Raw genomic sequence first — 115343 nt, 5'->3', positions numbered from 1 at the left:
TAACCTAACGGCACTACGCCACACGAGTGGTGCCGTCCAAGAGGGAAGGACCCGGTGAACGACACCGCCGCCGCGCGCCCTGCGGGAACCCCGTCCGTCCCGCCGCCCCGCCGTCCCGGGCAGGTCCGCGGAACTCACCCGCATGCCGCGGCATGCGCCGGGCCGGCCGATGACACCGTCCCCGCCGAGCGGCGGCTGCCCGAGCGGTACTCGGTGCGCGACCAGGTGCTGAACGCGCTGCGCAGCGCCCTGGTCAGCGGTGAACTGCGGCCCGGCGCCGTCTACTCGGCGCCCTCGCTCGCCGAGCGCTACGGCGTGTCGGCCACACCGGTCCGCGAGGCGATGCAGCTGCTCGCCCGGGAGGGCGCCGTCGAGGCCATGCCCAACCGGGGATTCCGGGTCGCCGAACGCAGTGCGCACGACCTCGCGGAACTGGCGGAGGTCCGGGCCCTCATCGAGGTGCCCGTCGTCCTCGGCCTCGCCCGCACCATCGCCCCCGAACGGTGGGAGGCGCTGCGCCCGCTCGCCGCCGCCACCGTCGCCGCGGCCGCACGCGGCGACCGGGCCGCCTACGCGGACTCCGACCGGCTCTTCCACCGCGCGATGCTCGAACTCTCCGGCAACCACCAACTGGTCGCCGTCGCGGACGAGCTGCACCGGCGCTCCCAGTGGCCGGTGTCCGGACCGTCCCGCACTCCGTCGCGCCCGGCGGAACTGCTCGCCGACGCGACGGAACATGCCGTGCTGCTGGAAGCGCTGGTGGCCGGAGACGTGGTCACGGTCGAATCGCTCGTCCGCGAACACTTCTCCGGCTCCGCCTGGGGTTAACGGGCCGGCCGGTCCCGCCGGATCAGCCGGACTGCGGATCAGCCGGACTCCGGACCAGCCGGTCCCCGGATCAGGCGCTTTCCGCCGGGTGGGGGAGCCAGACCGGGATTCCGCCCAGCAGGGCGTGCAGGCGGGCGGCCTCGGCCCGCAGCGCCGTCGCTGCGGGTTCCGGCTCCACCTCGGCGAGGGCGAGCATGGCCGGGGCCGTGCCCACGAGATAGCCGATGTCCACGCGGATGCGGAGCGACTCGGTGAAGCCCCGGTGCGCCTCGGCGAGATCGCCGTCGGCGGCGGCGAGTCCGGCCAGATGGCGCCAGGTGACCGAGGTCAGCAGCGCGTCGCCGTGGGCGACGGCGCCCGCGTGGGCGCGCCGGTAGGCGGCGCGGGCGGCGGTGGGGTTCTGGGCGACGTTCTCGGCGAACAGACCACGGCGGAAGTCGAGCAGCGGCCTTCCCGGCGACACCTGGCTCAGCAGCGCCGCGCTGCGGCCGAACGCGGCCCGGGCCTCGTCGGCGCGGTCACGGACGGAGAAGAGCGTGGCGGCGTAGGCGAGATGGCCGCGCTCGCACGCGGCGGCGCCCCGCTCCTCGTCACTCCCGGCCAGCGCCTCGGCGGAGCGCAGCGCGTCCTCCGCCTCGGACCAGCCGTCGAGGGTGAACATGCAGCCCTCGACGAGCAGGGCGGCCCGGCGCAGCGCCGTATCCGGGCTGTCGGCGCAGTACGGGGCGAGTATCGCCGCCGCCTCCGCCCAGCAGCCGCGGGCCCTGAGGCGCCACACATCGGGCGTGCCCACCACAGATTCCGGCATGGCGGTATCCGCCACAACCTACCCCCCAAGCGCATCGTCGAGCCAAGTGGTCGAAGTCCAGCATGCCGCAGGGGCCCGCGCCAAGAGGGCGGTGATCAATTGCTCCTGATCCGAGTGATCGAGGGTCCGCCGGGACGGCGTCAGCTCATGCGGAGCGCGAGGAAGAAGTCCAACTTGTCTTCCAGACGCGCGAGATCACGCCCGGTCAGTTGCTCGATCCGGCCGATACGGTACCGCAGAGTGTTCACGTGCAGATGCAGCCGGGTCGCGCAGCGGGTCCAGGAGCCGTCGCACTCCAGGAACGCCTCCAGGGTCGGGATGAGCTCGGCGCGGTGCCGCCGGTCGTAGGCGCGCAGCGGGTCGAGCAGCCGTGCGGTGAAGGCGCGGCGGACGTCGTCCGGCACGAAGGGCAGCAGCAGGACGTGCGAGGCGAGCTCCTCGTGCCCCGCCACGCAGACCCGCCCGGGGCGGGCGGCGGCGACCCGGCGGGCGTGCCGGGCCTCCTCCAGGGCACCGCGCAGTCCCTCGGCGGAGTGCACGGTGGCGCTGACGCCGATGGTGAGCCGTCCGTCGTCGGCCAGACCCCTGCTGAGCGGGCCCCGCAGGGTGTCGAGCAGGCCGTCGGCGCGCCAGTCGTCGGTGAAGCCGCCGTCGGACGGGTCGGCGGGCGGCAGCGGTACGAGGGCCATCGCCTCGTCGCCCGCGTGCGCCACCGCGATGCGGTCGGTGGGGTCGGGGCCGATGGCGGCCGGGTCGACCAGCGCCTCCTCCAGCAGCATCTGGGCGGCCGGCCCCGCGGGCACCTCGCCGCCCGCCCAGTCGACCCGGGCGACGACGACCTGCCAGTGCGGCGCGGCGCTGAGCCCGGGGACCAGGACGGGGGCGGCGACCCGCAGCCGGGCGGCGATCTCGGCCGGCGGCGAGCCGGCCTGGACCAGTTCCAGCACCTCGTGGGCGAGCCGGCGGCGCACGGTGCGCGCGGCGTCGTGGCGGTCCCGCTCGACGGCGATCAGCTGGGTGACGCCCTGCAGCAGGTCGAGCCGCTCCGCGGGCCAGTCCCCGGCGTCGGCGTCGACGGCGAGGAACCAGTCGGAGAGCAGGGTGGCCCGGACATCGGCCACGGGGGTGGTGCCGCCGGTGCGGATCGGGAAGAGCGAGTACGTGTTGGTGGTGCCGCCGGACGCGATCGACGTGCGGTGCGGGGAGGGCCGGGCGGTGCGCATGGCGGCCAGATGGGCGCCGGCGAGCTCGGCACGCACCGCGGTGGGCAGCGGATGCTCCGAACCGGCGATCTGCCGTCCGGTGGCGGACAACACCCAGGCGCGCAGGTCCAGGTCGGTGCCGAGCAGATCCAGCACGGCGTCGGGGCCGCCGCCCGCGGGGCCCGACGACATCAGCCGCCGGTGCCGGTCCACGACCGCGGCCAGATCGCCGGCCCGCTCCGTGGAGACCTGCCGGACGACGTGCTCGGTGATCGAGGCGAAGGCGACGTTCTCGTCCACGGCGAACAGCGGCAGCCGGTGGCGGAAGCAGGCCGCCACCAGATCGTCGGGGATGGAGCCCAGCTCGGCCTCGCCCGCCGCGAGTCCCGCTACACCGGCCGAGGCGAGGATTCGTACGAATCGCTCGGAGTCCTCCGCTTCGTGCCGCCAGGCGAGTCCTGTGAGCACCAGCTCACCGCCCGTGAGATAACGGCTCGGATCGCGAAGATCCGTGGTCATCACGCCACGGACCGTGCGGTCCAGCTCGTCCTCACCACCGAGCAGGCGCAGGCCCAGAACCTCGGTGTCCAGCAGTGCGCGCAGCCGCATCGTTGTCGCCTTGTCTCGAACGCTTGCCTGGTCAAAGCCCTACCAGGGTGGCGCCTGGTTCGTTCCATTGGTGTTGCCGGTCCGATGCCGCGAGGTTTCGGACGGCGCCCTTTCATAGGAATCTACAAGACATGAGTACTGGCCAGCCAAGTCCTTCATGTTTTCAGTGACTGCACCCGGAAGGGTGGTGGGCCGTGTACTGGGCCCCACGCAGCGTTAACAACACGTGAACAGCCCCGCTCGAGATTCGAGAAGAGAACCCCCATGGACTTCCTGCGCCCCGCAAGCTGGGAGGAGGCGCTCGCCGCAAAGGCCGAGCACCCCACAGCTGTGCCCATCGCGGGCGGCACCGACGTGATGGTCGAGATCAATTTCGACCACCGCCGGCCCGACGTGATGCTGGACCTGAACCGGATCGGTGAGCTGCAGGAGTGGGAGGTGACCGAGGAGACCGTCCGCCTGGGTGCCTCGGTCCCGTACACCCGGATCATGGAGCACCTGCGCACCGAGCTGCCCGGTCTGGCGCTCGCCGCCCACACCGTCGGCTCCCCGCAGATCCGCAACCGCGGCAGCGTCGGCGGCAACCTCGGTGCCGCCTCCCCGGCCGGCGACTCGCACCCGGCCCTGCTGGCCGCGGGCGCCGAGGTCGAGGCCGTCTCCGTCCGCGGTACCCGGCTGATCCCGGTCGAGGAGTTCTACACCGGCGTGAAGCGGAACTCGCTCGCCGCCGATGAACTGATCCGCGCCGTGCACATCAAGAAGGCCGACGGGCCGCAGCAGTTCTCCAAGGTCGGCACCCGCAACGCGATGGTCATCGCGGTCTGCGCGTTCGGCCTGGCGCTGCACCCCGAGACGAGGACGGTCAAGACCGGCATCGGCTCGGCCGCTCCCACCCCGCTCCGCGCCCGCGTCGCCGAGGACTTCCTCACCGCCGCGCTCGAAGAGGGCGGTTTCTGGGAGAACGGCAAGATCATCCCGCCGGCCGTGGCGCGGCAGTTCGCGGAGCTGGTCTCCGGGGCCGCCAACCCCATCGACGACGTACGCGGCACCGCCTCGTACCGCCGTCACGCGCTGGGCGTCATGGCCCGCCGCACGCTCGGCTGGACCTGGGACGAGTACCGTGGGAACGAGAGGACGCAGTCATGCGCGTGACCTTCAATGTCAACGGCCGCCCGCAGGAGGCCGACGACGTCTGGGAAGGCGAGAGCCTTCTCTACGTCCTCCGCGAGCGCATGGGACTCCCGGGCTCGAAGAACGCCTGTGAGCAGGGCGAGTGCGGCTCCTGCACGGTCCGCCTCGACGGTGTTCCGGTGTGTGCGTGCCTGGTGGCCGCCGCTCAGGTCCAGGACCGCGACGTCGTGACCGTGGAGGGCCTGGCGGACTACGCCAAGGACCGCGCGGCCGGCCGCTGCGGTACCGGCGCCTGCGGCACCCCCCTCGGCGAGGCCCAGAAGTGGGCCGCCAAGCCGGCCGACGGGCAGACCGGTGAGAGCACCGAGGCCGGGGACCTGTCCCCGATCCAGGAAGCGTTCATCGACGCCGGCGCCGTGCAGTGCGGTTTCTGCACCCCCGGCCTCCTCGTCGCGGCCGACGAGCTGCTGGAGCGCAACCCGTCCCCGTCCGACCAGGACATCCGCGAGGCCCTCTCGGGCAACCTGTGCCGCTGCACCGGCTACGAGAAGATCCTCGACGCGGTCCGCCTCGCGGCAGCGCGCGGCGCGTCCGTCACAGCCGGAGAGGGCGTCTGATCATGGGCGTTACCCGCAATCCCACGAACATCACCCAGGGCAGCAAGACCAAGGGCGGCCTCGGCGAGTCCACGCTGCGCCCGGACGGCACCCTGAAGGTCACCGGTGAGTTCGCGTACTCCTCGGACATGTGGCACGAGGACATGCTGTGGGGCTTCACGCTCCGCAGCCCGCACGCCCACGCCAAGATCCTCTCGATCGACACCGGCGAGGCGCTCGCCACCTCCGGCGTCTACGCCGTCATGACCCATGACGACCTGCCCGCCTTCACCAAGTACGGGCTGGAGTACAAGGACACCCCGGTCCTGGCCGACGGCGTCGTGCGCTACCACGGTGAGCCGATCGCCATCATCGCCGCCGACCACCCGGAGACCGCCCGCCGCGCGGCCGCCAAGATCAAGGTCGAGTTCGAGCTGCTGCCGCTGGTCATCGACGAGGAGACGGCGCTCGCGGACGGCGCGCCGATCCTGCACCCGAACCGCGACGACCACCACGCGGACCACGTCACGCACCCGAACATCGTGCACCGCCAGCCGATCATCCGCGGCGACGCGAACGAGGCGGCCAAACGCGCCGACATCGTCATCAGCGGTGAGTACGAGGTCGGCATGCAGGACCAGGCCTTCCTCGGCCCGGAGTCCGGCCTGGCCGTGCCCGCCGAGGACGGCGGCGTCGACCTGTACATCGCCACCCAGTGGCTGCACTCGGACCTCGGCCAGCTCAGCCCGGTCCTCGGTCTGCCCGAGGACAAGATCCGTATGACGCTGTCCGGCGTCGGCGGTGCGTTCGGCGGCCGCGAGGACCTGTCGATGCAGGCCCACGCGTGCCTGCTGGCGCTCCGCACCGGCAAGCCGGTCAAGATCGTCTACAACCGCTTCGAGTCCTTCTTCGGCCATGTGCACCGCCACCCGGCGAAGCTCTGGTACGAGCACGGCGTCACCAGCGAAGGCAAGATCACGCACATGAAGTGCCGGATCGTGCTGGACGGCGGCGCCTACGCATCGGCCTCCCCGGCCGTCGTCGGCAACGCCTCCTCGCTGGCGGTCGGCCCGTACGTGATCGACGACGTCGAGATCGAGGCCGTCGCGCTCTACACCAACAACCCGCCCTGCGGCGCGATGCGCGGTTTCGGCGCCGTCCAGGCGTGCTTCGCCTACGAGGCGCAGATGGACAAGCTCGCCGCCGCGCTCGGCATGGACGCGGTCGAGTTCCGCCAGCTCAACGCGATGAGCCAGGGCACGATCATGCCGACCGGCCAGAAGGTCGACTCCCCGGCCCCGGTCGCCGAACTGCTGCGCCGCGTCAAGGCGCTGCCGATGCCGCCCGAGCAGCAGTGGCTGGCCGGTGACGCGGAAGGCCGGTCCATCGACATCCGTGACCTGCCCGGCGCCCTGTCGAACACCACCCACGGCGAGGGTGTCGTGCGCGGGGTCGGCTACGCGGTCGGCATCAAGAACGTCGGCTTCTCCGAGGGCTTCGACGACTACTCCACCGCGCGCGTGCGGCTGGAGGTCATCAACGGCGAACCGGTCGCCATGGTGCACACCGCGATGGCCGAGGTCGGCCAGGGCGGCGTCACCGTGCACGCCCAGATCGCCCGCACCGAGCTGGGCGTCACGCAGGTGACGATCCACCCCGCCGACACACAGGTCGGCTCCGCCGGCTCCACGTCCGCCTCCCGGCAGACGTACGTGACCGGTGGCGCGGTGAAGAACTCCTGCGAGGCCGTCCGCGAGAAGGTCCTGGAACTCGGCCGCGCGAAGTTCGGCACCTACCACCCCGCGTGGGCCACCGCCGAACTCCTCCTCGAGGGCGGCAAGGTCGTCACCGACGGCGGCGAGGTGCTCGCCGATCTGGTGGACGTCATCGAGGGCGAGACCATCGACCTCGAGCTGGAGTGGCGGCACCGCCCGACCCAGGCGTTCGACCTGGTCACCGGGCAGGGCGACGGCCACGTCCAGTACTCGTTCTGCGCCCACCGCGCGGTCGTCGAGGTCGACACCGAACTGGGCCTGGTCAAGGTCATCGAGCTGGCCGCGGCCCAGGACGTCGGCAAGGCGCTCAACCCGCTGTCGGTCGTCGGCCAGATCCAGGGCGGCACCACCCAGGGCCTCGGCCTGGCCGTCATGGAAGAGATCATCGTCGACAAGAACGCGAAGGTACGGAACCCGTCCTTCACCGACTACCTGATCCCCACCATCCTCGACACGCCGACCATCCCGGTCGACGTGCTGGAACTCGCGGACGAGCACGCCCCGTACGGGCTCCGCGGCATCGGTGAGGCCCCGACGCTCTCCTCCACGCCCGCCGTCGTCGCCGCCATCCGCGCCGCGACCGGCCTGGCACTCAAGCGCGTACCGGTCAGGCCCGAACACCTCACCGGCACGTGACGACCTCCGGACGGGGTGGGGGAATGACGATCCCCGCCCCGTCCGGGGCCACCCAGGCGCCACCACTCGGCCTCCGTGGCAACGGCATCCGACCGGACCGGCCGCACCCGCGGCCGCCGGACGGACACCGTCCCGGCCCCTGCCCGGCTTCCGCCGCGCGCACCGGCCAAACCGTTTCATCCCGTTCGCCTCGGGCCGTCCCCCGGGTCGTGCAGCCATAGCAGCATCCCAAAATCCGCACACCATGTGCGGGTGTCCCATTGAACCTTGGGAGTCGGCACCATGACCCAAACCCCTGTAGAGCTGAAGACCACGGCGGAGGACGCGGGCGCGGGCTCGCGCCCGCCGGCCGGACGGTCCTGGCTCGACCGGTACTTCCACATCTCCGAGAGAGAGTCGACGATTCCCCGCGAGGTCCGCGGCGGCATCACGACCTTCATGGCGATGTGCTACATCCTGCTGCTCAACCCGCTCCTGCTGTCCGGCCCGGACGCCAGCGGTCACAAGCTCAGCCATGCGGGACTGATCACCGCGACGGCCCTCGCCGCGGCGGTCTCCACCCTGCTGATGGGATTCCTCGGCAAGGTACCGCTCGCACTCGCCGCGGGACTGAGCGTCTCCGGCGTGCTGGCCACCCAGGTGGCCCCCAACATGACCTGGCCGCAGGCCATGGGCATGTGTGTGATCTACGGCGCCATCATCGTGCTGCTGGTGGTCACCGGGCTCCGCGAGATCGTCATGAACGCGATACCGCTGGCCCTGAAGCACGGCATCACCATCGGCATCGGGATGTTCATCGCCCTCATCGGCCTGGTGAACGCCGGATTCGTCGGCAAGGGTGACGCGAAGGGCACCGCCCCGGTCGCCCTGGGCGTCGGCGGACAGCTCTCCGGCTGGCCGGTCCTGCTCTTCTGCGTCACGCTGCTCCTGATCTTCATGCTGCAGGCCCGCAACATCCCCGGCGCGATCCTGATCGGCATCGTCGTCGGCACGATCCTCTCGGTCGTGGTCAACTCCGTCGGCGGCCTGACCGACAAGGACTGGGGCGGTGCGGCCCCGAAGCTGAACGGCAGCGCGGTCTCCATGCCCGACTTCGGGCTCTTCGGACACGTCGAGTTCGGCGGCTGGGGATCCATCGGCGGTATGACCGTCGGCGTCATCGTCTTCACCCTGGTGCTGGCCGGCTTCTTCGACGCGATGGCCACCATCATCGGCGTCGGCACCGAGGCCAAGCTCGCCGACGAGCAGGGCCGGATGCCCGGCCTCAGCAAGGCACTGTTCATCGACGGTGCGGGTGGTGCGATCGGCGGCGTCGCAGGTGCCTCCGGCCAGACGGTCTTCATCGAGTCGGCCACCGGAGTCGGCGAGGGCGCCCGTACGGGTCTGTCCAGCGTCGTCACCGGTCTGCTCTTCGCGGCCGGCCTGTTCTTCACCCCGCTGGCCCAGATCGTCCCGGGCCAGGTCGCGGCGGCGGCGCTGGTCGTCATCGGCGCGATGATGATGAGCAACGCCCGGCACGTCGACTGGTCGGACCGCTCGGTCTCGGTCCCGGTCTTCCTGACCGTGGTCCTCATGCCCTTCACGTACTCCATCACCGCAGGTGTCGCCGCGGGCGTCATCTCCTACACCGCCATCAAGGCGGCGCAGGGCAAGTGGCGTGAGCCCGGCATCTTCATGTGGGTGCTCACGGCGGTGTTCTTCGTCTTCTTCGCTCTCCACCCCATCGAGAGCTGGCTCGGCGTCAAGTAGAGGAGCTGTTCACCATGCTGGACATCGCTGACGAGCTGCACCGCTGGTGCCGCCAGGGGCGTCCGTTCGCCGTCGCGACCGTGGTCGCGGTGGGCGGAAGTGCGCCCCGGCAGCCCGGTGCCGCGCTCGCCGTCGATTCCGACGGCACCGCGATCGGCAGCGTGTCCGGAGGGTGCGTCGAAGGAGCTGTCTACGAGCTCTGCAAGGAAGCGCTGGAGTCAGGGGACTCGGCGGAGCCCGTGCTCCAGCGCTTCGGATACTCGGACGACGATGCGTTCGCCGTGGGACTCACCTGCGGCGGCGTCATAGACATCTTCGTCCAGCGAGTGGACCCCGGCGTGCGGCCGGAGTTCACGGCGGCCCTGGCCGCCGCCGCAGCGGGAGAGACGGCCGCGGTGGCCAGGATCGTCGAGGGACCGGCCGGGCTGCTCGGCCGGGCCCTGGCCCTGCGGGCCGACGGACGGTACGAGGGCAGCCTCGGCGACCCCGAGCGGGACCGCACGGCGGCGGCCGAGGCCCACGCCCTGCTGGAAGCGGGCCGGACCGGCACCATCGGGATCGGCGCGGACGGCAGCCGCTGCGGCGAACCGCTCACGCTGCTCGTCGAGTCCAGCGTGCCGGCGCCCCGCATGATCGTCTTCGGCGCGATCGACTTCGCCGGCGCCGTCGTCAAGGTCGGCAAGTTCCTCGGCTACGAGGTGACGCTCTGCGACGCGCGCCCCGTCTTCGCCACCCGCGCGCGCTTCCCGGAGGCCGACGAGGTCATCGTCGACTGGCCGCACCGCTACCTCGACGAGACCACCGCCGCGGGACGCGTCGACGGCCGCACGGTCATCTGCGTACTGACCCACGACGCCAAGTTCGACGTACCGCTGCTGGAGCGGGCCCTGAAGCTTCCCATCGCCTTCGTCGGCGCCATGGGCTCACGCCGCACCCACCTGGACCGCCTCGAGCGGCTGCGGGAGGTCGGCGTCACCGAACTCGAACTGGCCAGGCTGCGCTCGCCGATCGGCCTCGACCTCGGCGCGCGGACGCCTGAGGAGACCGCGCTGTCCATCGCCGCGGAGATCGTCGCCCACCGGCGCGGCGGCAGCGGCGTACCGCTGACGGGCGCGCACACGCCGATCCACCACGAGGCCGAACCCCCGATAGCCCGGCGGGTCGGCTCCTCCGCGGCATAGCTCCTGCTCGTGTCGTCGTTGAGGACCGGAACCGTCCGCAAGGCGTCGTAGCGTAGGCGGTATGCCGACGACGACTCTGGACCGCCGTACGCTCAACCGCGCTCTGCTGGAGCGCCAACTCCTCCTGGAGCGGGCGAAGGTGCCCGCGATCGAGGTGATCGAGCGGCTGCTCGGCATGCAGTCCCAGGCGTCCAACGCCCCGTACATCGGCCTGTGGACCCGGCTGCGGGACTTCTCCTTCGACGAGCTGGCGCAGCTGATGAAGGACCGTGGCGCGGTGCGGCTGACGCTCATGCGCGGCACCGTGCACCTGGTGAGCGCGGCGGACGCGCTGCTCCTGCGGCCCCTGCTGCAGCCGGTGTTCGACCGGATGGTCAGGAGCGCGGCCTGGGGAGGCGCGGCGCTGCGCGACGTGGACCGCGACGAGCTGGTGGCCGCCGGCCGCGAACTCCTCGCCGAGCGCCCGCGCAACCCCCGTGAGCTGCGCGAGCTGCTCGCCGTCCGCTGGCCCGGCGTCGAGCCCGACGCGCTGGAGAAGGCGCTGCGTCTGTGGGCCCCGCTGGTGCAGCTGCCGCCGCGCGGGCTGTGGGGAGAGAGCGGGCAGCCCACCTACGCCACCGTCGAGGAGTATCTCGGCGCGCCGCTCGCCGACCCCGACCCCGGGCCCGTCGTCGAGCGCTACCTGGCGGCGTTCGGTCCCGCGACCGTCGCCGACATCCAGAAGTGGTCGGGACTGACCGGGCTGCGCTCGGTCGTGGCGGGCTTGGACCTTCGTCCATACCGTGACGAGGACGGCCGGGAGCTCCACGATCTGCCCGGCGCGGTGCTCCCCGACCCGGACGTCCCCGTACCGGCCCGCTTCGTCGCCGACTTCGACAACCTGCTGCTGTCGCACGCCGACCGGACCCGGATCCTCGCCGACGAGTACCGGAAGCGGGTGATGACGGTCAACGGCATCATCCGCGGCACGATCCTGGTCGACGGCTTCGTCGGCGGCACCTGGCGGTTCGATCGTACGAAGGCCGGCGCCGTGGTGAGCGTCACGCCCTTCGTACGGCTGACGGCCGGCGACCGCGACGCCCTCATGGCGGAGGGCGCGCGGCTGCTGGCCGTCAGCGATCCGTCGGCGGAGACCCACGAGGTCCGGATCGAACCCGCGGGCTGACGGTGCCGCCGCTCCGGCGGGTTCAGCCCGCCGGGACGGTGTCCACCTGGGTGACATGGGCCGCCCGGTAGGCGGCCACCTGGGCCTGCACCTGGGCCGGACTCAGCACCTGGTCCTTGGCGAAGTACACGTAGTCGACCTTCTGGTTGTACGAGCGCGGCGTGCTGCCGGTCTGTCCCGCGAGGTCGATGAGCCAGTGGTTGAAGTCGATGAACATCGGCGTCTCCGGCAGATACGGCTCGCCGTGCGTCCCGAACAGCTGCCCGTCGATGTAGTACTTGATGTTCGTGTTGTCGACGGTGACGATCAGGTCGTGCCAGCCGTCGTAGCTCTGCCGGCTCTCGGTGTGGGTGTTGACCGCGTTCCAGGGGTCGTTCTGGTAGGTCTCCCAGGACGTGGTGTACATGATGTTGCCGGTCTCGCCCCAGCCGCCGTTGGGCAGGTACTCGAAGTCCAGCTCCCCGTAGTCGGGGTCCATGTCGTGCGCGAGCGGTGTGAAGGCGAAGAACGTCTGGTTGACGTGGTCCCCGTCCGGGCCGGTGGCGGGGGTGTCGTTGAACTTCACGCGGGCCGCGTACGTCCCGTTGCGGAACTTGCGCGCGGTGGTCTGGATCTCGGTCTCCTTGGTGCCGGCGGCCGTTCCGTCGGTGGTGAGCTTGAGGTTCATGATGCTGTTGCCGTTCTCCGGCGCGAAGGTGACGTCCTGCGGCGACCAGGTGGCCCCCGGGACACCGGGCCCGCCCTGCCCCGACTTCACGGTCCAGCCGTGCTGCTGCACCAGCGGGTCGCTGCTGCTGGTGTAGTTGAAGTCGTCGAAGAGCGCCGGGCCGTTCTGGTTCGGCGGTGTGGTGGGGGGCGTCGTCGGCGGGTCGGTCGGCGGCTGCGTGGGGTCGTTGCCGTCGGGCGCGGTGCCCCACAGAACCGTCCCGCCGCGCTGCACGGTGACCTTCGACCAGTTGGCGTACGACGTCTGGGCGCCGTTGAACGAGTAGTCGTCGCTCTGCCGGAGCGTCGCCCAGGTGGACCGGTAGAACCGCAGCTGCATGTCGCTGGTGTCGGCGCCGGGCGTGAGCGAGCCGGCGCCCGAAGTGAAGCCGATCTCCAGATAGCGGTCGGCGGTGGCGGTGGGGTGCGCCAGGGTGCCGAACGTGCCGGTGATGTTGGCACAGCCGCGCACCGCCCAGGAACAGGCGAAGCGGTACGAGGAGTCGGCGGTGTCGGCCTTGAAGTAGTAGCGCACCGTCACACCGCTGAGCGGCACGGTCGTGCTGCCGGTGTTGGTGACCTTCAGCCACGGTTCCGACTGGTCGGCGGTGGCCCCGGTCGCGCTGGTGCGGTACTGCGCGCTGAGCGAGTCCTGGGCGGCCGAGGCGGGCATGGCCGTCAGCGCGGCGCAGGCCAGCCCGGCGGAGGTGCACAGGGCCATCGCCGTACGCACGCGGACGGGTATACGTGATCTTGCGGACACGGTGAATCCCTTTCCAGGTGGGGGTGTCGCAGGGGGAAGTGCTGGAAGGAACTACTGCTGGTGCGACTGCGGGTGGTGCGCGGTGGAACATCTGTGGGGGAGGCGCACGGCGGTGCCGGGACGGGTGTCAGCGTGGGTGCCGAGCGCCGCGAGCCGGGCCTCGTGGTGGCGCATGGCGGGGAGGAAGTCGGTGGTCCAGTCGCTGCGGGGGTTCCACGCGCTGTCGGCGAGGGCCGACAGCCGGGGGAAGGCGAGGTACTCGACCTGCGCGGGCGTGGCGGCGAACTCCGTCCACAACTGCCCCTGCGTGCCCAGCACCCGGGCGGCCGCCGCCGGCTCCCAGTCCTGCGGCGCGGGATCGTTGCCGTGCACGGCCCGCAGATCGACGACGGCGCCGGCCTGCCCGAAGGGCTCGCCCGGCCGGTCGGTCTGCGGGTAGTCGAGATACGTGGAGCGGTACGGCGCCATCACGACGTCATGGCCCCGCCGGGCGGCGGCCAGCCCGTGGCCCGAGTCCCGCCACGGCATGACGGTGAACTCCGGCGGCAGCACTCCGCCGTCCTCCGCCCAGCACACCGGCTTGCGGCCCTCGCGCAGCAGGAAGTCGCCGATCCGCCCGAGGAACCAGCCGTGCAGCGCCTTCGGCCCCGCCAGCCGCTCGGCCACGGCCCGCTGCCGCGCCCGTGGGCTGTCCTCCCATTCGACGGTGGGGCACTCGTCGCCGCCGATGTGGATGTACGGGGACGGGAAGACGTCCAGGACCTCGCCGAGCACCGCGCGGCAGAACTCCAGCACCTCGTCGTGCACGCCCAGGACGTTCTCGCACACCCCCCACTCGGTCCACACGTCCAGCTGCCGGCCGGGGACGTTCCCCAGGTGCGGATAGGCGGCGAGCGCCGCCCGGGCGTGACCCGGCATCTCGATCTCGGGGACGACGGTCACCCCCCGCTCGGCCGCGTAGCCGACGAGCGTGCGCAGCTGGGCGGCGGTGTAGACACCGCCGTGCGGAGTGTCGTCGTAGCTGGCGCTGCCGGCCCGGCCGGTCATGCTGCGGGCCCGGTGGCCGCCGGTCTCGGTCAGCAGCGGATACCCGGGTACCGGCATCCGCCAGCCCTGGTCGTCGGTGAGGTGCAGATGCAGGACGTTGAGCTTGTGGAAGGCGAGCAGGTCCACGAAACGCCGCAGGAACGACACCGGCTGGAAGTGCCGGGCGACGTCGAGCATCGCCCCGCGCCAGGGGTACCGCGGCACATCGGTGGCCTGGACGCACGGCAGCCGCCACGGCACCCCGGTGACCGGCACCGCCGACAGCGCCTCGGGCGGCAGCAGTTGGCGGATCGTCTGAACGCCGTTCAGCAGCCCGGCCGGCTGCGCCGCCCGCAGCAGGATCGCGTCCGGGCCGACGGTCAGCCCGTAGCCCTCCGCGCCCAGCCCGCCGAGCTGCGGGTCCAGGGCGAGGATGACGTTGCCGTCGGGGGAGGAGCGGAGCGGGAGCCCGGTGGCGGGGCCCAGCAGGGTGCGCAGCAGCCGGGCGGCGCCCTCCGCGCCCTCGGTGACCCGGACGGTGGTGTCGGTGGTGAAGGTGAAGTGGCCCGGGATACGGACCAGATGACTGGGGTGGGGAATGATCACAGCTCGGCCTCCAGGCCCGGACGGACATCGGGGCAGCTCTCGCACGGCGTCTCCCGCATGACGCGTCACCCCTTGACCGCACCGGCGGTCATCCCGGAGGTGACCCGGTTCTGCAGGGCGAGGAAGACCACGAGGACGGGGAGCATGAAGAGTGAGGAGGCGGCCATCGTGGCGCCCCAGTCGGTGCCGAAGACGTTGCTGAACGAGGAGAGCCACACCGGCAGCGTCCTGGCATCCTGGTTCTTGATGATCAGCGTGTTGGCGAACGCGAACTCGTTCCAGGCCGTGATGAACCCGAACAGCGAGGTGGACAGCAGCCCGGGGGCGAGCAGCGGGAACGTCACCCGGCGGAACGCCTGCGGCCGGGTGCAGCCGTCCACCTGGGCCGCCTCCTCCAGCTCCACCGGTATCGCGGCGAGGAACCCGCGCAGCGTCACGATGGTGAACGGCAGCGTGGTCATGAAGTAGACCAGGGTGAGCATCGACAGCTTGTCGAGCATGTCGGTGTCCCGGGCGATGACGTACATCGGGATCAGCAGCGCCTCCCAGGGCGCCATCTGCGCGGTGAACACCATCAGGATGAACGCCCGCCTGCCGCGCCAGCGCATCCGGCCGACCGCGAAGGCGGCCAGCAGCGCGACGGCCAGCGAGAGCAGCACCGCGCCGAGGGTGACGGTGAGGCTGTTGCGCCAGAAGGTGCCGAAGCCGTCGGCGTGCACGGCGGTGGAGAAGTGGTCGAGGGTGAGGTGCCGGGGCCAGAACGACGGGGTGTCGGCCTGGATGTCCACGGTCGGCTTGAAGGCGGTCAGCACCATCCAGTAGACGGGGAAGACCGACACCGCCACGACGGACAGCGCGGCGAGGTTGAGCGGGACCTTGCGCAGCGACCGGGTCACAGGGCCGCTCCTTCCTGCTGGAACATCCGGCGCAGATTGAGGACGAGCGCCACGAGCAGGATCAGCACGGTGAGCGTGGAGACCGCCGAGCCGACGTCGTACTTGTGGAGCGACTGCGCGATCTGGAAGGCGTAGACGGGCAGGGTGGTGGTCGCCCCGTTCGGGCCGCCTTCGCTGATCACCCAGATCTGGGCGAAGCACTTGAAGCACCAGATCACTTCGAGCGAGGTGATCAGGGCGAACAGCTGCCGCAGCATGGGGAAGGTGACGTGGCGGAAGACCTGGAAGCCGCCGGCGCCGTCCAGCCGGGCCGACTCGTACAGCTCGGCGGAGATCGTGGTGAGCCCGCCGTAGAGGGTCAGCGCGGCGAACGGCACCGACTGCCAGACGACCAGGGTGACCAGGATGAAGAAGGTCGAGTTCCCGTCGGCGAACCAGGAGTAGTCGCGGTAGGAGTCGAACCCGAGCTCCACCAGGACCCAGTTGACCACTCCGAAGCGGGACTGGAAGAGCCACTGGAAGATGGTGGTGGCGGCGATCACCGGCGTCGCCCAGGTCAGCACGAGGGCGCTCATCACGGCCAGCCGCATCCGCTTGCCGAGCCGCGCCAGCATCAGGGCGACCAGGGTGCCGATCAGCATGATGAGGACGACATTGAGCGCGGTCCACCACAGGGTGCGGCGGACCACCGTCCAGAACTCGGGGTCGTTGAGCACCTCCGAGTAGTTGTCGAATCCGACGAAGGTGGCGCCGCCGCGGATCAGTTCGCCCAGCCGGAAGTGCTGGAAGGACATCACGGTGTTGCGGATCAGCGGGTAGAGCAGGAGGAAGGCCGTGCCCACCAGGGTGGGAGCGATCAACAGATACGGCCAGACGGCGCCGAGCACGGGCCGCCGGCGGCGGCGGAGGGCCGGGGGCGGATCCACGGAGGCCTGTTGAGGGGGGCGCCGACGGGCGGCGGGGGGTGCAGCGGGCACGGCACTTCTCCTGTTGTCCTGTTGGGGTCCGACTCGTCAGGCGGGGGCGGCCACGCGGGCCCGCGCGGACCGCTCCCCGTTCAGGAAGCGGTGTTCAGCGCTTTGGTGATGGCCTCGGACGCGGTACGGGCGGCCGTGGCCGGGTCCGCTCCGGTGAGGTACTGCGTCATGTACTGCTTGATGGGGTTGTTCGCCTCGACAGCCGCCCAGTTGGGGGAGTTGGGGGTGCCGTGGCCGTTGGCCGCGCCGACCGCCATCACCGCGCCGCCCTCGTTGCCCGCCAGCACACCGGCCAGCGACGTCCTGTTGGGGACGTAGCTCATCTCCTTGGCCATGTCCGTCTGCCACTTCTCGCCGGCCAGCGCCTTGACGACCTCGTAGGCCGCGTCCTGGTGCTGCGACGCCTCCGGGATGATGAGGTCGGAGCCGCCGGTGAAGACCGCGCCGGGCTTGTCGGCCGTCTTGCCGGGGATCGGGAAGAAGCCGATCTTGTCCTTCATCGCCGGGTTGGCCTTGATGATCGCGGCCGCGCCACCGGGGACGGAGATGATCTGCGCACTCTTGCCCTTGGCGAAGACCTCCGCCTGCAGCGGCTTGGCCTCGTCGGAGTCCTTCGGGCCCTTGCCCAGCGCCTGGAGCTTCTTGTAGAACGCCATCCCGGCCTGCGCCTGGGGCGTGTCGAGGGTGCCCTTCCACTTGTCGCCGTCCTTGACGGCGAACTCACCGCCCTCGTCCCAGACGAAGCCGGCCAGCGCGTACCAGGTCTGCCCCGTCAGATAGATCCCGTCGTTGCCACCGGTGTTGAGCTTGGTGGTGTCGGCGATCCACTCGTCGCGCGTCTTGGGCGGGGTGGTGATGCCGGCCTGGGTGAAGAGGTCCTTGTTGTAGACCACCACACGGTTGGCGGCGTACCAGGGGATGCCGAACTGCTTGCCGTCGATCTTGCCGGGCTCGGCCAGGCCCGGTATCCAGTCCGCGCCCTTGAGGTCGGCGACCTTCCCGGTCAGATCCTTGACCCCGCCGCTGGCGGCGTACTGCGCGACCTGGGTGTTGCCGACCTCGATGACGTCCGGCGCGTCCTTGCTGGCCAGAGCGCTGGTGATCTTCGCGCCGATACCGTCCCACTCCTGGATCTGGATCTTCAGGGTGGTACCGGAGTGGGTCGTCTCGAAATCCGTCTTGAACCGCTGGAGGAAGGGATCGGAAACGCTGCCCTTCATGATCCACACGGTGAGCTCGGCGGGGCTCTTGCCGTCGCCTGCGGTGTCCGACGAGTCGGAGGAGGAACTACAGGCGCTCAGGCCGGCTACGGCGATCGCGAGCGCCGCGGTGCCTGCAAGGAGTCTGGTTCTCACGGGGTCTGTCACCTCGAATAGGAGCGGCGGAACTTACCACTTCACAACTGGTCTGGTGCTGGTTGGAGAAGGTGGCATAGACCAGTGCTGCCGTCAAGAGGTCGTGCAGGCAAAGGCCTGACCCCCGGATTCCCCCGGATCACCGGTACCGGCCGCAACTGGTCCGCCTACGTGACGCGGGCCGGCCTGGCGTACTGGTCAGGATCTGGATAGCCTTCAGGGGAGGTACTGGACAGGACGCAGACAGAACGCTGCCCGGACGCGCCGGGGCGGACCCCGGACGGCACGAAGGAGTCAGGTATGGGAAGCGAGTCGCCACGGTCGGCGCTCAAGCGCGAACGGGTGCGCGACTACCTGTTGGAGCTCGTCGAATCCCATGTGCCCGGCGACCCGATCCCCTCCGAGCGGACCCTGTGCGAGCAGCTGTCGGTCTCCCGCCCGACGCTGCGCTCCGCCGTCGACGAACTGGTCAACACCGGGCTGATCGTCCGCGAGCACGGGCGCGGGATGTTCGTCGCGCCCGCCAAGATCACCCAGGAGCTGGTGGCGGACGAGCACTCGTTCTCGCTGCCGAAGGCCGACGGCACCTGGTCCAGCAAGGTCCTGGAGCTGACCACCGTCCAGGCCGGTGCCAGGGTGGGCCGCAAGCTGCACATCTCACCCGCGGCCGAGATCACCTACATCGCCCGGCTCCGGCTCGTCGACGGCGAGCCGATGGCCATCGAGTACCTGCACGTGCCCGCCCTGCTCGTGCCGGGTCTGCGGCCGGCGGACATGGAGTCCGGGGACTTCTACCGGTTCCTGCGCGACAAGCACCGGGTGCGGGTCCACGAGGCGGTCCAGTCCATCGAGCCGACCGTCACCAACGAGGTCGAGGCCCGGCTGCTGGGCGTGCCGCTGCTTTCCCCGGCCCTGCTCTTCGAACGTCTCACCAAGGACGAGACCGGCCGCCCGGTCGAGTACGTCCACTCGCTCTACCGCGGTGACCGCTACCGGATCGTCTCCCGGCTCGCTCTCGGCGAGGCCGGGGCTCCGGGGCCGGACGCGGCCGTCCGGCACCACCCCGGCATCCCGCCGGGCGATCTGGCGGGCCGCGGCGACGTCCCCTCCTCGATGGTGGGCGACGTTCAGCCCGCGGTGTGAGCGCGGGTCGTTGCGGGGGTGGTGGACGCGGCCGTCGTCAGCACAGGGCGACGGCGACGGCCTCCGGGTCCCGCACCCGGCGGGCGGTGAGCAGTGGGTCGACGGTCACCGTGGTGGCGCCCAGCGGCGCCGACAGCGCCCGGACCGCGGGCTCGGAGAGCCGGATCCACGCCTGCCCGGCGCCCATGACCGACCGCAGCCGCTGCTCGCTGGTGAAGGCGACGGCCGTCCTCGAACCGAGCGGCGTACGGCACAGCCGCAGCGCGAAACCGGCGGGTCCGCGCCGTACGGGTACGTACAGCGGGCCCGCCGGGAGATCGTTCCCGGGCTCTTCTGCGCGGCTGCGCGGCATTGCGGTCCTCCGGGGGAGCGGACGGGTGGTTCCGGCGCCGGGGCGGCCGGGCGGGGCGGGGGCATCGGTGCGGATGCCGCCCCGACGTTCCCGACGGTATCGCCCCCACGGTGCGCACTCACCTCGCGAACCGGTCGTCGATGCCCGGTTGACCCTGAACCGGGGGGAATTGACACGGGGCCGCCATCCGCCGGCCGGCCACCGGTCAGCGGTAGTTCAGCTCGGCCAGTTCGGTGGCCGGCCGGGTACGGAAGGCCGGGATGCGGCTGACGACCGGCAGGGCCAGGTTGCGCGCCGTGCGGAGCACGCGGCTCCGGGTGGTGGCGATCCGGGTCGTCCGGCCGGTGAACGCCACGACCCGCTCGGCGACCGGGCGGCGCCGCGCCTCGTAGTCGTCCAGCCGGTCCTCCGCGATGGCCCGGCCGAGCGGGCCGCCGCCCGCATGCGCGACATCTTCGCCCGGCAGGTGGCCCCCGCCCTCGCCCCGGCGTTGGCCCCCGTGGGCCCCGACACCGCCCGCCGGGCGGGCCTGGTCTCCGCCCAGCTCCTCGGCCTCGCCCTCACCCGCTACCTCCTGCGCCTGCCCGCCGTCGCCGCCCTCACCCCGGACGAGATCGAGACCGCCTACACGCCGGCGATCGCCGGCGTCCTGGGGCTCGGCTGAGCCCGGCGGATAATCCGTTGCCCTGGCGGTCGGCGCCCGGCACAGTGGTGGCATCACCAACGAGGCGAGAGGGGAGCGCACGATGAACGTCCAGGCCGGTCTGTCGCAGGCGTATCAGCGCTCTTCCAGTACCCCTTCCCAGCAGGGGAGCCCCGGGCAGGCCACGTAGTCATCGGTGACGGATGTCGCCGGGCCGCCCGCGGGAATTCCCGCCAGGGCGGCTTTTTCGTGGCCGCCCGTCTGCTGTGTCCTTGCAGCTGGGAGAGTTGGCCGAGTGGTAAGGCAGCGGCTTGCTAAGCCGTAGTCGGGTGCGAGCCCGCGCGCGTTCGATCCGCGCACTCTCCGCGTACGTCCTGCAGTTCATGGAGGAGCCAGCCGAAAGGCGGCGCCGGCCGCGGTCTCGAAAACCGTTGGGGTGCGCAAGCATCCGTGTGGGTTCGACCCCCACCTCCTCCGTCCCGGGCGAACTGGGAATCGGTGATCCCAAGGGCCTGTAAAGCCCCCGCTTCGGCTGTGGAGGTTCGAATCCTCCTTCGCCCACCCGGAACGACGCACGCGGAACGACGCACGCCACTGCGGCGCGCCACGGTTACGAGGCCGGGGCGCGCCGTCAGCGTTTGATGGTGTGGCCGCCGATGCCCATCAGCCGGCCGGGGCCGCGGACACCGTCCTCGTACCACCAGAAGCTGAGACCGATGGCGGCGACGATGAAGCCGCCGATCGAGCCGAGGGTGAGGAGTCCGCTGACGCCCTCGCCGGGCTCGCCGGGGTGCTCGCCGCCGAGGTGGTGGATGGCCAGGACCGAGACGAGCATCGAGGCGATGCCCGCCAGCGTGGTGAGCAGCCACGCCCAGCGCCGGGCCCTGGTCGCGGGGATGCTGAAGACCGTGTACGTGAGCGACGTACGGCAGGTCTCACAGGCGAGGGTGCGCGACTGGCAGCCCTTCGAGGGCCGTTCGACGGGAATCTCGAAGGTCGCCGGCCGGTGCTGTGTGTAGTTGCTGTTACGTTCGGACGAGAGCAGATGTGTGTACCGGGACTGGGGATATTGTCCTAATTGGCGCTTGCCCACCGCAGCTCCTTGACGTCTGGTACTGCGGGCCACAGTAAGCGCCAACATGCCTGTGGCATAGGGAAGTTGACGATTGAAGTACGCGGCGGGCGAGGTATGGGCGGACACGCGAGGTATCGGCCCGGGACCCGCTACGCCCGGCCTTCGGAAGCCTTCGCGAGCGGCGCCTCGCTCCGGCCCCGAGCGTCCCGCCCGGACCGGGGATACGCGCCGAGCGCGAGCAGCAGCGGAGGCGCGGCCGCCAGCAGGAAGCACAGCGGTAGCGGCAGCCGGTCGACGAGGAGCCCGGCGGTGCCGGAGCCCAGCGAGGAGCCCGCGTTGACACCCGTGTTGACCCAGGCGGTGGCGCGGGTGGCGGTCCCCGGCGGGGCGAGTTCGTCGGCCGCGAGGTACGCGGTCGCCATGGTGGGGGAGACGACGGTGCCGGCGGCGGCGATGCCGAGGGCGAAGAGGACGACGGTCGGGGCGGCGCCGGTGAGGGCGAAGAGCAGGGCGAGGGCGGCGAGCAGATACGGCAGCCGGCCGGCCGCCGGGCGCCGCCAGGCGATCCGGCCGTAGAGGAGCCCACCGATCGCGCTGCCCGCCGCGTGCGCGGCGAGGATCCAGCCGGCGGCGGAGGCGCGGTCGTGGTGGTCGGTGAAGGCGACGACGTACAACTCCAGGGCGCCCAGGCAGCAGCCGAGCCCGGCCGCCGCGTACGCCGCCTTGCGGACCCCCGCCGACCGCAGCCGCGCGGCCGGGACGGAGGGCTCGCGCGCGGTGAGCAGCTTCGCGGCCGGGGACGCCGCCAGGGCGAGAGTGCCGATGAGGACCAGGCCGGCGGACAGGGCGAGGCCGAGCGCGGGGCGGACGGCGACGGCGATCAGCGGGCCGGTCATGAACAGGCCCTCCTCCGCCACCGTGTCCAGGCTGAACGCCCGCTGCAGCAGGCGCCTGTCCGGAACGAGGGCGCTCCACAGCGCCCGCATGGTCGGGCCGAGCGGCGGGGTGAGGGTGCCCGCGGCCGCCGACAGGAAGGTGAGCAGCCAGAGCGGGGCACCCGGCCGCCAGGTGGCCAGGCAGAGCGCGGTCAGCGCCACCGCGTACGGGGTGGCGAGGGCGGGCAGGGCGCGCCGTGCCCCCCAGCGGTCGATGAGTCCGGCACGGGCCGGGCCGAGGACGACGCTGGTCGCGGCGAAGACCGTGGTGATCATGCCGGCGACGGCGTACGAGCCGGTCGCCGCGGCGAGCGAGAGCAGCAGGGAGAGGGAGACGATCCCGTAGGAGAGCCGGCCCAACAGGGCGGCGGCGAAGGTGCGGCGGGCATGGGGGACCCGCAGGACGGCGGCGTAGGACGCCGCCGGGCGTGGCGAAGACATGGGTTTTGTTCCTCAGGCAGAGGCGGGCAGGCCGGCGCGAAGGGCGGGCTGCGGCCTAGGCACGAGAGGTGAGGAACATGCGCGCGAGTGTAGCGCACGGCGGGCGCCGGGACCATGGCGCCCACCGCGCGGGAAGGCGGTGGCGGGCGCCATGGTCCGGTCCTGCGGAGCGTCCCGTGACCGTTATGGCTGGGTGAGTTCCAGCCGGTCCACGTTGGGTCCGCCGTTCGCGGTGGTCGCGGTCGCGCGGACGGTGTTCGCGCCGGCCTTGAGGGTGACCGTCAGGGACGCGCTCTGCCAGGTGTTCCAGTCGCCGGTCCCGCCGAACGGATGCCCGGTGGAGACCGCCGTGCGGTTGACGGCGATGTCCATCGGCCGGCCGGTCGTCGTCCCGTTCGCGTAGCGGAGCGTGAGTGTGGCGGGCCCCGCCTGCGCGGCGGTCACCGACCACTGGACGTAACTTCCGGTCACGTTGTCGTAGTTGACGAAACCGGTGCCGGTGTAGCCGGTGTGGTTGGACTCCACCGCGCCCTGCGCGACGGCGGCGTCCTCGGCCTGGTACCAGCCGTCCGGCTGCGTTCCGGCACGGGAGACCCGGTAGACGACGGTGGCGTGCGACGGCACGGACGCGCTGATCGCGCCGGTCGTGGAGCGGGTGGCCTTGGACCAGAGGTCCTTGAGCGTGTACGAGGGCGAGCCGCCGAGGCCGATCGCCGAGGCGGTGGTGGAGACCGTCGCCGTGGCGCCGGTCTCGTTGAGCAGCGCCACCGCCCGGTCGCCGTTGGCGAGCTGCTTGCTGTAGACGGCCAGGCCGCCGGTGGCGGAGACGATGGTGGCCTGCTTGCCCAACGGGTCCTGGTCCAGGGCGATGACGTCGGTGTTCTTCAGGATGGCCTGGGTGGCGGCCGACGCCGAGCGGACATCGCTGCCGATCAGCAGCGGCGCCGACATCATGGCCCACAGGCTGAAGTGGGTGCGGTACTCGGTGGCGGTCATACCGCCGTTGCCGACCTCGAGCATGTCGGGGTCGTTCCAGTGGCCCGGCCCCGCGTACGCGGCGAGATCGTCATTGGTGTGCACCCTGCTGATCATGCTCGACCAGTTGTCGCTGATGTCGCCGGTGGTGCGCCAGAGGTTGCCGACGTCGGCGCCCCAGGTCCACACCTTGGGGTCGGTGCGGCCCCACTCGCAGATGCTGTAGACGATCGGCCGGCCGGACTTCTTGAGCGCGTCGCGCATCGCCTTGTAGCGCTGCTGCGCGTCGACGCCCTGGTTGTTGCAGTTGTCGTACTTGAGGTAGTCCACGCCCCAGGAAGCGAACAGGTCGGCGTCCTGCTGCTCGTGGCCGAGCCCGCCGGGGAAGCCGCCGGTGCCGTTGCAGGTCTTGGTGCCCGCGCTGGTGTAGAGCCCGAACTTGAGGCCCTTGGCATGCACGTAGTCGGCGACGGACTTGATGCCGTGCGGGAAGCGGGTGTGCTCCGGCACGAGGTTGCCGCTCGCGTCACGGGTCTTCTCGGCCCAGCAGTCGTCGATGTTGACGTACTGGTAGCCCACGTCCTTGAGGCCGAGCGATACGAAGCTGTCGGCGACGCCCTTGACCATCGCCTCGTTGAAGGTGGCGCTGCACTGAGTGGTGTTCCAGTTGTTGAAGCCCATCGGTGGCGTGCGGGCCAGGCCGTTCTCCAGGGCGAGCGCGGGGGCGGCGGGGGCGAGGGCGGTGAACGTTCCGGCGGCGGCGATGGTCGCGGTGGCCAGTACGGAGCAGAGCAGGCGGTGCGGTCTCACGGCATCCTCCTCGGGTCGGCACCGGAAAGGTAGGAGCCTGCCGAGTAATCGTCAAGAACCTTTACAGATAGCAGATCGGATGAATACGCTCCGATTGATGGCGCTGCTGCCTGCTGTAGCAGTACTGCTGTCACACGCGCACCAACTGATCGGATCTATCCACGCGAGGACATCACGACAGGAAGGACGGTGCACAGCCATGGCCGACACGACGGAACAGACCCCGGCTCAGGGGGAGCGACCGGAGAGCCCGGCGGTCTGGAGTACGCCCGAGTACACGGTCGTCGAGACCGCGCTCGAAGTGACCGCCTACTCGCTCGCCACTCGCTGAGTCCGCCGCCGTGCTGCTGCGGGTACTCGGTACCGCGGCGGGCGGCGGCGTCCCCCAGTGGAACTGCGCGTGCCCCGGGTGCTCCGGGGCACGCCGCCACCCGGGGTGGCGCCGCCGCCACGCGTCGCTCGCGGTCCGCGCGGCCACCGGCCGCTGGTACATCGTCAACGCGACCCCCGACATCGGCGATCAGATCGAGGACTGCCCGGAGCTGCGCCCCGGACCCGGCGCGCGGCAGTCGCCGGTCGCCGGACTCGTCCTCACCGACGCCGAACTCGACCACACCCTCGGCCTCGCCCGGCTCCGTGGGGCCGGCGGACTGCAGGTGGTGTCGACCGCGCCCGTACGACGGGCCCTCCTGACGAAGCTGCGCCTGGGCGAGGTGCTCACGCCGTACACCGCTCTGGAATGGCGGGAGTTGGGGACCGGCGCGGAGCCGCTGGCCGCCGGCTCGGACGTGGACATCGATGCCATCCCGGTGTCCGGGAAGCGGCCGCGCTACGCCGCCGACAGTGCTCCCGACGCCGCCTGGGTCGTCGCGCTCCGGCTGCGCGACCGCGCCACCGGCGCCTCCGCCGTCTACGCCCCCGCCCTCGCCGACTGGCCCGACGCTCTCCAGCGGGCCGCCGCCGCAGCCGACTGCGTCATCGTCGACGGCACCTTCTGGGACGACGAGGAGCCCCGCCGCACCGGTATCTCGGAGCGCACCGCCACCGGCATGGGACATCTGCCGATCGACGGCCCGCACGGCACCTCGGAACGCCTCGCCGGCCTGCCGGGACGCCGCCTGTACACCCACCTCAACAACACCAACCCCCTCGTGGATCCGGCCGCGCCGCAGCACAAGCTGCTGGCCGGGCTGGGCATCGAGGTGGCCTCCGACGGGATGGTGATCGAGCTATGACGTCAGCGCCCACGACAGCAGCGGGGCCGCCCGCAACGCCCACGGACTCCGCCATCGACGCCGGGCCCTGGAGCCCGGCCGCATTCGAGGCACGGCTGCGCGCGGTGGGGGAGGAGCGGTACCACGACCGCCACCCCTTCAACCTGCGGATGCACGAAGGAAAGCTCAGCCAGGACGAGTTGCGCCGTTGGATCGCCAACCGCTTCCACTACCAGCGGCACATCCCCGTCAAGGACGCCCTGATCACGGCGAAGTTCGACACCCCCGCACTGCGGCGGATGTGGCTGCGCCGTATCCAGGACCACGACGGCGCGCGGGACGGCGAGGGCGGCATCGAACGCTGGCTCCGCCTCGGCGAGGCCGCGGGACTCGACCGTGAGGAACTGCTCTCCGGCGCCACGGTGCTGCCCGGGGTACGCCTCGCGGTCGACGGGTACGTCAACTTCTGCCGGCTGCGCCCAGCGCTCGAAGCCGTCGCGGCCTCGCTCACCGAACTGTCCGCCCCCGACCTGATGCGCACCCGCATCGACGCCTTCGAACGGCACTACCGCTGGATCGAACCGGACGGGCTGCACTACTTCCGCACCCGCGTCACACAGGGCCGCCGGGACAGCGGGGAGGCGCTCGATCTGGTGTTGCGCTGGGCCCGCACCCGGGACGACCAGGAGCGCGCGGTGGCCGCGCTCGGCTTCAAGTGCGATGTGCTGTGGGCACTGCTCGACGCCGTGGACCACGCATGACGACCGCCACGAGCGACGACTGGCGTCCCGCCCTGGCCCCCGCCATCCTGCTGCGCCGCGACCGGGTCCGCTCGACGGACCTGCTGGTGCTGCCCGAGCGGGTCGTCGTGCTGAGCGGCCGGGCGGGCGCCATCGTCCGGCTCTGCGACGGCGGCCACAGCGTTCCGCAGATCGTCGGTGAACTCTCCGCATGCTTCCCCGGCGCACCCGTGGCCACGGACGTACCCGTATTCCTCGACCGGCTGCGGGCGGAGGGCTGGCTGCGATGACCACCCCTGCCGTCCCCGCCGGATCCGGGACGTCCGAACCCGAGGTGCCGCGCCCCTGGGCGCTGCTCGCCGAACTCACCCACGCCTGTCCGCTGCACTGCCCTTACTGCTCCAACCCCCTGGAACTGAAGGCCCGTTCGCAGGAGCTGGCGACCGGGGACTGGCAGGACCTGATGCGCCAGGCCGGTGACTTCGGCGTCGTGCACACCCACCTGTCCGGCGGCGAGCCGCTGCTGCGGCCCGATCTGGAGGAGATCGTCACCGCCGCCGAATCCGCCGGTATCTACACGCAGTTGGTCACCAGCGGCACCGGCCTCGACCAGGCCCGGCTCGGCGCGCTGACCGCGGCCGGGCTGCGCAGCGTCCAGCTGTCCGTGCAGCACGCGGACCCCGCGGCCTCGGACCGGATCGCCGGCAGACGCTCCTTCGCCGCGAAGGAACGGGCGGCCGCGCTGGTACGCGCCGCCGGACTGCCGCTCGGCCTGAACGTCGTTCTGCACCGCGACAACCTGGACGCCCTGGACGCCATCGTCGAACTGGGCCTGGCCTGGGGTGTCGACCGGATCGAACTCGCCAACGCCCAGTTCTACGGGTGGGGCCTGCTCAACCGTGCCGCGCTGCTGCCCGCCCACGAGCAGCTGGCTGTCGCGCGGGACGCGGTCGACCGGTGGCGTACCCGGCTCGGCGGCCACCCCGACCTGGTGTGGGTGGTGCCCGACTACTTCGACGGCGTCGCCAAACCCTGTATGGGCGGTTGGGGCGCGGTCTCACTGACCGTCTCTCCCGACGGCACCGTCCTGCCGTGCCCGGCCGCCGCCACGCTGCCCGGCCTGGACGCGCCGAACATCCGTGACCACACCCTGGAGTGGATCTGGGACCGGTCCCCGGCCTTCAACCGCTACCGGGGCACCGCGTGGATGAGCGACACCTGCCGCTCCTGCTCCCGCCGGGACGAGGACTTCGGCGGGTGCCGGTGCCAGGCCTTCGCCCTGACGGGCGACGCCGCCCGCACGGATCCGGCCTGTGGTCTCTCCCCGGACCACGGCCTGGTCCGCGCGTTCGCCCGGGAGGGCGGAGCCGACGGACCGCTCCCGTACGTCTACCGGTATCCCGGGCGGGCGGCGACGGGACAGCCCGATCGCGAGGGGGTCAGTCGGTCCGGCCGGTGACCGCGACCGTGACGCCGAGGCCGATCATCGCCAGCCCGCCGGTGCCGCCGATCGCCGCCAGCCGGCGCGGGGAGCGCGCGAACCAGGTGCGGGCGGCGGAGGCGGTGAGGGCCCAGAGACTGTCGAAGACCAGCGCGGTCAGGCTGAACACCATGCCCAGGATCAGCAGCTGCAGATGGATCCGGCCCGCGGACTGGTCCACGAACTGCGGGAGCACGGCGGCGAAGAACACCATTGTCTTGGGGTTCGTCACACCGACCACGAACCCCTCCCACAGGGTCCGCAGCCCGCCGTGGGCGGCGGTGCCGGGGACGTTCTGCTCCATCGTCAGGTCACCGCGGTGCCGCAGCGCCTTCACCCCGAGGAACACCAGATACCCGGCGCCGCCCAGCTTCAGTGCCAGGAACACCGCCGCGGAGCCCGCCACGAGCGAGCCGAGCCCGAGCGACACCGCCACGACCAGGACGTAGGAGCCCACCGTGTTGCCGAGCACGCTCTCCAGGGCCGTGCGGCGGCCGTGCGCGAGGGCCCGGCCGAGGACGAACAGCACGCTGGGGCCCGGTATCAGAACCAGCAGCAGGGACATCGCGGCGAAGGCCAGCAGGCGGTCGGTCGGGACCATCACCATCACCTCCGTGGCCGTCAGGGCAGCATCCCTGCCCGGCGCGCGGACACTACCGCCTCCAGCCGGGTGTGAGCACCCAGTTTTCGCATCGCGGAGCGCAGATAGCTCTTGACGGTCTCCGGCCGCAGTCCAAGCCGCCGCGCGGCGGCCGCGTTCGTCGCGCCCGAGGACACCGCGGCGAGCACATCGATCTCACGCGGTGCCAGCGGCGGGACCGGCACCGCCGGTCGCGGCAGTGGATCGAGGCCCGCGTCGTCCCGCCCCGCCGCCCCCGACGCGGCGGCGATCCGCCCGCAGGCGGTCAGCAGCGCCTGCCGCAGCCGGGGGTCGGTGATCCGCGGGGCGAGGGCGCGCAGCTCGCCGTGCGCCTCGCGGACCTCCTCCCAGGCCCGGGGGTCGACGGAGACCGGCTGGTGGAAGACGGCCAGCAGCCGGTGGGCCTCGTCGCGGACCGCGAGGGACTGCTCCAGCTCCCGCGCCGCGTCCACGGCGGCCGTCAGCGGGCGGTCGCCGAGCGTCATGGGCTGGCGCAGCGCACCGTACAGCACCCCGCGGACCCTGCTGCGGACGACCACCGGCACCGCCAGGACCGACCGCAGACCCTCGGCCGCGACGGCCTGGTCGTACTCATGGCTGATCACCCGCGACGCGTGGTAATCGGTGACGGCGAACGGCCGGGCCATGGCGATGGTCTTGCCGCCCAGACCGTTGCCCGGGGTGATCGCCAGGGTGCGCAGGGCGGACGTCTCCGTGCCCGAGAGCTCCGAGATCCGCAGCTGCCGGCCGCCCGACAGCAGCCCCCCGAAGGCGACCGGCAGTCCGCCGGACCGCCGCATGCGCAGCAGGGCCGCCCGTACGTCAACGGCTTCGCCGGATTCGGTCACGGTCACTCCTTCAGCCCGACACCCCCGTCCGGGGGTGGTGAGACCCGGGTCACTGGATGGACGATGCTACTCAGCGGTCAGGCACTGAGGAGGACACATGGCGGTGACCGGTGGGACGACCGGAGCGACCGAGGGGCCGACCGGGGAGTTCGGGGCGGCCCGCGACTTCCTGCTGCGGCACCGCGAGGAGTACGCGACGGCCTACGCGGGCTTCCGCTGGCCGGAGCCCGAGTACTTCAACTGGGCGCTGGACTGGTTCGACCGGATCGCCGAGGACAACGACCGAACCGCGCTGTGGATCGTGGAGGAGGACGGCTCCGAAGGCGTCTTCTCCTTCGCGGAGCTGGCCGACCGGTCGAACCGTGTCGCCAACCACCTCAGGGGCCTGGGCGTGCGGGCCGGTGACCGGATCGTCGTGATGCTCGGCAACCAGGTCGAGCTGTGGGAGACCGCGCTCGCCGCCATGAAGCTGCGCGCCGTCGTCATCCCCGCCACCCCACTGCTCGGGCCGGCCGACCTGGCGGACCGGATCGAGCGCGGCGGCGCCAGGCATGTCGTGGTGCGGGCCGGGGACACCGCCAAGTTCGACGGGGTGCCGGGGGAGTACACCCGTATCGTCGTCGGCGGCGAGGCCCTGGACTGGCACCCGTACGAGGAGGCGTACGCGAGCCCCGCCTCGTTCGCGCCGGACGGCCCCACCCGGTCCGCCGACCCGCTGATGCTCTACTTCACCTCCGGCACCACCGCCCGGCCCAAGCTCGTCGAGCAGACCCACCTCTCGTACCCCGTCGGGCATCTGGCCACCATGTACTGGATCGGCCTGCAGCCCGGGGACGTGCACCTCAACATCTCCTCGCCGGGCTGGGCCAAGCACGCCTGGAGCAATCTCTTCGCGCCGTGGAACGCCGAGGCGACGGTGTTCATCCACAACTACACGCGCTTCGACGCGGCCCGGCTGATGGCGGAGATGGACCGCTGCGGGGTCACCAGCTTCTGCGCCCCGCCGACCGTGTGGCGGATGCTGATCCAGGCGGACCTGAGCGCGCTGCGCACCCCGCCGCGCGAGGTGGTCGCGGCGGGCGAGCCGCTGAACCCCGAGGTCATCGAGCACGTCCGCCGGTCCTGGGGCGTCACCATCCGGGACGGCTTCGGCCAGACCGAGACGGCGGTGCAGGTGGCCAACAGCCCCGGCCAGCCGCTGAAGACCGGCTCGATGGGCCGACCGTGCCCCGGCTACGTGGTGGTGCTCGTCGACCCGGTCACCGGCAAGCCGGGCGACGAGGGCGAGATCTGCCTGGACCTCGCGCACCGCCCGGTGGGGCTGATGACCGGCTACGCGGGTGACCCGGAGCGCACCGCGGAGGCGATGGCGGGCGGCTACTACCGCACCGGCGACATCGGTTCGCGGGACGCCGACGGCTACATCACGTACGTCGGCCGCTCCGATGACGTTTTCAAGGCCTCCGACTACAAGATCTCCCCGTTCGAGCTGGAGAGCGTGCTGCTGGAGCACGAGGCGGTCGCCGAGGCCGCCGTCGTCCCGGCGCCGGACCCGCTGCGGCTCGCCGTACCGAAGGCGTACATCGTGCTCGCCGCCGGCTGGGAGCCGGGCGCGGAGACCGCGAAGGCGATCTTCGCGCACTCCCGCGCGGCGCTCGCCCCGTACAAGCGCGTCCGCCGCCTGGAGTTCGCGGAGCTGCCCAAGACCGTCTCCGGCAAGATCCGCCGTATCGAGCTGCGCGAGGCCACCGCCCGGGACGGCAGTGCCGAGTACCGCGAGGAGGACCACCGATGACCGGGACAGGACCGGCCGAAGCGACGGCCGCGAACGAGCCGCCCGAACCGTCCTCTGCCGAACCGTCCTCTGCTGAACCATCCTCTGCCGAACCATCCTCTGCCGAACCGTCCTACGCGAGCGGCACCGGCAGCACCCCGCTGCTCGGCGACACCATCGGCCGCAACCTGGACCGGGCCGTCGCGGCGTTTCCCGGCCGCGAGGCGCTGGTCGACGTGCCGACCGGCCGCCGCTGGACCTACACCGAGTTCGGCCGGGCCGTCGACGAGGTGGCGCTGGGGCTGGCGGCCAAGGGCGTGGCCCGCGGCGACCGCGTCGGCATCTGGGCGGTGAACTGCCCGGAGTGGGTGCTCGTCCAGTACGCGACCGCGCGGCTCGGCGCCGTCATGGTCAACATTAACCCGGCCTACCGGGTGCACGAGCTGGAGTTCGTCCTCCAGCAGGCCGGAATCGGGGTGCTGATCGCCTCGACCGCGTACAAGGCCAGCGACTACCGGGCGATGACGGAGCAGGTACGCGGCGGCTGTCCGCTGCTGCGCGAGGTCGTGTACATCGGCGACCCGGGCTGGGACGAACTGGTGGCGGGCGGGGCGCGGCTGCCGGCCGGGCACCTGGCCGCGTGCGAGGCGGCGAACAGTTGCGACGACCCGGTCAACATCCAGTACACCTCGGGCACCACCGGCTTCCCCAAGGGCGCGACGCTCTCGCACCACAACATCCTCAACAACGGGTACTTCGTCGGCGAGATGATCGGCTACACCGAGCACGACCGGGTGTGCCTGCCGGTGCCCTTCTACCACTGCTTCGGCATGGTGATGGGCAATCTGGGCGCCACCAGCCACGGCGCCTGCATCGTCATCCCGGCCCCCGCCTTCGACCCGGTCGCCACCCTGCACGCGGTCGAACGGGAGCGCTGCACCTCGCTCTACGGCGTGCCGACGATGTTCATCGCCGAACTGGACCTGCCGGACTTCGCGACCTTCGACCTGTCCTCGCTGCGCACCGGGATCATGGCCGGATCGCCCTGCCCGGTCGAGGTGATGAAGCGCGTGGTCGCCGAGATGCACATGGCGGAGGTGTCCATCGCCTACGGCATGACGGAGACCTCGCCCGTCTCCACCCAGACCCGGCGCGAGGACGACCTGGAGCGCCGCACCGCCACCGTCGGCCGCGTCATGCCGCACCTCGAGGTGAAGGTCGCCGATCCGGCGACCGGTGCGACGGTGCCGCGCGGTACGGCGGGCGAGCTGTGCACCCGCGGCTATTCGGTGATGCTGGGCTACTGGGAGGAGCCGGAGCGGACCGCCGAGGCGGTCGACGCCGCGCGCTGGATGCACACCGGCGACCTCGCCGTGATGCGTCCCGACGGCTATCTGTCCATCGTCGGCCGGATCAAGGACATGATCATCCGCGGTGGGGAGAACGTCTATCCGCGGGAGATCGAGGAGTTCCTGTACACCCACCCCAAGATCGCCGATGTGCAGGTCGTCGGGGTGCCGGACGAGCGGTACGGCGAAGAGATCCTGGCCTGCGTCATCCTCCGCGACCCCGCGGACCCGCTCACCCTGGAGGAGCTCGGCGGCTTCTGCCGCGGACAGCTCGCGCACTACAAGATCCCGCGCCGGCTGCGCCTCGTGGACGCCTTCCCGATGACGGTCAGCGGCAAGATCCGCAAGATCGAACTGCGGGAGGACGCGATCCGGGAGATGTCATCCGTAGTGGGCGGCGAGGCCCCGCCCCAGTAGTCCGAAGGCCTGGTCGAGCTCCGCGACCGCCTCGGGATACACCTCGTCGGCGCTGCGCCCGTCCGACAGCTTCCGCCAGTTGGCGAGGGCGACGACCTGGCGCACGGAGATGATCTGCGCCGCCGCGAGGCGGGGCAGCAGGTCGCCGGGCGCGGCCGACGAAGCCTCCCGCAGTGCTCCGGTCAGCGCCTCCTGGTCGCGGACGGTGTACTCCGCCAGCCGTGCCACCAGGCCGGGCGCCGAGTAGAGCAGCGCGAGATACGCCAGCACCTCTGGGGTGTCGTTGAGCCCGGTGACCGGATCACGGGCGTCGAGGCCCGCCGCGCAGTGCCGGTGCAGCGCGGTGAGCGGTGCCTGGTCCGCGGGGCGGTCGCGCACCACCCGGGCGAACTCGCCCTCGTGGTCGGCGAACCGGTGCAGCGCCAGATCCTCCTTGGTGGGGAAGTACCGGAAGAGCGTCGGCTTGGACACCTCGGCAGCGGCGGCGATCTCGGCGACCGGCACCTGGTCGAAGCCGTGCCGGAGGAACAGTGCGATGGCGGCGTCCGAGATGGCCTGCCGGGTCCTGGCCTTCTTCAGTTCCCGCAGTCCGCCCGTTGGTCCTGGCCGGTTCTCCATGGCGCTCATCGTAGCCGAAATGCAATCAAGTCAAAAACGTTACTCGGTTGCATATGAAACCCGGTCATGGTTGCATCACCGTCAGACGAACGCGGACGAGCTCGATGAGAGGACAGCGGATGACCAGCGTGCTGATCGTGGGAGCGGGACCGACCGGGCTGACGCTGGCCTGTGAACTGGCCCGGCGCGGCACCTCCGTCCGGATCGTGGAAAGGTCCCCTGGACCCCAGCCGGGTTCCCGGGGCAAGGGGCTCAACGCGCGCAGCCTGGAGGTCTTCGAGGGCATGGGGATTCTCGACCGCATGCGGGCGATCGGGCGCGACGACCTGCACTTCCGCAAGTACCGGGGCGGCGAGGTGGTCTCCGACACCGATCCCTTCGCGACCTTCTCCCCGGCGCCCGGCACCCCGTACGTACGCGGGCTGCTCGTCGCGCAGTGGAACGTCGAGCGGGTGCTGCGGGACCGGCTCGCCGAGTGGGGCGTGCGCGTCGAGTTCGGCACCGAACTGACGGGGTTCGAGCAGACCGGCGACACGGTGACCGCCACGTTCGCGGGCGGTGAGCGGATCGAGGTGTCCTACCTGGTGGGCTGCGACGGCGGCCGCAGCGGGATCCGCAAGGCGCTGCCGGTCACCTTCGGGGGCCGGACGCTGCCGGAGCAGCTGATGGTCATCGGTGATGTCGAGGCCGAGGGCTTGAGCCAGGACCTGTGGCACCAGTGGATCGACGAGGACGGCGGCATCATGCTCTGCCCGCTCCCCGCCACCTCGGTGTTCCAGCTCCAGGCGGCCCCCGAGCGGGACGCGGCGGGGCTCCCGGTGGAGGCGTCGCTGGAGAGCTTCCAGCGGATCTTCGACCGGCACGCGCGGCTCCCCGGCATCAAGCTCACCAACCCCGCCTGGATCTCCACCTACCGCGTCAACGAGCGGATGGCCGACCGTTTCCGGGTCGGCCGGGTCCTCCTCGCCGGGGACGCCGCCCATGTGCACTCCATCGCGGGCGGCCTCGGGATGAACACCGGTATCCAGGACGCCTACAACCTCGGCTGGAAACTCGCGCTGGTGGCCGCGGGCCGGGCCGGCGAAGGGCTGCTCGACACCTACGAGGAGGAGCGGCTGCCGATCGCCGCCTGGACCATCGACACCAGCGGTGAGCTGTGGCGCCAGGTCTCGCGCTCGATCAGGACCGCGGGCAGTGGGACGGAGGGCGTGGTCACGCCCGACATCCTCGGCCTGGGGCTGGGCTACCGCTGGAGCTCGCTGGCCGTCGAGCGCGACGCCCGTGCCGACGACGCTCCGCTGCGCGCCGGCGACCGCGCGCCCGACGCCCCGCTGCGGGACGCCGACGGTGCCGCCGTCCGGCTCTTCGAGATCTTCAGCGGCACCCACTTCACGCTGCTCGGCTTCGGCGCCGGCAGCGCGGCGGCGCTCCGGGAGAGCGCGGACCGGCACGGCGACGCGGTGTGGACCTACTCGATCGGTGCGGGCCCGGCGGGCCTGGACGACTTCGCGGGGCACGCGGCCCGCGAGTACGGCGTCACCGGCGACGCCCTGGTGCTGGTCCGCCCGGACGGCCACATCGCGCTCACCGCGCCGGCCGGTGACGCCGGTGCGGTGCACGACTACCTCGGCGCGCCGGCCTAGGGCCGGAACAGAACACGACCGCACCCCAGGCCGTCCTCCGGGGGTGCGGTCGTGCGGTCGGTGGAGCGGGATCAGACGAGCGGCAGGATCGAGGTCGGGGCGTGGCCCGGCTCGGTCGCGATGTCTTCCCACTCGTTGACGCTGGCGATGTCGCTGCCGCTCATCGAGATGTTGGTGATGCGCTCCAGGATCGCCTCGACGACCACCGGGACGCGGTACTCCGCGGCGAGCTTCTTGGCCAGCTCGAAGGCGGGCAGCAGCTCGTCCGGCTCGGTGACCCGGATCGCCTTGCAGCCCAGGCCCTCGACGACCTTGACGTGGTCGACGCCGTAGACGCCCAGCTCCGGGGAGTTGATGTTCTCGAACTCCAGGTTGACCTGGAAGTTGATGTCGAGGTTGCGCTGCGCCTGGCGGATCAGGCCCAGGTACGCGTTGTTGACCAGGACGTGGACGTACGGGATCTTGTGCTGCGCGCCGACCGCCAGCTCTTCGAGCATGAACTGGAAGTCGTAGTCGCCGGAGAGCGCGACGACCGAGCCTTCGGGGTCGGCCTTGGCGACACCCAGCGCGGCCGGGATGGTCCAGCCGAGCGGGCCGGCCTGGCCGCAGTTGATCCAGTGCCGCGGCTTGTAGACGTGCAGCATCTGCGCGCCGGCGATCTGGGAGAGGCCGATGGTGGTGACGTACCGGGTCTCCGGGCCGAAGGCGCGGTTCATCTCCTCGTAGACGCGCTGCGGCTTGATCGGCACGTTGTCGAAGTGCGTCCGGCGCTGCAGGGTGGCCTTGCGGTGCTGGGCGGACGCGGCCCACTCGGCGCGGTCGGGCAGCCTGCCCGCGGCCTTGAGCTCCTTGGCGACCTCGACGAAGAGCTCCAGCGCGGCCTTGGCGTCCGACGCGATTCCGTAGTCCGGCGCGAAGATCTTGCCGATCTGGGTGGGCTCGATGTCGACGTGGACGAACTTGCGGCCCTTGGTGTAGACGTCCAGCTTGCCGGTGTGGCGGTTGGCCCAGCGGTTGCCGATGCCCAGGACGAAGTCCGACTCGAGCATCGTCGCGTTGCCGTAGCGGTGCGAGGTCTGCAGGCCGACCATGCCGGCGTTCAGCGGGTGGTCGTCGGCGATGATGCCCCAGCCCATCAGGGTGGGGATGACCGGGGTGCCGGTCAGCTCGGCGAACTCGACCAGCAGCTCGGAGGCGTCGGCGTTGATGATGCCGCCGCCGGCGACGATCAGCGGGCGCTCGGACTCGAGCAGCAGCGAGATCGCCTTCTCGATCTGGGCGCGCGATGCGGTCGGCTTGTAGACCGGCAGCGGCTGGTACGTCTCGGGGTCGAACTCGATCTCGGTGAGCTGGACGTCGATCGGCAGGTCGATGAGGACCGGGCCGGGCCGTCCCGAGCGCATCAGGTGGAACGCCTGCTGGAAGACGCCGGGGACCTGTGCGGCCTCCAGGACCGTGGTGGCGGCCTTGGTGACCGGCTTGGCGATCGAGGCGATGTCGACGGCCTGGAAGTCCTCCTTGTGGAGGACCGCGACCGGGGCCTGGCCGGTGATGCAGAGGATCGGGATCGAGTCCGCGATGGCCGAGTAGAGCCCGGTGATCATGTCGGTACCGGCGGGGCCGGACGTACCGATGCAGACACCGATGTTGCCCGGGTTGGCACGGGTGTAGCCCTCGGCCATGTGGGACGCGCCCTCGACGTGGCGGGCGAGCGTGTGGTCGATGCCCCCGCCGGCCTTGAGCGCGGCGTAGAAGGGGTTGATCGCGGCGCCCGGCACACCGAACGCGTCGGTGACGCCCTCGAGCTTGAGGATCTCCACGGCCGCACGGGCGGCAGTCATACGAGGCATCGAGTACTCCTGGGTCGGACTGTCGGGGTGGGCTCTTGCTGCGAGGCCAGGGCGCCCGGTTTTCCGTAGTGCTAGTTTCCGTAATGCGGAAGTCTAGTTCTGCTATATGGAAGTAATCTAGAACGAGGCTTTCCGCCCGTCAAGGCAGTACCTGTTCCGGACCTGTTCCGGACGCGGAAGAGCGGGCTGCCATCCGGCAGCCCGCTCTCGGTACGCGTGAAGTCGCTGGAGGTCAGGGGATGACGGGCCCCGTCCGCATGAGCGTGTCGGCCGCGTCGTTGACCGGCTGCGGAGTGCCCGTCAGATCCATCACGAAGAGCGGGACGCCCAACTGGTCGGCGCGCAGCCGCGCGTCGTGCGCGTAGCCGGCCAGGGAGAAGAAGGCGCCGACGGAGTCCTCGTTCAGGCAGTTGAGCCACAGGCACTCGATGTCGCGCAGCGCGGTGGGCTGGGTGGTGGGGTCGATCTGGGCCACGAGGTCGTCGCCGCGCAGATCGATGCCGTTGGCGGCGTGGTCTCCGGCCACTCGTATGCCGGCGAAGCCGAGCCACTTCAGGTACTGGGCGGCGGCGGTGAGCGCGTCACGGGCGGTGCGGATGGTGACCGGGCGGAACGGCGGCCGTGGCGCGGGCGGCGGCGGGCCGGGGACCGCGGGCGGCGAAGGGGCGGCGGACAGCGGGCGCAGGGCCGCGGTGGCCGGGCCGGGAGGAGCGAGTGCCGCGGTGTCGACCGGCATCCGGATCACCGAACCGCAGTCGCAGCCGAACTCGGGCTGCGGCCACTGGTCCTGCCGGCCGCAGTCGGGGCAGCGCATGCTCACCCAGGAGTCGTCCCACGAACGGTGCCGTATCTCCAGCGGGACTCCGCCGCGCAGCAGCGGGAGCGTCAGCGGCGTACCGCAGGCGCAGGGGTAAGTGGTGGTGCTGAACGCGTGCTCGCGGCGGCAGGCCGGGCAGCGCACGGGCACACTCTCTGCCATGGTTCGTTCTCCAAGGCGGGCTCCGGCAATGGGCGTTACCCCATCTTGCAGGAGATTGGAGCCGCCCGGCGACGCAGTTGGCGCGACAGGACAGTCGTCGCGTCGCCGGGCGGAACCTGTAGCCCGCGCTGCCGTGACCTACCCCTCAGAAGTTCACGGCGGCGCGGGCCAGTTCTTGGGTCAGCCCTCGCGCAGTGCGCGGACCGACTCTTCCAGGCGCGCACCGTACTCGGTGTCCGCGGCGTGGAAGTGGGCCAGGTTGCGTTCGATCACGTCATCGCGGGTGACCTGCGAGAGGAACCCGGCGATGTTGGCGATCAGACGGGACTTCTCGTCCTCCGACATGAGCCGGTACAGCTCGCCGGCCTGGAAGAAGTGGTCGTCCTTGACGTGCAGCGGCGCCTCGTGGGTGCCGGTGTAGCCGGACACCGCCTGCGGGGCGGACAGCGCCAGGTCGGTCTGCGACGGGCCCTCGTACGAGTTGGGCTCGTAGTTCTTCAGACCGCGCTTGCCGTTGCGGGTGGCCGCCAGGCCGTCCCGGCCGTAGTTGACGGCCTCGGTCGCCTTCGGCGCGTTGACCGGCAGCAAGGTGTGGTTGACACCCAGGCGGTAGCGCTGCGCGTCGGCGTAGGCGAAGAGCCGGCCCTGCAGCATCTTGTCCGGGGACGGGCCGATGCCGGGCACGAAGTTGTTCGGGGAGAACGCGGCCTGCTCGACCTCCTGGAACACGTTGTCCGGGTTCCGGTCCAGTACCAGCCGGCCCACGCGCTGCAGCGGGTAGTCCGAGTGCGGCCACACCTTGGTGACGTCGAACGGGTTGAAGCGGTACTCCGCCGCCTCGGCCGCCGGCATGATCTGCACGTGCAGCGTCCAGGACGGGTTCACCCCGCGCTCGATGGCCTGCACGAGGTCGCGCTGGTGGCTGTTGGCGTCCGCGCCGACCTGCTCGGCGGCCTGCTCCGAGGAGAGCGAGCGCACACCCTGGTTCGTCTTGAAGTGGTACTTGACGAAGAACGCCTCGCCCTGCGCGTTCGTCCACTGGTACGTGTGCGAGCCGTAGCCGTTCATGTGCCGGTACGAGGCCGGGATGCCGCGGTCGCCGAAGAGCCAGGTGATCTGGTGGGTCGCCTCGGGGGAGTGCGACCAGAAGTCCCAGACGTTGTCGGCTTCCTGGATGCCCGTGAACGGGTCGCGCTTCTGCGAGTGGATGAAGTCCGGGAACTTGATCGGGTCCTTGATGAAGAACACCGGGGTGTTGTTGCCGACGAGGTCGTAGTTGCCCTCTTCGGTGTAGAACTTCAGCGCGAAGCCGCGGGGGTCACGCACCGCGTCGGCGCCGCCGAGGCTGTCCGCGACGGTCGAGAAGCGGATGAACGTCTCGGTGCGCTTGCCGACCGTGTTGAGGAAGTCGGCGCGGGTGAAGCCGGTGACGTCGTCGGTGACCTCGAAGTAGCCGTACGCGCCGGAGCCGCGGGCGTGCACCACGCGCTCCGGGATGCGCTCACGGTTGAAGCGGGCCAGCTTCTCGATGAGCTGCTGGTCCTGGATCAGCAGAGGGCCGCCGAGGCCGGCGGAGGCGGAGTTCTGGTTGTCGGCGACTGGTGCGCCGGACTCAGTTGTCAGCGTGTGCTTGGGCATGGCGGCCTTCCGTAACTACCAAGGGAAGCGAAAGCGTGTGGGTCGGTAGACCGGACAGTAAGGACCGGCCCCGAGGAATGTCAACAGTTTGTTGAAGTTCCTGGTGATGCAAGGTTTGGTGCCGCCCGGCGGTGCGTTTGGGCGCGACAGGACAGGTCACGCACCGCCGGGCGGAATCGGGGGCGAGGCGGAGCCTCGCGCGCCGGCCGGAGCCGGGCGGGGGATCGTCAGCTGGTGACGGGCAGGCCGGACAGCCGCTCGACACCGCGCAGCAGCGCCGAGTGGTCCAGGCCGCCGTCACCCTGGGCGCGCAGCGAGGCGACCAGGTTGGCGACGACGGAGCCGACGGGCAGGGCCGCACCGACATTGCGGGCGGCGTCGGTGACGATGCCCATGTCCTTGTGGTGCAGGTCGATCCGGAAGCCCGGGGCGAAGTCGCGCTTGAGGAAGTTGTCCTTCTTACGGGTCAGCACGGTGGAACCGGCCAGACCGCCGTTGAGGACCTCCAGGGCGGCTTCCAGGTCCACGCCGGACTTCTCCAGGAAGACCACGGCCTCGGCGCACGCCTGGATGTTGACCGCGACGATGAGCTGGTTGGCGGCCTTGACCGTCTGGCCGGAGCCGTGCGGGCCGCACAGGACGATCGTCTTGCCGAGCTTGTCGAGGATCGGCTTGGCGACGTCGAAGTCGGCCTTCTCGCCACCGACCATGATCGACAGTACGGCCTCGATGGCACCGGCCTCGCCGCCGGAGACCGGGGCGTCCAGTACGCGGATCCCCTTGGCGGCCGCGGCCTTCGCCAGGTCCACGGAGGTCTGCGGGGTGATCGAGGAGGTGTCGATCAGGAGCGCGCCGGACTTCGCGTTCTCCAGGATGCCGTTCTCGCCGTAGGCGATCGCCTCGACCTGCGGGGAGGCGGGCACCATCGTGATGATGACGTCGGCGTCCTTGACGGCCTCGGCGATGGAGCCCGCGGCGGTGCCGCCGTTGGCCGCCAGGCGGTCCAGCTTGTCCTGCTCAAGGGTGTAGCCGGTGACGGAGTAGCCCGCCTTGACCAGGTTCTCGGCCATGGGGGAGCCCATGATGCCGAGGCCGATCCATGCGATCTTGGGGAGGGAGCTCATGATCTGTGACCTTTCGGATCAGTGGGCGGAGAGCCACTGGAAGTTGTCGGCACTCGGGCCGGTGGGCTTGTACTCGAGGCCGACCCAGCCGTCGTAGCCGGCCTTCTGCAGGCGGCCCACGAGGTCGTCCAGCGGCAGGGTGCCGGTGCCCGGAGCGCCGCGGCCCGGGTTGTCGGCGATCTGCACATGGCCGGTCCTGTCGGCGTAGCGGTCGATGACCTCGTTGAGGTCCTCGCCGTTCATCGACAGGTGGTACAGGTCCATCAGGAACTTGGCGTTGCCGAGTCCGGTGGCCGCGTTGACCTGGTCGACGACCTCGATCGCCCGCGGTGCGCTGACGATCGGGCACAGCGGCGACTCGGGCTTGTTGAGCGCCTCCACGAGGAGGATCGCGCCGACCCGGTCGGCGGCACGGGCCGCCCGCACCAGGTTCTCCAGGGCCAGGGCGTCCTGGACCTCGGGGTCGACGCCCTCGACCCGGTTACCGTAGAGCGCATTGAGCGCCTTGCACCCGAGCGACCGGGCGAATTCCGCGGCGACCTCGATGTTCGCGCGGAAGCGGTCCGACTCCTCGCCGGGGATCGACAGCGCGCCCCGGTCGGGGCCCGGCAGCTGCCCGGCGTAGAAGTTCAGGCCCACCAGCTGGGTGCCGGCGTCGTTCAGCGCGTTGCGCAGTGCGTCGAGTTCGGCCTGGGCGGGGGTGGGTGTTTCGATCCAGGGCCACCACAGCTCGACCGCCGAGAAGCCGGCCGCGGCGGCTGCCGCGGGACGCTCCAGGAGCGGGAGTTCCGTGAAGAGGATCGAGAGGTTCACATCGAAGCGCGCTTCGGAGAGGCTCACTAGCGTTGCGCTCCTTCCGTATTGCGGAAGTTAGTTTCTGCTTAACGGAAGACTGAACGAACCGGACGCCGGCTGTCAAGTGCGGATGTCGCCACATGAGGCCGACCGGTTAGGTTGGGCCCGTGAAACTGAGGCTGGAATTCACGACGGAACCGTTCGACCTGGACGAGGCTCCCGGCCATGCGCTGGTCGCCCGCGAGGTCGTCGAGACGGCGGACCTGGACGCGGTGGACGTCGGACCGTTCGGCAACACCGCCGAGGGCTCACCCGAGGCGGTGGTGGCCGCGGTGGCCGAGCTGCTGCGGCGCACCCTCGCCGCGGGCGCCACCCGGGTCTCGCTTCAGGTGAACGTCATCGGGGAGGGTGATCAGTGACCGGGACCGGGGGGCACCCGTTCGCCGAGGCGGTCAAGCCGCTGGTGGACGCGATGGGAGCCGAGATGGTCGCGCCGGATCAGGCGCGAGGCGACGATGTGGTGCTCAGTTGGGAGGGCGAGGAGGTGCTCGCCGTCCGGTTGCCCCATCTGGCCGATTCGCTCGATCACATCCTGGCCGACCTCCAGCGCCGGCACGGCACGCTGTCCGAGCTGGACCGGAAGGACAAGCAGGGCGTCGTCCGGATCCTGGAGGAGCGCGGCGCGTTTTCCGTGCGGCACGGGGTCGAAACGGTCGCCACCGCCCTGGGCGTGAGCCGCTTCACCGTCTACAACTACCTCAACAGGGAGAACGCGGCGAAGGCCGCCGAGTGATCGCCGGGCGACCGCAGCCGTAACGTCCCGGCCACCTTTGTTACCGGAAGTTTTCAACAAAGTGTTGACGTGGCCGGATCCCGGCTCTTAGCTTGCGGCTGTGACTTCCAGCGCTTCGCCGGGCCTCGCCCGGCTCAACTCAGCCACCGCGTCCGACGCGGCCGGACTGCTGCACGAGGTGTGCGCCAGCCGGTCGTGGGGCGCGGCGGTGATCGCCGGCCGGCCGTACCAGGACCTCGACGCACTCTTCGCGGCGAGCGACGCGGCCATGGCCGGACTGACCGCCGACGACCTCGGTGAGGCGATGGCCGGACACCCGCCGATCGGCCGCCCCAAGCCGGGCGACCCGACCTCCGAGCGGGAGCAGGCCGGCGTCCAGGAATCGGTACGCGAAGAGCTCCTGGAGCTGAACCTCGCGTACCAGGACGCCCACGGACATGTCTTCCTGATCTGCGCCACCGGACGCACCGGTGACCAGATGCTGGCCGCCCTCAAGGAGCGGATCGGCAACGACACGGACACCGAACGTGAGATCGTCCGCGCCGAACTGGGCAAGATCAACCGTATCCGGCTGACCCGACTCGCAGCAGAAGGAGACCCGTCGTGACGGAGACCTCCGTGTCCACGCACATCCTGGACACCAGCATCGGCCGCCCCGCCGAGGGCGTCCCCGTGGAACTGTCGGTGCGCAACGGCATCGACGACCTCTGGGCGCCGCACGGTGAGTCCAAGACGGACGCCGACGGCCGCTGCAAGGATCTGCCGGCCCTGCCGGAAGGCACCACACACGTACGGCTCGACTTCGCGGTCGAGCAGTACTTCACGACTCAAAAAATCTCAGCCGAGGCACAGCAGGACGCCCCCCGCGTAAGGGACAGCGGCGCTTTCTTCCCGGAGGTGGCGATCACTTTCGCCGTCAAGCCGGGTGAGCACTACCACGTACCGCTGCTGCTCAACCCGTTCGGCTACTCCGTATACCGAGGGAGCTAGCACCGTCATGCCCACGATTCTCGGCCAGAACCAGTACGGCAAAGCGGAAAACCGCGTCGTCAAGATCACGCGGGACGGCGACACCCACCACATCAAGGACCTCAACGTCTCGGTCGCCCTCTCCGGCGACATGGACGATGTGCACTACTCCGGCAGCAACGCCAACGTGCTGCCGACCGACACGACCAAGAACACCGTGTACGCCTTCGCGAAGGAGTACGGGATCGAGTCGGCCGAGCAGTTCGGCATCCACCTGGCCCGCCACTTCGTGACCAGCCAGGAGCCGATCCAGATCGCCCGGATCCGGATCGAGGAGTACAGCTGGGAGCGCATCGCGTCCTCCGACGGCAACTCCCGCTTCATCGGTGCCGACGAGGTCAACCACTCCTTCGCACGCACCAACCAGGAGCTCCGCACCACCCAGATCACCTACGACGGTGAGAAGTGGGAGGTCATCTCCGGCCTGAAGGACCTCAAGGTCATGAACTCCACCAACTCGGAGTTCTGGGGGTTCGTCAAGGACAAGTACACGACCCTCAAGGAAGCGTACGACCGCATCCTGTGCACCGAGGTGTCGGCGAAGTGGCGCTACAACTGGACCACCGACGACGAGCGCATGCCCAACTGGGAGAAGTCCTACGAGCAGGCGCGCAAGCACATGCTCCAGGCGTTCGCCGAGACCTACAGCCTCTCGCTCCAGCAGACGCTGTACCAGATGGGCGCGCGCATCATCAACAGCCGTTCGGAGATCGACGAGATCCGCTTCTCGCTCCCGAACAGCCACCACTTCCTGGTGGACCTCGAACCGTTCGGCCTGAAGAACGACAACGAGGTGTACTTCGCCGCGGACCGGCCCTACGGCCTGATCGAGGGCACCGTCCTCCGTGACGGTGTCGAGGCCCGCATCCCGGTGGACCTCACCAACCTGTAGTACTTCTGCCTTGTCCCCCGACGCGCGCGCCGGCGTCACGGTCCCCGCATTCCGATGCGGGTACCCGGGGGAGAGCGGGGGCATCTGCGCAAGGAAGCACTGCGGACCCGGTCGTCACCCCGCTCGACCCCCGGGTTCGTCCATCGAGAAGGAAGCACGAGGAACTGCCATGGCAGCACCGCGCATCGTCATCGAGAACTGCGCTATCGCCACCGTGGACGCGAACGACACCGAGTACGCCTCGGGTCATGTCGTCATCGCGGGCAACCGCATCGAGTCGGTAGGCGCCGGCGCTGCCCCCCAGGGACTGGAGAACGTCGTCCGCCGTGTCGACGGCACCGGCCATCTGGTCACCCCGGGCCTGGTCAACACCCACCACCACTTCTACCAGTGGCTCACCCGGGGTCTCGCCCAGGACAGCAACCTCTTCAACTGGCTCGTCGAGCTGTACCCGACCTGGGCGCGGATCGACGAGGAGATGGTCTACGCGGCCGCCCAGGGCTCCCTGGCGATGATGGCCCGCGGCGGTGTGACCACCGCGATGGACCACCACTACGTCTTCCCCAAGGGCTCGGGCGACCTGCTGGGCGCCGAGATCCGCGCCGCCAAGGAGATGGGCGTCCGCTTCACCGCCGCCCGCGGCTCCATGGACCGCGGCAAGTCGGCCGGCGGCCTGCCGCCGGACTTCGCGGTCGAGACCCTCGAAGGCGCGCTGGCCGCGACCGAAGAGGCCATCGACACCCACCACGACGCCTCGTTCGACTCGATGCTGCACATCGCCGTCGCACCGTGCTCCCCCTTCTCCGTCTCCACCGACCTGATGCGCGAGGGCGCGCTGCTCGCCCGCCGCAAGGGCGTCCGCCTGCACACGCACGGCTCGGAGACGGTCGAGGAGGAGAAGTTCTGCCACGAACTCTTCGGCATGGGCCCGACGGACTACTTCGAGTCCACCGGCTGGCTCGGCGACGACGTGTGGATGGCGCACTGCGTCCACATGAACGACTCCGACATCGCCGCGTTCGCCCGCACGAAGACCGGCGTCGCGCACTGCCCCTCCTCCAACGCCCGCCTCGCGGCCGGTATCGCCCGCGTCCCGGACATGCTCGCCTCGGGCGTGCCGGTCGGCCTCGGCGTGGACGGCACCGCCTCCAACGAGTCCGGCGAGCTGCACACCGAACTGCGCAACGCGCTTCTCATCAACCGCCTCGGTGGCGGCGAGAAGGCGCTCAACGCCCGCCAGGCGCTGCGCCTGGGCACGTACGGCGGTGCGCAGGTCCTCGGCCGCGCCGACCAGATCGGCTCCATCGAGGCCGGCAAGCTCGCCGACCTCGTGCTGTGGAAGCTCGACGGCATCGGCCACTCGTCCATCGCCGACCCGGTCGCCGCGCTGGTGATGGGAGCGGCCGCCCCGGTCACCCTGTCGCTGATCAACGGCAAGCCGGTGGTGGAGAACAACCACCTCACCACGGTCGACGAGGACGCCATCGCGCGTCTCACCCGCGTCCAGGCCCAGCGCCTGGCCAAGATCGCCGGCCTCGTCTAGACCCCACCCCCAGAGCAACCGGTCAGGGAGGGACGGCCCCTGACCGGCCGCCGGTCCCGCGTTCGCGCGGACCCGGCAGCGCCGCCCCCGGCCCGTGGACCACGGTCGGTCCCGGATCCCCGGGGGCGGCGTTTTGTGTACCCGCACATATCCGCACATTGACGAAGAACCGCTGTACATACCCCTCCGCTTGATGGCAAGGCCCGTACATGCACCTCCCTGAAACCCGCAGTGCGCACATCGCGTAACCGACAGGAGGAACCGTGGTCGCTCAATCCGTGGCACCGGATTCGGTACATCCCGTGGACCAGTCCTTGCCCCCGGGCAAGCTCATCACCAGCGGCCTGCAGCACGTGGCCGCCATGTACGCGGGGGTGGTGGCGCCGCCCCTTGTCGTCGGCGCGGGCATAGGACTCTCCACCGCCGACATCACCTTCCTCATGGGGGCCAGCCTCTTCACCGCGGGCCTCGCCACCCTGCTGCAGACCCTCGGCATCTGGAAGATCGGCGCCCGGCTGCCCTTCGTCAACGGCGTCTCGTTCGCCGGAGTGGCCCCGATGCTCGCCATCGGCAAGTCGGCGGCGCCCGGCCACGCGCTGCCCGTCATTTACGGAGCGGTGATCGTCGCGGGAGTGCTGGGGTTCGTCCTCGCCCCCTACTTCTGCAAACTCGTCCGCTTCTTCCCGCCGGTCGTCACCGGCTCGGTGATCACCCTGATCGGGCTCTCCCTGCTCCCGGTCGCCATCAACTGGTCGCAGGGCGGGGTGCCCGGCGCACCCGGCTACGCGTCGGTGTCCAACATCGCGCTCGCCGGCGCGACGCTCGCCATCGTCCTGGTGCTGCGCCGGGTGCTCACCGGCTTCCTGCAGCAGATCGTCATCCTCATCGGCCTGGTGCTGGGCACCCTGCTCGCCATTCCGTTGGGCAAGTCGGACTTCAGCCCCATCAAGGACGCGGGACTGGTCGGCTTCCCCGATCCGTTCCACTTCGGAGCGCCCGAGTTCCAGATCGCGGCGATCATCTCCATGTGCGTGGTCATGCTGGTCTGCATGACGGAGTCGACCGCCGACATCCTGGCCCTCGGCAAGATCGTGGACAAGCCGGCCGACGAGAAGATGCTCGCCGCCGGCATCCGCGCCGACGCGCTCGGCTCGGCCCTCAGCCCGGTCTTCAACGGCTTCATGGCCAGCGCCTTCGCGCAGAACATCGGCCTCGTCGCGATCACCAAGGTCCGCAGCCGCTTCGTCGTCGCGGCGGCGGGCGGCATCCTCATCCTGCTCGGCCTGTGTCCCGCGCTGGCCTCCGTGATCGCCCTGGTGCCGCAGCCGGTGCTGGGCGGCGCCGGCATCGTGCTCTTCGGCTCGGTCGCGGCCAGCGGCATCAAGACCCTCACCGAGGCGGACCTCTCCGACGGCAACAACCTGCTCATCGTCGCCACGTCGGTCGGCGTCGGCGTCATCCCGGTCGTCTCGAACACCTTCTACGAGCACTTCAACGACCACCTGAAGATCATCCTCGACTCCGGCATCAGCACCGGATGCCTGGTCGCGGTCGTCCTCAACCTCGCCTTCAACCACCTGGGCCGCAAGCCCGGCGCGGAAGCCCCGGGCGAGGGGAACGGCGCCGGTGCCGATTCCGGTGTCGGTGATCAACAGGCCGACGCAGCAAGGGCGTTGCCCGTTCACTGACGCTCTGCGCGAACGGAGGGGCAGCTTGATCCCGGGCCGCCCCTCCGCGTGTCAGGATGTGCCGGTCACGGCACACGGAGGGGGACGGGAATGAATGAGTCGGGTCGGGTCGAGGCGTTCAGCGACGGTGTGTTCGCCATCGCGATCACGCTGCTGGTCCTGGAGATCAAGGTCCCGCCGCACGCGGGGGACCACCTGTGGTCCGCACTCGGCGAGATGTGGCCGTCGTACGCCGCCTACGCGGTGACATTCCTGGTCATCGGCATCATGTGGGTCAACCACCACACGGTCTTCGGCTTCATCGCCCGGGTGGACCGGGTGCTGCTCTTCCTCAATCTGCTGATGCTGATGTGCGTCGCGGCGCTGCCCTGGCCCGCCGCCCTGATGGCCGAGTACCTGCGGGGCGGTGACGCCGCGTCCCATGCCGCCGCCGTCGTCTACAGCGGCTTCATGGTCGCGTACGCCCTCACCTTCCAGGCGATGTGGTGGTATCTGACCAAGCGCGGCCATCTCTTCGACGAGCGGGTCGACGTGGCGGCCGCCCGCGCCACCAGGATGCGGTTCGCGGTCGGTTCGGTCGTCTACCCGATCGCCGTCGGACTGGCCTTTGTCTCGGCACCGCTCACCCTGGCCGTGCACGGGCTGCTGGCCATCTACTACGCCTTCAACCAGGTGCCGGTGCCGACCCGCGGGCAGGCGCCGGAACCGGCCGGGACCGACGGGTGAGCCGGCCCCGGCCGGCCGTCATACCCCCAGGCGGGCGCGGAGCCGCCGGCTGCCGAGGATGAGCGCGGCGCCGGCGAGCAGCGCCGGGATGCCCAGCGCCAGGTAGTAAACCGCGCCCGGAGTGCTGGTCTTGGACAGCTGCACGGCGTGCCCGCCGACGCCCGCGCCGAGGGCCGCCGCGAGCCAGAAGAGGCCGATCATCTGGCTGACGAAGGTCCTGGGCGCCACCTCGGTGGTGACGCTCATGCCCACCGGGGCGAGCGCCACCTCGCCGCACGCCTGTAGTGCGTACGCCACGATCAGCCACAGCGGCGACACCAGATGGCCGTCGGAGCCGACCACCGTCGCCAGTGCCATCAGCAGCAGGCTCAGGCCCATCAGCCCCAGCCCGATGCCGAACTTGGCGGGTGCGCCGAGCCGGTCGCCCAGCCGGACCCACAGCCAGGCGGAGACCGGTGCGGCGGCGAGGATGAACAGCGGCACCACCGCCTGGAACCAGCTGGCCGGCACCGTGAAGCCGCCGATCGTCCGGTCCGTGCCGACCTTCGCGAACAGGCTGAGCACGGTGCCGCCCTGGATGTAGAGCATCCAGAAGAACGCGGCCGACAGGAACAGCCAGATGTAGGACCGGATCCGCTCCCGCTCCTGCGCCGTCACCACCGGATTGCGCAGCAGCCGGCGGAAGCAGACCACCGGCAGGACGATGGACAACAGCCCGCCCAGTGCCAGCACATGGCGCAGATCGAAGGTGCCGGCGGCGGCGTCCGCGCCGTACAGCACGGTCAGCACCGTCAGGGCGGCGGCGGTGCGCCGCTTCACCCGGCGCCACTCCTCCGCACTCGCGGGCCTCTCCGGTCGCTGCCCTATCTCCCCGAAGTACTTGGTGCCGCGCAGGAACTGGGCCAGTCCGAGGATCATCCCGACGGCTGCGGCGCCGAAGCCCAGGTGCCAGTCGACGGACTCGCCGAGCGCGCCGCACACGATGGGCGCGGCGACCGCGCTGACCTGGATGCTCATGTAGAAGATCGCGAATCCGGCATCCCGTTCGGCCCGCGAGTCACGGGCGTAGCAGGCGGCCAGCACCGTGGCCAGGTTCGGCTTGAGCAGCCCGGTGCCGGCGGCGATCAGGGCCATGCCGACGTAGACGGACGGCACCGCGGGCAGCGCCATCGAGCAGTGGCCGAGGGCGATGAGGACACCGCCGTACAGCGTGGCCCGGCGCGCGCCGAGGATCCGGTCGCCCAGCCAGCCACCGGGGACCGAGGCGAGGAAGACCGACGCCAGATAGACGCCGAACAGCGCGGTGGCGGTGTCCTCGGACAGGCCGAGACCGCCTTCGGCCTTGGTGGCCGAGGCGTAGAGGAAGAGGATCGCGGCCATCCCGTAGAAGCTGAAGCGCTCCCACATGTCCAGGCCGAAGAGCGTGGTGAACCAGCGGGGCCTTCCCAGGAAAGTGCCGCCGAGAGGCCCGGCGGTCTCCTCTCCCGCAGTGGCCGTCGTGGTGGGAGCCGCCATGGGACCTCCTCCGGGGCAGGGCCGGGCGGGGGCGCGGCCAGTGTGTCCGGTGAGGTTCCCAGGGCGCTATCGGGGACGGCTCAAGAACGTTTCAGCAGTCCCGGAGTCAGCCGGCGGGACTCTCCTGCGGCTCCGCTGCGGGCTTCCAGACGTACGGCGTCGTGGTGGTGACCGGCAGCAGACCCAGCCGGGCCAGGATCGGGCGGCTGTCGTCGGTCGCGTCGACCTGGAGGTAGCGCACCCCCTGCGCCACGGCGAGCCGGGCGCGGTGGGCGACGAGTGCGCGGTAGATGCCCCGGCCGCGCCAGGCGGCGAGGGTGGAGCCGCCCCACAGCGACGCGAACTCCGTACCGGGGTGCAGTCGCATCCAGGCCGCGGAGACGACCTCGTCCCCCGCCTCGGCGACCACCACGACACACGGGTCGCCCTCGCCGTTCAACTCCCGCTCCAGGACGTCCGGCAGCCAGCTGTGGTCGTAGCCCCAGACCGCTTCCTCCATGACCCGCATCCGCTCCAGATCCGCGCGGGAGGTGATCTCGCGCAGCGTCACGCCCTGCGGCGGCACCGGCTCGGCGGCCAGCTGGGCGGCCTCGCCCACCAGTACCGTCTCCCGTTCCCCGGCGGTGAACCCGGCGGCCGTCAGGCGCTCCGGGAGGTCGGCGGGCAGGTCGTGGCCGTGGTACTTCCACTCCACCTCCTCGCCCAGCGCGGCGAAATGGTCGCGCTGCGCGGCGATGAACGTGTCGAGCTCACCGCCCTCCAGCCCGCCGAGGTCGCGGTAGGTGATGAGCCCGCCGTGCCCGGCCAGGAGCTGCCGGACCACGGGGCCGGACCGTTCCGCCCTCTCGCGCGTCACCCCGCGCGCCCGGAGCTGCTCGTTGTAGGTGTCGCGGTACGCGACGGCGCGTTCGTCGATCGTCATGGTCACAACCCCCGGTACATGATGTGGAGTCCGACATAGCCCTCGTCCGGATGCAGGAAGCCCTCCGGGACCGTGCCCAGGACCTCGAAGCCGAGCGACTCGTACAGCCCCACGGCCCGGACGTTCGACGCGACGACCGCGTTGAACTGCATCCCGCGGTACCCCTCGGCGCGCGCCCAACGGAGCGCCTCCTCGGCCAGCGCCCGGCCGGTGCCGTGCCCGGTGTGCTCGGGGGCGACCATGAAGCTCGCGCTGGAGATGTGGGCGGAGCCGCCCATGTGGTTGCGGTTCATCTTCGCCGTGCCGAGCACCGTCCCGTCCTCGCTGACGGCGACCACCGTGCGCGAGGGTGCCTGGAGCATCCACATGTCGCGCGCGGTGGCCTCGTCCAGATCGCGGGGATAGGTGAACGTGTCACCCCGGGCCACGATGCCTTGCAGGAACGGCCAGATCGCGGGCCAGTCGTCAGGAGTCACATCTCGGATGAGCATGACGGACATCATGCGACGAGGGGCGGCCGAAACGCCACTCGGTTTCGGCCGCCCCACTGTCGCTTCCCGTTGTCGCCCCGGCTGTCGCGTCCGAGGTCAGACCGGGTGCACCGTCCCCGCGTAGCGCTGGGCGAAGCGGGTGCCGGTGCCTGCTGTGGCGGTGATGTCGTAGCGGCCGCCGCTGGTGGGCCAGAGGATCTCACCGCAGTGGCCCGGGTCCACCCAGGCGGTCCTGACGGCGCCGCCGAAGTCGTTCGGGGCGACGGTGAACAGGACCGGCTCCTTACCGGCGTTGGAGAGTTTCAGCGCGAGGGAGGTTCCCCGCAGCGTGGCCCGTACGGCGGGGACCGCCACATCGTCCTGGCCGGCCGGGACGACGGTGCCCGCGAAGCGGCGGACGAAGCCGTCGGCGCCGTGCACGGTGAAGTCGTAGCGGCCGTCGGTCTGCGACGCGTCCCAGGTGTACGTGGCGGTGGCGCCGGGCGCGACGGTGAACGGCGTGCCGGAGAACGCCAGCTCGATGTTGGGGTAGACCGTGTAGTGGAAGCCCGTGGTGCCGGTGTTGGACAGGGTGCAGACGACCTTGCCGGTGGCGCGGTCGACCGTGGCGTCCGCCCAGGGGTGGTAGGGCAGCGGCCGGTGCGGGCGCGTTCCCGGCTCCTGGGACGGCATGCTCTGCGCGCCCGTGGCGGGCAGTTTCACCGCGGGCAGCGACTTGTTGGCGTCCGCCTTGGCCATCAGCGCGACGGTGTCCGGCAGCGCCGGTATCGAGTAGTCCGGGTTGGCGAAGTCGAAGCAGCTCGTCAGGTCGCCGCAGACGGAGCGCCGCCAGGCGGAGATGTTCGGCTCCTGGACGCCGGTGACGACTTCGAGGAACCGCAGCACGGACGTGTGGTCGAAGACCTGCGAGTTGACGTACCCGCCGCGCGACCAGGGCGAGGCCGCCCACAGCGGCACCCGGTTGCCGAGACCGATCGGGCGCCCCTGGGCGAACTCCTCGGCCGTGCCGGTCTCCGGGGTCGGCGGGATGACGTGGTCGAAGTAGCCGTCGTTCTCGTCGTACATCACGAGGAAGACGGTGTTCTTCCACACCGCGGGGTTCGACATCAGCGACTGCAGCGCGGTGTTGACGTAGTGCGCGCCGTAGTCGGGGCTGGCGTCCGGGTGTTCGCAGAACAGGTAGGGCGCGACGAGCCAGGAGACGGTCGGCAGGGTGCCGTCCTTGCAGTGCTGGTCGAAGGCGGTCAGGTCCCACTTGGTCATCGCGTTGATGTAGCGGGCGTCGTCCGTCGCGAACTTGTGGAACTGCGAGAAGTAGGCGAGCGCGTTGTCGTCGTAGTCGCCGTACCGCTCGTCGAGACTCGGGTTGTGGTAGACGCGCCAGCTCACCGCGTGCGCGGAGAGCCGCTCGGCGTACGTCGTCCAGTCCGCGACCGGGTTCTCGGGCAGCGGGGTGTTGTCGATCCACGGGCCGGTGGTGCCGTCCTTGCCGGGGCCCGCCGTACCCGACCACAGGTAGAGGCGGTTGGGGTCGGTGGGCCCGGCCATGGAACAGAAATACGCGTCGCACAAGGTGAACGCGTCGGCGAGGGCGTACTGGTAGGGGAGGTCCTCGCGGGTGAAGTAGCCCATCGAGCGCTCGCCCTTGGCGGCGACCCACTTGTTCATGGCGCCGCCGTTGATGGCCTGGTGGCTGGTGCTCCAGTCGTGGGCGAGACCGCCCGCGTTCTGGGCGTTGTACTTGGTGCTGTCCATCCGGAAGGGCAGCATCACGTTGCCGTCGGTGCGGCCAGGGTCGGGCTGGCGGAAGACGGAGTCGCCGCCCGGGAAGAGCAGCCCCTGCTTGTCGTCGAAGCCGCGCACCCCCTTCATCGCGCCGAAGTAGTGGTCGAAGCTGCGGTTCTCCTGCATGAGGATCACCACGTGCTTGACGTCGGCCGGAGTGCCAGTGGCCGCGGCTGTGGCTCCGGCGGTACCGGTCACGGGCGCCGCGGCGGCGGCCGTCCCGGTGGCGCCGGGCAGCCCGACGGTGGCGGCGGCCGCGCCCGCGGCGGCGGTGGCTCCGACGAAGGAGCGGCGGCTCAGCGGGGTCATCGGTGTGCTCCTGGGGTCGGGGTGGCCAGGGTGAAGGTGGCGACGGCGGCGGCGCAGTCGGACGGCCAGCCGTTGCCGGCGGTGCCGGGTGCGGGCTGCGGCCAGCCGGTCACCAGGGTGTGCGCCTCGAGGAGGGTCAGCGGGCCGGCGAACTGGACCTGGTCGATACGGTCCTGCGGCTCCTGGCCGCTGCCGCGCACCTTGCGCACCGGCGACCACGTGTTGCCGGGCGACGCCAGCGGATCGGGGTGCGCGGACCGGAAGGCGTCGATGAGGCCGGCCTGCTTGAGGGCCACGGTGACCGGCCAGTTGACCGGCCCCACCCCGCTGTGCGCCGCGCGGGTGGCGGCCGTCCAGTCCAGGTGCGACGGCGAGGCGAGCCCGGCGGCCAGCACCACCGGGGTTCCGGAGGCCAGATCGGCCTTCATCGCGGCGGCCAGCGCCTGCGCCTGCTGGAAACGGACACTCGCCTGTTCCGCGGCTTCGATCTGCGCGGCGGTTCTGCCGTCCTGCGCCGCGTAGGGGCCGTAGCCGTTCTCGTCGAGCTGCGCGGCCCACAGCCGTACGGTGCGGCCCGCGGCGAGTTGTATGGCCACCCCGGCGGCCGGGAGGGCGGTGGTGGGAGCCGTCACGGTGCCCAGCGGATAGCGGCTGACGACACCGAGGCTGCCGGGGGACTGGTACGAGAACCAGCCCAGCGCGTCCGCGAGCGCCTTGGCGGCGGTGCCGCCGGTCTCCTGCAGGGCCACGACGTCCAGGCCCTGGGTGAGGACGGTGCGCAGCTGCTTCTCCAGCGCTCCGTCGATGTGCGTGCCCGCGTCCCACAGGTTCCAGGACGCCACCTTCAGCCGCTGGGCGGCCGCGGCGGCGCGCACCGGGACCTGCACGGTGAGGGTGTCGGAGCCGCCGGCGCTGTCCTTTACGGCGACGGTCAGCACGCCGGGCCGCGCGGGGGCGGAGGCCGGCGCGGTGCCGGTGACGACACCGGCGGCGCTGACGGAGAGCCAGGAGTCGCCGCCCGTCCGGCTGAACACGGCACTTCCGGCGGGGGTGCCCGCCGGCCGTGTCCACAGTCCGGCGAGTTTGACGGAGACCGCGCCGCCGGCGGTGACGGGCCCGGTGGTGAGCCCGTCGACGACGGCGTGCGGGCGCGGGGCGGCAGGCTTGGGGCGGAAGGAGAAGGCGGCGGTCTGCGCCAGGATGCCGTAGCCGTCCTTGGCCAGCAGATACGCGGTGTAGGGGCCGCCGGTCAGGGTCGAGGTGTCGAGCACGACATCACCGGACGCACCGGGTGTGTACTTCCACACGATCGAGGAGCCGGTGCCGGGCTGACGGGCGCCGTCGTAGACGCCGACCCAGTTCTTGGCGTCCGGCGTGTCGGTGGCCCAGTGGAACGTGAGGCGGTCGCCCTCATAGGGGGCGGCGGGGGAGGTGAGGGCGAGAGTACTGGGTGGCACGGGGGAGGTTCCTCTCCGCCCGGTGGGCACGCCAGCCTCACGGGCCGACCGGGCTGCACAAGTTGGCTGAACAACTTGGGCTATTCAGTCGGCCCGCGGCACACGCGTCAAGAACTCCGGATGTCCGGGGAAGGACGACCCGCAGAACTCGCGCCGGTGACGTCAGGTCCAGTACGGAGGGGATTGCGGCAGGACGTCCGGAACCTCCGCGGGCGGAGCGGGAGCGGGCTTCGGGAAGCACTTGAACTCGAGCTTCTCCAGGGCGCGGACCATCTGGGCAGCGCTGAAATCACGCGGGTCCTGCCGGGTGATAATCGCCCCCACCTGCTTGACGGGGTAGATGCGATTTCCGATCTTCACAGACTCGCCGGTGATGGGTTCGGGCTTGATCCCGCTCATCTTCTGCTCCACCTCGCTTGCCTGCAGATAGAAGGAGACTCCAGCGATGGTGCAGCGGATCATCATGCCTCAGCAAGGGCAGAAGGGACGTAACAGGTACTCCCACGTTGTCACATACCGGCACGATGGCACAGCTCCCCGGGATAACGAAGCGGGCCCCGGCCCTGTGGACCGGGGCCCGCTCGGGCGTGTGAACGGGTGCGGGACGGGTGTCAGCCCAGCAGTTCGTAGGCCGGGAGGGTGAGGAAGTCGACGTACTCCTCGTCGAGCGCGGTCCGCAGCAGCAGGTCGTGCGCCTCGGTCCACTTGCCCGCGGCGAACGCCTCGTCGCCGACCTCGGCACGGATCGCGGCCAGCTCCTGCGCGGCGACGCGCTGGACCAGGTCGTGGGTGGCCTTCTCGCCGTTCTCGAACACGACGCCCGCGTTGATCCACTGCCAGATCTGCGAGCGGGAGATCTCCGCGGTGGCCGCGTCCTCCATCAGGTTGAAGATGGCGACGGCGCCCAGGCCGCGCAGCCACGCCTCGATGTAGCGGGTGCCGACCTGGACCGCGCTCACCAGGCCGTCATAGGTCGGCTTCGCGTCCAGCGAGTCGATGGCCAGCAGCTGGTCGGCGGTGACGTGGACGTCCTCGCGCAGCCGCTCCTTCTGGTTCGGCCGGTCGCCGAGGACCGCGTCGAAGGAGGCGCGGGCGATCGGCACCAGGTCGGGGTGGGCGACCCAGGAGCCGTCGAAGCCGTCGCCGGCCTCGCGGTCCTTGTCGGCCTTGACCTTCTCGAAGGCGACCTTGTTGACCTCGGCGTCACGGCGCGAGGGGATGAACGCGGCCATGCCGCCGATCGCGTGCGCGCCGCGCTTGTGGCAGGTGCGCACCAGCAGCTCGGTGTACGCGCGCATGAAGGGCGCGGTCATGGTCACCGCGTTGCGGTCCGGCAGGACGAACTTCTCGCCGCCGTCGCGGAAGTTCTTCACGATGGAGAAGAGGTAGTCCCAGCGGCCGGCGTTCAGGCCCGCGGCGTGGTCACGCAGCTCGTAGAGGATCTCCTCCATCTCGAACGCGGCGGTGATCGTCTCGATGAGGACGGTCGCGCGGACGGTGCCCTGCGGGATGCCCACGTACTCCTGCGAGAAGACGAAGATCTCGTTCCACAGCCGCGCTTCGAGGTGCGACTCGGTCTTGGGCAGGTAGAAGTACGGACCCTTGCCCTTGGCGATCAGCCGCGTCGCGTTGTGGAAGAAGTACAGCCCGAAGTCGACGAAGGCGCCGGGGACGGCCTCGCCGTCGACGGTCAGGTGCCGCTCCGCCAGGTGCCAGCCGCGCGGGCGCATGACGACGGTGGCCAACTCGGCCTCGTCCTTCAGCGCGTACGACTTGCCCTGTTCGGTGGAGAAGTCGATCCGGCGCTCATAGGCGTCGATCAGGTTGATCTGGCCGCCGACGACGTTCTCCCAGGTGGGAGCCGAGGCGTCCTCGAAGTCGGCGAGCCAGACCTTGGCGCCGGAGTTCAGCGCGTTGATCGTCATCTTGCGGTCGGTGGGACCGGTGATCTCGACGCGGCGGTCGTTGAGCGCGGCCGGGGCCGGGGCCACCTGCCAGTCTCCCGCGCGGACATGTGCGGTGTCCGCGAGGAAGTCCAGGGTGCCGGTACGGGCGATCTCGGTGCGGCGCTCCTTGCGGAGCGCGAGCAGCTCGGCTCGGCGCGGGGCGAAGCGTCGGTGCAGCTCGGCGATGAAGGTCAGAGCCTGCTGCGTCAGCACCTCCTCCGCGCGGGGGACGGGGGGTGCGTCGTCTGCGACGACGGCCGCCGAGGACGGCACTGCTGCGGACATGGCTGACTCCTCTAGGGGACAAAGGGTGCCGGGCGGCCGCCGGGTCGTGCCCTGGCACGGGGTGCCGGGCCGTACCGGAATACGGGCGCTTCTGCGAGGTGGAGCATAGTATCCGCATTGCGGAAGATCAACGTTTTGTGGCACGCGGTGCAGCGGGCTCGCTCACGGGTTTCAGAAGGTGCAGGTCATCAGGGGTGTCGATATCGGCGGGGTCGGCGATGTCACCGCACTCGACGAGGGTGATCGCCTCCTGGTGGCGTTTCAGGTAGTCGCGGGCGCCCTGATCGCCGGTCGCGAGGTCCGCGATGTCCGCCCAGCGGTCCGCGCCGAACAGCACCGGATGGCCGCGCCGTCCCCCGTACGAGGCCGCCGCCAGGCTCGCCGGGCCCCGGTACGCGTTGATCACCCGGGCGACCGCCCCCGCACCGATCCCCGGCTGGTCCACCAGCGCCACGACGACCGCCTGCGCCCCGGTGCCCGCCCGCTGTTCCGCCGTGTCCGCCAGCGACCGCAGGCCCGCGCGCAGCGACGAGCCCATCCCGCCGGCCCAGTCCGGGTTGTCGACCAGGACGCAGCCCGCCAGGTCGGCCTGCTCGCGGACCTCGTCGGCCGCCGCACCGAGCACGATGTGCACCGGCCCGCAGCCCGCCTCGCGCAGCCCGCGCAGCGCGTGCTCGACCAGCGGGCGGCCCGCGTACTCCAGCAGCGCCTTCGGGCGGCCGCCCAGGCGCCGCCCGCCGCCGGCCGCGAGCAGCAGGCCGGCGATGGAGGGAAGAGTGGCGGAATCGCTCGGTGCGATGGGTTTCATGCCTCCTCCCTACAGGACGCGGCGGCCGGAGGCGAAGAGGGGCACATCGGGCGTTTGGCCTCACGGCGGCGGGCGGAGCGCGGGCTTCGATAGGCTCAGCGCCGTAAGGGACGGGTATTCGCAGGCCAAGGGGCAGACGTGACGAATCATCAGCAGGGCCCGGTGCCCGCCACCGTGGCGGACACCTCGGCCCCGGATCCTGAGATCTTCCAGCCGCTGACGGACGACGACCCGAAGACCGTCGCCGGATACCTGCTCAGCGCCCGCTTGGGCGCCGGCGGGATGGGCAAGGTCTACCTCTCCTACACGCCCGGCGGCCGGCCGGTGGCGATCAAGGTGATCCGCCCCGAGTTCGCCGAGGACCCCGAGTTCCGCCGCCGGTTCCGCCAGGAGGTGCTGGCCGCCCAGCGCGTGCAGGGCCTCTACACCGCGCCGGTGATCGACAGCGACACCGAGGGCCCGCACCCGTGGCTGGCCACCGCCTATGTGGCGGGGCCCTCGCTGCACGCGGCGGTCGCCGACCACGGCGCGATGCCGGTGCCGACCGTGCTGCTGCTCATCGCCGGGATCGCCGAAGCGCTGCAGGTGATCCACCACGCGGGCATCGTGCACCGGGACCTCAAGCCGTCCAACGTGCTGCTCGCCGTCGACGGACCGCGCGTCATCGACTTCGGCATCGCGCGGGCCGCCGACACCACCGCGCTCACCAGCACCGGTGTCAGCATCGGCACCCCGGCCTTCATGTCCCCGGAGCAGGCGGCCGGCACGAGCTGCACACCGGCCACCGACATCTTCGCGCTGGGCCAGATCGCGGCCTTCGCGGCGATGGGCGGCGCCGCCTTCGGCGACGGGCCCTCGCACGGCGTGCTCTACCGGATCGTGCACGAGGAGCCGGACCTGTCCGAGCTGCCGGGCGAACTGCGCGAGATCGTCACCCGCTGCCTCATCAAGGACCCGACCCTCCGGCCGTCCACCGCCCAGATCATCGCGATGTGCGGCCAGGCGTCCAAGGACCCGGCGCTGCGCCGCCCGGACGGCTGGCTGCCGCCGTCGTACGCCGCCGACCTGACGCAGGCGGCCGCCCCGGCGCCGCAGCCGGTCCAGCCCGCCGCCCCGCAGCCGGCTCCGCCGGCGACCCCGCAGCCGGGTTATCAGCCCACGCAGGCGGTGCCGCCGACCGCGCCCCCGCTCCACCCGCCGACCCAGCCGGTGAACCACCAGCCCGTCCACCCGCAGCAGGCCCAGCCGCAGCCCGGCCTCCCGCAACAGGCCCACCCGCAGCAGTTCCCGCAGCAGGCGCAGCCGATGCAGCACCCGCAGCAGCCCCGGCCCCCGATGGGCGGCTACGCGTACCCGCCCACCAACGGCCCCGGCAGGCCCGGGGGCTTTCTGCCCCTGCCGCCGAAGAAGAAGAAGCGGACGGGTCTGGTCGTCGCGGGCGTCATCGTCGCGCTCCTGGTCGGCTCCGCCGTGTACTCGGCCATCAACAAGGGGGACGACAAGAAGTCGTCGAGCAACCAGAGCACCAAGACGCCGTCCGCCACCGGCGGCACGACCGGGAACCAGACCGGGCAGAGCTCGGCCCCGGTGGATCCCAAGCCCGCCTCGTACACCGGCCTCAACATCCCCGGCGGCTACACGTTGACGTTCGCCGACGAGCCTCCGCGCCCGGAGAAGGCGGATGTGAACTACGAGGGGGACTTCGGTTACGCGCCGGACCACATCTCCGGCACGCACGTCGCCACCAACAGCAGCAAGAACACCCTGGCGCTCGTGATGCCCGGCGAACCCGCGACCCTGGCCGGCTGCCGCGCCAACACGCGGTACGCCACGAGCATCCTGAAGGAGACGCTTACCAAGGGTTCGAAGATCTGCGTGACGACCGAGTCGGGGCACATCGGCCTGGTGACCATCCGGGGTTTCGGGTCGGAGCACACGGACAGCGAATACGTCACCGTGGATCTGACCGTCTGGCGCAACGCCGTCGTACCGCGGAACTGATCGCCGCCGGACCGCGGAACTGATCGCCACCGGAATTGTCGCCAAGTCGCTTGCCGCACAAGGAAGTTGGCGCGGATTTCGTCGTCCGTATGGCGTCCCGCGCATCGGTTCGCGTTAACTGAGCGCGCCCCGGACCCGCTCCGGGGCGCGCGCGGGGGCGCTGGGGGGCGCGCTCGCCGAGGTGTGGGAGGTGGGGGGTGGGGTCTGTGAACGATGAGAGTTGTGGTGCGGCCGCACGTACGGCCGCGGACGTCAGGGCGGGGGCCACGTCCGGCGTGGAGGATCCCCGGGTGACGGCGCTGCGCCTGTCGGTCGCCCGGGTGCGCCGGGAGCTGGCCGGCCTGCGGTCGGAGTTACCGGACCGAGCGATAGCCGAGGACGAACTGGGCGCGCTGGCCAATGCCGCGGACGCCGGGATCCTGGAGATCGACCGGATGCGGCACTCGCTGCTGCTGGTCGCGGCGGCGCTGGGGTCGGTGAGCGCGCTGGCGGTGGCCCTGGCCGAGCTGCGCAGGGCCGTCGACCTCTTCGGGTCAGGCGCTGGTGCCGGCCCCGGCGCTGGCGAGGGCGTGTGACAGCTGCCGGGCGATGTCCTGCAGGATGGGGATGATCTTCTCCGTGGCGACCTCGGTGACCCGGCCCGCGGGCCCGGAGATCGAGATGGCCGCGGCGGCGGGGGAGTCGGGGACGGTGACCGCCAGGCAGCGGACCCCGATCTCCTGCTCGTTGTCGTCCACCGCGTAGCCGGCCTCGCGGATCTTCTCCAGCTCTCTTATGAAATCGTCCGCGTTGGTGATCGTCTTCTCGGTCGCGGCGGGCATCCCGGTACGGGCGAGCAGCGCGCGGACCTCGTCCGGCGGCACATGCGCCAGCAGCGCCTTGCCCACGCCGGTGGAGTGCGGCAGCACCCGGCGTCCGACCTCGGTGAACATCCGCATGGAGTGGCGGGACGGCACCTGGGCGACGTAGACGATCTCGTCCCCGTCGAGCAGTGCCATGTTCGCCGTCTCGCCGGTCGTCTCGACCAGTTCGGCGAGGAAGGGGCGGGCCCAGGTGCCGAGCAGTTTGGCGGAGCTCTCGCCGAGCCGGATCAGCCGCGGGCCGAGCGCGTACCGGCGGTTCGGCTGCTGCCGTACGTAGCCGCAGTCGACGAGGGTGCGCATCAGCCGGTGGATGGTGGGCAGCGGGAGCCCGCTGCTGGCGGAGAGCTCGCTCAGACCGACCTCGCCGCCCGCGTCGGCCATCCGCTCCAGCAGGTCGAAGGCACGTTCGAGCGACTGAACGCCTCCTGCGCGGTCTGACGACACGTGCGATCTCCTCTGAGCGGTTGGGCGAGCGGTGGATGATGGGGGGAAGCCTACCGGCCGACCTCGGCCAATTGATCTCTTGCGGGCCTTCTCCTGTAGCTAGCTACGGAGGCTGTGGCGAAATGTGAATTCCGCTTTGTGGAATCTTACATGCCCTTGACGGTTCACCGCCCTGTCCTGCACATTCGTTCAACAGAACGTTGAAATTTGGAGGCCGCACGTGGTGGAAATGGTCCTGCGCTCGACTCGGGTCGTCACGCCCGAGGGGGAGCGCCCGGCCGCGGTCGCGGTCAGCGGCGGCACGATCGCCGCCGTGTGGGCGTACGACGCCGACGTCCCGGAAGGCGCCCGGCTCGTCGACCTCGGCGACGACGCGCTGCTCCCGGGCCTGGTCGACACCCATGTGCACATCAACGACCCCGGACGCACCGAGTGGGAGGGCTTCGCCTCCGCCACCCGCGCCGCCGCGGCCGGCGGCATCACGACGCTGGTCGACATGCCGCTCAACAGCATCCCGCCCACCACGACCGTCGAGAACCTCGCCGTCAAGCAGGACACCGCGCGCGGCAAGGTGCACACCGACGTCGGCTTCTGGGGCGGCGCCGTCCCCGGCAACGTCAAGGACCTCCAGCCCCTCCACGACGCCGGCGTCTTCGGCTTCAAGTGCTTCCTGCTGCACTCCGGCGTCGACGAGTTCCCGCAGCTCTCCCCGGAGGAGCTGGCGGACGCGCTGACGGAGCTCTCCCGCTTCGACGGTCTGCTGATCGTCCACGCCGAGGACCCCCAGCTCATCGACGGCGCCCCGCAGCGCGGCGGCCCGCACTACGCGGACTTCCTCGCCTCCCGGCCGCGCGCCGCCGAGAACGCCGCCATCGAAGGGCTCATCACCCTCGCCAAGCGGTTGAAGGCGCGGGTGCACGTGCTGCACCTGTCGTCCAGCGACGCGCTGCCGCTCATCGCCGCGGCGAAGCGCGAGGGCGTCAAGCTCACCGTCGAGACCTGCCCGCACTTCCTCACCCTCACCGCCGAGGAAGTCCCGGACGGCGCCACCGAGTTCAAGTGCTGCCCGCCGATCCGTGAGGCCGCCAACCAGGACGCCCTCTGGGAGGGCCTGGCCGACGGCACGATCGACTGCATCGTCTCCGACCACTCGCCGTCCACGATCGAGCTCAAGGTCAAGGAGACCGGCGACTTCGCCGCCGCCTGGGGCGGCATCTCCTCGCTCCAGCTCGGCCTGCCGGCCATCTGGACCGAGGCCCGCCGCCGCGGCCACAGCGTCGCCGACGTCGCCCGCTGGATGTCCCAGGCGCCCGCCGCCCTCGTCGGACTCTCCACCAAGGGCGCCATCGCGGTCGGCTACGACGCCGACTTCGCGGTCCTCGCCCCGGACGAAACCTTCACGGTCGACCCCGCCGAGCTCTACCACCGCAACCGCATCACCGCCTACGCCGGCAAGACCCTGCACGGCGTCGTCCGCAGCACCTGGCTGCGCGGCGAACTGATCGCCGAGAACGGCGTCACGAACGAGCCCACCGGCCGTCTGATCACCCGGGAGACCGCATGACCTCCACGTCCTCGACTTCGTTCACCGGTGATGCGCGGCCGTTCGGTGGGGGTGATCCGTATGGGGATTATCGTCGTGCGGAGTTGCCGTTCACGGATCTGGTGGATCTGGCGGATCGGCGGTTGGGTGCGGGGGTGATCGCGGCGAATGACGAGTTCTTCGCGGAGCGGGAGAATCTGCTGATCCCGGAGCCGGCGCATTTCGATCCGGAGCACTTCGGGCACAAGGGCAAGATCATGGACGGCTGGGAGACCCGCCGCCGCCGGGGCACCGGTACGGATGCCCCGCATCCGGTCGACGCGGACCACGACTGGGCGTTGATCCGGCTCGGCGCGCCGGGTGTGATCCGCGGGATCGTCGTGGACACCGCGCACTTCCGCGGCAATTACCCGCAGTCGGTGTCGGTCGAGGCGACGGCGCACGCACTGTCGGCGTCGCCGCAGGATCTGCTGGCGGAGGGCGTGGAGTGGACCACGATCGTGCCGCGGACCCCGGTGGGTGGTCATGCGGCGAACGGGTTCACGGTGGAGGTGGATCGCCGGTTCACGCATCTGCGGCTCAACCAGCACCCGGACGGTGGTGTGGCCCGGCTGCGGGTGTACGGGGAGGTGGCGCCGGATCCGGGGTGGTTGGCGGAGCTGGGCACGTTCGACCTGGTGGCGTTGGAGAACGGCGGCACGGTCGAGGACGCGTCGGACCGTTTCTACTCCTCGCCGGTCAACACGATCCTGCCGGGGCGTTCGCGGAAGATGGATGACGGGTGGGAGACGCGCCGCCGCCGGGACAAGGGCAATGACTGGGTGCAGTACCGGTTGGTGGCGCAGGGTGTGATTCGTGCGGTGGAGATCGACACCGCGTATTTGAAGGGGAACTCGGCGGGCTGGGCGGCGTTGTTCGTGCAGGACGACGGTTCGGATGAGTGGACGCAGTTGCTGCCGCGGACCAAGCTGCAGCCCGACACGGTGCACCGTTTCCTGGTGAACCCGGTCCCGGCCACCCGGGTGCGGATCGACATCTTCCCCGACGGCGGCATCTCCCGCCTGCGCCTGCACGGCTCCCTGACCACCCGCGGAGCCGAACAACTCACCACCCGCACCGAAGAAATCAGCTGAACGCAGGCTGACTGTACGTACGTTGACCGCCCCCAGCCGAGCATCGGCCGGGGGCGGTCGGCGGTTCCGCGTATCGGGCGATTCGGTCGGTGGCGAGCGGGCCTCGGCGACTGACATAACCTGTGCCGCGTCGACGAAGTATGACCATCCGTGGGGGACCTCTCGTGAGTACCGTCAAGCCCGTTCGCCTGTCCTTCGGGGTACTGCGAAGAAACCGCCGCCTGCTGATGTTTCCGCTGCTCAGCGGTTCCGCGCTGATAATGATAGCCGGCGGCGTGGCGGCGCTGACGCTCCTTCTGGACGGAGCCGAATCGTCAGAGTCCACCTTCGACGTCCTCTACGTGGGCGTCGGCTATCTCCTGCTGGGATTCGTGCTCACGCTCTGCAGCGCCGCGATGATCTGCGCGGTCGATGACGTGCTGCGGGGAGAGCCGGTCCGGATCGGCGCGAACTATCGGCGAGCTGTGCGGAACTGGCGACGGCTGCTGGCGTGGAGTCTGCTCAGCACGACGGTTCTGCTGCTCATCCGACAGCTGGAGCGGATCCCGGTCGTCGGCTGGATCCTGGGCGAACTCTTCAGCGCCGGATGGGCCGTCGCCACCTACCTGGCGCTGCCGGCCATGATGATCGACGGCCTCGGGGTCGTCGAGAGCACCCGCCGGTCGGCGCGGATGCTGCGCGAGACGTTCTCCCGCCAGGTGTTCGGCTCGCTGTGGATCGCGCTGCCCATGGTTCTCTCGGTGGTCATCGGATTCGCGGCATTCATGCTCGCAGCGGAGTCGAACAGCATGGGGCTCGCCATCGCGGGCGGACTGTTCGCCGCCCTGCTGCTGTTCTGCACGCTGCTGGTAGGCACCACGGTCTCCGGGATCTTCCGCACGATGCTCTACCGGGACGCGGCGGCTGCGGCGTAATTCCTTAGCGCCGGGGTGCGGGTGGTGGGGTGGCCGAGGTTCCGACAGTACGAAGGGGTGCGTCTGCGGCGCTGCGCACCTTGACCGGGCGGAGGGAGGCCCCGGCGCTGCGCGCCTGCCAGCGGGTCGGCCCGCTGCGCGGCCCCGCGCGAAGCGATCCCGGTCCGCTGCGCTCCCCTTGGCGGGGCTGGAGCGGGTTGAGCTCGTGGTGCTCTGCGGGTGATGGTTTGGCCCACCGTCCTCGGCCGGAGGTGGTGCTGGTGTGACGGGGGATGTCCTGCGGGTCCTATGAGGCGGTGTTTTGGCTGGCCCGGATCACTAAGGACGGTCAAACGCCGGTATAGCGGCAGTCCGGCCACGCAAGCTGATCCGAAGCACGCGGTGCTCGCCTTCCGGGGCCTCCCCGACAAAGCCGCGCCGCCCCGGCCACATGCCACCCCCACCCCGCCCGGGGAGCGCAGCGGACCGGATCGCTTGGCTCGGGCCGCGCAGCGGGCCGCTTCACTGGCAGGCGCGCAGCGCCGGGGCCGCCCCTCCGCCCGGTCAAGGTGCGCAGCGCCGCAGAAGGGCGCTTCGCATCGCTCTGACCTCAGCTACGCACCCGCCCGGCCGGATCAGAGCTCGCCGGCGATGACCCCTGCGCGGAACGCGGCCCACTCGGCCGCGTCGAACCGGAGGGGCTCCCGCCCCGGGTTCTTGGAGTCGCGCACGGCGACGGCGCCGTTGGGGAGATCTGCGATCTCCACGCAGTTGTTCTCGGCTCCGCTGGCGGAGGACTTGCGCCAGGCTGCGACGGAGAGGTCGTGCGCGTACAGCTCCGCCTTGGGTCCGTTCACTTTCTGTGGCCTTCTTCCATCTGCGCGATACGGGCGAGTGAGTCTTCCACCGGCAGCGCTGTCGCACGGATCCGCTCGAACGCTTTGGTGAAGGGCACAACTTCATCGCCCTCAACGTATGCCGCTCCGCTCAGGTTTTCCAGCAGGACCACGTCCGGGATGGGACCGGGGAACGAGACGATGGAGAATCCGCCCACGACACCCGGATGGGTGCTGCAGTCCAGCGGCATCAACTGGATGGTCACGTTCGGCATTTCGGCTGTGTCGAGTAGGCGGCGCAGTTGCTCGCGCATCGTCGCCGGACGGACCACGAACCGTTGATGCAGGGCTGCCTCGTGGATGATTACCCACAACTCCAGTGGATTGCCAGGCCGGGTGAGCACGGACTGGCGTGCCAGCCGGACCTCGGCCAGTGCCGCGATATCGTCCGGGGTTCGCGACGTGGTGATGCCCGCGATGTTCTCGCGTGCGTAGGCCGCCGTCTGCAATAGTCCGGGGACCACGAGAGGCGCCCACTCGCAGATCTGCTCGGCGTCGGACTCCAGCGAGATGTAGTCGGCGTAAGCGGGCGCAACGATGCCGCTGTACGTCTGCCACCACCCCTTCTTGCTCGCGTCCTTTGCCAAGTTCTCGAGCGCTGCGTGCACTTCAGGATCGCCGACGCCGTAGATCTGGAGCAGTGAGCTGACCTCGGCCGGCCGGATGGCCTGTGCCGCGTTCTCGATCTTCGACATCTTCGGGCCCCTCCACCCCATGGCGATGGCGGCTTCGTCGAGCGTCAGCCCGGCGTCGTTGCGCAGCCTCTTCAGGGTTGCGCCGAGGCGGCGGCGCCGGACGGTCGGGATCAGCGGAGAGTTGGGCATAGCCGCAGTCCTACACCAGCAACCGGGTTGAAGAGAACGGTCAGTGATGAAGCGTCATTCATATCGGGTAGAAAACTTGCGATGGAATCAGAAAAGCGCCACCATCGGAGAGTCGTCACGCAGGGTCGATGACCCGGCGCACGGCGCGACATGATCCGACGCTGCCTGTGGAGGTGCCATGTACGACATGGCCGAAGTGCACGGACCCCCAACCCCCGGCTTTTACCTCCGCACCAGACCGCACGGCTTCGTCGTCCACCTCGTCGCTTCCGGCGACAACCTGCGCGCCGTCCGGGAGCTGACCCGTAAGACCCTCGCCTCGGCGGGCGTTGACACCGAGACGGCCGAGAGCGCGCAGCTCGTGCTGTCCGAGCTGGTCGGGAACTCGGTTCGGGCGTGCGGGGAGTGGGTGCCGCTGGTGGTGGAGCTGTCCGTCGGGCGGACGGTGGTGGTGTTAGGGGTGCACGATCCGGATCCGGCGCGGATTCCGCGCCGGCGCGCGGTGGCGATGGATGACGCCGACGCCGAGTCCGGGCGGGGGCTGGCGCTCGTGGATCTGCTCACGTCGGGGTGGCGGGTGGCGCGGTCGCCGGTCGGGAAGCAGGTCCGCTGCCGGCTGGAGCTCGCGGCGGGGTGAGTGAGTGCCCGGCTCCGCCCTCATCCCGCTCGCGGGGTGAGGGCCTGGAAGCCGCCGTCTGCCCGCCGCCGTGTGAGGGCCTGGCAGCCGCCGTCTGCCCGCCGCGGGGTGAGTGCCCGGCAGCCGTCCTCCCCGTGCGGGACGGATGCCGGGCACAAGTGCGAGCGAACCGTCAGGCCGCGCGGCGGGCGCGGCGGTGGTGGGCGGCGATGATGTCGGCGTAGCGGCGGCCGCTGCCCTTGATGGTGCGCTTCTGCGTCGGGTAGTCGACGTGGATCAGGCCGAAGCGCTTGTCGTAGCCGTAGGCCCACTCGAAGTTGTCCAGCAGCGACCACGCGAAGTAGCCGGCCAGCGGTGCGCCGCGGCGCACCGCTCTCGCGCAGGCGGCCAGGTGCTCCTCCAGGTAGGCCTGTCGCTCCGGGTCGTCGACCTGGCCGTCGGGGCCGACGGTGTCGGGGTAGGCGGAGGCGTTCTCGGTGACGAAGATCCGCTCGGCCCCGTACTCCTCGGCGACCCGGACGAGCAGCTGCTCCAGGCCGTCGCCGTAGACCTCCCAGTCCATCGCCGTGCGCCGGACGCCCGGCAGGTAGACCTGCTTGGCGCGCGGCGGCAGGCCGGTGGGGTCGTCGGCGATGACGTTGCGGAAGTAGTAGTTGACGCCGAGCCAGTCGAGCGGGGCCGCGATGGTGTCGAGGTCGCCGCTGCGGATCGGGAGGTCGACGCCGTACAGGTCGACCATGTCCTGCGGGTAGCCGCGGCCGTGGATCGGGTCGAGCCACCAGCGGTTGGTGTGGCCGTCGGCGCGGATCGCGGCGGCCTGGTCGGCCTCGCGGTCGGTGGCGGGCTCGCAGGGGCTGAGGTTGTTGACGATGCCGATGCGGGCGTTCGGGTTGGCGGCGCGGATCGCCTGGACGGCGAGGCCGTGCCCCAGGTGCAGGTGGTACGAGGCGCGGACCGCGGCCGTGATGTCGGTGAGGCCGGGGGCCATCTTGCCCTCGAGGTGGCCGATCCAGGACGAGCAGAGCGGCTCGTTGAGCGTCGCCCAGTCGTGGATGCGGTCGCCGAGGGCTTCGGCGACCACCGACGCGTACTCGCCGAACCGCTCCGCGGTCTCCCGCTCCGGCCAGCCGCCCCGGTCCTGCTGGGCCTGTGGCAGGTCCCAGTGGTAGAGCGTCGGGAAGGGGGTGATGCCCGCTTCGAGGAGGGAGTCGGTGAGCCGGTCGTAGAAGGCGAGTCCGGCCGGGTTGACCGGCCCGCCGCCCTGCGGCATGACACGGGGCCAGGCGATGGAGAACCGGTAGGCGTCCAGGCCGAGATCGCCCATGAGGGAGATGTCCTCGGGTACCCGGTGGTAGTGGTCGCAGGCCACGTCGCCGGTGTCACCCTCCGCCACCTTGCCCGGGGTGTGGGAGAAGGTGTCCCAGATCGAGGGGGACCGGCCGTCCTCGTCCACCGCTCCTTCTATCTGGTAGGCGGCGGTCGCCGCACCCCAGATGAAGTCGGCGGGGAGAGCGCTGAGGTCGTTCACGAGCAGCCTTTCGGTGGTGGTCACTTGACGGCGCCGGCGGTGAGTCCGACGACCAAGTAGCGCTGGAGCAGCAGGAACCCGGCGACCACGGGCACACTCACGACGAGTGAGGCGGCCATGACCTGGTTCCAGTACACGTCGGTCTGGGTGGCGTATCCCTGCAGGCCGACGGCGAGGGTGCGGGTGGTGTCGTTCGTCATGACCGACGCGAAGAGCACCTCGCCCCAGGCCGTCATGAAGGCGTACACCGACACCGCGACGATGCCGGGGACCGCGGCCGGGACGACGACGCGGAACAGCGCGCCGAGCGGGCCGCAGCCGTCCACCATCGCGGCCTCGTCGAGATCGCGCGGGATGGAGTCGAAGTAGCCGACGAGCATCCAGATGGAGAAGGGGAGCGAGAACGTCAGATAGGTGAGGATGAGGCCGCCGCGGCTGCCGTAGAGGGCGATCCCCGTCGCGTTCCCGATGTTGACGAAGATCAGGAAGAGCGGGAGGAGGAAGAGGATGCCCGGGAACATCTGGGTGGACAGCACCGTCACGGTGAAGAACTTGCGGCCCTTGAAGCGGTAGCGGCTGACGGCGTAGGCGGCGAAGATCGCCACGGCCACCGAGGCCACGGTCGCGCTGACCGAGACGATCACCGAGTTCACGAAGTACTTGGCGAGCGGGACCGTGTGCCAGATGCCGATGTACGGCCGGAACGTGAAGCCGCTCGGGATCCACCGGAAGGAGCCCTGCACGTCCTGCAGCGGCTTCAGCGAGGAGCTGAGCATCACGTACACCGGGGCGAGCGTGAAGACCGTGAGCAGGGTGAGGAAGATCCTCCGGGTCCAGATGAAGGACTTCGGCTGCGCCATCGGGGACGGGGGAGGAGGGGGTTTACGCATCGGCCGCATCCCTCCTGCGTGACGTGACGAGCAGATAGATGGCCGTGACGACCAGCAGGAACAGCAGCAGGAGGACGGACATGGCCGAGCCGGAGCCGAAGTTCCAGGTGACGAACGACGACTGGTAGATGTGGATGGAGATCAGGTCGGCGGCCTCCGGCGCCGATCTGCCGAACAGCACGTAGGGCGTGTTGAAGTCGTTGAACGTCCACAGGAAGAGCACCAGCACCAGCACCTGGTTGACCGGCCGCAGCGACGGCAGGGTGATCCGGCGGATCTGCTGCCAGACGCCCGCGCCGTCCATCGACGCCGCCTCGTACAGCTCACGCGGGATGTTCTGCAGCCCTGCCATCAGGCACAGGAACGCGAACGGCCACGAGCGCCAGACGGAGACGGTGACGAGGGCGGTGAAGCTGTTGTCGCCGATCAGCCAGAACGACCGCTCGGAGGTGAGGTGCAGCTGGTCGTGGATCACATGGTTGATCAGGCCCGTATCGCGCTGGAACATGAACGACCAGGTGATGACGGCCGCGTAGACCGGCAGCGCGTACGGGACAAGGAAGATCGCCCGCAGGAATCCCCGGCCGCGGAAGGCGTCCTGCATGAGGATCGCCGCCGCGGTGCCGAGGAGCCAGGAGAGCCCCACGGCGAGGACGGTGAAGCAGAGGGTGACCCAGAACGAGTGCAGCAGCGCCTGGCCGACCGGGGCGTCGAAGTCCACCGCTACGCGGTAGTTGTCCAGGCCGGCCCAGGGCGCGGCGCCCCAGTCGCGGATGAAGAACTGGGTGAGCTGTTTGAAGCTCATCACGATACCGACGATCATCGGGATGAGGTGGATCAGCAGTTCGAGCAGCAGCGCGGGAAGCAGGAGGAGGTAGGGCAGGCCGATCCGGCGCAGTCGCGCGATCACGAGGCCGGCATCTGCTGCTGGGCCTTGGTGAGGGCGTTCTTCACGGAATCGGTGGTGACGTCCTTGCCTGAGGCGGCCTGCGCGAAGAGCTCCTTCATCGCGGTGCCGACGAGCGTCTCGAACTGGCTCTCATTGGGGACCTGCGGCAGCGGGGCGGCGCTCTTGGCGAGCACCTCGGCGAGCGTCTTCAGGTCGGGGGTGGAGAAGGCCGGGTCGCTCTGCGCGTCCTTGACCGGCGGCAGCGAGCCGTAGGTGGCGTTGAGGGTCTTCTGCTCGGCGGCGCTGGTCATGAAGTTGACGAACTTCAGTGAGCCGTCGAGGTTCTTGGTGTTCTTGAAGACCGCGAGGTTGATGCCGGCGACCATCGAGTTGATGGCGTGCGCACCCGTGGCGCCCGCGGTCTGGAACGGAACCGGCGCCACGCCGTAGTCTTCGGGCTTCATGCCGTGGGACTTCAGCGAGGAGGCGGCGGCCTGCCACATCAGCATGCCGGCCTTGCCGGTCGCGAAGTCGGCGAGGGACTGGTTGGCGGCGTACTCGGCGTTGCCGGGGGCTGCGATCTTGTCCTTGCCGATGAAGTCGATGTACTGCTTGACGGCGGCGACGTTCTCCGGGGTGTCGAAGGTGGCTTTGCCGGAGGCGTCGAAGAAGTCCGAGCCGTGCTGCTTGGCGAGGACGAAGGCGTGGTGGATGTTCTCCGAGCCGTTGCCGCCCTCGACGGCGAGGCCGTACTTGCCGTCCTTGGTGAGCTTCTTGCCGTCGGCGACCAGTTCGTCCCAGGTCGTCGGCGGGGCGGCTATGCCCGCGTCGGCGAACATCTTCTTGTTGTAGTAGAGCCCGTAGGCCAGCGAGTACAGCGGCACGGCGGCCGGGTCCTTGCCCTGCGCGCCGGCGGCGGCGAGCGCGGCGCTGACGAAGCGGTCCTTGCCGCCGATCTTGGAGAAGGTGGTGGCGTCGAACGGGAGCAGCGCACCGGTGGCCTGGAGGGACGCCGACCAGGTGTTGCCGATGTTCAGCACGTCGGGCCCCTGGCCCGAAGTGGCCGCGGCCAGAATTCTGTTGAGCAGGTCGGACCAGGGGACGACCTCCAGCTTGACCTTGATCCCGGTCTGCTGCTCGAACTTCTTGAGCTCGGGCTCCAGCACCTGCTTGTCGTTCTCCAGGCTGGTGCCCTGGTTGCTCGCCCAGTACGTCAGGGTCTTCGGGCTGCTGTTGCCGCCGCTGTCGTTGCTGCTGGAGCCGCCGCCGCAGGCGGAAGCGGTGAGTGCCATCGCTGCGGCGATGGCGGTGGCCGCGACTGCCCGGTGGTAGGTACGCATGACGGTCCCCTCTCAGGGGTGGGATCGCTACGGAACGGGAACGGGTCTGGACTGGTGCGGAACCTGACAGGAACGGGTCCGGAAGACGTCAGGAACAGGTCGGGAACGGGTCTGGATCAGTTCAAGAAGTGAACAGGGGCCGTGTCTTATTTCAGGGCGTGATTTAACTTGTGAGAAAAGGTGGCGTCAAGACTTCGCGCACCGATAGATTTCAGCCGGGGAGCCAGGGGAGGAGGACCGAATGGCAGATCGAGGCAAACGAACCGTGCGTGACCTGCGGCGCGGCAACCGGTCGGCGCTGTTGCGCCACCTGTATTTCGAAGGACCACTCAGTCGCCAGGAGTTGGGACGGGACTCCGGGCTGAGCGCGGGATCGATCAGCAACGTCGTCGGCGATCTGATCGCCGACGGGCTGGTCGAGGAGGCCGGTTCCGTCGACTCCGACGGCGGACGGCCGCGGATCCTGCTCAGGGTCGCCGCCGGTTACGGCTGCGTCGTGGGGGTGGATGTCGGGGAGACCCGGGTCCGGGTCGAGCTGTTCGACCTCGCCCTCACCGAACTCGCCGCGGCGGACCTGCCGCTGTCGGACAGCGGCCATGACGTCGACCACGTCGTACGGCTGATTCTCGATGGTCTCTCGGCCGTCGTCCGGGACGCGGGCATCTCCGAGAGCGATGTGCTCGGGGTGGGCGTCGGGGTCCCCGGCATCGTCGAGCAGGGTGACGGCGCCAACGGCCAGGGCGGCTCGGGCGGTTCCGGCGGCCAGGGCGGCTCGGGCGGCTCAGGTATCGACCTCGGCAGCGGCGAGGGCATCGTCGTGCACGGCCAGACCATCGGCTGGAACGCGGTCCCGTTCGGCCGCCTGCTGCGGGCCGGCACCGACCTGCCGCTCTACATCGACAACGGCGCCAAGACGCTGGGCCAGGCCGAGATGTGGTTCGGCGCCGGACGCGGCGCGAGCAGCGCCGTCATCGCGCTGCTCGGCTCGGGCGTCGGCGCCTGCGTGGTCGCCGACGGCAAGCCGTACCGGGGGGCCACCAGCAGCGCGGGGGAGTGGGGTCACACCACCCTCCAGGTGGGCGGCCGGCTCTGCCGGTGCGGCGCCCGCGGCTGCCTGGAGGCCTATGTCGGCGCCGAGGCGCTGCTGGAACGCTGGGGCCGGGCCCCGGAGGGGCAGAGCGAGGAAGCGGGCCTCACGGCCCTGCTGACCGCCGCCGACGAGGACCCGTCCGCGGCCGCGCTGCTGGCGGAGACCGCCGAGTACCTGGGCGCGGGCATCGCCGACCTGATCAATCTCTTCAACCCCCAGCGCATCGTGATCGGCGGCTGGGCCGGGCTCATGATCGGCCCCCGGCTGCTGCCGGCCGTCCGCGAGGCGGCGGTGGCCTACGCGCTGCACCACCCCTGCGCCCAGACCTCCATCGAGATGGGCCGGCTCGGCCCCGACGCGGTCACGGTCGGCGCGGCCACCCTGCCGCTGGCCAGGCTGCTCGACTCCGGCGGCGCGCCCTGGAACCGGAGCCCAACCGTCCGGGAGGCCCGCCTGGAGGTACGTTGACAAAGCGGGAGCAATCGGATGCTCCCGCCTTGTCGCACCTCGTCCCGCCAAGGAGCCCCGCTGTGACCCTGCAGCAGCAGATCGTCGGCACCGCCATGCAGATGACCGTATGCACCCTTCAGCCAGGTCAGACGGTGTACTGCGAGGCGGGGAAGTTCCTGTTCAAGACGTCGAACGTCACCATGGAGACCCGGCTGTCGGGACCTGGCGGTGTCCAGCCGGGCGGCGGCGCGTCCGGCGGCATGAGCGGCATGCTGCGCCAGGCGATGGGCACGGCCATGCAGGCGGGGCAGCGGGCGCTGGCGGGCGAGAGCCTCGCCTTCCAGTACTTCGCCGCGTCCGGCGGCGAGGGCACCGTCGGCTTCGCCGGGGTGCTGCCCGGTGAGATGCGGGCCCTGGAGCTGGACGGTTCGCGGGCCTGGTTCGCCGAGAAGGACGCCTTCGTGGCCGCCGAGTCGACCGTCCACTTCGGTATCGCCTTCCAGGGCGGACGGACCGGCCGCAGCGGCGGCCAGGGCTTCATCCTGGAGAAGTTCACGGGGCACGGCACGGTGATCATCGCGGGCGCGGGCAACTTCATCGACCTCAACCCGGCGGACTTCGGCGGCCGGATCGAGGTCGACACCGGCTGCATCGTCGCCTTCGAGGAGGGCATCGAGTACGGGGTGCAGCGGATCGGCGGCCTCGACCGGCAGGGGCTGATGAACGCGGTCTTCGGCGGCGAGGGGCTGTCGCTGGCCACCCTGGAGGGCAACGGCCGCGTCATCCTGCAGTCGATGACGATCGAGGGTCTGGCCAACGCGCTGAAGAAGGCTCAGGGCGGCGACAAGCAGGGGCCGACGGGCGGGCTGTTCTCCACCCACCAGGGCTGAGCGGCGTCCGTACGGGCCGGCCGGCCGGTCACCCGGGCCGATCGTGCCGGGCCCGCGCCGGTTCTCACACATCTTCCGTGACCGGTTAACTCCTGGAAAACAGTGTGTGGTTGGCATTGACGGGGCCAGGTCTACGCGCGTCATGGTGGTGTCCATGAGAACCCCACGTCTCACTCGTATCGGCGCGCTCGCCGTCCTCGCGGGCACCCTCCTCGTCGGCGGCCCGGCGGTCGCCGCCTCTCCCGCCGCCCTCGCCCCCACCTCCGCCGCCGTCGGCTCGTCCGCCACGGTGACGGTCAACGCGGTGGGCAGCATCTGCTATTCGGCGCTGCCGTCGCAGGCCCACCACACCCTCGACCTCATCGACGCGGGCGGGCCGTTCCCGTACTCGCAGGACGGCGTCGTGTTCCGGAACCAGGAACACCTGCTGCCCAGTCACACCAGCGGCTACTACCACGAGTACACCGTCGTCACGCCCGGGTCGCCGACCCGCGGCGCCCGCCGGATCATCACCGGCCAAGCGGTCGACGAGGACTACTACACCGCCGACCACTACGCGTCGTTCAAGCTGGTCGACTTCAGCTGCTGAGCATCCTTCCGGGTGCCTGGTGAGCGCCCTGCCGAGCAGCTGCCGATCCCTCTGCCCACCGCCTTCCGACCCCAGTGAGCGGGGCGGGCGCCGGACCTTCCTCCGGCGCCCGCCCCGCTCTTTCGCGTGTTACGGACCGGATACATCCCCGCGAACCGCAGGCCTCGGTGTCAGAGGCACCCGATAGCGTTCCAGGGAGACGATGATCCGCCCCCGTTCCACAGCACCGAGGAAGGACGGCGATCCGCCGTGTACCGCTGGGAGATCACCCGGGCCGCGCTGGCCCAGCGGGTTTTCGCCATCGTCCGCAGCGAGAGCTACGACCAGGCCGCCGCGGTGGCCGACACGTTGCTCTCGGCCGGGCTGACCACACTGGAGATCTCGCTCACCACACCCTTCGCGCTCGAAGCGGTGACCACCCTCGTCCGCGAGGTCGGCGATGACGCGATCATCGGCGCGGGCACCGTACTGGACGCCACCTCCGCCCGGATGGCCGTCGACGCCGGAGCCCGCTTCCTGGTGTCGCCGAGCCTGGACGAGGGCGTCCTACGGACCGGGCACCGCTACGGCGTCCCGGTCTTCCCCGGCGTGGCGACCCCCACCGAGATGGTCCGCGCCATGGAACTCGGCGCGGACGCGCTCAAGCTCTTCCCCGCCTCCGGCTACGCCCCCGGCTGGATCAAGGACGTGCGCGCCGCCCTTCCGCAGGCCGCGCTGCTGCCCGCCGGCGGCATCACGGTCGACACCGCGCCGGACTGGATCGCCGCGGGCGCCGTCGCCTGCGGGATGGGACCTGAGCTCACCGAAGGCGACCGCGACACCGTCGCCAAGCGGCTGACCGAGCTGCTGGCCCGCCTGGCGGACGCCCGCTGACCCCCTGACCACCGGACCCCCGGGTCCCCTGACCACCGGACCCCCGGGTCCCCTGACCTCCTGCCCGCTGTACTCCTCCGTGAGGGGGAGGCGCGCTCCGCCGACGGCCGGTTACCGTGCGGAGCAAGGCGAACCCGTCCGACCAGGGGGAGGTTATGGGCATGTCCGAGATCATCGATCTGACCGCCTACGGCGAGGAGTTCACCGCCGACCCGTACCCGATCTACGCCAAGCTGCGGGAGCAGGGCCCGGTCCATCGGGTCCGCACCGTCGACAACGGCGAGCTGTGGCTCGTCGTCGGCCATGAGGCGGTGCGCTCGGCGCTCGCCGACTCCCGGTTCAGCAAGAGCTGGCGCACCCTGGACCCGCTCGCCGAACCCGGCGCCATCAGCGCCAACATGCTGGAGGCCGACGCACCGCAGCACACCCGGCTCCGGAAGCTGGTGGCCAAGGAGTTCACCGCACGCCGTGTCGAGGCGCTGCGGCCCCGGGTCCAGGAGATCACCGACGAGCTGCTGGACGAGATGCTGCCGCTCGGCCGCGCCGACCTGGTGGACGCGCTCGCCTTCCCGCTCCCGATGACCGTCATCTGCGAACTGCTCGGCGTCCCGTCGCTGGACCGCGAAGCGTTCCGGCGCTGGTCCAACGTGATCGTCGGGCAGGCCGGCGCCGAGGCGGAGAACGCCGCGGTGGAGGCCATGGGCGCCTACCTGGTGGAGCTCATCGAGGACAAACGGTGCAGTGCCCCCGCCGACGACCTGATGAGCGCCCTGATCCGCACCCGGCACGAGGACGGCGACCAGCTGTCGGCCGAGGAACTCGTCGGGATGGCCTTCCTGCTCCTGGTCGCCGGGCACGAGACGACCGTCAACCTGATCTCCAACGGGGTACTGGCACTGCTCCGCCACCCCGGCCAGCTCGCCGAGCTGCGCGCCGACCCCTCGCTGCTGGACGGCGCGATCGAGGAGATGCTGCGCTACGACGGGCCCGTCGAGACCTCCACCTGGCGGTTCACCACCCAGCCCGTCGACATCGGCGGCACCGTCATCCCGAGCGGCGAGCCGGTCCTGGTGGCGCTGGCCTCAGCGGACCGCGACCCGGAACGCTTCGAGGAGCCCGACACCTTCGACATCCACCGCTCCGCCCAGGGCCATCTGGCGTTCGGCCACGGCATCCACTACTGCCTCGGCGCCCCGCTGGCCCGTATCGAGGGCCGGACCGCGATCCGCACCCTGCTGGAACGCTGCCCGGACCTGGCGCTCGACGCGGACCCCGCCACCCTGACCTGGCGCCGCGGCATGCTGATCCGCGGTGTCCACCGGCTGCCGGTGCGCTACTAGGTGCTGCCCGGCAACGCCACCGGTTCCGTCACCTGATGTGCGCGGACCTAGAATCGGTCCCGATCAAGGCATCAGCAACGCCGCTGACGCGCGTCCGAGTCGTATCGGGAGGCCCAGAAGTGTCCGTTGTCGCCGTGCCGGGTTCGAAGTCGGTCACCGCCAGAGCGCTGTTCCTGGCAGCCGCCGCCGAGGGCACGACCACGCTCCGCCGGCCGCTGCTCTCCGACGACACGGACGGCTTCGCCGAGGGGCTGACGAAGCTGGGCTACGCGGTCGAGCGGGAGCCGGACCGGTGGCGGATCGAGGGCCGGCCGGCCGGCCCCGCCGTCGGGCAGGCGGACGTGTACTGCCGTGACGCGGCCACCGCCGCCCGTTTCCTGCCCGCGCTCGCCGCCGCGGGACACGGCACGTACCGCTTCGACGCCTCCGCCCAGATGCGCCGCCGCCCCGTCGCCCCGCTCACCGACGCCCTGCGCCGGCTCGGCGTCGACCTGCGGCACGAGGAAGCGGAGGGCCATCTGCCGCTCACCGTCACCGCGCGCGGCATCAAGGGCGGCGACCTCGAACTCGACGCGAGCCTGTCGTCCCAGTTCCTCACCGCGATGCTGCTCGTCGCCCCGCTCACGGCCGAGGGTCTGCGGATCCGCGTCACCGGGCTCGTCTCCGCCCCGTACGTCGAGATCACCCTGGCGATGATGCGGAGCTTCGGCGTCGAGGTGCTGCGGGAGGGCGACACCCTCACCGTTCCGCCCGGCGGCTACCGCGCCACCGACTACGACATCGAGCCCGACGCCTCCACCGCGAGCTACTTCTTCGCCGCCGCCGCGCTGACCGGCGCCTCCGCGACCGTCCCCGGCCTGGGCGCGGACGCGCTCCAGGGCGATCTGCGCTTCGTCGACATCCTGCGGCGGATGGGCGCGGAGGTGGAGACCGGAGCGGACGCCACCACCGTCACCGGCACCGGGCGGCTGTCCGGGGTCACCGTCAACATGCGCGACATCTCCGACACCATGCCGACCCTCGCCGCCATCGCGCCGTTCGCCGACGGCCCGGTGCGGATCGAGGACGTCTACAACACCCGCGTCAAGGAGTGCGACCGGCTGGACGCGTGTGCGGAGAACCTCCGCCGGCAGGGCATCCGGGTCGAGACCGGACGCGACTGGATCGAGATCCACCCCGGCACGCCCGTCGCCACCGAGATCACCTGCCACGGGGACCACCGCATCGCCATGAGCTTCGCCGTCGCCGGGCTGCGCACCCCGGGTGTCACGTTCGACGACCCGGGATGCGTGAAGAAGACCTTCCCCAAGTTCCACGAGGCGTTCGCGGCGCAGCGCCGCACCTGGGGCGTCTGAGTCCTCGTCCGGGACGAGGGCTCGGTCAGGGTCCGCGGCTCAACGCGCGCTGTACTCGGTGAGCGCCAGCCGCAGGGTCTCGCGCATGAGCTTCACGCCGACGGCGATGCACTCCTCGTCGACGTCGAACCGCCCGCTGTGCAGGTCGTAGGCGGTCGCCCGGCCGCGGGGCCGGACCCCGAGCCGGGCCAGGCCGCCGGGCACGGATTCCAGGTACCAGGCGAAGTCCTCGCCGCCGAGGCTCTGCGGGGTCTCGTAGCGCGCACCGGGTTCGAGGGCCGACGTGACCGCCGCGTCGAACACCCGCATAGCGTCCGGGTCGTTGGTGACCGCGGGCGCCACCTGGTTGAAGTCGGCGTTGAACGTCACCCCGTACGGGGAGACGATCGCGGAGGCCAGCCGCTCGAACAGTTCCGGTACCGCCGCCCACGCCTCCCGGCTCAGCGACCGCACCGTCCCCAGGGATGTGACGCGCTCCGGCCGGCCGTCGGGTCCGGGCACGCTGTTCACCGTCCCGAACACCGCCGAGGCGACCATCGCGGCGCCTGGGGGCAGCGCGTTCTGCAGGGCGGTCGGGAGGTCGGTGATGAGCTTGGCCATCACCATCACCAGGTCCGCGGGATGGGCTCCGGGCGCGGTGCCGGCCGGCGGCTGGGTGATCTGGATGTCGAAGGCGGTCAGGCTGGAGGTGATCGGCCCGGTGCGGATCCCGACCCGGCCCACCTCGCCCGCGGGATCGCAGTGCAGGGCGTAGATGACCGCCACGTCCTTGAGCACCCCGGCCGCGATGGCGTCGTGGGCGCCGCTGGGTACGGCCTCCTCCGCGGGCTGGAAGATGAACCGGGCCCGCCCCTCGATCGCTTCGGGCGCCTGGGCGAGCCCCAGTGCCACCCCGAGCATGATCGTGGTGTGCACGTCGTGCCCGCAGGCGTGACACGTCCCGGGCTGGGTGGACCGGTACGGGACCTCCTTCTCGTCCGCGACGGGCAGCGCGTCGATGTCGGCGCGCAGCGCCACGAGCGGGCCGCGGCCGTCACCGATGTCGCAGTACAGGCCGGTGCCGCCGGGAAAGATCTGCGGCGCGAGACCGGCGGCCGTGAGCTGCTCGGCGATGAAGGCGGTGGTGCCGAACTCCTTGCGCGCCGTTTCCGGGTGCGCGTGGATGTGGCGGCGGATCTGCACCAGGCGGTCGAACCTGTCGGGATTCATGACTATCCAGTTCCAGCGGTGACGGAGTCTTCCAGCGGTGACGGAGGTCGTAGCGCGGACGCCCGCTGCTCGACGGCGTCATCGTATGCGAGCCGGGCGGGCCGCCGGGTGCGGTGCGCCCACCCGACAACTCCCGTGGTGAGAAGGCCCGTTGGGGTGACGGATACCTGCGGGGGCCGTGCGGGAGCCGGTACGCCGGGTGATTCGGGCGGCGGATATCCCGCGAAGGTGTGACCGTCCACCCGTCAGTTCGATTCTTCCGGCGCCGCCGGCTGGACCGGGAGCCGGTCGAGGACGACACCGAAGGAGTCGCGGTAGACGGCGAGCAGTTCGTCCTGCTCCAGGTCCTGTTCGTGCCGTTCGTCGCCCTCGGTGGTGATGAGGGAGGTGCCGCTGAGGGTGATCCGGCCGGTCGGCGTGAGCAGCGAGCAGACCAGCGACCGGGTGAAGTGGGACGCGGGGGAGGTGCGCTGCCACCAGCAGGTCGGTTCGAAGTCGGCGAGTTCGCGGGGGCGTTGCTCCAGCCGGTACTCCGCTACGCCGTCCTTGAGGATGTCGACGTCACCGTCCGGCGCGTCGGCGACACGGAAGACACCGCTGGGGTCCGACTGGTCCTCGCGGCTGTCCAGCCGGATCGGGTGCTGGGTGAACCGGCCGAAACCGACGTCCACCAGCCAGGAGCCGGAGGCCTCGACGCGCAGCGCCAGATGGTCGAAGGGCGGGCCGAGGACCCCGTCCTTGTCGAAGACCCGGGCGGCGAACAGGCTCACCGGGTACCCGAGCTCCGTCAGCAGCGCACCGAACAGACCGTTGAGTTCGTAGCAGAAGCCGCCCCGCCGGGCCCCGACGACCTTGGCGTGGAGCGCCTCCCGCGTCAGCACGATCTCCTCGCCGAGATGGATCGAGAGGTTCTCGAACGGCACGGTGAGCAGATGACGAAGCTGCAGGTCGCGCAGCGCGGCGGCGTCGGGTATTGCGGGGCGGTCGGCCCCGATGCGCGAGAGGTAGGCGTCGGCCTGTGATGCGTCCATGACGCAGTTATCCCTCAGCGTTCCTCCGGGCGCCAAACGGAACCCGGGTGGCCGGTCACAGGTGGTGCCGCTGGCCGCGCTTCGCCCGCTCGTACTCCGCGCGGGCCCGGCGGGCGGCCGGCCGGTCGGAGACCTCGGCGACGGCCACGTCCCACCAGGCGCCGGAGGCCGGTTCCCCGCCCGTGCCCGGCCCGGTCTCGACGTACACGGCCGTCGCGCGGTCCGAGGCGCGGGCCGTGGCCAGCGCCTCGCGCAGCTCCTTGACGGTGCGGGCGGTCAGGACGTCCAGGCCGAGGCTGGCGGCGTTGGCGGCCAGGTCGACGGGGAGCGGATCGCCGGTGAACGTGCCGTCCGGGGCCCGGAACCGGTAGGCGGTGCCGTAGCGCTCGGCGCCGACCGAGTCCGACAGTCCGCCGATGGAGGCGTAGCCGTGGTTCTGCACGATCACGAGGTTGATGTTGACGCCCTCCTGGACCGCGGTGACGATCTCGGTGGGCAGCATCAGATACGTGCCGTCGCCGACGAGGGCGAACACCTCGCGGTCGGGCGCGGCGAGCTTCACCCCGATCGCGGCGGGGATCTCGTAGCCCATGCAGGAGTAGCCGTACTCGACGTGGTACTGCTTCGGGTCGCGGGACCGCCAGAACTTGTGCAGGTCGCCGGGGAGCGAGCCGGCCGCGTTGATGACCACGTCGCGGTCCTGGAGCACCTCCGCCAGGGCGCCCAGCACCTGGGTCTGCGAGGGGAGGCTGTCGCCCGCGTCGCCGCCCGGCCGGAAGACGGCGTCGGTGGCGCGCTGCCACTCCGCGACGCCCCGGTCGTGCCGGGACAGGTCCACCCGGTGGCCGGCCAGGGCGGCGGTGAGCGCCTCGATACCGGACCGGGCGTCGGCGACCAGGGCGGTGCCCGCCATCTTGTGCGCGTCGAACGCGGTGATGTTCAGGTTGACGAAGCGCACGTCCGGGTGGGCGAACAGCGAGTTCGACGCGGTGGTGAAGTCCGTCCAGCGGGTGCCGATGCCGAGGACGACATCGGCCTCGCGGGCGGCGGCGTTGGCCGGCCCGGTGCCGGTGTGGCCGATCCCGCCCAGCGCCTGCGGGTGGTCGAAGCGCAGCGAGCCCTTCCCCGCTTGGGTCTCGGCCACCGGGATTCCGGTGGCCGCGGCGAACTCGCGCAGCGCGTCGGTGGCCTCGGAGCCGATCACACCGCCGCCCGCCACGATCAGCGGGCGTTCGGCGGACCGCAGCAGCTCCGCGGCCTCGTCCAGCGCCGCCGCGTCCGGCTGCGGACGGCGTACGTGCCAGACCCGCTGCTCGAACAGCTCGGCCGGCCAGTCGTACGCCTCGGCCTGGACGTCCTGGGGCAGCGCCAGGGTGACCGCGCCGGTGTCCACCGGATCGGTCAGGACGCGCATCGCCTGCAGCAGGGAGGGCGCGAGCATCTCCGGGCGCCAGATCCGGTCGAAGTAGCGGGAGACCGGCCGCAGCGTGTCGTTGACGGACATGTCGTACGCCCACGGCACCTCCAGCTGCTGCAGCACCGGATCGGCGGGGCGGGTCGCGAACACGTCGCCGGGAAGCAGCAGTACCGGCACGCGGTTGATGGTGGCCAGGGCCGCACCGGTGACGAGGTTGGTGGCGCCGGGCCCGATGGAGGTGGTGCAGGCCATCGTGGACAGCCGGTTGTTCATCCGGGCGAAGCCGACCGAGGCGTGCACCATCGCCTGCTCGTTGCGGCCCTGGTAGTACGGCATGACATCGTGGCCGGTCTGCAGCAGGGCCTGGCCGACCCCGGCGACGTTGCCGTGGCCGAAGATGCCCCAGGTCCCGGCGATCAGCCGGCGGCATACGCCGTCCCGTTCGGTGTGCTGGACGGTGAGGAAGCGGACGAGGGCCTGGGCGACGGTGAGCCTGACGGTGGTCGTCATGGGCGCGGTTCCTCCACTGATGCGGTCTCCACAGGTGCGGTGTACAGCGGCAGTCGCGGGTCCACGGACTGTGCGGCCCAGCTGCCGCGTACCCAGGCGTGCGCGGGGTCGTCACAGATCAGCCAGGCCCGGTCGGCGCCGGGCCCGGCCATCACGTTCAGGTAGTACATGTCGTAGCCGGGGACGGCCATGCTCGGGCCGTGCCAGCCGTCGGGGATCAGTACGGCGTCGCCGCCGCGCACTTCGGCGAGCACGTCGGTCCGTCCGGCGCCGGAGGGGTAGACCCGCTGGTAGCCCATCGCCCCCGGGCCGCCCGCCAGCTCGAAGTAGTAGATCTCCTCCAGCTCGGACTCCGTCGCGCTCGCCTCGTCGTGCTTGTGCGGCGGGAACGACGACCAGTTGCCGCCGGGGGTGAGCACCTCGACCGCGATGAGCCGGTCGCAGTCGAAGACCCCGGCCGCCGCGAAGTTGTTGACCTGACGGCTCGCGCCGCCCGCGCCGCGCAGCTCCACCGGCACGCCGGAGGCGGGCCCGTAACGGGCAGCGAGCCGCCGCTCGCAGCGGGCCCCGGTGAGCGCGAAGCGGCCGCCGGCCCGGCTGGTGAGCACCGTGCGCGCGTCCCGCGGCACATACGCGAAGTCGCTGACGCCGCTGAACACGTCGGGCCTGCCGCGCAGTTCGAAGACCTCGTCGTCGACGGCGACCGAGCAGCCGCCCGCCAGCGGCAGCACGATCCACTCGCTGTCACCGCTGTCGAGGGTGCGCGTTTCGCCGGGCGCCAGCGTCAGCACCCGCAGCGAGCTGTAGCCCCAGCCGGCGCCCTCTGGGTCCACCCACAGGTCGTAGCCGTCGCGGGCGGCGCTCGCGGCCGGTACGTGCCCGGCCAGCCGCGTGGGCCCGCCGCCCGGCGTCATCGGGCGTTCTCCGGCGCGGACGGGCTGCGGTCGACCAGCGACACGGCGGTGTCGATGGCCTTCGCCACGTCGCCGTCGTCCGGGAAGAGCATGGTGCGGCCGAGGATCAGACCGCGCACCTGCGGTATCCGCAGCGCCTTCTGCCAGGCCGCGTACCGCTCGTCGGGACCGCCGGTGCCCTCGCCGCCGAGCAGCAGGGTGGGCAGGGTCGTCGAGGCCATCATGCGCTCCATCTCGTCGACGACCGGGACCTTCAGCCAGGTGTACGCGGAGGTGCTGCCCAGGCCCTGGGCGATGTTGTTGACGTAGATCTGCGCGTCGGGCTCCAGGATGTTGACGACCCGCCCGGCCACCCGGTGGGTACGGAACGGTTCGACGAGCGCCAGCAGCCGGCGCGCGGCGAGCGTGTGCACCGCGTGCGAGCAGCCGGCCAGCGTGTCGGCCGTGCCGGGGTCCTCCGGGTCGATCCGCAGCAGCACCTTGCCGCCGTCGAGGCCGGCCGCCGCGATACCGGGTGCGTCGTAGCCGGTGAAACGGTCGTCGAGCTCGAAGGACGCGCCGGGCAGCCCGCCGCGGTTCATCGACCCCAGGACGAGCTTGCCGTCGAGGGCGCCGAGCAGCATCAGGTCCTCGACCAGGTCGGCCGTGCCGAGGAAGCCGTCCACCCCGGGGCGCGCCAGCGCCTCGACGCACCGCGCCAGCAGCTCGTGGCGGTCGCCCATCGCCGTCGGGTCGCCGCCCGCCGCGACGGCGCCGCGCGCGGGATGGTCGGCGGCCAGCACGAACAGCGGGCGGGCGAGCCGGGACGGGTCGAAGGGCGTGCGCTGCGCGCAGGCCAGCCGGATCGCGTCCGGCGCGGACGCCCGCAGCCGGGTGATCTCGTCGACCGAGGACGCGAGCGGCGCGGGGCGCCGGTCGACCGCGGACGACTGGGTCTGGGCCTCGGGAACGGGCGCGAAGGGCCGTACGGGGCGGGATTTCGCGGTCATACGCGGGACCTCTTCGTTTCGGCGTCGACGGCCGCTTGCCGCGCCTGTCGCGTGAGAAGAGCCTCCACCTCGGAGAGGGTCGGCATGGCGTCGGCACAGGCGTGCCGTGAGGCGACCAGCGCGCCGGCCGCGTTGGCGGTGCTGATCACACGGGACAGCGGCCGGCCGGCCAGCAGACCGGCGCACAGCGCGCCGCCGAAGGCGTCACCCGCGCCGAGGCCGTTGACCACCTCGACCGGTACCGGCGGGAAGGAGACGCTCTCGGTCGCGGTGCGGGCCAGCACTCCATCCGGTCCCTGCTTGACGACGGCGAGGCGCACCCCGCGGTCCAGCAGCAGTTCGGCGGCCCGGTCCGGATCGCTGGTGCCCACCGCGACCTGCGCCTCCTCGCGGTTGCCGACCGCGACCGTCGCGTACCGCAGGGCCCGTGCGTACAGTTCGGGCGCCTCGGCCGGGTCGGCCCAGAAGCCGGGCCGCCAGTCGAGGTCGAAGTACACCTCGCGGCCGGCCCGTTCCTCCAGCGCGGCGAAGAGGGTGGAGCGGGTCGGCTCGACGGCGAGCGCGGAGCCGGTGATCCACAGCACCCGCGCGTCGCGGACCGCCGCGCGGTCCAGCCGTTCCGGTTCCAGGCACTGGTCCGGGGCGACGGGGCGCCGGTAGAAGTAGAGCGGGAAGTCGTCGGGCGGGAAGATCTCGCAGAACACGACCGGCGTCTGCAGTCCCGGCACCGTGGTCACCAGCGCGTCGTCCACCCCGAAGCCGCGCAGCGCGCCGCGTACGTACCCGCCGAACGGATCGTCCCCGACACCGGTGAGGACCGCGGTCCGCAGGCCGTAACGCGCCGCGGCCACCGCGACGTTGGTCGCGGTGCCGCCGAGGTACTTGGCGAACGTGCGGACGTCGGCGAGGCCGACGCCGGTCTGCTCGGGGTACAGGTCCACGCCCACCCGGCCGACGGTGATCACGTCGTACGGGGTGCCCGGTGCCCGCGCGGTCTCCGGGGCGGTCACAGCGCGGCCAGCCAGTCCAGCGAGGCCCGTACGTCGTCGACGGGGCCGCCGCCGGGCGGCGGTTCCGCGGTGAGCACGGCGTCCTGCTCCATGACGTACCAGCCCGCGTACCCCGCGTCCTCCAGTGCGCCGATGAGGGCGGCGAGGTCGATGTCGCCCTGCCCCAGCGGCTGGTAGAGATTACGGTCCACGGCTTCGGTGTAGGAGGTGCGCCCGTCGTGCACGGCCGCCGCCGCGCCCTCGTCCACGTCCTTGAGATGGACGTGGACCACCCGGCCGGCCGCCCGGCGGGCCAGTGCCACCGGGTCGGTGCCGCCGACGAGCAGATGCCCGGTGTCCAGGCACAGCCCGGTCCAGCTGCCCTCCAGGACCCGGTCGACGTCCTCCGGGCCCTCCACCATCGTGCCGACGTGCGGATGCAGGGCGGCGGTGATCCCGGCGGCCGCGGCGAGCGCCGCGACCCGGTCGAGATTGGCCAGCAGGGTCTTCCAGCCGAGCGTGTCCAGCTCGGGGCGGGCGTCGTAGCCGTCCTGCCCGGTCGCGGCGGCGAGCACCAGGGTTCCGGCGCCCGCCGCGGTGAAGGCGGCCAGCGCGGTGCGCACCTCCGGCAGTGGATCGGTCGCCGGATCGTGCAGCACGACCGGGACGAAGCCGCCGACGGCCGTCATCCCGCGCGCCGCGAGCAGCGGGCCCGGCAGGAAGCCGTCGGGTCCGAACTCGGTCGCGGTCAGCCCGAGCGCCGCCATCTCGTCCAGTACCCGCTCGGGCGTCAACTGGTGCCCCCAGCCCGGCACTTCGCACACGCCCCAGGAGATCGGCGCCGCGGCCACCCGGTCGAGCCTCATGCGCTCACCTCCGCGGTGCGTGCCGTGGTGCCGGCGAGCAGTTCGGCGCGGGCCGCGATCTCGGCGACCGCGACCGGCCGCCGCTCGCGCCGCGACACCTCGCACGCCTCGGCGACGAGCAGGGCGCGCAGCGCCTCGCGTCCCGGGCAGGGGTTGGCGCTCTCGCCGCGGGCCACCCGGACGAAGGTGTCCAGCTCGGCGCGGTAGGCGGGGGCGAAGCGCTCCAGGAAGCCGGGCCACGGGGCGGGGACGCTGCTCGCGGCGCCGGGCTCGACGGAGGTGACGGGGGTGCGGGCGTCGACACCCACGGCGATCTGGTCGTCGGTGCCGGCCAGCTCCATCCGGACGTCGTAGCCGGCGCCGTTGTAGCGGGTCGCGGTGGCGGTGGCGAGCACTCCGCCCTCCAGGGTGAGCAGGGTCGCCGCGGTGTCGGCATCGCCCGCGGTGCGGAAGAAGTCCGCGCCGCCGTTGGCGCCGGTCGCGTACACCTCCAGGATCTCGCGGCCGGTGACCCAGCGCAGGATGTCGAAGTCGTGGATCAGGCAGTCGCGGTACAGGCCGCCGGAGAGCGGGATGTAGTCGGCGGGCGGCGGGGCCGGGTCGGAGGTGACGGCCCGCACGGTGTGCAGCCGGCCGAGCCTGCCGGACCGTACGGCCTCGCGCGCCGCCAGGTATCCGGCGTCGAACCGTCGCTGGAAGCCCATCTGCAGCGTCGTGCCGGCCGCTTCGACCGAGCGCAGCGCGGCGACGGTGCCGGCCAGGTCCACGGCGATCGGCTTCTCGCAGAAGACCGGCAGGCCCGCCCGTGCGGCCCGTTCGATGAGGGTGGCGTGTGCCGCGGTGGCGGAGGCGATCACCACCGCGTCGACCCCGGAGGTGAAGACGGCGTCCACCGAGTCCGCGGCGGTGGCGCCGGTCCGTGCGGCGACCTCGGCGGCCCGGCCGGGGTCGGCGTCCGCGACGAGCAGTTCCCCGACGTCCGGGTGTGCCCGTAGCGCTACGGCGTGGAAGGCCCCGATCCGACCGGCCCCGAGAAGTCCCATTCGCATACCTGGCCCTGCCCCTTCCAGGAAGGTGATCTTCCGGAGGCCGCCGCCCGACGGACTCGGCACCTCCGGCTGATACGGCTTGCGTGCCCTGCGGGACCAACCTCCCGCGAGCCGTCACCGCCTGTCAATAGTTTGTCCGGACATACGGACTTCCCGTCATGGCAACCTGCCGATACGCTCCCATCGTGCCCAGTCCCGACCCCGCACCGCTCCGTCTCAGCGTCGACCGCTCGAGCCCGGTCCCGCTGTACTTCCAGCTTGCCCAGCAACTGGAGAGCGCCATCGAGACCGGCGGGCTCGCCCCCGGCAGCCTGCTGGGGAACGAGATCGAGCTGGCCGGCCGGCTCGGTCTGTCCCGGCCCACTGTGCGCCAGGCCATCCAGTCCCTCGTGGACAAGGGGCTGATGGTGCGCCGCCGCGGGGTCGGCACCCAGGTGGTGCACAGCCAGGTCAAGCGCCCGCTGGAGTTGAGCAGCCTCTACGACGACCTTCTCGCCGCGGGCCAGCGTCCCGCCACCCGGGTGCTGCGCAACTCCGTCGCGCCCGCCTCCGCGCAGGCCGCGGCCGCGCTCGGGGTGCCGGAGGGCAGCGAGGTCGTGGTGGTGGAGCGGCTGCGGCTGGCCCACGGCGAGCCCATGGCGCACCTGACGAACCACCTGCCGCCCGATCTGCTGCCGTTGAGCACCGCCGACCTCGAGGCCACCGGCCTGTACCGGCTGATGCGCGGCGCGGGCATCACGCTGCACAGCGCCCAGCAGACCGTCGGCGCGCGGGCGGCGACCGCGGAGGAGGGCCGGCTGCTGGCCGAGCCGGAGGGCGCGCCGCTGCTGACGATGCAGCGCACCACGTACGACGCCAAGGGGCGGGCGGTGGAGTTCGGATCGCACATCTACCGGGCTTCGCGCTACGCGTTCGAGTTCCGGCTGCTGGTCCGTACCTAGCCACGAACGTAAGAATGTCTGTACAAAGTCTTGACGCTGCACCCCGGCCCCGATTAGAAACCACCCCGTGCCGTACACCGGACCGGACCCGGGCGGCCGGAGGAAAAGGCGGACCCACGATGGCACGCAGGCGTACGGCTCTGTCCGCGGCGGCACTCGCCCTGGCGATATCGCTCGCCGCCGCCGGATGCAGCAGCTCCGGGGGCAAGAAGACCGAGGAGAAGGACGCCACGAGCGCGGTGAACGGGGCGGGCACCCCGCAACTCACCATCGCCATGGTCACCCATTCGGGTGAGGGCGACACGTTCTGGGACATCGTCCAGAAGGGCGCGAAGCAGGCCGCGGCGAAGGACAACGTGAAGTTCCTCTACTCCAACAACAAGGAGGGGAACGAGCAGGCCCAGCTCGTCCAGACCGCGATCGACCAGAAGGTCGACGGGATCATCGTGACGCTGGCCAAGCCCGACGCGCTCAAGGCGGTGCTGCAGAAAGCCGTCCAGGCCGGCATCCCCGTCATCAGCATCAACTCCGGCTCCCAGTTCTCCGCCGCCTACGGCGCGCTGAGCCACATCGGCCAGGACGAGGCGGTGGCCGGCGAGGCGGTCGGCGACGAGATGACCAAGCGGGGCCTGAAGAAGGCGCTGTGCGTCATCCACGAGCAGGGAAACGTTTCTCTCGAACAGCGCTGCGACGGCGCCGCGAAGACCTTCAAGGGCTCGATGCAGAAGCTCTACGTCACCGGCACGAACATGCCCGACGTGCTCTCCTCCGTCACCTCCAAGCTCCAGGCGGACAAGTCCATCGACGCCATCCTGACCCTGGGCGCGCCCTTCGCCGCCACCTCCGTGCAGGCCGTCCAGCAGACCAAGGCCAAGGTCGAGGTCGACACCTTCGACCTCAACGCGGCCGTGGTCAAGCAGCTCAAGAGCAAGGAGGTCGGCTTCGCCGTCGACCAGCAGCCCTACCTCCAGGGCTACCTCGCGGTGGACGAGCTGTGGCTCTACAAGACCAACGGCGACGTCATCGGCGGCGGCCGGCCGGTGCTGACCGGCCCCGCCCTCGTCACCGACAAGGACGTGCCGCAGCTGGAGAAGTACACCCAGCGCGGTACCCGATGACAGCGGCCACGTTCCCCTTGACAGATACTTGGGCCGCCGGGGCTGATCATCGAGCCCCCGGCGGCACCGGGATCCGCAGGGAAGGGCAAGGCTTCGTGGCGATGGCTAAGACGGGGACGCGCGCGATCGGCGCACTGCTGGCGGCGGTGCTCGGGGCCTCACTGGCGGGGTGCAGCAGCACGGGCGGCAAGCGCGCCGAGGAACGGGCCGCGCAGTCCGCGGGCGGCGGCTCGGGCGTCGACACGCCCAAGTGGACGGTGGCCATGGTCACCCACTCGGGCGCCGGCGACACCTTCTGGGACATCGTCCAGAACGGTGCCAAGCAGGCCGCCCGCAAGGACAACATCAAGTTCGTCTACTCCAGCAGCAACCAGGCGAACGAGCAGGCGCAGCTCGTCCAGGCCGCCATCGACCAGCACGTCGACGGCCTGGTGGTCACCCTCGCCAAGCCCGACGCGATGAAGGACGTCGTCGCCAAGGCGGTGAAGGCCGGCATCCCCGTCATCACCATCAACTCCGGCTCCGACCAGTCCAAGGCCTTCGGGGCACTCAGCCACATCGGCCAGGACGAGAAGATCGCCGGCCAGGCCGTCGGCGACGAGCTGGACAAGCGCGGGAAGAAGCACGCCATCTGCGTGCTGCATGAGCAGGGCAACGTCGGCCACGAGGACCGCTGCGCCGGGGCGAAGGAGACCTTCGCCGGGACGATGGACAACCTCAACGTCGACGGCACCAACATGCCCGACGTGCAGTCCACGATCCAGGCCAAGCTCCAGGCCGACAAGTCCATCGACGCGGTCGTCACCCTTGGCGCGCCGTTCGCGGCCACCGCCGTCAAGGCCAAGCAGCAGGCGTCGAGCTCCGCCGAGGTCGACACCTTCGACCTCAACGCACAGGTCGCCACGGCGCTGGCCGCCGGCACGATCGGCTTCGCCGTCGACCAGCAGCCCTATCTGCAGGGCTACGAGGCCGTGGACCTGCTCTGGCTCTACCGCTACAACGCAGACGTCCTGGGCGGCGGGAAGCCGGTGCTCACCGGCCCGCAGATCCTGACGCAGAAGGACGCCGCCGCGCTGGCGAAGTACACCGAACGGGGGACGCGATGACACCGGCCACCACACTGGAGAAGCCCGCGGGCCAGGACGGTCCGGACCCCGGCGGCAAGGCCGCGGACGACCGGCTGGTGCACCGCTCGCTGGCGCGCCGGCTGATGGGCCGCCCCGAACTGGGCTCGGTCGTCGGCGCCGCGGCCGTCTTCATCTTCTTCTCGGTCGCCGCCGACTCGTTCCTGCAGTGGTCCAGCTTCGGGACCGTGCGGTACGCCGCCTCGACCATCGGCATCATGGCGGTGCCCGTCGCCCTGCTGATGATCGGCGGCGAGTTCGACCTGTCGACCGGTGTGATGGTCACCAGCTCCGCGCTGGTGTCCTCGATGTTCAGCTACCAGATGACGGCGAACGTCTGGGCGGGCGTCGCGGTGTCGCTGGTGGTCACCCTGGCCATCGGCTTCTTCAACGGGTTCCTGCTGACCCGCACCAAACTGCCCAGCTTCATCATCACGCTCGGCACCTTCCTGATGCTCACCGGGCTGAACCTGGGCTTCACCAAGCTCATTAGCGGCACGGTCAGCACCAAGTCCATCGCCGACATGGAGGGGTTCGACTCGGCGCGGGTGCTCTTCGCCTCGCACCTCACCATCGGTGACATCGACCTGAAGGTCACCATCCTGTGGTGGGCGGCCCTGGTCGCCGTCGCCACCTGGGTGCTGCTGCGCACCCGGGCCGGGAACTGGATCTTCGCCGTCGGCGGCGGCGCGGACGCCGCCCGCGCGGTCGGCGTCCCGGTGTCCCGCACCAAGATCGGCCTGTACATGGCGGTCGCGTTCTGCGCCTGGATCTCCGGCCAGCACCTGCTCTTCTCGTTCGACGTGGTGCAGTCGGGCGAGGGTGTCGGCAACGAGTTCCTCTACATCATCGCGGCCGTCATCGGCGGCTGTCTGATGACCGGCGGCTACGGGTCGGCGATCGGCTCCGCCGTCGGCGCGTTCATCTTCGGCATGACGAGCAAGGGCATCGTGTACGCCCAGTGGAATCCGGACTGGTTCAAGTTCTTCCTCGGGGCCATGCTGCTGCTGGCCACGCTGCTGAACGCATGGGTCCGCAAGCGGGCGGAGGCGACCGCATGAGCGCGCTGGTGAAGCTCACCGACGTGAGCAAGTACTACGGCAACATCAGGGCCCTGGAAGCGGTCTCCCTCGAAGTGCACGCCGGTGAGATCACCTGCGTGCTGGGCGACAACGGCGCGGGCAAGTCCACCCTCATCAAGATCATCTCGGGTCTGCACCAGCACGACGCGGGCACCTACGAGGTCGACGGCGAGCCAGTGCGCCACAGCTCGCCGCGTGAGGCCCTCGACCACGGCATCGCGACCGTCTACCAGGACCTCGCGGTGGTGCCGCTGATGCCGGTGTGGCGGAACTTCTTCCTCGGCTCCGAGCCCACCAAGGGCCGTGGACCGCTCCGCCGGCTCGACGTGCGCACGATGCGCGAGACCACCCGCAGTGAGCTGCTGCGGATGGGCATCGACCTGCGCGACGTGGACCAGCCCATCGGCACCCTGTCCGGCGGTGAACGGCAGTGTGTCGCCATCGCCCGCGCCGTCTACTTCGGGGCGAAGGTGCTGGTCCTCGACGAGCCGACGGCGGCGCTCGGCGTCAAGCAGTCCGGCGTCGTCCTCAAGTACGTCGCCGCCGCGCGCGACGCCGGGCTCGGTGTGGTCCTGATCACCCACAACCCGCACCACGCCTTCCTCGTCGGCGACCGGTTCGTCCTGCTGAAGCGCGGCGCGATGGCCGGGAGCTATGCCAAAACGGGCATTACGCTGGAAGAACTGACCCGCCAGATGGCGGGCGGCAGCGAGCTGGAGCAGCTCAGCCACGAGCTCGCCCGCGAGGGCTGACCCAGCCCGTGCTGCGCGGGGTACGTCCCCGGTGCGGCACAATCGGCACGACAGCCACCGATCCGGAGACGACCCTTGCCAGCAGCGTCACGCAGCGACCGATCAGCATTCCAGCGCAAGGGCGCCGCCCGTGCGACGGTGCTGCAGACCGTCGGCCGCCGGGAGCGCCGCTCCCATCTGACGGCGCCGAGGGTGCCGACGGTCGGCATCGACATCGGCGGCACCAAGGTGGCGGCCGGGGTCGTGGACCCGGACGGCAACATCCTGGAGCAGCTCAGGACCGAGACACCGGACCGGAGCAAGAGCCCCAAGGTCGTCGAGGACACCATCGTCGAGCTGGTGCTGGACCTGTCGGAGCGGCACGACGTGCACGCGGTCGGCATCGGCGCCGCCGGCTGGGTCGACGCCGACCGCTCCCGGGTGCTCTTCGCCCCGCACCTGTCCTGGCGCGACGAACCGCTGCGCGACCGGCTGGAGGAACGGCTGCTGGTGCCGGTCATGGTCGACAACGACGCCAACACCGCGGCCTGGGCCGAATGGCGCTTCGGCGCCGGCCGCGGCCAGGACGACCTCGTCATGATCACGCTGGGTACCGGCATCGGCGGCGCCATCCTGGAGGACGGCCACGTCAAGCGCGGCCGCTACGGCGTGGCCGGCGAGTTCGGCCATATGCAGGTCGTCCCCGGCGGCCACCGCTGCCCCTGCGGCAACCGCGGCTGCTGGGAGCAGTACAGCTCGGGCAACGCGCTGGTCCGCGAGGCCCGCGAGATGGCCGCCGCCGAGTCGCCCGTCGCGTACGGGATCATCGACCGGGTCGGCGGCAACATCGGCGACATCACCGGACCGCTGATCACGCAGCTGGCCCGGGAGGGCGACGCGATGTGCATCGAGCTGCTCCAGGACATCGGCCAGTGGCTCGGCGTCGGCATCGCCAACCTCGCCGCCGCGCTGGACCCGTCCTGCTTCGTCATCGGCGGTGGCGTCAGCGCCGCCGACGACCTGCTCATCGGCCCGGCCCGGGACGCCTTCCGCCGCAACCTCACCGGGCGCGGCTACCGCCCCGAGGCCCGCATCGTGCAGGCCGAGCTGGGCAACGAGGCCGGGCTGGTCGGCGCCGCCGACCTCGCCCGGCTGGTCGCCCGGCGGTTCCGCCGCGCCAACCGGCGCCGTGTCGAGCGCTACGAGCGCTTCGTCCGGGCGGCGGGCCGATGAGCGTCGACCGCCCGCACAGCAGGCCGCTGCGCCAGGTGCCCCGCTGGGTCCAGTGGACCGTCGTCCCGCTGCTGATCCTGGTACCCGTCGGCTATGTGATCGTCTCCGCCGAGCAGAGCCGCAACAGCGGCCAGGACAAGGAGGAGTCGGCGGCCGCCAAGCACCTGACGTGGGACTGGCCCAGCCAGGTGCAGCGCCGGATATACCAGGTGCCGGTCCCGCTGGACTGGACGCGGAAGATCGCCTACATGGAGACGAACAACTGGAACACGAGCGCGCTCTACGTCCAGTTCACGTCCACCGCGGGCGGGCTCGACACCTTCCTCGCGCAGCTGGGCACCAGCCGCTCCGCGCTGAAGCCGGGCGACGTCACCATCACCCCCGACCAGGCGAAGGTGCCCGGCTGGCTCTTCCGGCCGGGCCACGACTGGGGCGGAGTGTCGACGACCCAGCACGGTGACAAGCCGGACCACGACATCACCGTCGACCTCAGCGATCTGGACCATCCCGTCGTGTACATCGTCTCCACGATCAACTTCTGACGGAACCATCCCCCCACGCGCCCGCCCCACCGGTCGGAGGCGGGCGCCCGCACGGGTCCTGGCGGGCCGCGGGGGGCGGGTGACCAGCCGCTTCCCGTCACTCGATAGCGTGAACCCGGTGAGCGACCAGAAGACCCTCCAGCACCGGCTCGACGGCCCCGAGGACGCCCCCGTACTCGTCCTGGGCCCCGCCCTCGGCACCACCTGGCACAGGTTGTAGATCGCGTCTTGTGCGGTCCAGGCGGTCCAGGTGAAGCGCTTAAGCGCAGGTCAGGTCACTGTGGTCCAGGAGCGTCCGTGGTGTTGGTGATAGCCATGTGAGAGATGCGTACCCCCGTCGGCTGGTGCTGGCGGGGGTACCGCGTGTGGCGGCGGATCGTAATATGGGATGCTCGATGCGGTCTTGTCATGCTCCTCCGGGGCGCCCACATCTCCTGTGCTCGGGGCATTGGTGAGGATGCTTCGGGTGCGTTCAGCGCGGGGGCCTTCTGTGGGTGGGGAGGACGCTCAAGGCCATGACGGTGCCGTCGTCGTGGAAGGAAATCGGCCCGTTCCATCTGCCGGTTTCGTGGGTGTCGCGCGCGGTCGAGCGGCTCTGAAACGCGGCCTGGCGGTACTCCTCCACGCGGCCCTTCTTGATGAGTTCGTACAGGTTCTCGGCCATACCGGAGAATGCCTCGATCCGTACGGACCCCATACGGAAGACGTGGTCCGTGCCGACGAATTTCGTTCCGCCGACTTGGATGTCCGCGTCGTCAACGCTTGATGTGGCGGCGAAGGTGGGCACGTCGTAGTGCTGTCGTCCCTGGCGTGGGGTGAGGTATTGGGCGATTCGGGGACCTCCGCCGGCCAGAGCGGTCAGGTTGGCAGTGCCGGTACGGGTCAGGAGCTGGCCGAACCAGCCGAGGTCGCGTTCGGCTACTTGGAAGCCGTCGACAGTCCGCGCCCGCTTTCCGTCGTGGGCGGGTATGTGAATGGCGTTGGGGTAGGGGATGCCCGGCTTGTCTCTGATCTCCTCGTCAGCGTTTCCCGGGGCACGCGGCGTGCGGACGGGAAGACGGGCTTCGCCGGGCGCCTGCAGGGCATTGACCACGACTCCGCCCTGTCCCAGGAGTTCAGTGGACAGCATCAGGCAGGGCGTCGTGTTCCATGGGCCGATGTGCATGCCTTCGGTCAGCTCGGCGCCTTTTACCAGTTGCTGGACGGTGGTGCTGCGTGTCCGGCCGCCCCGCTTGCTCGGCTTTTGGTGGTTTCCCCGGCAGGCTACGAGCGTGACTTTCGACGGCTCGCCCGGTTTCCACGCTTCGATGAGGTAGTCGGGGCGGGGCCGTGAGCTCTTGTTCCGTTGTGAGACGTTCAGGGGCCAGCCGGCTCGCAGGACCGTACTGGTGTCCACGATCGAGATGACGTGGTCCGGGTAGCGCTTTTGCACAATGTGCTCTGCCACGGCTAGTCCGAAGCCAACGGCCAATTCCCGGGCCTGCATGGCCTTGTACCAGCGCTCGGGAGTGCGGCCCTTGTCGGTGAGATCCATGGCGCCGCCGCGATTGTCGCCCAGCGCTTCGCAGAACTTCAGGCTCAGCCAGTGTTCTGCGAGCCCGCGCCCCATTCCCTGGCCGGCCAGTGCGTAGCCACGGGCCACGGTGTGCAGCACCTGCCACGGCGTCAGCTCGATCGTCTGAGCGCACTCGGTCCCTGGAACGGGGAGCAGTTCAGGTTTTCTGCGTACCGGTGCCTGTCCCTTCTCCCGGCGCTTCTTGTCGAAGGCCGCCGTTGCTGAGGTGACATGGACAGCGAGGTCTGCCGTGGACCGGACGTGGATGTTCGTTGAGCGGCTGAGTGCGTTCAGGGTCTGTCGCGCGGTTCTTGCCATGCGGCCCCCAAGATGTCCGTCTGCCCTGGTCGGTCAGGAACGGTAATCGGAGGCGCGCGGGCGCACACAAGTGCGCATGGTGCCGCCACGGGTCAGAACAAGCGGTGCTGGGATCAGGTGAGGCAAGTGGTGCCGAAGGCCCGGGCGGCAAGGCGGTCGTCGCCATGCTGTGCGTGGTAGGCCCGTATTGGCCGCACAGCTACTCCCCGTCCGCCTGAGGATGGACCCGCGCAACGGATGAACAACGGAGAGGCCCGCGACTGCTCCCCGCCCGCGCGGGGATGGACCCAGCAGGAACCCGATCACCGGCGGGGCGGCCAACTGCTCCCCGCTCGCGCGGGGATGGACCCAAAGAGGTAAAGAAAGCAAAGGGCGGTGAGTCCTGCTCCCCGCTCGCGCGGGGATGGACCCAACTGCGCCCGGCGGTCATCGCCGACCAGGCGCGCATCTGGCGCGACCTCACACCCTTGCGGCCCGGCGACGAGCTGGTGTACGAGCTGAAGGTCCGGCTCCGCGGCCAACTCACCGAGATCTTCCCCGGTCTGGAACGCGAACTCGACCTGGGCAACGTCGGTCTCCTGGAGCTGCTGACCGGCTACCAGACCCCGGCCGCCATCCGCCGCACCGGCCGGCGACGCCTGGCCACCTGGTTGCGCAACCGCAAGGTCCGCAGCGCCGACCAACTCGCCGCCACGGCCGTCCAGGCCGCTGAAATGTGGCGGTCGAGCAGCCCGCACCGGTGACGGTGGCGCCTGATACCAATGTCCTCGTGACTGACGACGAGATCATCCGCAGGATTCGCGAACAGGGTTCAGCTGGCAAGCTGCCGCCACCTGCGCCGCCCGAGGCCGTGGTCGAACTCGAAGCCGCAGTGGGGCACCCGTTGCCGCCCCTACTCAAACGGATCTATCTCGAAGTCGCCGACGGCGGGTTCGGCCGCTGGAACGACGCGCTGTCCCTCACCGACACGACCTACAGCTTCAGCGACAGCGATCGGCTGCTAGAGGAGTATTCGGGCTGGTGCGAGCGCCCCAACTACCCGAGCTCTGTCGTTCCCCTGTTGACGTGGGGCTGTGCGATCTGGTCCCTCGTCGACTACAGCTCTCCCGAAGGCCGTATGTGGGGTTGGGACCCGAACGCCCGTTGCCTTGACCACGCACTGTTCCCCGAAGGCTTCACCCTGGCCCAGCGGATCTGCGGCTGGCTGGACGGGCGTGAGGACTTTCCCAAGGCGCCTGCCCCCACAGACTGCCCAGAGTGTTGACAACTCGGACCTGACATACGACCGGCCCCTGGCCGCCATTCCGCCCAGCCCGCTGCTTGAAGCACGCACAGGTCGGCTGAGGCACCCAGCATAACCAGCAAGATCCCGATATACAGCTGGCGTACCAGAGTCACGCAGAAGCGCGGCGGCGGCGTGCGCGGTCTCCGTACGAACTGATCGGATTGGACCCGGCTACCCAAAGGGACATACTGAACTTGATTGGGTGATGTCGGCGCCGTTCGCCTGACGGCGGCCGGTCCGCTCCGGTAGCCCTGGAGCGTGAGGTACGCACAGGGCGGCGGGTTGACCGACGCCGGGAGGGCCGCGCGGGAGCGGGTGCGGCTGCAGGCCGTGAAACGCTTCGAAGACGGGCAGAAGAACAGGGAGATCGCTGCCGCGTTGCGGGTCGGTGAGCGGTCGGTGGAGCGGTGGCGCCGCCAGTGGCGCGAGCGTGGTGAAGCGGGGGTCCTGTCGAAGGGGTCGCCCGGGCGGCCGAGGCTCAGCGACGCGCAGATCGCCCGGCTGGAACGGGAGCTGGAGCGCGGACCGCTGGCCCACGGCTGGGTCGACCAGCGGTGGACACTGGCACGGATCAAGACGCTGATCGGCCGGCTGTTTCACGTGAGCTACACCGTGGAGGGCACGTGGCTGCTGCTGAAGCGGCACGGCTGGTCCTGGCAGCAGCCCGCCCGGCGTGCGATCGAACGCGACGACGCGGCGGTCGAGGTCTGGAAGAAGGAGACCTGGCCGCGGGTAAGAGCACCGCGGCGGCGTGTGACGGCTGGATCGTCTTCGAGGACGAAGCCGGACAGTCGATGACGCCGCCGCGCGCGAGGAGCTGGGGGCGTAAGGGCGCAACCCCAGTGGTCCGGGTCCGCGGCCGGGGCTCGGGCCGGGTGTCCATGGCCGGGCTGACCTGCTACAAGCCGGGGAAGCGGTCCCGAATGTTCTACTCGGTCCGCGAGTACCGGGGCCGCAAGGGCGAGCCGAAGGGGATTGGGTGGCGTGATCTTCGCGACCTGCTGGTCAGGGCGCACATCCAGCTCGGCGGCCCGATCGTGCTGGTATGGGACAACCTGCGCATGCACCTGGTCGAACCGATGCGCGACTTCATGGCCGACCACGCGGACTGGCTCACCGTCTTCCAGCTTCCCAGTTACTCACCGGACTTGAACCCGCAGGAGGGCGTCTGGTCACTGGTCAAGCGCGACATCGGCAACCTCGCCGTAGCCGACCTCGGCCAGATCACCCGGGCCGTCAAGCGCAAACTCAAGATGCTGCAGTACCGACCAGAGGTCATCAACGGCTGCCTCGCCGGCTCCGGCCTGGCCCTGGACAGCTGACCGACGGTGCCAACCACATTTAGCGGCGCGGCTTCCGACCTTCTGAAGCTGCGGCCGGGACGTCGAGGCGTGCTTTGCCCATTAGTCGGGCGTTTAGCGTCGTCTGAAAACCCCTTGCTCCCCGGCCCGCCTCCGTGGTGGGATACAGGGGCTTCGACGGCGGGAGGGGACGGCTTGACGGTGTTCCGGTGTGCGGGCTGCGGTGCGGTCCTGACGGCGGCGGTGTCGGAAGTGGCGTTGCCGATTCACCTGGCTGACACCCACTGGGAGAAGCTGCACCCGCCACTGCTGGAGTCCGGGTCCTACGCCGTCGACCCCGCACCGTACGGGCCGCCATGGCGGCAGTGGGACGAGGTCGGGGCGTGCGAGGCAAGGGAGCGGGGGCGCTTCGCGCCGTTCGGCGCGCTGTCCAATGGACCGTCGGAAACCATCATCCTCGCGCCCGGCGACATGCGTGGCACTGGGCTGATCCTCGAGCGGGCCGGGGGCTACTGCATGGGGATCGACGGGCGGGACGGGCCGAACCTTGCGTGCCTGGGCTGCGATCTGCCGGTCGGAACGAGGATGGACGACTGCGGGTGCTGGCAGGTCGTCCGGCTCATCCCGCAGGCGGTGGTGCGGCTGCCCGGGCCGCCGGAGCGGCCCGTCATGGAGTGGTCGGAGCTGCTGGCCACCGGCGCGCTGTGGCACCGGTTGAGCGAGTTCCGGGACATCCCAGCGGGCGTGGCTCTCGCCCAGGTGGTGGTGGCCGCCCGGGGCGAGCCGGTCGAGGTGGCGCCCGGGCCGGTCGCTGAGCTCCTCGGCCGTGCACTTGACGCGCTGCTGCCCGCCGGGGAAGGCGCGCAGCGACTGGACCTGGCGGGACCGGAGTTCGGCGAGCCGGCCGCCGACCTGGTGCTGGTGCCGGTCCATCCACAGACCGGAGACATATGGCAGCCGCGCAACGGGGCGGTGCCGGTACCCATGGACGCCGCGCTCTGGGTCGAACTTGCCTTCCCACCCCACCGGACCCGGCTGCCGGTGGTCGGAGGACTGCCGGCGGGTGTGGAGCGGGACGATCCGCTGCCGCCACACCGGTGGTACCCGTTCCGGCCGTCCACGGAAGGGTTCCGGTACACGCTCGCGCGGATGCCTGCCGTCGAGGAACCGTGGCTGCGGGCGATCTACGACCGAGGATGCTGACGCGTCAGCGGTAGTGCGGACCCAGAGGTTGGATTCGACGTATGCAGCGTAGCCAGGGGCTGAGTCGCAGCTGGAACCAGGACGCCCCCTGATCACACGTGGCTGACCGACAACACCCATTCAACTTCAGTAGCTGCACCGGCGAAAGAGGGTCTCTCGCAGAGACGAAAATCCTGGGGGTGTGGCAGTGAGCCGGACAGAGAGATGTCATCGGTTACCCAGTTCTGCCGGTTACGCCCCGCGGCGCGGCAGGGGCTCCACCGGCTTCGGAGTGGTGAACACCAACACCGCAAGACAGTAGAACTCCCCGTTCTGGCGCTCCAGTTGTGAGTATGGGGCGCCAAGATTCCCCCGATTAGGGGTGCGATAGGTGCGGTGTGGACCGTTCTTGCCACTACCGGGCTGGGTGCCTGCCATACCGCACGTGAATCATCATGAACCCAGCAGACCTCAATTGACGTTCGTGCGTTCGAGAGGTCACGGCAGTGATGGGCGCAGGCTTCAGGAGCCCGTGTGCGGTTCGCCGTTGAACGGATGACATCGGCTGTAGGGCACACCGTCAGCCGCTGTGCAGCGGAAGTGTTGAGTCTCATGGGCTGACTCTCGAAAACTGTTTCTGCAATGGGAGCTGTGAGCCCGCGTGGCCTCGGCTCACTTGCGTCGGGGCCACGCGGGTGGTCTCAGCGGGCCGGTGGCGCGACCGGTGGCTCGTCTGTTGCGCGGGGTGCTGTGCTAGCTGTGGGTGTTGAAGAAGTGGACGTCCTTGTTCTGCCAGGTGTTGGTTGCGGAGGTCCAGGCGCTGAGGGTGGGGTCGTTGAAGGTTCCGCTGCCGTCCGGTTTGGCGGTCCAGGTGATCATGCGGGAGGTGGCGTTGCTGTAGCCGTACATGACGCCGAGGTCGTCCTTGCCGTCGCCGTTGTAGTCGCCGGCGACCATTTGGGGCATGGAGTCGTAGTAGTAGTTGCCGGCGGGTGTGGACCAGGCGGTGAAGGGGGGGTTGAAGGAGCCGTCCGGTTTGCTGGTGCTGAGGAAGGTGTTGAGACTGTCTTGGCCGTTGCTGTGGTCGTACCAGGCGGCGATGTCGTCGCGGCCGTCGCCGTTGAAGTCTCCGGCTTGGAGGTGGGCTTGGTTCCATGAGCCCCAGGTGGCGCTGGTCCAGGAGATGGTGGGGTCGTTGAAGCCGCCGGTGGGGTTGGCGAGGAAGGTGTGCATTTTGACGGTGGTCATGTCGCCGTAGCCGTAGAGCACGCCGATGTCGTCGCGGCCGTCGCCGTTGTAGTCACCGATGGCGAACTTGGCGTGGGTGACGTCCCAGTTGCCGGGGGAGGTGGTCCAGGAGGCGAAGGGTTCGTTGAAGCCGCCCTGGGGGTTGGCGGTGAAGGTGAACAGCGTGTCGTGACCGTCGCTGTAGTCGTACCAGACGGCAAGGTCGTCGCGTCCGTCGCTGTTGAAGTCCCCGGATTGGAGGGACATTTGGTTGGCCCACCAGCGGCCGGGGGCTGCGGACCAGGAAGCGACAGGTGTGTTGAAGCCGCCTTCGGCGTTGCCGGTCGCGGTGAATAGGCGGACGTGTCCGTCGGCGTAGTTGTACAGCATGGCCATGTCGCCGCGTCCGTCGCCGTTGTAGTCGCCGGTGGCGTAAGTCATGTTCGCCGCATTTCCGGAGCCGGCCGGGGCGCTATAGCTCATGGCAGGGTTGGCGAAGGTGCCGTCGGAGTTGGCTTTGAAGGTGTGCAGGTTGTAATGGCCGTCGGCGTAGCTGTAGAGGGCGGCCATGTCGCTGCGTCCGTCGCCGTTGTAGTCGTGGCGGATGGCGGTGCCGGAGGACCAGAGGGACTGCCCCTTGACGTTGTAGACGATCAGGTTGCCGCGGTCCTGGAGCAGGGCGTAGCCGCCCGGCGCGGAAGTTTTCGATTCCCAGGCTTTGGTGATGCCGTCGGCTTTGTAGACGACGAGGTTGCCGTCGTTTTGCATGAGGGTCTTGGCGCCGGTTCCCGCGGTGCCGGCGGACCACAGAGTCTTGCCGGCGTTGGAGGTGATGACGAGGTTGCCGTCGCTCTGCATGCTGAGCTTGGCGGAGCGGGAGGTGAAGCTCTGGCCGGAGGTGAGGGTGGTGCCGGCGGGGATGCGGGAGCCGCCGGTGATGCCGTCGATGGTGAACGGGGCACCAAAGTCGGTGACATTCGCGCCGGTCTTGACGCCGGGCCAGCCGGTCATGGTGTTGTCGGTCTTGCGGCACCATAGGTCGGGGATGGTGTCACCGGTGATGTCGCCGGCGGAGCCGATGGCGGGGCAGGCGCCGGCCGAAATCGCGAGGTTCTTGCCGGCCGTGTTTTTGATCTGGACGCGGCTGGCGGGGTCGCCCCAGGTGGTGGGGTCAAGTTTGCCGTCGGGGCCGTTTTTGCCGTAAGAGCGGTAGATGCTGCCGGTCGCATCTTCACGGAGCAGCAGGTCGGGGATGCTGTCGCCGTTGAGGTCGCCGGGGGCGATCACGGTGAACTTGTCCCAGTCACTGCCGCCGACCAGGACGGGGGCACCGTTGTTGTCGAGGTTGGGGTTGTCCCGGGTGCCGTAGTAGACCCACAGCAGTTTGCCTTCCTTGACCAGGACGTCTGGGGCGCCGTCGCCGTTGAGGTCGCCGGGCGCGATGATCTGTTCGGCGTCGTGCCAGTGATCGTCGCCGGTCCACGCTTCGTCCCCGTCACAACCGTTTGTGTTGTCCTTCTTGGGGCAAAACACCGTGAAGGTCTTGTAGTCGTCGGCGACAAGACCGACTCCGTTGTTCGGGTAGTAGCGGATCTCCTTGGCCGGCTCATTGGGGTTGGTGGTGAGGGCGATCAGGTCGTTGTAGCCGTCCTGGCCCCAGTCGCCACGGGAGGTGACTTGGCCGCTGGCGAAGGCCTGCCCGCCGTTGGTGGCGGCGGAGAACTGCCCGTTGCCTTGGCCGGCGTAGGTGAGCAGGGTGCCGTTGGAGTCGATGTTCCAGATGTCGTTGTTGCCGTCGCCGTTGAGATCGCCGGGGATGTCTCGCTCGGTGGAGCGGCCGGCGTAGTAGACGTAGGTGGCGGTGTCGGAGCGGTTGCCGACCTTGTCGAGGCTGAAGGCATAGACGAAGTGTGGTCCGTAGCCGGGCGGCGTGATCGAGATCGAAGTGGCTGCCCCGGGGGTGGCGTCGGTGTACTTCACCTGCGGGTCGTCGTCGCTGTACCAGCCGTACCGCTTCACGTCGGGCACACCGTTGGCGGTGAGGGAGAAGCCGCCCGCAGTGCGGGCTTTTCCGGTACCGGCGGGCCAGCCCGCCTCGCCGTTGGGAAAGACCGTGGAGCTGATGACGGGGTATAGAGGGCGTTGGCGGTCGACGGTGAACTTGCAGGTGGCCGACCAGGCGGGGGAGTACTCGCCCTGGTTGTCCTTGGCTCGGACTCTCCAGGTGAAGTCCCCGTTGTCAGCCTTGTTGTCGGGCAGGATCAGGGTGGCGATCTTGCCCCTCAGCGCGGGAATGGACTGGTCGAGGACCGGGGTGGCGACGCCGGCCTTGTAGAGCTGGAACTGGGCGGTGAGGTTGCCGGCGTCCGGGTCGTCGATGGTGGCGTGCAGGCTGATGCTGGTGTTGCCGATCCCGCCGCCGGTGGCGCAGTCGGTCTTGGGGTTGGTGCCCAGGCCAGTGGGGGTCTTCGGCGGGTGGTTGTACTTCGTCTCCAGGACCGCGGTCTTGGGGTCGAACTTCTTCCAGCCGAATGTGTCGGTCTCGTCGCTCGCGTACAGGCCCAGGGTGATGCTGGCCTTGTTCGTGGCGGCCGCGGCCCTCACGTTGGCGGTGGTGTCGAACTCCAGGTTGTCCGCGGGGCAGTTATCGCTGCCCTGCCAGCCCTTGGCGGCGTTGACGGTGTAGAGCTTGGCGACCCTGTCGGGTTGGTTACTCCAGGTGGTCTTCTTGGAGATCGCCTTGGTCTCCCACAGCTCGACGGGCCGGGCTTGGCAGGACCAGGACCACTTGTTGAGGATCCGGAAGGTGGAGGAGATGACACCGGCGCCCTTGATGTTGGCGGTGTTCATCTGGAAGAACGACCGGGACAGGCCACCGGTCTGGTTCTCGTAGCCGACGCGGGCGACTTCGTTGGCGTTCCAGTACGACGACTTCGGGTACTTCTTGTATACCCGGGTCCAGTTCTGGCGGTTGCCCCAAGCCCAGGACGGGTCGATGAACACGGGATACTGCGTGCTGGGTGCGGTCAGCAGCGCCTGGTCCGGCGTGATCGACAGAGTGTTCCCGGATACCGCTGTGGCCATCTGGGCGTCGTTGGCGCCGGGCGAGGGCTCGAACGCCTCACCGCCTGCCGGTACCTCCGCGGTGGTGGCCGTGGTCACGGTGCGGGCGGTGACGCTGGCAGGCGCGGCTGAGGGGGCACTCGTGGTGCTGGTGGAGTCCCACATCAGCGGGGTGGGAGATGAGAAGACGGTCTGCCCGGCAGGGTCAAGCGCGGTCACGCTGCCGGTGTCGGCGTCCGTGGACACACTCAGCCCGACAGTGCTCATCGTGTACTTCAACGTCGCCAGATCCGGATTCGCCGCGGCTGCTGCGGACTTGACGACCAGCAGCTGCGAGAAGCCCTCGACCTCGGCCTTGAGCTGCAGGTCGACGCCGGGCAGGATCTCGCTGTAGGTAGCGATGTTCGCGGCCAGCACCGGCTTGGGCAGCGGTTTGGGCCACGACAACGTCAGGGTGCGGCCGTCCTTGACCCCGGACAGCAGCGGCCCGGTGCCGCCACCGGAGAACACCACCGACACCGCCGCGGCCTTCGGCACCACACCTCCATCGGCGGCGAAGACCAGACTCGGATCGGTCTTCACCCACGCCCCGGCCCGGAACAAGCGGATCGGGGCGCCGTACCGCTTGACGGAGAACGTGCCGTCCGGGTTCGCCCACTGATCCGAGATCTCGGTGCGCGCGGACAGCACCTCCGTGGCCGTGCCCGTGGACGCGGCCGTGGCCAGAGCCTGGTCGAGCTCGTCGACGGAGCCGTCGTCGGCCGCCCCGGCGGTGACCGTGGCGGGAAGCACCTGCCGAGGAACGGCGGCTGCGGCTTCGGGTACGACCACCGTCGTCGCGCCGAGCGCGCCGATCGCGGTGAGGGTGAGGGCGCGCAGCGGCCGCCTGAGACGCGGCCCACCTGACCTGATTGAAATGGACACCACATGTTCCTTTGAACGCGGCAAAATTACCGGAACCGCACTCTATATGGCAGTGAATAACTGCGCCGAGCCAATTGAGCACGGCTTTCACTAGCCTGCTTTATTCGGACTTTATGTACCAAAAATTTATGATTCGGCTCAAAGGGGGCGCGATCCCGAGTGTGGACCAGGCTCCTGGCCTGGCACTTTCGAGCCGGTCACTCCGAGATTCGTGTGATAGTCATCACGAAGTAGCTGCGGGGGGCGTCCTGACGTTCGTAGTGACGAAAAGGTTGTACGGGATTCCTGGTTCTTTTCCTGTTATTGTTCGGCAGTCATTTTGAGGAATTGCTGCAAGGGGTGGGGCGTGAGCCGTTTCGGCGGGCGGTGGCTGGCTGTGTCTTTGGCTGTGGTCACGATGGTGGGGGTTGTGCCGGCCTCGTCGATAGCGGCAGCAGCGGCCGGGACGACGACGCTGGAGGCATTGAAGCAGCCGAAGGCCGTACCAGTCAGGCCGGTGAAGGTCGGCGGGACGAAGCGGCCGGATGCTGCTGCGGCTCATGCCTGGAAGGGTGCCCCGAAGGTCACCTGGCCGGCGTCCGGCAGCGCCGACGTCACTCTCGGTTCCACCCGGCCCGCCACTGCGACCCTGTCCGGGGCGGCTAAGTCTGCCCCGGCAGCGCCCAAGCCGGGTGCCGCGCAGCGTGCGGGATCGCTGCCAGTGACGGTCGCCCCTGCGGCAAGCCCCCGGGTTGCCACACCTTCCCCAGCGAAGATCAAGGTCACCGTCGCGGATCACGCCACGACGCAGAAGGCCGGCATCGACGGCCTTCTGCTGAGCCTGGCCCGCACCGACGCCTCCGCCACACCCAGCCCGGTCAAGGTCAACGTTGATTACGCGGCGTTCCGTGGCGCCTACGGCGGCGATTGGGCCTCGCGTTTGCACCTGGTGCAGCTGCCCGCCTGCGCCCTGACCACCCCACAGGTCGCTGCCTGCCAGGTCCAAAAGCCCCTCGCTACTACCAATGACACCAAGGCCGGCACCCTGACCGCGACTGCGGACGCCGCCCCCCAGACCGCGCCGAGCATGCTGCGCAGCGCAGCGACAAGTGGCGCGACCGTGCTGGCTGCGACAGCCGGTGCTGCCGGCAGCACGGGTGACTACAAGTCCACCTCTCTCCAGGCATCGGGTTCGTGGAGCGCGGGCGGTTCGACCGGTGCGTTCACCTGGTCCTACCCGATTGCCGTTCCTGCAATGCCCGGCGGTCTGCAGCCGTCGATCGGCCTCGGCTACAACTCGCAGAGTGTCGATGGCCGCACGGCGGCGTCCAACAACCAGCCAGGGTGGCTGGGTGACGGCTGGTCGTATGAGCCGGGGTTCATCGAGCGCCGCTACAAGGGCTGTGAGGATGACAAGTCCGGTGGCACCAACACCACCAAGGTCGGTGACCTGTGCTGGTACAACGACAACGCCACCTTGTCCCTGGGTGGTAAGAGCACTGAGCTGGTTCACGATGACAAGACCGGTTGGCATCCGGCCGACGACAGCGGTGAGAGGGTCGAGAAGCTCACAGGTGCGGTCAACGGGGACAATGACGGGGAGCACTGGAAGGTCACCGCGACCGATGGCACCCAGTACTTCTTCGGCCTGAACCGCCTGCCCGGTTGGAAGGACGCCACCACCCCCGTAACGCACTCGGCGTGGACGGTGCCGGTGTTCGGCAACCACTCCGGTGAGCCCTGCTACAACGCATCCTTCGCCTCGGCGTGGTGCCAGCAGGCGTGGCGCTGGCAGCTGGACTACGTCGTCGACCCGCACGGGAACGCGATGGCGTACTACTGGAACGCCGAGAGCAACAACTACGCCCGCAACGTCTCGGAGACCACCGGCAAGGGCACCGCCACCCCCTACACCCGCGGCGGGTACCTCGACCACATCGACTACGGCCTGCGCTCGGACTCCGTCTACAGCGCCAAGGCCATGGGGCAGGTCGCCTTCGCCACCGATGAGCGCTGCCTGACCGGCTGCTCGACGTTCGATGCGACGAACGCCAAGAACTGGCCGGATACCCCCTTCGACCAGGACTGCAAGGACGGCGCGGAGTGCAAGGACCAGTTCTCGCCGACCTTCTGGTCCCGTAAGCGCCTGAAGACCATCACCACCAAGATCCTGACCGGCGGCGCCTACAAGCAGGTGGATTCCTGGGCGGTGGGGCAGGACTTCCCTGCCTCCGGCGACGGCATTTCTACGCCGATGTGGCTCAAGTCCATCACCCACACCGGCACCGACAAGGCCGGCACCACCGCGGCCCTTGACCCGGTGACCTTCGCCGGTGAGCAGAAGGCCAACCGGGTCGACAAGCTCGGCGACGGACTGGCCCCCTTCATCCGCCTGCGCCTGTCACAGATCACCACCGAGACCGGCGCCACCATCGGCGTCTACTACTCCGACCCGGGCTGCACCGCCACCACCCTCCCGGCCGCCGACGCCACCAACATCACCAGCTGTTACCCGGTGAAGTGGTCGTTCGAAGGCACGACCGCCAAGCTGGACTGGTTCAACTCCTACGTCGCCACCCAGGTCGTCGAGGGCGACAACCTCGCCAACACCCCCGACAAGGTCATCAGCTACAAGTACCCCGACGGCGCGGCGTGGGCGAAGTCCACGGACGAGTTCACCAAGGACACCGACCGCACCTACTCGGTCGCCCGCGGCTACGGCCTGGTCCAAACCCGCACCGGTGCCGCCTCCGACGCCCGGACGCTGGCCGAGACCCGCTACTTCCGCGGTATCGACGGCAAGGACGTCAAAGACTCAGCAGGCGTCGCAGTCACCGACCGCGAACAGTTCGCCGGCATGGTCCGCGAAAGCACCACCTACAACGGCGACGACACCACCAAACTCCTCACCGCCACCGCCAACACCCCCTGGCGCTCGGCCGCCACCGCAACGCGAACTCGGACCGGCCTGCCCGACCTGGTCGCGTACCACACCGGCACCCAGAGCCAGCAGACCCGCACCACCATCACCGGCGGAACCCGCTCCACGCAGCTGACCCGGACCTTCGACAGCTACGGCATGGTCGCCACCGTCTCCGAAACCGGCGACACCGCCAAGGTCGGTGACGAGAAATGCACCACCACCAGCTACGCGCGCAACACCAGCACCTGGATGCTCAACAAGGTCTCCCAGACCGAGGCACTTGCGGTCACCTGCGGCTCGACCCCGAGCCGTCCCGCCGATGTGTTGTCCGACAAACAGACCTTCTATGACGGCAGTACCACTCTGGGAACCCCACCGACCAAGGGCGACGCCACCCGGACGGCGCAGATCAACGGCAAGGGCGACGGCTACGACACCACCGCCACCACCCCTGTCTCCAGCTACGACATCTACGGCCGTGTCCTTGCCGTCACCGATACCTACGGCAAGACCACGACCACTGCGTTCACACCTGCCACTGGTGAAGTACCCACCCAGCTAGTCGTCACCAACCCTCTCGGCCACACTGTGACCACCGCCGTGGACTCGCTGCGCGCTCAGCCCACAAGCATCACGGACGCCAACGGGCGCATCACCGCCAGCGCTTACGACCCGCTGGGGCGCCTGACCAAGGTATGGCTGCCCACCCGCTCCGCCATCACCTACCCTGACTCGCCGAGCTCTACGTACAGCTACCAGGTCCGCAATGACCGTCCGATCGTGGTCACGACCAGTGTCCTGAACCACAACTCGCTGTACGAAACCTCCTATGCCTTCTACGACGGCCTGCTGCGGCCCCGCCAGACACAATCACCCTCGCCGGACAGTGCGGGACGCCTGCTGACCGAGACGTCCTATGACACGCGGGGCCTGGCCTGGCGGTCCTCGGGCACGTATTACGCGGACGGCAGCGCCGAGGCAGTCCTGGTCACCGGCCAGGAACTGAACTACCCGGCCTCCGCCGACACCCTGTTCGACGGTGCGGGACGCACCACCGCAGTCATCGCCAAGAAGTTCGGCGACGAGACCAAGCGGGTGACTACCTCCTATACCGGTGACACCACCACGGTGATCCCGCCCGCCGGCGGCACCGCCACCACCACGGTCAGCGACGCGCTGGGCCGGACGACCGAGCTGCGGCAGTACACCGACGCGGCCCGCACCAGCTTCCAGTCCACCACCAACACCTTCAACGCGCACGGCCAGCTCGCCCAGGTCAAGGACCCGTCCGGGGCGGTGTGGAAGTACAGCTACGACGTGCGCGGCCGACAGACGCACGTCGAAGACCCCGACAAGGGCGCCTCCGACACCGTCTACGACGCCGGCGACCGCGCCACCGACGCCACGGACGCCCGCAAGATCACCCTGCACACCGACTACGACGCGTTGGGCCGACCGACCGCCCTCAAGCAGGGCGCCACCACGCTATCGGGCTGGACATACGACACCGCCACCGGCGGCAAGGGCCAACCCGCCACCGCCACCCGGTACGTCAACGGCGACGCCTACGTCAGCACCATCACGGCGTACAACGCGCTCAACGAGGTCTCCGGCAGCCAGGTGACCATCCCCGCGAACACCACCACCGGTGCGCTGGCCAACACCTATAAGTGGAGCAGTTCCTACAACCTCAACACCGGCGCTGTGCTGTGGGCGCAGCAGCCGGCCGCTGGCGGGCTGCCGCAAGAGCGCATCACCCCCGGATACACCACCCACTCCGGGCTGCTGGACACCCTGGGCGCGGGCACTGACACGCTGGTGTCGAAGACGACCTACGACCACTACGGCCGCAACACCCGCACCGAGTACGGGGTGTTCGGCAAGCACCTGTGGACCTCGTCGGAATACGACGAGCACACCGGGGCCCTGACTCGCCAGTACACCGACCGCGACTTGGCACCACAGCGGGTCAACGACACCCGTACCGCCTACGACCCGGCCGGAAACGTCACCTCCATCAACGAGGTCCAAGGCCAGGACGCTGCTGCCGTCAGCGATACGCAGTGCTTCACCACGGACGCCCTGCGTCGCATCACGGACGCCTGGACTGCTACCGCCAGCCCCTGCGCCACCAGCCCGTCGGACGTCACGGTGGGCGGCAAGGACGCCTATTGGACGTCCTACAGCTACGACCCGGTCGGCAACCGCAAGACCGAAACCCAGCACAAGACCGCGTCGGGCCCGGCCAGCGACACCACCCGCACTTACACCGCCCCCGCCACCGGCACCCACAACCTGCCCGCCGTCACCCAGACCGGCACCGGCGCACATAGCGAGGCTTACGCCTACGACGAGGCCGGCAACACCAAGACCCGCGACACCGGCACCGGCGGACCCCAGACCCTGACCTGGAACGCCGAAGGCCACCTGGACACCACCACCCAGGGCACCAGCACCAGCACCAACATCTACGACACCACCGGCCAGCGCCTGATCCGCAAGGACTCCACCGGCACCACCCTCTACCTCCCCGGCGGCACCGAACTCCAACTCACCCCTGCCGGAACCGTCATCGGCACCCGCTACTACAGCGCCGGCGCCCAGACCATCGCCATGCGCACCGCAGGAAAAATCACCTTCCTGCTCTCCGACCCGCACGGCACCAACACCACCCAGGTCGACGCCACCACCCAGGCGGTCACTACCCGCAAGACCACCATCTTCGGCGCCCCCCGCGGTACCACCCCCACCAGCTGGAACGGCGATAAGGGCTTCGTCGGCGGCACCAAAGACACCGGCACCGGCCTCACCCACATCGGCGCCCGCGAATACGACCCCGCGATCGGCCGCTTCGTCAGCGTCGACCCCCTCATGGACCTCACCGATCCACAATCCCTCGGCGCCTACGCCTACGCCGACAACAACCCTGTCAGCCAAAGCGACCCGACGGGTCTCTACACCTGCCGCAATGGTCATGAGGGCTGCAACGAGCACGGCAATGCCTGCGGCAGCGACTGCAGCCCTTGGGCGACCCAGGCTGGCGACTGCGTGGAGACCGAATGCGGGCCCAGCAAGATCAACCAGAACCCGGACGTGAGCCTCCAGAAGCAGCATGAGGTCTCCTACCACAGGCAGCATTGCGACGACTTGTGCCCAATCCTCGGCATCTCCTCGCCGAAGGACTCCCGGTGGCAGGAAATGCTGGCGAATATGTACGGGCCGGGCGGGCGCCCAATGCACGACACGTGGGCCGCCGAACATGCCCAGGAATTGAGCGTGGCCTTCACGCCCCACCCGAAGTATTCGTACGAGACCTCGGAGTTTGTCGGGCCGAACAGCCTTGGCAGTCCTGAGGAGATCATGGCCTACTTCAAAGCGCACCCCCAGGCGATCTTCCCGTTCAAGGTGACGGGCTGCGACTCTTTCACCCAGGGTGCGACATGCCTGCTCCATCCCGGCGACTCGATCATGCATGGGCTGGGTAATATCGCCGGAGGACCGGGGGAGGTGACGGTATCTATCAAGGATAGGACCTCGTTCACCTTCACCGTGACGGGCAAGGGATACTTCGACGATCTGGGATCGCAGATCCAGTTTTCGATCTCGTCACGGGACGACGGTGTGTATCTGACGCAGAAGGCTTACACGACGGGCTCGAACTGGTTCGCCTGGTTCGGCGTCAAGACCGGGGCTGCGGCGAGTACGTGGCAGGATCAGGCAAGCAACCTGAGGAGTGCCCTTGAGAACAGGTAGTTCGCCGGCGGGCCGCGCGGGGCCGGAGGTCGGCCCTGCGGAGACGGTCCGCGGAGCGAAGTGGATGAGAGCTGGGGGGAAGGTCTGGGTGCCCTCGGCTGCCTGGATCGTCGCTGCAGCGGCGAGTCCCTTGGTGGCTATGGCGGTTTCGGCCGGTGACCTCACAGCGATCCCGCTGTTGTTCGTCTTCGTCGTCGTGGGTGTTCTGGGTATCCCGTTGGGCGTCGCCCTCGGACGCCTGGGAGTCCTGCGGGAGGCTGCGGTTACGGCGGCGCTGGCGGCCCTGACGGCGACTGCGGTCTGCGCAGTCCAGAGCTTCGAGCTCGGCGTCCAGTGGACTGCGGGCGGGACGGTGGTCTTCGTCGTCTTGGTGGCCTTCCTTTTCGCGATCCTGGCGCTGCCACTGCCGGCGATCGGATTCGTCATCGGCTGGGCACTGAGAAAGCGGCGGGGGTGAAGCGCCCGGCGTAGGGTTGGTTGCGTAGGTGGAAGATCCAAAAGCCGTTGGCGACCACCAGCGACACCAAGACCGGCACCCTGACCGCGTGTGCGTCGGGTGGTTCGGGTGACTGCAAGGCCCAGGGTGATTCGAAGTCGGGGTGATCATGTGGCGCCACTGGTCACGGCAGAGTGGTGATCTCCTGGAGAGGTGTCACGTACGCAACGAAGCTCCGGTTTACGGGGTCACTTCGCAAGTCGCCCTGAACAACCGGAGCTTCGAAGTGCCGCCAGTCTGCCACCGTTGGTGACCCGACCGGCACAGAGATTTTCGAAGGAAGTGAAGACGGCAGCTCTGACAGCGGTGGCGGTAAGGGAAGTGAGTCGATCGACCGGGCATCGGAAATCGACAGCCAGATCTTGAACCCGAGCCCCGTCACACCCCCCCCATGGGAAACAGCAGTTTCACCCGAACTTGTACTACAGCCGGAGATCTTGAGGGTCGGTAATTGGTGGGATCGGTTGGTGGTGTTTCCAGGCGTGCAGCCTGGGCGGCAGAGGGTCTCCGCGACGTCGATAGTGGCTGACCTGGGCGCGCGTCTGATGGAGTCGGCGCCAGAACTCGCAGGCCAGGACGGTCTCGACGGGGTGGTGGGGGTTGAAGCGGGTGGCGGCCAGGCAGTGCCGGACGGCGTGGACGGATGGCCGCAGTAGCGGTCCGGGAATCGGACGGCGGCCTCGCTCCCGGTCGTGGCCTGGGCTTTTCCCGCCGTGGGGTCATGCTCGGTGTCGGGGAGGGCGGCGTGCTGGACGGCGAGGAAGGCGGTGGCGAGCATGCAGGCCGTGACGTGCCGGTGCCAGGGCGTCCACTTGCGGACCTGGTACTGGGCGAGTCCGACGAGTTGTTTGTTGATCTCGTTGTCCTTCTCGATCTGCCATCGGCCGCCGGCCCGGGCGATGATCTCGCTGATCGTGGCGTCGGCGGAGGCGTGGGCGAGGAAGTAGGCGATCTCGCGGTGCAGTTCACCGTCCTTGCCCCGCCGGTTGGGGTGGAGGGACCGGCGCAGGACAAGCCAGTGCGTGTGACCCTCGGCCGGGGACTCGTCCTTCACCTCGACGGCGAAGACGGTCCAGTCGTAGAGCCTGGCGCCCTTGGAGCCGAAGCCGCAGGAGCGACGTTCCCACTGGTCACGGGCCTTCGCATAGTGAAGGAGGTCGTCGGCTCGCTTCACGGCCGGCTGGCGCTTCTTGCCGGGCACGCCGTCCAGCGGCAGGTCGACGGGGACGCCGAACACATAGGGCAGCTTCTGTTCGTGGCACCAGGCCCGCAGCTGCGGGTCGCGGCCGTAGCCGGCATCGGCCAGCACCCAGGCGAACGGCACCTGGGCGGCGCCCGCCTGCTGAAGCATGGCGATGGCCTGCTCGGGCTTGGTGGCGAAGGCGACGTCGTCGGGGACGCCAGCCGCGCGGCACCGCTCCTGGTCCTGCGTCCACTCCTTGGGCAGGTACAGGCGGCGGTCGATGAACGCGTGCCCGGCCGCGGTGGCGTAGGTGAGCATGACCATCGTCTGGCAGTTGCGGACATCCCCGGTCAGCCCGCAGTGCTGGAAGGCCACCCCGACCGACTTGGTGCCCTTCTTCTGCGCCTGGGTGTCGCCGATGACCAGCGACGCCTCCGGATCGCCCAGATGCTCCACGACGTAATCGCGCACCGCGTCCCGCAGCACGCCGGCGTCCCACACCGACCCGTTGAGTAGCCATTGCATGCGGTCCGCGGTCACATGCCCGGCCCGCTCCGACAGCGTCCAGCCGTTCTTCTTCGGCAGCTCCGCCAGCAGCCCCTCAATGAACTGCGCGAACACGACCTTCGGTTCCGGCCGGTTGAACAAGTACCCCAACGAGCCGATCAGCGCGGCCAGTTCAGCATCCCACTCGGCTATCTGCTCAGCCGTCACGTCCATCATCATGCCCGGTCAACGACACAGCCGGAGACCCGTCACAAGATCTCCGGCTGTAGTAATAGGCAAGGATCCGCACCACACCCGCATACCCGCGTCATAGGGGCATCTTGTGAGACCGGGGGTCCCGCCGAAACACTCCGGCGGGGCGGCGGATTGGCCATGACTGCTTTGGCAGTGACTTGTGTGTGGGCATCTTGCGCCGATGGTCGACGCAAGGGCAGGAGTTCGACGAGTTCACGGGCAGCTCCGCCGCCTGCTCCCCACGTCCAGGGCTGTTCGACCGCGTTCGATGGGAGCCAGCAAGATGTCTGCTCATCCCTCGGTTCCGGAGCCGGAGGCGAGGACGGCGGCGCATGCTGAGGCGCATGCCAGGACGGCGAGTAGGCGCGGGTAGCCGCCCAGTGGTGCGGCGAGTGCCGCTCCGGCGAAAGGGGCGAGGGCGCCGGCGACCGTGACGGGGGCCGCGAGGGTGGCGGAGAGGCGTCCGTGGGCGGCGGTGCCCCAGCGGTCTGTTGCTGCGGTGGCCTGGAGGAGGGTGAGGTTGCCGCGGACCATGCCGGCGACGATGGCCAGGGCGATGAGGAGGGGGAGGGGGCCGGAGACGGCTGCAAGGAGGGCGGTGGTGGCGCCGCCCGTCGCGATGAGGACGACGGTGCGAGTGGTGGCCCCGGAGCGGCGGGCGAGTTGGCGTACAGGGTGCGGCCGAGTGTCTGGCCGAGGCACGCCGGGAAACAGGGTGGCGGCGCCGAGGGGTCGCGCTGCCGCCCTTACCTGCCGGATCTCGTTGGGGCCGGGAGCGGTCCTAGACCCGTTCGGCCGTCCGCTGCGGCGTCAGTTCGGCGCCTGGCGGGCGCAGGAACAGGCAGAGGGTGTGGGCGGGCTCGGCCGTCCCTCGGATCCAGCGGGTATCGACGACGGTGCAGGCGGGCCCGTCCCCCAGCCAGTCCGCGGCGGCTTGGAACAGGGCTGTGGGGTCCTGGCCCGCGAGGATCAGCGTCCCGTCGTCCTCCACGGTGACCCATAGGTCGACGTGCGAGTTCACGAACGCCCCCGCGCGCTCGCGCAGCTCTTCGACCAGCGTCGCAGTACCGGAATCAGTCGTCATCGTTCTACCTTCCGCGCACATGTATCAGTGACTGTTCGTGTGCCCCGCTTACCTTCCGTCACTCCCTGGAGTTCCTCGGGATCGCGTGAACGCCTAAGTCGGCGCAGGCGCCGAGAGCCGTCCCATCCCCGGGCATCGGGATGGGACGGCTCTCGGAAGGTCGGCCGAAGGTGTTACGCAGCGAGGGTCGTGCGGGGCGCGGGGCGCTCGCCTGATCCGGAGCGGCGGGCCTGGGCGAAGCGGCTGCGTCGGCCGCGGGTGGCGGTGGCGCTGCGCTTGGCGCGTTCCACGACCGGTGCGGCGATGACACACGGGATGCCGCTGGGGGCCTGGGCTCCGGTGATGCGGGTCAGTTCGGCCTCGTCGGGGCGGACCTGTGCGGTCTGCGGGGCGATGCCGGCGTCCCGCATCAAGCGGATCATGTCGCGGCGCTGGT

Annotated in this window: 95 protein-coding genes, 3 tRNA genes and 5 pseudogenes; 54 read left to right on the top strand and 49 right to left on the bottom strand. The window is 70.3% G+C overall.

Translation table 11 applies throughout. The features are described 5' to 3' along the window. Positions 1-54: 54 nt before the first annotated feature. Positions 55-828, top strand: coding sequence for a GntR family transcriptional regulator (locus O3W51_RS13105; protein ID WP_138358056.1), 774 nt, complete (start codon positions 55-57; stop codon positions 826-828). A gap of 70 nt (positions 829-898) precedes the next feature. Here the strand turns inward: O3W51_RS13105 and O3W51_RS13100 are convergent, their stop codons facing one another. Both O3W51_RS13100 and O3W51_RS13095 read right to left on the bottom strand, forming a co-directional pair. After that, positions 899-1636: a hypothetical protein gene (locus tag O3W51_RS13100; protein ID WP_269285838.1), complete on the bottom strand. Its 738-nt coding sequence runs from the start codon at positions 1634-1636 to the stop codon at positions 899-901. Between the two features lie 140 nt (positions 1637-1776). Then, positions 1777-3447 (bottom strand): PucR family transcriptional regulator, encoded by a 1671-nt coding sequence (locus tag O3W51_RS13095; protein ID WP_164295216.1) that lies wholly within the window; start codon positions 3445-3447, stop codon positions 1777-1779. Between the two features lie 264 nt (positions 3448-3711). Between O3W51_RS13095 and O3W51_RS13090 the strand changes: the two genes are divergently transcribed. The 6 genes from O3W51_RS13090 to O3W51_RS13065 all read left to right on the top strand — a co-directional run bounded on the left by O3W51_RS13090 (position 3712) and on the right by O3W51_RS13065 (position 11680). Beyond that, complete coding sequence (locus O3W51_RS13090; RefSeq protein ID WP_138358062.1) at positions 3712-4599, top strand: FAD binding domain-containing protein; 888 nt, start codon at positions 3712-3714, stop codon at positions 4597-4599. Then, entirely contained in the window at positions 4590-5195 is a 606-nt protein-coding gene (locus O3W51_RS13085; protein WP_138358064.1) for a (2Fe-2S)-binding protein, read from the top strand. Before O3W51_RS13090 ends, O3W51_RS13085 begins: the two co-directional genes overlap by 10 nt. A gap of 2 nt (positions 5196-5197) precedes the next feature. Beyond that, a complete protein-coding gene (locus O3W51_RS13080) occupies positions 5198-7585 on the top strand; it encodes a xanthine dehydrogenase family protein molybdopterin-binding subunit (RefSeq protein ID WP_187145053.1) in 2388 nt (795 codons plus the stop codon). A 282-nt stretch (positions 7586-7867) separates the two neighbouring features. Continuing rightward, positions 7868-9334, top strand: coding sequence for an NCS2 family permease (locus tag O3W51_RS13075; RefSeq protein WP_138358066.1), 1467 nt, complete (start codon positions 7868-7870; stop codon positions 9332-9334). 14 nt (positions 9335-9348) lie between these two features. Beyond that, entirely contained in the window at positions 9349-10515 is a 1167-nt protein-coding gene (locus O3W51_RS13070) for an XdhC family protein (RefSeq protein ID WP_138358068.1), read from the top strand. Positions 10516-10576: 61 nt separating this feature from the next. Continuing rightward, on the top strand, positions 10577-11680 hold the full coding sequence (locus tag O3W51_RS13065) for a winged helix DNA-binding domain-containing protein (protein ID WP_138358070.1): 1104 nt from the start codon (positions 10577-10579) through the stop codon (positions 11678-11680). Positions 11681-11702: 22 nt separating this feature from the next. Here O3W51_RS13065 and O3W51_RS13060 read toward each other — a convergent pair whose 3' ends face one another. From O3W51_RS13060 to O3W51_RS13040, 5 genes are all read right to left on the bottom strand, one after another. Next, positions 11703-13106, bottom strand: a complete 1404-nt coding sequence (locus O3W51_RS13060) for a cellulose binding domain-containing protein (RefSeq protein WP_138358084.1) — start codon at positions 13104-13106, stop codon at positions 11703-11705. 93 nt (positions 13107-13199) lie between these two features. Continuing rightward, positions 13200-14780 (bottom strand): beta-N-acetylhexosaminidase, encoded by a 1581-nt coding sequence (locus tag O3W51_RS13055; protein WP_138358072.1) that lies wholly within the window; start codon positions 14778-14780, stop codon positions 13200-13202. A 65-nt stretch (positions 14781-14845) separates the two neighbouring features. After that, a complete protein-coding gene (locus O3W51_RS13050; protein WP_138358074.1) occupies positions 14846-15676 on the bottom strand; it encodes a carbohydrate ABC transporter permease in 831 nt (276 codons plus the stop codon). Continuing rightward, positions 15673-16653 (bottom strand): carbohydrate ABC transporter permease, encoded by a 981-nt coding sequence (locus O3W51_RS13045; protein WP_381586134.1) that lies wholly within the window; start codon positions 16651-16653, stop codon positions 15673-15675. Before O3W51_RS13045 ends, O3W51_RS13050 begins: the two co-directional genes overlap by 4 nt. An 80-nt stretch (positions 16654-16733) precedes the next feature. Further along, a complete protein-coding gene (locus O3W51_RS13040) occupies positions 16734-18008 on the bottom strand; it encodes an extracellular solute-binding protein (protein ID WP_198357941.1) in 1275 nt (424 codons plus the stop codon). 300 nt (positions 18009-18308) lie between these two features. Here O3W51_RS13040 and O3W51_RS13035 point away from each other — a divergent pair, with 300 nt between their 5' ends. Continuing rightward, positions 18309-19151 carry a GntR family transcriptional regulator gene (locus O3W51_RS13035; protein WP_138358078.1) on the top strand — a complete coding sequence of 281 codons (843 nt, stop codon included), beginning with the start codon at positions 18309-18311 and terminating at the stop codon, positions 19149-19151. Positions 19152-19188: 37 nt separating this feature from the next. On the opposite strand, the gene O3W51_RS13030 is transcribed toward O3W51_RS13035, so the two are convergent. Next, on the bottom strand, positions 19189-19503 hold the full coding sequence (locus O3W51_RS13030; RefSeq protein ID WP_138358080.1) for an SAV_915 family protein: 315 nt from the start codon (positions 19501-19503) through the stop codon (positions 19189-19191). A gap of 205 nt (positions 19504-19708) precedes the next feature. Beyond that, the gene (locus tag O3W51_RS13025) at positions 19709-19858 is read right to left on the bottom strand and encodes a hypothetical protein (RefSeq protein ID WP_232485434.1); all 150 of its coding nucleotides are present in this window, start codon (positions 19856-19858) and stop codon (positions 19709-19711) included. Positions 19859-19945: 87 nt separating this feature from the next. Between O3W51_RS13025 and O3W51_RS13020 the strand changes: the two genes are divergently transcribed. The 4 genes from O3W51_RS13020 to O3W51_RS13005 all read left to right on the top strand — a co-directional run bounded on the left by O3W51_RS13020 (position 19946) and on the right by O3W51_RS13005 (position 20707). Continuing rightward, entirely contained in the window at positions 19946-20167 is a 222-nt protein-coding gene (locus O3W51_RS13020) for a TetR/AcrR family transcriptional regulator (RefSeq protein ID WP_269285827.1), read from the top strand. Positions 20168-20427: 260 nt separating this feature from the next. After that, positions 20428-20512: transfer RNA gene (locus O3W51_RS13015), tRNA-Ser, on the top strand. 19 nt (positions 20513-20531) lie between these two features. Then, positions 20532-20623: transfer RNA gene (locus O3W51_RS13010), tRNA-Ser, on the top strand. Positions 20624-20627: 4 nt separating this feature from the next. After that, a tRNA-Tyr gene (locus O3W51_RS13005) sits at positions 20628-20707 on the top strand. A gap of 70 nt (positions 20708-20777) precedes the next feature. Here O3W51_RS13005 and O3W51_RS13000 read toward each other — a convergent pair. The 3 genes from O3W51_RS13000 to O3W51_RS12990 all read right to left on the bottom strand — a co-directional run bounded on the left by O3W51_RS13000 (position 20778) and on the right by O3W51_RS12990 (position 24382). Next, entirely contained in the window at positions 20778-21239 is a 462-nt protein-coding gene (locus tag O3W51_RS13000) for a hypothetical protein (RefSeq protein WP_138357437.1), read from the bottom strand. Between the two features lie 131 nt (positions 21240-21370). After that, positions 21371-22597 (bottom strand): MFS transporter, encoded by a 1227-nt coding sequence (locus O3W51_RS12995; RefSeq protein ID WP_198357939.1) that lies wholly within the window; start codon positions 22595-22597, stop codon positions 21371-21373. Positions 22598-22780: 183 nt separating this feature from the next. Further along, positions 22781-24382: a carbohydrate-binding protein gene (locus tag O3W51_RS12990; RefSeq protein ID WP_443048279.1), complete on the bottom strand. Its 1602-nt coding sequence runs from the start codon at positions 24380-24382 to the stop codon at positions 22781-22783. 199 nt (positions 24383-24581) lie between these two features. On the opposite strand from O3W51_RS12990, the gene pqqA reads away from it, so the two are divergent. From pqqA to pqqE, 5 genes are read left to right on the top strand one after another with little or no spacing between them, the layout of a single operon-like run. Further along, positions 24582-24713 (top strand): pyrroloquinoline quinone precursor peptide PqqA, encoded by a 132-nt coding sequence (pqqA, locus tag O3W51_RS12985; protein WP_138357438.1) that lies wholly within the window; start codon positions 24582-24584, stop codon positions 24711-24713. A gap of 10 nt (positions 24714-24723) precedes the next feature. Continuing rightward, positions 24724-25617 carry a pyrroloquinoline quinone biosynthesis protein PqqB gene (gene pqqB / locus O3W51_RS12980; RefSeq protein WP_269285823.1) on the top strand — a complete coding sequence of 298 codons (894 nt, stop codon included), beginning with the start codon at positions 24724-24726 and terminating at the stop codon, positions 25615-25617. Further along, positions 25614-26357: a pyrroloquinoline-quinone synthase PqqC gene (gene pqqC / locus O3W51_RS12975; RefSeq protein ID WP_138357440.1), complete on the top strand. Its 744-nt coding sequence runs from the start codon at positions 25614-25616 to the stop codon at positions 26355-26357. Before pqqB ends, pqqC begins: the two co-directional genes overlap by 4 nt. Beyond that, entirely contained in the window at positions 26354-26626 is a 273-nt protein-coding gene (gene pqqD, locus O3W51_RS12970; protein WP_138357441.1) for a pyrroloquinoline quinone biosynthesis peptide chaperone PqqD, read from the top strand. The genes pqqC and pqqD overlap by 4 nt, the downstream gene beginning before the upstream one ends. Further along, positions 26623-27795 (top strand): pyrroloquinoline quinone biosynthesis protein PqqE, encoded by a 1173-nt coding sequence (gene pqqE / locus O3W51_RS12965; protein ID WP_138357442.1) that lies wholly within the window; start codon positions 26623-26625, stop codon positions 27793-27795. The genes pqqD and pqqE overlap by 4 nt, the downstream gene beginning before the upstream one ends. On the opposite strand, the gene O3W51_RS12960 is transcribed toward pqqE, so the two are convergent. Both O3W51_RS12960 and O3W51_RS12955 read right to left on the bottom strand, forming a co-directional pair. After that, positions 27776-28417 (bottom strand): LysE family translocator, encoded by a 642-nt coding sequence (locus O3W51_RS12960; protein ID WP_138357443.1) that lies wholly within the window; start codon positions 28415-28417, stop codon positions 27776-27778. The two genes, pqqE and O3W51_RS12960, sit on opposite strands and share 20 nt — an antisense overlap. Positions 28418-28437: 20 nt before the next feature. After that, the gene (locus O3W51_RS12955; protein WP_244809497.1) at positions 28438-29304 is read right to left on the bottom strand and encodes a helix-turn-helix transcriptional regulator; all 867 of its coding nucleotides are present in this window, start codon (positions 29302-29304) and stop codon (positions 28438-28440) included. A gap of 97 nt (positions 29305-29401) precedes the next feature. Between O3W51_RS12955 and O3W51_RS12950 the strand changes: the two genes are divergently transcribed. Together O3W51_RS12950 and O3W51_RS12945 are read left to right on the top strand one after the other, a co-directional pair. Next, on the top strand, positions 29402-31099 hold the full coding sequence (locus O3W51_RS12950; RefSeq protein ID WP_269285818.1) for an AMP-binding protein: 1698 nt from the start codon (positions 29402-29404) through the stop codon (positions 31097-31099). Then, positions 31096-32844 carry an AMP-binding protein gene (locus O3W51_RS12945; RefSeq protein WP_138357445.1) on the top strand — a complete coding sequence of 583 codons (1749 nt, stop codon included), beginning with the start codon at positions 31096-31098 and terminating at the stop codon, positions 32842-32844. The genes O3W51_RS12950 and O3W51_RS12945 overlap by 4 nt, the downstream gene beginning before the upstream one ends. On the opposite strand, the gene O3W51_RS12940 is transcribed toward O3W51_RS12945, so the two are convergent. Further along, the gene (locus tag O3W51_RS12940) at positions 32809-33462 is read right to left on the bottom strand and encodes a TetR/AcrR family transcriptional regulator (RefSeq protein WP_138357446.1); all 654 of its coding nucleotides are present in this window, start codon (positions 33460-33462) and stop codon (positions 32809-32811) included. The two genes, O3W51_RS12945 and O3W51_RS12940, sit on opposite strands and share 36 nt — an antisense overlap. 119 nt (positions 33463-33581) lie before the next feature. Between O3W51_RS12940 and O3W51_RS12935 the strand changes: the two genes are divergently transcribed. Then, positions 33582-35105, top strand: coding sequence for an FAD-dependent oxidoreductase (locus O3W51_RS12935; protein WP_198359281.1), 1524 nt, complete (start codon positions 33582-33584; stop codon positions 35103-35105). Positions 35106-35176: 71 nt separating this feature from the next. On the opposite strand, the gene gcl is transcribed toward O3W51_RS12935, so the two are convergent. From gcl to O3W51_RS12910, 5 genes are all read right to left on the bottom strand, one after another. Continuing rightward, complete coding sequence (gene gcl, locus O3W51_RS12930; protein ID WP_198359279.1) at positions 35177-36955, bottom strand: glyoxylate carboligase; 1779 nt, start codon at positions 36953-36955, stop codon at positions 35177-35179. A gap of 232 nt (positions 36956-37187) precedes the next feature. Beyond that, positions 37188-37934 (bottom strand): hypothetical protein, encoded by a 747-nt coding sequence (locus tag O3W51_RS12925; RefSeq protein ID WP_138357448.1) that lies wholly within the window; start codon positions 37932-37934, stop codon positions 37188-37190. A gap of 180 nt (positions 37935-38114) precedes the next feature. Continuing rightward, positions 38115-39572: a catalase gene (locus tag O3W51_RS12920; protein WP_138357449.1), complete on the bottom strand. Its 1458-nt coding sequence runs from the start codon at positions 39570-39572 to the stop codon at positions 38115-38117. 227 nt (positions 39573-39799) lie between these two features. Continuing rightward, complete coding sequence (locus O3W51_RS12915; RefSeq protein WP_138357450.1) at positions 39800-40696, bottom strand: 2-hydroxy-3-oxopropionate reductase; 897 nt, start codon at positions 40694-40696, stop codon at positions 39800-39802. A gap of 18 nt (positions 40697-40714) precedes the next feature. After that, positions 40715-41536 carry a TIM barrel protein gene (locus O3W51_RS12910; protein WP_138357451.1) on the bottom strand — a complete coding sequence of 274 codons (822 nt, stop codon included), beginning with the start codon at positions 41534-41536 and terminating at the stop codon, positions 40715-40717. Positions 41537-41658: 122 nt separating this feature from the next. Between O3W51_RS12910 and O3W51_RS12905 the strand changes: the two genes are divergently transcribed. The 8 genes from O3W51_RS12905 to O3W51_RS12870 all read left to right on the top strand — a co-directional run bounded on the left by O3W51_RS12905 (position 41659) and on the right by O3W51_RS12870 (position 48162). Next, positions 41659-41910: a hypothetical protein gene (locus O3W51_RS12905; RefSeq protein ID WP_138357452.1), complete on the top strand. Its 252-nt coding sequence runs from the start codon at positions 41659-41661 to the stop codon at positions 41908-41910. A 53-nt stretch (positions 41911-41963) separates the two neighbouring features. Then, positions 41964-42284, top strand: a complete 321-nt coding sequence (locus O3W51_RS12900) for a helix-turn-helix domain-containing protein (RefSeq protein WP_187145344.1) — start codon at positions 41964-41966, stop codon at positions 42282-42284. A gap of 100 nt (positions 42285-42384) precedes the next feature. Further along, positions 42385-42891, top strand: coding sequence for a 2-oxo-4-hydroxy-4-carboxy-5-ureidoimidazoline decarboxylase (uraD, locus tag O3W51_RS12895; protein WP_138357454.1), 507 nt, complete (start codon positions 42385-42387; stop codon positions 42889-42891). Beyond that, the gene (uraH, locus tag O3W51_RS12890) at positions 42888-43274 is read left to right on the top strand and encodes a hydroxyisourate hydrolase (protein WP_138357455.1); all 387 of its coding nucleotides are present in this window, start codon (positions 42888-42890) and stop codon (positions 43272-43274) included. The genes uraD and uraH overlap by 4 nt, the downstream gene beginning before the upstream one ends. Positions 43275-43281: 7 nt before the next feature. Then, on the top strand, positions 43282-44205 hold the full coding sequence (gene pucL / locus O3W51_RS12885) for a factor-independent urate hydroxylase (protein WP_138357456.1): 924 nt from the start codon (positions 43282-43284) through the stop codon (positions 44203-44205). A gap of 169 nt (positions 44206-44374) precedes the next feature. Next, positions 44375-45748, top strand: a complete 1374-nt coding sequence (locus O3W51_RS12880; protein ID WP_138357457.1) for an 8-oxoguanine deaminase — start codon at positions 44375-44377, stop codon at positions 45746-45748. 263 nt (positions 45749-46011) lie between these two features. Further along, positions 46012-47436, top strand: coding sequence for a nucleobase:cation symporter-2 family protein (locus O3W51_RS12875; RefSeq protein WP_244809499.1), 1425 nt, complete (start codon positions 46012-46014; stop codon positions 47434-47436). Positions 47437-47526: 90 nt separating this feature from the next. Continuing rightward, positions 47527-48162, top strand: coding sequence for a TMEM175 family protein (locus tag O3W51_RS12870; protein WP_138357458.1), 636 nt, complete (start codon positions 47527-47529; stop codon positions 48160-48162). An 18-nt stretch (positions 48163-48180) separates the two neighbouring features. Here O3W51_RS12870 and O3W51_RS12865 read toward each other — a convergent pair whose 3' ends face one another. From O3W51_RS12865 to O3W51_RS12830, 8 genes are all read right to left on the bottom strand, one after another. Next, on the bottom strand, positions 48181-49677 hold the full coding sequence (locus O3W51_RS12865) for a peptide MFS transporter (RefSeq protein ID WP_269285807.1): 1497 nt from the start codon (positions 49675-49677) through the stop codon (positions 48181-48183). A gap of 106 nt (positions 49678-49783) precedes the next feature. Continuing rightward, positions 49784-50599 (bottom strand): GNAT family N-acetyltransferase, encoded by an 816-nt coding sequence (locus tag O3W51_RS12860; protein ID WP_138357460.1) that lies wholly within the window; start codon positions 50597-50599, stop codon positions 49784-49786. A 2-nt stretch (positions 50600-50601) separates the two neighbouring features. Then, positions 50602-51090 (bottom strand): GNAT family N-acetyltransferase, encoded by a 489-nt coding sequence (locus tag O3W51_RS12855; RefSeq protein ID WP_138357461.1) that lies wholly within the window; start codon positions 51088-51090, stop codon positions 50602-50604. Positions 51091-51186: 96 nt separating this feature from the next. Further along, a complete protein-coding gene (locus tag O3W51_RS12850; protein WP_198359276.1) occupies positions 51187-53184 on the bottom strand; it encodes a phosphocholine-specific phospholipase C in 1998 nt (665 codons plus the stop codon). Next, entirely contained in the window at positions 53181-54641 is a 1461-nt protein-coding gene (locus tag O3W51_RS12845; protein ID WP_138357463.1) for an endonuclease/exonuclease/phosphatase family protein, read from the bottom strand. The genes O3W51_RS12850 and O3W51_RS12845 overlap by 4 nt, the downstream gene beginning before the upstream one ends. Positions 54642-54803: 162 nt before the next feature. Beyond that, positions 54804-55106, bottom strand: coding sequence for an SCO5918 family protein (locus O3W51_RS12840; protein ID WP_232486157.1), 303 nt, complete (start codon positions 55104-55106; stop codon positions 54804-54806). Positions 55107-55252: 146 nt separating this feature from the next. Further along, positions 55253-56872: a malate synthase A gene (gene aceB, locus O3W51_RS12835; RefSeq protein ID WP_138357464.1), complete on the bottom strand. Its 1620-nt coding sequence runs from the start codon at positions 56870-56872 to the stop codon at positions 55253-55255. Between the two features lie 127 nt (positions 56873-56999). Continuing rightward, the gene (locus tag O3W51_RS12830; RefSeq protein ID WP_138357465.1) at positions 57000-57680 is read right to left on the bottom strand and encodes a nucleotidyltransferase family protein; all 681 of its coding nucleotides are present in this window, start codon (positions 57678-57680) and stop codon (positions 57000-57002) included. Between the two features lie 138 nt (positions 57681-57818). Here O3W51_RS12830 and O3W51_RS12825 point away from each other — a divergent pair, with 138 nt between their 5' ends. Together O3W51_RS12825 and O3W51_RS12820 are read left to right on the top strand one after the other, a co-directional pair. Continuing rightward, positions 57819-59681, top strand: coding sequence for a serine/threonine-protein kinase (locus O3W51_RS12825; RefSeq protein ID WP_331284066.1), 1863 nt, complete (start codon positions 57819-57821; stop codon positions 59679-59681). 206 nt (positions 59682-59887) lie between these two features. Further along, the gene (locus O3W51_RS12820; protein ID WP_381586169.1) at positions 59888-60256 is read left to right on the top strand and encodes a DUF5955 family protein; all 369 of its coding nucleotides are present in this window, start codon (positions 59888-59890) and stop codon (positions 60254-60256) included. On the opposite strand, the gene O3W51_RS12815 is transcribed toward O3W51_RS12820, so the two are convergent. Further along, positions 60215-60988 (bottom strand): IclR family transcriptional regulator, encoded by a 774-nt coding sequence (locus tag O3W51_RS12815; RefSeq protein WP_138357466.1) that lies wholly within the window; start codon positions 60986-60988, stop codon positions 60215-60217. The two genes, O3W51_RS12820 and O3W51_RS12815, sit on opposite strands and share 42 nt — an antisense overlap. 229 nt (positions 60989-61217) lie before the next feature. Between O3W51_RS12815 and allB the strand changes: the two genes are divergently transcribed. The 3 genes from allB to O3W51_RS12800 all read left to right on the top strand — a co-directional run bounded on the left by allB (position 61218) and on the right by O3W51_RS12800 (position 64578). Beyond that, entirely contained in the window at positions 61218-62552 is a 1335-nt protein-coding gene (allB, locus tag O3W51_RS12810; protein ID WP_138357474.1) for an allantoinase AllB, read from the top strand. Then, entirely contained in the window at positions 62549-63664 is a 1116-nt protein-coding gene (gene alc / locus O3W51_RS12805; RefSeq protein WP_269285798.1) for an allantoicase, read from the top strand. The genes allB and alc overlap by 4 nt, the downstream gene beginning before the upstream one ends. Positions 63665-63828: 164 nt before the next feature. Continuing rightward, entirely contained in the window at positions 63829-64578 is a 750-nt protein-coding gene (locus O3W51_RS12800) for a DUF6159 family protein (protein WP_138355601.1), read from the top strand. A gap of 614 nt (positions 64579-65192) precedes the next feature. On the opposite strand, the gene O3W51_RS12795 is transcribed toward O3W51_RS12800, so the two are convergent. Both O3W51_RS12795 and O3W51_RS12790 read right to left on the bottom strand, forming a co-directional pair. Next, positions 65193-65414, bottom strand: a complete 222-nt coding sequence (locus O3W51_RS12795) for a DUF397 domain-containing protein (RefSeq protein WP_138355600.1) — start codon at positions 65412-65414, stop codon at positions 65193-65195. Further along, complete coding sequence (locus O3W51_RS12790; RefSeq protein ID WP_269285794.1) at positions 65411-66277, bottom strand: helix-turn-helix domain-containing protein; 867 nt, start codon at positions 66275-66277, stop codon at positions 65411-65413. Before O3W51_RS12790 ends, O3W51_RS12795 begins: the two co-directional genes overlap by 4 nt. Positions 66278-66455: 178 nt before the next feature. Here O3W51_RS12790 and O3W51_RS12785 point away from each other — a divergent pair, with 178 nt between their 5' ends. Next, entirely contained in the window at positions 66456-66914 is a 459-nt protein-coding gene (locus O3W51_RS12785) for an ATP-binding protein (RefSeq protein ID WP_138355598.1), read from the top strand. 172 nt (positions 66915-67086) lie between these two features. Here the strand turns inward: O3W51_RS12785 and O3W51_RS12780 are convergent, their stop codons facing one another. The 4 genes and pseudogenes from O3W51_RS12780 to O3W51_RS12765 all read right to left on the bottom strand — a co-directional run bounded on the left by O3W51_RS12780 (position 67087) and on the right by O3W51_RS12765 (position 71561). Beyond that, positions 67087-68442 carry a GH1 family beta-glucosidase gene (locus tag O3W51_RS12780; RefSeq protein ID WP_269285857.1) on the bottom strand — a complete coding sequence of 452 codons (1356 nt, stop codon included), beginning with the start codon at positions 68440-68442 and terminating at the stop codon, positions 67087-67089. A gap of 20 nt (positions 68443-68462) precedes the next feature. After that, entirely contained in the window at positions 68463-69332 is an 870-nt protein-coding gene (locus O3W51_RS12775) for a carbohydrate ABC transporter permease (protein WP_269285792.1), read from the bottom strand. After that, positions 69325-70233, bottom strand: a pseudogene (locus O3W51_RS12770) (carbohydrate ABC transporter permease); the annotation flags it as partial. The pseudogene O3W51_RS12770 and the gene O3W51_RS12775, both read right to left, overlap by 8 nt. A 5-nt stretch (positions 70234-70238) precedes the next feature. Next, on the bottom strand, positions 70239-71561 hold the full coding sequence (locus O3W51_RS12765) for an ABC transporter substrate-binding protein (protein ID WP_138355595.1): 1323 nt from the start codon (positions 71559-71561) through the stop codon (positions 70239-70241). 241 nt (positions 71562-71802) lie between these two features. On the opposite strand from O3W51_RS12765, the gene O3W51_RS12760 reads away from it, so the two are divergent. The 6 genes from O3W51_RS12760 to aroA all read left to right on the top strand — a co-directional run bounded on the left by O3W51_RS12760 (position 71803) and on the right by aroA (position 78148). Beyond that, positions 71803-73119, top strand: a complete 1317-nt coding sequence (locus O3W51_RS12760) for an ROK family transcriptional regulator (RefSeq protein WP_138355594.1) — start codon at positions 71803-71805, stop codon at positions 73117-73119. 62 nt (positions 73120-73181) lie between these two features. After that, positions 73182-73991, top strand: a complete 810-nt coding sequence (locus O3W51_RS12755; RefSeq protein ID WP_269285788.1) for an AIM24 family protein — start codon at positions 73182-73184, stop codon at positions 73989-73991. A 154-nt stretch (positions 73992-74145) separates the two neighbouring features. Continuing rightward, the gene (locus tag O3W51_RS12750; protein WP_198358618.1) at positions 74146-74580 is read left to right on the top strand and encodes a ribonuclease domain-containing protein; all 435 of its coding nucleotides are present in this window, start codon (positions 74146-74148) and stop codon (positions 74578-74580) included. Positions 74581-74829: 249 nt separating this feature from the next. After that, on the top strand, positions 74830-75453 hold the full coding sequence (locus O3W51_RS12745; RefSeq protein ID WP_138355591.1) for a bifunctional 4-hydroxy-2-oxoglutarate aldolase/2-dehydro-3-deoxy-phosphogluconate aldolase: 624 nt from the start codon (positions 74830-74832) through the stop codon (positions 75451-75453). Positions 75454-75614: 161 nt separating this feature from the next. Further along, entirely contained in the window at positions 75615-76793 is a 1179-nt protein-coding gene (locus tag O3W51_RS12740; protein WP_381588287.1) for a cytochrome P450 family protein, read from the top strand. 119 nt (positions 76794-76912) lie between these two features. Next, a complete protein-coding gene (gene aroA / locus O3W51_RS12735; RefSeq protein ID WP_138355589.1) occupies positions 76913-78148 on the top strand; it encodes a 3-phosphoshikimate 1-carboxyvinyltransferase in 1236 nt (411 codons plus the stop codon). 39 nt (positions 78149-78187) lie between these two features. Here aroA and O3W51_RS12730 read toward each other — a convergent pair whose 3' ends face one another. The 8 genes from O3W51_RS12730 to O3W51_RS12695 all read right to left on the bottom strand — a co-directional run bounded on the left by O3W51_RS12730 (position 78188) and on the right by O3W51_RS12695 (position 87122). Further along, positions 78188-79357 carry an amidohydrolase gene (locus O3W51_RS12730; RefSeq protein WP_138355588.1) on the bottom strand — a complete coding sequence of 390 codons (1170 nt, stop codon included), beginning with the start codon at positions 79355-79357 and terminating at the stop codon, positions 78188-78190. A 245-nt stretch (positions 79358-79602) separates the two neighbouring features. Continuing rightward, a complete protein-coding gene (locus O3W51_RS12725) occupies positions 79603-80388 on the bottom strand; it encodes an arylamine N-acetyltransferase family protein (protein ID WP_138355587.1) in 786 nt (261 codons plus the stop codon). 55 nt (positions 80389-80443) lie between these two features. After that, positions 80444-82315, bottom strand: coding sequence for a 3D-(3,5/4)-trihydroxycyclohexane-1,2-dione acylhydrolase (decyclizing) (gene iolD, locus O3W51_RS12720; RefSeq protein WP_138355586.1), 1872 nt, complete (start codon positions 82313-82315; stop codon positions 80444-80446). Next, complete coding sequence (gene iolB, locus O3W51_RS12715; RefSeq protein ID WP_187145056.1) at positions 82312-83229, bottom strand: 5-deoxy-glucuronate isomerase; 918 nt, start codon at positions 83227-83229, stop codon at positions 82312-82314. Before iolB ends, iolD begins: the two co-directional genes overlap by 4 nt. Next, a complete protein-coding gene (locus O3W51_RS12710) occupies positions 83226-84218 on the bottom strand; it encodes a Cgl0159 family (beta/alpha)8-fold protein (RefSeq protein ID WP_232485838.1) in 993 nt (330 codons plus the stop codon). The genes iolB and O3W51_RS12710 overlap by 4 nt, the downstream gene beginning before the upstream one ends. Further along, positions 84215-85228: a 5-dehydro-2-deoxygluconokinase gene (iolC, locus tag O3W51_RS12705; RefSeq protein ID WP_198358619.1), complete on the bottom strand. Its 1014-nt coding sequence runs from the start codon at positions 85226-85228 to the stop codon at positions 84215-84217. Before iolC ends, O3W51_RS12710 begins: the two co-directional genes overlap by 4 nt. Next, positions 85225-86073 (bottom strand): TIM barrel protein, encoded by an 849-nt coding sequence (locus O3W51_RS12700; protein WP_138355584.1) that lies wholly within the window; start codon positions 86071-86073, stop codon positions 85225-85227. The genes iolC and O3W51_RS12700 overlap by 4 nt, the downstream gene beginning before the upstream one ends. After that, positions 86070-87122, bottom strand: coding sequence for a Gfo/Idh/MocA family protein (locus tag O3W51_RS12695; protein ID WP_138355583.1), 1053 nt, complete (start codon positions 87120-87122; stop codon positions 86070-86072). The genes O3W51_RS12700 and O3W51_RS12695 overlap by 4 nt, the downstream gene beginning before the upstream one ends. A 158-nt stretch (positions 87123-87280) precedes the next feature. Here O3W51_RS12695 and O3W51_RS12690 point away from each other — a divergent pair, with 158 nt between their 5' ends. From O3W51_RS12690 to O3W51_RS12655, 8 genes and pseudogenes are all read left to right on the top strand, one after another. Further along, positions 87281-88063, top strand: a complete 783-nt coding sequence (locus O3W51_RS12690) for a GntR family transcriptional regulator (RefSeq protein WP_138355582.1) — start codon at positions 87281-87283, stop codon at positions 88061-88063. Positions 88064-88182: 119 nt separating this feature from the next. Next, entirely contained in the window at positions 88183-89181 is a 999-nt protein-coding gene (locus tag O3W51_RS12685) for a sugar ABC transporter substrate-binding protein (RefSeq protein ID WP_138355581.1), read from the top strand. 95 nt (positions 89182-89276) lie between these two features. After that, the gene (locus O3W51_RS12680; RefSeq protein WP_138355580.1) at positions 89277-90287 is read left to right on the top strand and encodes a sugar ABC transporter substrate-binding protein; all 1011 of its coding nucleotides are present in this window, start codon (positions 89277-89279) and stop codon (positions 90285-90287) included. A 104-nt stretch (positions 90288-90391) separates the two neighbouring features. Then, the gene (locus O3W51_RS12675) at positions 90392-91366 is read left to right on the top strand and encodes an ABC transporter permease (protein ID WP_269285854.1); all 975 of its coding nucleotides are present in this window, start codon (positions 90392-90394) and stop codon (positions 91364-91366) included. Continuing rightward, positions 91363-92139 carry an ATP-binding cassette domain-containing protein gene (locus O3W51_RS12670; RefSeq protein ID WP_269285778.1) on the top strand — a complete coding sequence of 259 codons (777 nt, stop codon included), beginning with the start codon at positions 91363-91365 and terminating at the stop codon, positions 92137-92139. The genes O3W51_RS12675 and O3W51_RS12670 overlap by 4 nt, the downstream gene beginning before the upstream one ends. A 75-nt stretch (positions 92140-92214) precedes the next feature. Beyond that, the gene (locus O3W51_RS12665) at positions 92215-93351 is read left to right on the top strand and encodes an ROK family glucokinase (protein ID WP_138355578.1); all 1137 of its coding nucleotides are present in this window, start codon (positions 92215-92217) and stop codon (positions 93349-93351) included. Then, positions 93348-93893, top strand: a complete 546-nt coding sequence (locus O3W51_RS12660) for a hypothetical protein (RefSeq protein WP_203674798.1) — start codon at positions 93348-93350, stop codon at positions 93891-93893. The genes O3W51_RS12665 and O3W51_RS12660 overlap by 4 nt, the downstream gene beginning before the upstream one ends. Positions 93894-94011: 118 nt before the next feature. Further along, positions 94012-94104 (top strand): annotated as a pseudogene (locus O3W51_RS12655) (3-oxoadipate enol-lactone hydrolase); the annotation flags it as partial. 261 nt (positions 94105-94365) lie between these two features. Here O3W51_RS12655 and O3W51_RS12650 read toward each other — a convergent pair. Further along, complete coding sequence (locus O3W51_RS12650) at positions 94366-95547, bottom strand: hypothetical protein (RefSeq protein WP_269285773.1); 1182 nt, start codon at positions 95545-95547, stop codon at positions 94366-94368. Positions 95548-96188: 641 nt separating this feature from the next. Between O3W51_RS12650 and O3W51_RS12645 the strand changes: the two are divergent. From O3W51_RS12645 to O3W51_RS12625, 4 genes and pseudogenes are all read left to right on the top strand, one after another. Next, positions 96189-96500: pseudogene (locus O3W51_RS12645) on the top strand (IS110 family transposase); the annotation flags it as partial. Between the two features lie 35 nt (positions 96501-96535). Continuing rightward, positions 96536-97030 (top strand): SMI1/KNR4 family protein, encoded by a 495-nt coding sequence (locus O3W51_RS12640; RefSeq protein ID WP_269285772.1) that lies wholly within the window; start codon positions 96536-96538, stop codon positions 97028-97030. Between the two features lie 279 nt (positions 97031-97309). Then, positions 97310-98373 (top strand): IS630 family transposase gene (locus O3W51_RS48815; RefSeq protein WP_443048278.1). Its coding sequence is split into 2 segments (ribosomal slippage): positions 97310-97757 and positions 97757-98373, totalling 1065 coding nucleotides; the frame shifts between segments, so codons are not numbered across the junction. Positions 98374-98604: 231 nt separating this feature from the next. Continuing rightward, the gene (locus tag O3W51_RS12625; protein WP_331284065.1) at positions 98605-99555 is read left to right on the top strand and encodes a hypothetical protein; all 951 of its coding nucleotides are present in this window, start codon (positions 98605-98607) and stop codon (positions 99553-99555) included. Between the two features lie 732 nt (positions 99556-100287). On the opposite strand, the gene O3W51_RS12620 is transcribed toward O3W51_RS12625, so the two are convergent. After that, the gene (locus O3W51_RS12620) at positions 100288-104748 is read right to left on the bottom strand and encodes an FG-GAP-like repeat-containing protein (RefSeq protein ID WP_269285763.1); all 4461 of its coding nucleotides are present in this window, start codon (positions 104746-104748) and stop codon (positions 100288-100290) included. A 376-nt stretch (positions 104749-105124) separates the two neighbouring features. Here O3W51_RS12620 and O3W51_RS12615 point away from each other — a divergent pair, with 376 nt between their 5' ends. Beyond that, entirely contained in the window at positions 105125-111403 is a 6279-nt protein-coding gene (locus tag O3W51_RS12615) for an RHS repeat domain-containing protein (protein ID WP_269285761.1), read from the top strand. Positions 111404-111467: 64 nt separating this feature from the next. Continuing rightward, positions 111468-111860: a hypothetical protein gene (locus O3W51_RS12610; RefSeq protein ID WP_269285759.1), complete on the top strand. Its 393-nt coding sequence runs from the start codon at positions 111468-111470 to the stop codon at positions 111858-111860. Positions 111861-112023: 163 nt separating this feature from the next. Here the strand turns inward: O3W51_RS12610 and O3W51_RS12605 are convergent, their stop codons facing one another. The 4 genes and pseudogenes from O3W51_RS12605 to O3W51_RS12590 all read right to left on the bottom strand — a co-directional run. Next, positions 112024-113796 carry an IS701 family transposase gene (locus tag O3W51_RS12605; protein ID WP_269285757.1) on the bottom strand — a complete coding sequence of 591 codons (1773 nt, stop codon included), beginning with the start codon at positions 113794-113796 and terminating at the stop codon, positions 112024-112026. A 318-nt stretch (positions 113797-114114) separates the two neighbouring features. Then, a pseudogene (locus O3W51_RS12600) lies at positions 114115-114518 on the bottom strand (MFS transporter); the annotation flags it as partial. A gap of 86 nt (positions 114519-114604) precedes the next feature. Then, positions 114605-114907 (bottom strand): hypothetical protein, encoded by a 303-nt coding sequence (locus tag O3W51_RS12595; RefSeq protein ID WP_269285755.1) that lies wholly within the window; start codon positions 114905-114907, stop codon positions 114605-114607. Between the two features lie 173 nt (positions 114908-115080). Further along, positions 115081-115343, bottom strand: a pseudogene (locus O3W51_RS12590) (DEAD/DEAH box helicase); the annotation flags it as partial.

Origin of the sequence: Streptomyces sp. H39-C1 (genome assembly GCF_027158125.1) — a bacterium.
In the GTDB taxonomy this organism is placed as follows: domain Bacteria; phylum Actinomycetota; class Actinomycetes; order Streptomycetales; family Streptomycetaceae; genus Actinacidiphila; species Actinacidiphila fildesensis.
Note: the sequence above shows the minus strand (reverse complement) of the source record. Positions and strands in the feature narration are given on the sequence as shown.

What these genes read in the sequence shown, in the direction of transcription:
- O3W51_RS13100 (WP_269285838.1), bottom strand. Translation starts at nt 1,636, where the DNA reads ATGCCGGAATCTGTGGTGGGCACGCCCGATGTGTGGCGCCTCAGGGCC.
- O3W51_RS13095 (WP_164295216.1), bottom strand. Translation starts at nt 3,447, where the DNA reads ATGCGGCTGCGCGCACTGCTGGACACCGAGGTTCTGGGCCTGCGCCTG.
- O3W51_RS13090 (WP_138358062.1), top strand. Translation starts at nt 3,712, where the DNA reads ATGGACTTCCTGCGCCCCGCAAGCTGGGAGGAGGCGCTCGCCGCAAAG.
- O3W51_RS13085 (WP_138358064.1), top strand. Translation starts at nt 4,590, where the DNA reads ATGCGCGTGACCTTCAATGTCAACGGCCGCCCGCAGGAGGCCGACGAC.
- O3W51_RS13080 (WP_187145053.1), top strand. Translation starts at nt 5,198, where the DNA reads ATGGGCGTTACCCGCAATCCCACGAACATCACCCAGGGCAGCAAGACC.
- O3W51_RS13075 (WP_138358066.1), top strand. Translation starts at nt 7,868, where the DNA reads ATGACCCAAACCCCTGTAGAGCTGAAGACCACGGCGGAGGACGCGGGC.
- O3W51_RS13070 (WP_138358068.1), top strand. Translation starts at nt 9,349, where the DNA reads ATGCTGGACATCGCTGACGAGCTGCACCGCTGGTGCCGCCAGGGGCGT.
- O3W51_RS13065 (WP_138358070.1), top strand. Translation starts at nt 10,577, where the DNA reads ATGCCGACGACGACTCTGGACCGCCGTACGCTCAACCGCGCTCTGCTG.
- O3W51_RS13060 (WP_138358084.1), bottom strand. Translation starts at nt 13,106, where the DNA reads ATGGCCCTGTGCACCTCCGCCGGGCTGGCCTGCGCCGCGCTGACGGCC.
- O3W51_RS13035 (WP_138358078.1), top strand. Translation starts at nt 18,309, where the DNA reads ATGGGAAGCGAGTCGCCACGGTCGGCGCTCAAGCGCGAACGGGTGCGC.
- O3W51_RS13030 (WP_138358080.1), bottom strand. Translation starts at nt 19,503, where the DNA reads ATGCCGCGCAGCCGCGCAGAAGAGCCCGGGAACGATCTCCCGGCGGGC.
- O3W51_RS13020 (WP_269285827.1), top strand. Translation starts at nt 19,946, where the DNA reads ATGCGCGACATCTTCGCCCGGCAGGTGGCCCCCGCCCTCGCCCCGGCG.
- O3W51_RS12995 (WP_198357939.1), bottom strand. Translation starts at nt 22,597, where the DNA reads ATGTCTTCGCCACGCCCGGCGGCGTCCTACGCCGCCGTCCTGCGGGTC.
- pqqA (WP_138357438.1), top strand. Translation starts at nt 24,582, where the DNA reads ATGGCCGACACGACGGAACAGACCCCGGCTCAGGGGGAGCGACCGGAG.
- pqqC (WP_138357440.1), top strand. Translation starts at nt 25,614, where the DNA reads ATGACGTCAGCGCCCACGACAGCAGCGGGGCCGCCCGCAACGCCCACG.
- pqqD (WP_138357441.1), top strand. Translation starts at nt 26,354, where the DNA reads ATGACGACCGCCACGAGCGACGACTGGCGTCCCGCCCTGGCCCCCGCC.
- pqqE (WP_138357442.1), top strand. Translation starts at nt 26,623, where the DNA reads ATGACCACCCCTGCCGTCCCCGCCGGATCCGGGACGTCCGAACCCGAG.
- O3W51_RS12960 (WP_138357443.1), bottom strand. Translation starts at nt 28,417, where the DNA reads ATGGTCCCGACCGACCGCCTGCTGGCCTTCGCCGCGATGTCCCTGCTG.
- O3W51_RS12950 (WP_269285818.1), top strand. Translation starts at nt 29,402, where the DNA reads ATGGCGGTGACCGGTGGGACGACCGGAGCGACCGAGGGGCCGACCGGG.
- O3W51_RS12945 (WP_138357445.1), top strand. Translation starts at nt 31,096, where the DNA reads ATGACCGGGACAGGACCGGCCGAAGCGACGGCCGCGAACGAGCCGCCC.
- O3W51_RS12940 (WP_138357446.1), bottom strand. Translation starts at nt 33,462, where the DNA reads ATGGAGAACCGGCCAGGACCAACGGGCGGACTGCGGGAACTGAAGAAG.
- O3W51_RS12935 (WP_198359281.1), top strand. Translation starts at nt 33,582, where the DNA reads ATGACCAGCGTGCTGATCGTGGGAGCGGGACCGACCGGGCTGACGCTG.
- gcl (WP_198359279.1), bottom strand. Translation starts at nt 36,955, where the DNA reads ATGCCTCGTATGACTGCCGCCCGTGCGGCCGTGGAGATCCTCAAGCTC.
- O3W51_RS12925 (WP_138357448.1), bottom strand. Translation starts at nt 37,934, where the DNA reads ATGGCAGAGAGTGTGCCCGTGCGCTGCCCGGCCTGCCGCCGCGAGCAC.
- O3W51_RS12920 (WP_138357449.1), bottom strand. Translation starts at nt 39,572, where the DNA reads ATGCCCAAGCACACGCTGACAACTGAGTCCGGCGCACCAGTCGCCGAC.
- O3W51_RS12915 (WP_138357450.1), bottom strand. Translation starts at nt 40,696, where the DNA reads ATGAGCTCCCTCCCCAAGATCGCATGGATCGGCCTCGGCATCATGGGC.
- O3W51_RS12900 (WP_187145344.1), top strand. Translation starts at nt 41,964, where the DNA reads ATGGGAGCCGAGATGGTCGCGCCGGATCAGGCGCGAGGCGACGATGTG.
- pucL (WP_138357456.1), top strand. Translation starts at nt 43,282, where the DNA reads ATGCCCACGATTCTCGGCCAGAACCAGTACGGCAAAGCGGAAAACCGC.
- O3W51_RS12880 (WP_138357457.1), top strand. Translation starts at nt 44,375, where the DNA reads ATGGCAGCACCGCGCATCGTCATCGAGAACTGCGCTATCGCCACCGTG.
- O3W51_RS12870 (WP_138357458.1), top strand. Translation starts at nt 47,527, where the DNA reads ATGAATGAGTCGGGTCGGGTCGAGGCGTTCAGCGACGGTGTGTTCGCC.
- O3W51_RS12865 (WP_269285807.1), bottom strand. Translation starts at nt 49,677, where the DNA reads ATGGCGGCTCCCACCACGACGGCCACTGCGGGAGAGGAGACCGCCGGG.
- O3W51_RS12860 (WP_138357460.1), bottom strand. Translation starts at nt 50,599, where the DNA reads ATGACGATCGACGAACGCGCCGTCGCGTACCGCGACACCTACAACGAG.
- O3W51_RS12855 (WP_138357461.1), bottom strand. Translation starts at nt 51,090, where the DNA reads ATGCTCATCCGAGATGTGACTCCTGACGACTGGCCCGCGATCTGGCCG.
- O3W51_RS12850 (WP_198359276.1), bottom strand. Translation starts at nt 53,184, where the DNA reads ATGACCCCGCTGAGCCGCCGCTCCTTCGTCGGAGCCACCGCCGCCGCG.
- O3W51_RS12840 (WP_232486157.1), bottom strand. Translation starts at nt 55,106, where the DNA reads ATGATGATCCGCTGCACCATCGCTGGAGTCTCCTTCTATCTGCAGGCA.
- aceB (WP_138357464.1), bottom strand. Translation starts at nt 56,872, where the DNA reads ATGTCCGCAGCAGTGCCGTCCTCGGCGGCCGTCGTCGCAGACGACGCA.
- O3W51_RS12830 (WP_138357465.1), bottom strand. Translation starts at nt 57,680, where the DNA reads ATGAAACCCATCGCACCGAGCGATTCCGCCACTCTTCCCTCCATCGCC.
- allB (WP_138357474.1), top strand. Translation starts at nt 61,218, where the DNA reads ATGGTCCTGCGCTCGACTCGGGTCGTCACGCCCGAGGGGGAGCGCCCG.
- alc (WP_269285798.1), top strand. Translation starts at nt 62,549, where the DNA reads ATGACCTCCACGTCCTCGACTTCGTTCACCGGTGATGCGCGGCCGTTC.
- O3W51_RS12790 (WP_269285794.1), bottom strand. Translation starts at nt 66,277, where the DNA reads ATGCCCAACTCTCCGCTGATCCCGACCGTCCGGCGCCGCCGCCTCGGC.
- O3W51_RS12785 (WP_138355598.1), top strand. Translation starts at nt 66,456, where the DNA reads ATGTACGACATGGCCGAAGTGCACGGACCCCCAACCCCCGGCTTTTAC.
- O3W51_RS12775 (WP_269285792.1), bottom strand. Translation starts at nt 69,332, where the DNA reads ATGCGTAAACCCCCTCCTCCCCCGTCCCCGATGGCGCAGCCGAAGTCC.
- O3W51_RS12765 (WP_138355595.1), bottom strand. Translation starts at nt 71,561, where the DNA reads ATGCGTACCTACCACCGGGCAGTCGCGGCCACCGCCATCGCCGCAGCG.
- O3W51_RS12760 (WP_138355594.1), top strand. Translation starts at nt 71,803, where the DNA reads ATGGCAGATCGAGGCAAACGAACCGTGCGTGACCTGCGGCGCGGCAAC.
- O3W51_RS12750 (WP_198358618.1), top strand. Translation starts at nt 74,146, where the DNA reads ATGAGAACCCCACGTCTCACTCGTATCGGCGCGCTCGCCGTCCTCGCG.
- O3W51_RS12740 (WP_381588287.1), top strand. Translation starts at nt 75,615, where the DNA reads ATGTCCGAGATCATCGATCTGACCGCCTACGGCGAGGAGTTCACCGCC.
- O3W51_RS12730 (WP_138355588.1), bottom strand. Translation starts at nt 79,357, where the DNA reads ATGAATCCCGACAGGTTCGACCGCCTGGTGCAGATCCGCCGCCACATC.
- O3W51_RS12725 (WP_138355587.1), bottom strand. Translation starts at nt 80,388, where the DNA reads ATGGACGCATCACAGGCCGACGCCTACCTCTCGCGCATCGGGGCCGAC.
- iolD (WP_138355586.1), bottom strand. Translation starts at nt 82,315, where the DNA reads ATGACGACCACCGTCAGGCTCACCGTCGCCCAGGCCCTCGTCCGCTTC.
- iolB (WP_187145056.1), bottom strand. Translation starts at nt 83,229, where the DNA reads ATGACGCCGGGCGGCGGGCCCACGCGGCTGGCCGGGCACGTACCGGCC.
- O3W51_RS12710 (WP_232485838.1), bottom strand. Translation starts at nt 84,218, where the DNA reads ATGACCGCGAAATCCCGCCCCGTACGGCCCTTCGCGCCCGTTCCCGAG.
- O3W51_RS12700 (WP_138355584.1), bottom strand. Translation starts at nt 86,073, where the DNA reads ATGAGGCTCGACCGGGTGGCCGCGGCGCCGATCTCCTGGGGCGTGTGC.
- O3W51_RS12695 (WP_138355583.1), bottom strand. Translation starts at nt 87,122, where the DNA reads ATGCGAATGGGACTTCTCGGGGCCGGTCGGATCGGGGCCTTCCACGCC.
- O3W51_RS12690 (WP_138355582.1), top strand. Translation starts at nt 87,281, where the DNA reads ATGGCAACCTGCCGATACGCTCCCATCGTGCCCAGTCCCGACCCCGCA.
- O3W51_RS12685 (WP_138355581.1), top strand. Translation starts at nt 88,183, where the DNA reads ATGGCACGCAGGCGTACGGCTCTGTCCGCGGCGGCACTCGCCCTGGCG.
- O3W51_RS12675 (WP_269285854.1), top strand. Translation starts at nt 90,392, where the DNA reads ATGGGCCGCCCCGAACTGGGCTCGGTCGTCGGCGCCGCGGCCGTCTTC.
- O3W51_RS12670 (WP_269285778.1), top strand. Translation starts at nt 91,363, where the DNA reads ATGAGCGCGCTGGTGAAGCTCACCGACGTGAGCAAGTACTACGGCAAC.
- O3W51_RS12660 (WP_203674798.1), top strand. Translation starts at nt 93,348, where the DNA reads ATGAGCGTCGACCGCCCGCACAGCAGGCCGCTGCGCCAGGTGCCCCGC.
- O3W51_RS12610 (WP_269285759.1), top strand. Translation starts at nt 111,468, where the DNA reads ATGAGAGCTGGGGGGAAGGTCTGGGTGCCCTCGGCTGCCTGGATCGTC.
- O3W51_RS12595 (WP_269285755.1), bottom strand. Translation starts at nt 114,907, where the DNA reads ATGACGACTGATTCCGGTACTGCGACGCTGGTCGAAGAGCTGCGCGAG.